Raw genomic sequence first — 115,343 nt, 5'->3', positions numbered from 1 at the left:
CCAAAGCTTGGTTACCATGAAATGGAAGCAATCGGAAAAGCTACTGGTCTTCCACTAGTTCTTCATGGTGGAACTGGAATTCCAACACATGATATCCAAAAATCTATTTCTCTTGGAACTGCTAAAATTAACGTTAACACTGAGAACCAAATTGCATCTGCAAAAGCAGTTCGTGAAACATTAGCAGCAAAGCCAGAAGAGTACGATCCACGTAAATACTTAGGACCAGCTCGCGATGCGATCAAAGCAACTGTAATCGGCAAAATGCGCGAATTCGGTTCATCAGGCAGAGCATAATAAAGATTCTTATCTCTTTTTAAAAACTATCAATGTTGTTTAATTGCGTAGTAACCTTGAAACCGCCTCTTTTTATGAATGGGCGGTTTCAAAATGTAAGTGGAAGACTGAAAATTCGCGAAATTTGTCACAACACCTAAATTTACCAATTTAAAAAACTTTTTTTGATATTGATACATGAAAATAAAATATTGGTGTAAACTAGATGATAGACAAATTGTCGGATTATGTAAGTTGCTGTTGGAAAAAATTACCTAAAAGACAAGTGGATTATCAATTTAGTTGTTGAATAAAAGGTCACATTCCATCCCAATGGCATAGAAGGGAGTCGAAAATGGAAAAACTTAAAATTGCGGGCGGTTATCCGCTTAAAGGAACCGTAAGAATAAGTGGTGCAAAAAACAGTGCAGTTGCGTTGATACCAGCGACCATTTTAGCAGAATCACCGGTAACAATCGAAGGGCTGCCGGATATTTCCGATGTGGAAATTTTGAAGGACCTGCTTGAGGAGATTGGCGGGAAAGTCGAGCTTTCTGATGATTTTGATATGACGGTTGACCCATCGACGATGATTTCAATGCCATTGCCAAACGGAAAAGTGAAGAAGCTTCGCGCATCTTACTATCTCATGGGGGCGATGCTCGGTCGTTTTAAAAAGGCTGTCATCGGTTTACCAGGTGGATGTCATCTTGGACCAAGACCAATTGATCAGCATATTAAGGGTTTTGAAGCGCTTGGTGCTCAAATAACCAATGAGCAGGGAGCTATTTATTTGCGAGCGGACGAGCTTCGCGGTGCACGTATTTATCTTGATGTTGTTAGTGTTGGGGCTACCATTAATATCATGTTAGCCGCTGTTAGAGCAAAAGGTCGGACGATTATTGAAAACGCTGCAAAAGAACCTGAAATTATCGATGTCGCAACCCTTCTTACAAATATGGGTGCGAAAATAAAAGGCGCTGGAACGGATGTTATTCGTATTGATGGTGTGGATAGTCTTCATGGCTGCCGGCATACGATTATTCCTGATCGAATTGAAGCAGGAACGTATATGATTTTAGGTGCTGCCGTTGGTGAAGGGGTATTAATTGATAATGTCATTCCGCAGCATTTAGAATCGTTGATTGCTAAGCTTCGAGAAATGGGTGTGCAGATTGAAACCAGTGACGACCAGGTGTTTGTCAATAGTTCGGATAAGCTGAAGCCTGTCGATATTAAAACACTCGTTTATCCTGGTTTCCCAACCGATTTGCAGCAGCCATTTACAACACTGTTGACGAGAGCAGCAGGCTCGAGTGTGGTAACGGATACAATTTATGGTGCCCGTTTTAAACATATTGATGAATTAAGAAGAATGAATGCAAACATTAAAGTGGAAGGCCGCTCAGCGATTATTAGCGGACCTGTGAAGCTTCAAGGTGCAAAAGTTAAGGCGAGTGACCTGCGTGCAGGAGCTGCGTTATTCATTGCGGGTCTAATGGCTGAGGGAATTACAGAAGTCACTGGGCTTGATCATATTGATCGTGGTTATAGCCAGCTTGTCGAAAAATTAAACGGACTTGGGGCAACCGTTTGGCGTGAAGCTTTATCCAAAGAAGAAGTAGAGCAGCTTAAGAACACATAATTAAGCTATACTAATCTCCTGAATATGTTATACTAATATGTATAATAGATAATTTGGGGGGACCTGAGAACATGGAGAGAAGTCTTTCAATGGAGCTTGTCCGCGTAACGGAAGCTGCAGCACTTGCTTCTGCACGCTGGATGGGCCGCGGGAAAAAAGATGAGGCAGATGGTGCTGCCACCTCAGCGATGCGCGATGTGTTTGACACGATCCCGATGAAGGGAACCGTTGTCATTGGTGAAGGCGAGATGGACGAGGCACCAATGCTATATATCGGTGAAAAACTTGGTACAGGCTATGGACCACGTGTAGATGTAGCGGTTGATCCACTCGAAGGTACCAATATTTTGGCGGCTGGCAGTTGGAACGCTTTAGCTGTTTTAGCGATTGCTGACAATGGCAACCTGCTTCACGCGCCTGATATGTATATGGAAAAAATTGCAGTCGGTCCTGAAGCAGTAGGTCTAATAGATATCAATGCTTCCGTACTTGATAATTTAAAGGCAGTGGCAAAAGCGAAAAACAAGGATGTCGAAGACGTTGTTGCAACCGTTCTAAACCGTCCGCGACATGAGCATATTATTGCTGAGTTACGTGATGCTGGTGCTCGTATTAAATTGATCAATGATGGTGACGTAGCAGGGGCGATCAATACTGCTTTTGATAACACAGGCGTTGATATTTTATTCGGCTCTGGCGGTGCACCTGAGGGTGTCATCTCAGCTGTTGCCTTAAAGTGTCTTGGCGGTGAAATCATCGGTAAATTGCTTCCTCAAAGTGATGCCGAGTTAGAGCGCTGTGTAAAAATGGGACTAGATGTTAATAAGGTGCTTCGCATGGAAGACCTTGTTAAGGGAGACGACGCCATTTTCGCAGCCACTGGGGTCACAGACGGTGAATTACTGCGCGGTGTTCAATTTAAGGGGTCATATGGCTCAACACATTCAATCGTCATGCGTGCTAAATCAGGTACGGTTCGATTTGTTGAAGGCCGTCACAGCTTGAAAAAGAAACCGAATTTAGTGATTAGATAATTTTTAATAGCAAATACTTATATAAGAGACTAGATTCACTTCTAGTCTCTTATCTCCATGAGAATCTATGATCCCCCGCATATAGAAAATTTCCAGTTGATTATTTTTTTACACAAAGGGTACAATAGATAGTGTTTTATTAAAAAAAAGATTCTGCTATTCTATTCATTTCTACTATTTCCTCAACTTTTTTTAATGTTATGAAAACCCTCTATTATCCTTAATGTAAATCCGGGAACGGAATAGAGTAAAAATTTTAAAGTGTGGTGTACTATGGAATTAACTATATCAAGTTTAGAAAACATGAAGCTGAAAGAGCTTTATGAGCTTGCACGCGAATTTAAGGTAACCTATTACAGTAAGTTATCGAAAAAAGAACTTATATTTGCCATCTTAAAATCACGTGCGGAACAGCAAGGTTATTTTTTCATGGAAGGCGTACTGGAAATAATCCAGTCAGAAGGATTTGGATTTTTACGCCCGATCAACTATTCTCCAAGCTCTGAAGACATTTATATCTCTGCATCGCAAATTCGCCGGTTCGATTTAAGAAACGGGGATAAAGTATCAGGTAAGGTTCGACCTCCTAAAGAAAACGAACGTTATTACGGACTTTTACATGTAGAAGCAGTTAACGGTGAAGACCCAGAATCAGCAAAAGAACGCGTTCACTTCCCAGCATTAACTCCTCTCTATCCAAATCGACACATGAAACTTGAAACCACTCCAAAATATATCTCTACAAGAATTATGGATGTAGTTGCTCCAGTTGGTTTTGGACAAAGGGGCTTAATTGTGGCACCGCCAAAGGCAGGAAAAACGATGCTGTTAAAGGAAATCGCTAACAGTATTACAACGAATCATCCTGAAGTGGAATTAATTGTGCTCTTAATCGATGAACGTCCTGAAGAGGTTACCGATATCGAGCGCTCCGTTGCTGGCGATGTTGTCAGCTCGACATTTGATGAGGTGCCAGAAAACCATATTAAAGTCGCCGAGCTTGTCCTTGACCGCGCGATGCGTCTCGTTGAACATAAACGCGATGTGGTCATTCTAATGGACAGTATTACTCGTTTAGCTCGTGCATATAACCTGGTTATTCCACCAAGCGGAAGAACCCTTTCAGGTGGTATTGACCCGGCAGCTTTCCATCGTCCAAAGCGTTTCTTCGGTGCTGCGCGAAATATTGAAGAAGGCGGAAGCTTAACCATCCTTGCAACTGCATTAGTTGATACAGGGTCACGTATGGATGACGTCATCTATGAAGAATTTAAAGGGACAGGTAATATGGAATTGCATCTGGATCGTCAGCTTGCAGAACGCCGTATCTTCCCTGCGCTTGACATTCGCCGTTCAGGAACCCGAAAAGAAGAACTACTTCTTCCAAAGGACCACCTGGACAAGCTATGGGCAATCAGAAAATCCATGTCCGACTCACCAGACTTTGCCGAGCGCTTCCTGAAAAAACTAAAACAAACCAAATCCAACGAAGAGTTCTTCGCACAGATTGGGGAAGAATTAAAAGGCAGAAGATCGTAGATTTTAATTTTTGGCTGTGTTAAGGAATACTATTGGTTTTAGAACCTGTTGATTTGTGCGGAAGGTGCGAGACTCCTGCAGGAGGACGGGACAGGGGAGACCCCGCTTATCTCTTAGCGCCGAGGAGGCTTCCCGAACCGCCTGCGGAAAGCGAAGCACCTGGAGCACAAATCAACAGCCTAGTTTAAGACAGCTAGCATTTAAAATCCATAAAAACCCAACTTGCCAAAATAGGTTCACCTTGTTATAATGTGAACAGTGTGTTTTTAGTATTTGATGCTTGTCTCAGGCAGGCATTTATATAACTCTGTTTCGAATGATTCAGGGCGGAAGGAGATGAAAAGAATGAAAGCAGGAATTCATCCAAATTATAAAATGGTACAGGTGACTTGTGCATGCGGAAATACTTTTGAAACTGGTTCTGTTAAAAAAGAAATTCGCGTTGAAACTTGTTCAGAATGTCATCCATTCTATACTGGTCGTCAAAAATTCGCTGAAGCTGGTGGACGTGTAGACCGTTTCAACAAAAAATACGGCCTTAAAGATCCAAACGCGCAACAACAATAATTACACAAAACAGGCAAGCAGAAACTTACTTGCCTGTTTTTTAATTGAATAAAACATGTTGAATTTTAAAAATATAGACGTAATAGGTTTCGTACATAGGAAGGAGACGCCGATTTATGTATTTAATGAAGCAACTCGGATGGGTTGAGGTTATCTGCGGCAGTATGTTTTCAGGAAAATCAGAGGAATTGATTCGTCGGGTGAGACGAGCTCAATTTGCTAAACAAAAAATAGCTGTTTTTAAGCCGAAAATTGACAATCGCTATAGCGAACAATCTGTCGTTTCTCATAATGGCAACTCTTTTCATGCGAAGCCAATTTCCCATTCGATCGAAATCTTACATCATGTAGAGGCGGATATCGACATTATTGCCATTGATGAAGTGCAATTTTTCGATGAAGGGATTGTAAGAGTGGTTCAGCAGCTTGCTGACAGCGGGCATCGTGTTGTCGTAGCAGGGCTGGACATGGATTTCCGCGGCGAACCTTTCGGGCAGATGCCGGCGTTGATGGCGGTTGCTGAAACGGTAACAAAGCTTCAGGCTGTCTGCAGCGTTTGTGGTTCACCGTCAAGCCGGACACAGCGTTTAATCGACGGAAGACCAGCCTCTTATCATGATCCTGTAATCTTAGTGGGTGCTTCAGAGGCCTATGAGCCGCGCTGCCGTCACCATCATGAAGTACCTAAAACTGCATCCTACCGCATACAAGAATCTGTGGTGAAATAAAGTGTAAGAGGCGACGCCTTCTTACACTTTTTTATTTGGAATTATCTTACTAGAACCTTCCTTCAACGGCTTGGGAAAGATAGTTGTAGGAGGTGTAAGTAATGAAAAATTGGTTGTTTTTTACTTTTTTAGCTGTTCTACTGCTATCGGGTTGTATGAAAGGAAACGACACGGATAATACCGCCTACGATTTAAAAAAGGACACGATGAATCCGAACTATATGTCCAATCGTGCTGATAATCGACCGGAACGCGACATGGGAGAAATGTCTGACCAAAATCCTAACTTCCTTAATTTAAGAGGAACGAGCTTGAATGACGCCTCAAATAGAAATAATATGGGCAGAGATATAGACGTTGCCAGAGATATTGTAAATGGCACGGATAATTTTAGATCCGAATCCATTTGGATCAACAACGCAGGGGATCAGATGACCGTTACCGTTGATACAAAAGGCAATCTCAACGGCAAAGAACGAGACAACGCCATTGACAAGCTTCGGTCAAAACTTGAACAGGCACTTCCGCGCTATACCATTAGAATAAGAGAACAATAACATGCTCTGGCTTCAGGGCGTGTTTTTTTGTTTACGTCCCCACTATTCATCTCCAAACAACCCTCCAAAATTTTTTACGGATGAATTTGGTTTTGACGGGGGTTTTCACCTATACTATAATTAGAATGTTATGGACAAAAACTAGAGGTGAATAACTGTGTTTGATCGTCTTCAATCCGTTGAAGATCGCTATGAGAGATTAAATGAACTCTTGAGCGATCCAGAAATTATTAATGATTCAAAAAAACTTCGTGAATATTCAAAAGAACAATCTGATATACAAGAGACCGTGCAAACCTATCGTGAATATAAAGACGTCCGCGAACAACTTAAGGATGCCAAGGCAATGCTTGAGGAAAAGCTCGACAACGATATGCGTGATATGGTCAAGGAAGAGGTTAATGAGCTTGAAAAGCAAATTGAGGAACTAGAAGCAAGAATGAAGTTCCTGATGATTCCGAAGGATCCAAATGATGACAAGAACGTTATCTTTGAAATCCGCGGCGCAGCTGGCGGTGAGGAAGCGGCTTTATTTGCGGGTACGCTTTATCGTATGTACAGCCGTTATGCGGAAGCACAGGGCTGGAAAACAGATTTGATTGACGCCAACCCAACAGGTCTTGGCGGCTACAAAGAAATCAGCTTTATGATTAATGGACAGGGTGCTTATTCTAAATTGAAATTTGAAAATGGCGCCCACCGCGTTCAGCGTGTACCGGAAACAGAATCTGGCGGACGGATTCATACTTCAACAGCTACCGTTGTTTGCTTACCGGAAGCCGAAGATGTAGAAGTAGAAATTCATGATAAAGATATCCGTTTTGACGCGTTTGCTTCAAGCGGAGCCGGCGGACAGTCCGTTAATACAACGATGTCAGCCGTTCGTTTAACCCATATTCCGACTGGAATTGTGGTATCCATCCAGGACGAAAAATCTCAGCACAAAAACAAAGACAAGGCGATGAAGGTATTACGTGCGCGTGTTTATGACAAGTTCCAGCAGGAAGCACAGGCTGAGTATGATCAGGTTCGTAAATCTGCCGTTGGTACGGGTGACCGTTCTGAACGTATTCGTACTTACAACTTCCCGCAAAACCGTGTGACCGACCACCGTATCGGCTTAACCCTTCAGAAGTTGGATCAAATCATCGAAGGTAAGCTTGATGAAATCATCGACGCATTAACGCTAGAAGATCAAACAAGCAAGCTTGAAAGTGGTCAAGATGAGTAAAAAAGTGTATGAAGCTCTGCAATGGGCTTCTTCTTTTTTAAAAAAAGCAAATCGGGACGAAAACGCCGGGGAGCTTCTGCTTCGTCATTTCACTGGTATGTCGCGTGCGCAGCTGTTTGCGAATGTTCGTGATGACTTGCCACAGGAACAATGGGAAGTGTTTGAAAAGGCGGTCCATGAACATGTAAAAGGAACACCGGTTCAATACATAATCGGCACAGAGGAGTTCTATGGGCGGAAGTTTATCGTTAATGAAGAGGTGCTAATTCCGCGGCCTGAAACGGAGGAACTCGTTTATGAAACGTTGAAACGAATCAATAAGCGGGAACTAAAGGTGGTCGACATTGGGACGGGCAGCGGGGCAATTGCGATTAGCCTAAAGCTTGAACAGCCTTCTTTAACGGTATATGCCTCTGATATAGCGGAAGAGTCATTAAAGGTGGCACGAGAAAATGCAGACCTGCTTGGTGCTGAGGTTGAATTTGTCCAAGGAGATTTATTACAGCCTTTTCGTGGGCAAGGATTTGATGTGGTGATTTCGAATCCGCCGTATATCCCTGTAAGTGATATCGAAATGATGTCTGAAGTGGTAACGGAGCATGAACCTCATCGGGCTTTATTTGCTGGTGAGGATGGTCTGGATTTTTATCGCCGCTTTATGTTGGAGCTGCCTGAGGTGATTGCTCCGGGCGCGCTGGTTGGCTTTGAAATTGGGGCCGGTCAGGGGGAGGCGGTAGCCGACCTTTTTAAAAAAGCGTTTGTGAATGTGAAGGTAGAAGTTCTTAATGATATTAACGGCAAGGACCGGATGGTGTTTGCGGAGATTGCAGAGTGATTCTAAACGAATTGCTCTGTTTTTGTTATTAACGCCGTTTTTGCATAGAGTGATGTTTAATGAAGGTTATTGAGGACAAATCGAATGGCGTGGCAGAAGGATTAGTCCTTAATCCAGGGTCTTGAGGACAAATCGCAGGGCGTGGCAGAAGGATTAGTCCTTAATCAAGGGTCTTGAGGACAAATCGCAGGACTTGGCAGAAGGATTAGTCCTTAATCAAGGGTCTTGAGGACAAATCGCAGGACCTGGCAGAAGGATTAGTCCTTAATCAAGGGTCTTGAGGACAAATCGCAGGATTTGGCAGAAGGATTAGTCCTTAATCAAGGGCCTTGAGGACAAATCGCAGGACTTGGCAGAAGGATTAGTCCTTAATCAAGGGTCTTGAGGACAAATCGAATGGCATGGCAGAAGGATTAGTCCTTAATCAAGGGCCTTGAGGACAAATCGAATGGCATAGCAGAAGGATTAGTCCTTAATCCAGGGTCTTGAGGACAAATCGCAGGACTTGGCAGAAGGATTAGTCCTTAATCGAGGGTCTTGAGGACAAATCGCAGGACTTGGCAGAAGGATTAGTCCTTAATCAAGGGTCTTGAGGACAAATCGAATGGCGTTGCAGAAGGATTAGTCCTTAATCCAGGGTATTGAGGACAAATCGAATGGCGTGGCAGAAGGATTAGTCCTTAATCCGGGGTCTTGAGGACAAATCGAATGGCATAGCAGAAGGATTAGTCCTTAATTCAAGGTCTTGAGGACAAATCGCAGGACTTGGCGGAAGGATTAGTCCTTAATCAAGGGTCTTGAGGACAAATCGAATGGCATGGCAGAGGGATTAGTCCTTAATTCAGGGTCTTGAGGACAAATCGCTCAAGCCGAAAAGAACCTTACATAAAAAAAGCGATCCTTCGTGACCGAAGCATCGCATTTCCTGTGATTACTTATTGTGTTGTCGTTCCTGGGCTTTTAATGCGACTTTTTCAAGTCCAGTATGCGCAAATTCCACATCTGTTTTGGGCATAGCAGGATTATGCTGTACTTTCTTATTCTTCTGTTTAGACATGTTTTCACCACCTTCTAAAAAAAGATGCCAACATCTCTGTTAGTTTGCATTCTTTTTGGAAGGCTATGAATCCAAAAGTTACCAACAATGTATTACGAATAACTTAAGCTATCTCATTCCAAACTATAAGTGTAAAACAATTACACTATAGGAGATGATACAAAATGGCAAGAAGCAACAATAGCAATCAGCTTTTAGTTCCAGGAGTAGAACAGGCACTTGAACAAATGAAGTATGAAATTGCACAAGAATTTGGAGTACAGCTTGGAGCCGATACATCTTCACGCGCCAACGGATCTGTCGGGGGCGAAATTACAAAGCGTTTAGTAAGTATGGCTGAGCAGCAATTAGGCGGAAGCTTCCGTTAATACACATAAAAACCCGCTCCTAGCAGCGGGTTTTATTTTGCATCTTTCTCGTAAAAGAAAATCTAGTTTTTTTTAATTTTACTAGTTTAAGATTCTTGGCATTTGTCCACAATGAGGATAGTGAAGGGACGGTGCGAGAATATGAATATGAACAGTAAAGTTTTGGTGTGGTCTTATTTAATCATTTTATCGTTAGGAACGATATTAAACTTATATATGCCAAAAACGGAAGCGGTGGCGAAGGATTCGATCGTTATTCCAGCTGAGGCGATTCGCCTTCGAATTCTAGCAAATAGCGATAGTGCAGAGGATCAGGAAATTAAACGAAAGGTCCGTGACGCAGTCAATGCACAAATCACGCTATGGGTTCAGGATTTAACATCATTAGAAAAAGCAAAAACAGTCATTAATTCAAAGCTGCCAGAGGTTCAAGCCATTGCAGAAAAGGTTGTCGCAGAGCAAGGGTCCTCTCAGAGTGTAAATGTGGAGTTTGGGAAAGTTCAGTTTCCAACTAAATTGTATGGTGAGTTTTTATATCCAGCAGGCGAGTACCAAGCGATCTTAATTACCTTGGGTGAAGGGACAGGCGCTAACTGGTGGTGTGTGCTTTACCCGCCATTATGTTTCTTAGATTTTTCTAATGGGGTAGCTGTACAAAGTGATGGTTTTGAAGATAAGGCGTATGCAGCTGAGAAGGAAGAGCAAGTGGTAGAAGCTTCGGAAGAACTAGAAGAAGTAGAAGAGAAAGTGACAAATTCCGTTAAGAATGTAAATGCTAAGAAAGAACAGGTTAAAGTAGATGAGCAGATCGAAGAAGAAGTTGAAGAGGTAAAACAGGTTATAGTAGAAAAAGAAGTTAAGCAAGTTGTCGAAGGAAAGAAAGTAGAAGTAAAAGAACCAGTTGAGAAAGAAGTAGTAGAGGAAAAACAAACACCTGTTAAAAAGAAAGCAGTAAAGGAAGCTCCAGTGTATACTGCAGAAGATGAAAAACCAGTTAAAGTAAAATTCTTTGTTGTTGAAATGTTTGAGGGTATTTTTAAATAAGAGTGGGTATCGCGTTGGCTTAACGCAGATATCTAGTAAAGTGCCAGTCCTGAATGCAGGACGGGCTATTTTTTTCTAGTAATTCTAGTTCTAACTCTCTTAGCTTTTCATAGTAATAGAGTATCAACTAAAAGAGGTGGTAGGAATGCAAGCAGTTATTCGTTGCGCGAACAAAGAGGATTTGAACGGTTTAAGAGAGTTTTTGACAAGGGCGAATCTAGGTTGTGAAGGACTAAGTGAGGAAACTGTGGAGTTCTTTTTATTGCTAGAGGATGAGGATGGGGCGATTAAGGGTACACTTGGAATGGAAGTATTCGCAGAGTGTGGATTATTGCGTTCGTTGGTTGTTTCACCGGGACAAGCTGAAAAGGATATTTTCCTGTTGATCACACAGATGATGCAATTAGCGAAGGAAAAAGGGTTAAGAAGTTTGTTTTTGGCGACTAATAAGGGAGTGGCGCTGTCATTTTTTGAGTTGCTTGGGTTTGAGAAGGTGGCACGGGACCAATTACCTGAGGAAATGTATAGCTTAGAGCATATTCGACATGTATTTAATGTGGATAACTCGTTATTTTTGAAATTTTCACTATAATTGTGGATTAATCCACAAAGTTATCCACTTTTTCGGAAAAGTTATACACAAATTGTGGACAAAGGGTTGTGTTTATCCCCACCTTCTACTATACTTTCAAATGGAATATGAGACAAAGAGCCTAAATTCGGCAAATTTCGATATCATTTGCGCTTTTGATAAAGGTGGATAACTATGAACACAAAAGTTTGGAAAGTGGATAAATATGTGGATAACCTTAAAAATAATCCACAGATTGTGGATGCCGCTCAATTTTTACAAGAAAATGAAGTGGTTGCACTGCCTACAGAAACGGTTTATGGCTTAGGGGGTAATGCTGAAAGTGATGTGGCTGTGGAAAAAATCTTTGCTGCGAAAGGCAGACCAAGCGATAATCCACTGATTATCCACATTGCAGACAAACAGCAACTCAATGCGTTTGTTACGGAGGTTCCGGAAAAAGCGGCTGTTTTGATGGATGCGTTTTGGCCGGGACCCTTGACGATTATTTTTAAAAAGAAGGATGGAGTCTTGTCAGAAAAAGCAACTGCTGGCTTGGAGACTGTCGCGGTTAGAATGCCGGATCATCCTTTGGCATTAGCACTGTTGAAAAAATGCCAGCTGCCGATTGCAGCACCGAGTGCGAATAGCTCCGGGAAACCAAGTCCTACAAATGCACAGCATGTCATTGAGGATTTGAACGGAAAAATTGCCGGTGTGCTTGATGGCGGTTCGACGGGTGTCGGTGTAGAATCAACAGTTTTGGACTGCACGGAGGAAATTCCGGTAATTTTAAGACCAGGTGGGGTGACGAAGGAGCAGTTAGAAGCTGTTGTGGGTGAGGTACGTCTCGACTCTGCGCTGCTTAATGAAGCTTCAAAGCCGAAAGCTCCTGGCATGAAGTATCAGCATTATGCTCCAAACGCACCGCTCTATTTAGTAAATGGAAGTCCCTCTTTTTTGCGACGTTTAATAGCAGAAAAGCAGAAGGAAGGGCTGCGTGTCGGCGTGCTCACAACGGAGGAAAGTGTCGAGGCTTATCCTAGTGATGTCGCAATCGCTTGTGGCAAAAGAAGTGAGCTTGAAAGTGTGGCTACGGCGCTTTATGAAACATTACGGAAGTTTAACCAGGAAAATGTGGATATTATTTATAGTGAAATGTTCCCGAATACCGGAGTAGGTCATGCGATCATGAATCGATTGCAAAAGGCCGCTGGCAACAAAATAATTAGTGAGTAGGTGCAGGTTCTCCTTAAAGAAGGAGGCCTGTTTTTTTGGAATTGTCCAGCTCCAGGCGCATCGGCTCGTCTTCTACTGTTGCCTTTACGCTGGGGGCTTTGCGCTTTTCTTAATTCTAAATCCTTTTGGACGTGCATATGTTAAATCAGGGCAAGTCCGAGGGGGTAGAGTTAGCGTGTATGGGATGATTGGAGAAATGGTGACGCTTGTTTTAATGGCGTTTGCACTAGGAATGGATGCCTTTTCTGTAGGTCTAGGAATGGGCATGTTCAAGTTAAGGCTGCGGCAAATTTTTAAAATAGGGATTACGATTGGGTTATTTCATGTGTGGATGCCGCTATTGGGTATGCTCGCGGGGAAATTTTTATCAGATAAGTTTGGGACCTTTGCATCCATAGTAGGTGGATTATTACTGATGGTGCTCGGGGTGCAAATGATTTGGTCAAGCCTCAGAAAAAGTGAGGAATCGGTGATGACACCAGTCGGATTTGGATTATTAATTTTTGCAACAAGTGTGAGCCTCGATAGTTTTTCCCTTGGGCTTACGTTAGGGATCTATGGAGCAAAAACCATTTTGGTGATTATTTGCTTTGGGGTTGTTGCAACAATATTAACATGGGCAGGCTTGCTGCTTGGAAGAAAGGCCCAAGGCTGGATTGGCTCCTATAGCGAAGCACTTGGAGGAAGTATCCTGCTCGCATTTGGAATTAAATTACTTCTTCCTTTTTTATAAAACCTTTCCGTATAACAGTGAAAGGTTTTTTCATTAGAGATGGAAAAATGATAGTATAGATACATAATAAAAAGGAGGGCATGCCGCATGAAGCGCATTTTATTTGTTTGTACAGGTAACACTTGCAGGAGCCCTATGGCTGAAGCGATTTTAAAAAGTAAAAAGATTGACGGCCTAGAAGTAAAGTCTGCGGGGATTTATGCAGCAACGGGAAGTGAGGCGTCTCCTCATGCCAAAAAAGTCCTGGAAGATCATCATATCGAACATTATCATTCATCCAACATGCTAACCTTAGAATCTGTTCATTGGGCAGATTTAATCTTAACGATGACGGGTTCCCACAAAAATGTAATTCTTCAACAATATCCCGAAACAGCGGGTAAAGTTATTACCTTAAAAGAGTTTACAGGTGAGGCCTATGATGTCGATGTGGTCGATCCGTTTGGCGGAAGTGTGGAGATCTATCAGGAGACCTACCAAGAACTCGACAAGTTAATAACAAAAGCAATTGAAAAAATGTAAAGCCCTCAGTGTTGAGGGCTTTATATTTTTTTATCGGTATGTCAATATTAAGTCAGAAAAGCGGAAAGCGCCTATTTATCGGCGACAAGCATAAGACGAGCCGGAACTAGACAGGCTTATGTCTCAAGCCGATGGCGCCTGGAGCTGGACAGTAATCGAAGTTGAGTTATATATTTGATTAAATAGGATTAATAGGGAGGTTTTTAATATGAGAGTAGCATTAGCATCTGATCATGGCGGGGTTAATATCCGCAAAGAAATCGCTAGTTTAATGGATGAGCTTGGTATTGAATACCAAGATTTCGGCTGTGATTGTGAAGGATCAGTAGATTATCCGGATTATGCTCTGCCAGTGGCTGAAAAAGTGGCAAGTGGTGAGTTTGATAGAGGAATTTTAATTTGTGGTACCGGAATTGGAATGAGCATTGCCGCAAATAAGGTAAAGGGAATTCGTTGTGCACTTGTGCACGATACTTTTAGTGCAAAAGCAACACGTGCTCACAATGACACCAATATGCTGACAATGGGTGAGCGTGTTATCGGTCCTGGGCTTGCACGTGATATTGCAAAAATTTGGCTGACAGAAGAGTTTGAAGGCGGTCGTCATGCCACTCGCGTTGGAAAAATCAGCGAATACGAGCAGAAGTAGGATGAAACGATGATTCAAGTATGGGAAAAAGAGCTTGAAACCATTCTTTTTGAATTTCAAAGCCAGGCTTCCTTAAAGCCAGGTCAGCTGTTTGTAGTCGGCTGTAGTACGAGTGAGGTAATCGGCGAGAAAATTGGAACTGCCGGTACAAGTGAAGTGGCTGAAATGATTTTTCGTCAATTAAGTCAGTTTGCAAAGGATACAGGTGTCGCGTTAGCTTTCCAATGCTGTGAACATTTAAACCGTGCGCTTGTGATTGAACGTGCGGAGGCTATTAAACGTGGATTGGAAGAAGTCTCCGTTGTTCCTGTTAGAACCGCTGGTGGGGCAATGGCAACCTATGCATTTGAAGAATTTTCGGAAGCCGTTGTTGTTGAATTTTTAAAGGCGGACGCAGGGATTGATATTGGTCAAACCTTCATTGGTATGCACTTGAAACATGTTGCTGTACCTATCAGAGTAACCCAGAAAAGTGTTGGACATGCACATGTAACGTTGGCGAAGACACGGCCAAAACTAATTGGCGGTGCGCGAGCGGTGTATGAAAAGAATCCGGGTAATTCGAGCTGCAATTGACTCCTTTATACGAACGATTTTGATTAAATTTAATCTAATGTTCGTATATAGGGTATTTTCTTAATTGAATTAATAGGGTAAAATAAAAAAAACGGGGATTTTACGAATCCCCATTTCTCTTTTAGAGAGAAACGTGCTATTATATAGAGGGAATTTTCAAAAGATTAATTCAGGTTCATACATACAGGGGGGATTACCATGAAGCATTTGTCTAATCAGGACAAGCAGGTATTTGAAGCGATTCAACAGGAATTAGGCCGTCAGCGCGGAAAAATCGAATTAATTGCCTCAGAAAACTTTGTAAGTGAAGCGGTAATGGAAGCACAGGGTTCTGTGTTAACCAATAAATACGCAGAAGGCTATCCAGGCCGCCGTTATTATGGCGGTTGTGAATACGTGGACATTGTTGAGGATCTTGCTCGTAATCGTGCGAAGGAGATCTTTGGTGCAGAATACGTAAACGTACAGCCACACTCTGGCGCGCAGGCAAACATGGCTGTTTACTTTACGGTCCTTGAACAAGGCGACACTGTTCTTGGTATGAACCTTTCTCATGGCGGTCACTTAACACACGGAAGCCCAGTAAACTTTAGTGGTGTTCAATATAACTTTGTTGAGTATGGTGTAGATGAAACCACTCACCGCATCAATTATGATGATGTTTTAGCAAAAGCACGTGAGCATAAGCCAAAGATGATTGTGGCTGGAGCAAGTGCCTATCCGCGTGAAATTGATTTTGCGAAGTTCCGTGAAATTGCAGATGAAGTGGGCGCATACTTAATGGTTGATATGGCTCATATTGCGGGTCTAGTTGCTGCTGGTCTTCACCAAAATCCGGTTCCATATGCTGATTTTGTTACGACTACTACTCATAAAACACTTCGCGGACCTCGTGGCGGAATGATTCTCTGTAAAGAAGAATGGGGCAAAAAGATTGATAAATCAATTTTCCCTGGAATTCAAGGCGGTCCATTAATGCATGTAATCTCTGCAAAAGCAGTTGCGTTTGGAGAGGCTCTTCAAGACAGCTTTAAAGAATATGCAGGTCAAATTATTGCGAATGCAAAGCGTTTAGCTGACGGATTGCAAAAAGAGGGCATTAGACTTGTTTCTGGCGGTACCGATAACCACTTGCTTCTTTTAGATATGCAGACACTTGGTTTAACTGGTAAAGTTGCTGAGAAGGTACTTGATGAAGTCGGTATTACCGTTAATAAAAATACGATTCCATTCGATCCACAAAGCCCATTTGTAACAAGCGGTATCCGTATTGGTACAGCTGCTGTTACAAGCCGTGGTTTTGGGTTAGAAGAAATGGACGAAATCGCGTCAATTATTGCATTTACTTTGAAAAATCATGAAGACGAAGCGAAGCTTAAGGAAGCGGCTGCTCGTGTTGAAGCTTTAACAGGTAAATTCACGCTTTATCCTGAATATTAAACATCTGTGAAATCGACTCCATTGTGGGTCGATTTCTTTTTATGTGAGTTGTATAGCTCCAGCGCCTAGGGGCTCTCAGGTCTAAGCCAATCCGTCAAGAAGGTTAAAGAACAACCTTCATGCCGGCTCGTCTTATGCCTGTCGCCCCTGTTCAAGGCGCTTCCGCTTTAGGGTGTTGCTCATTGTGATTTTTTTCTGTACAATGAGACGAAGTTAATTTTTATATAAAAGGGGCGATTATTGTGGCAAAGGTATACGTCTTCGACCATCCACTTATTCAGCATAAACTTACATACATTCGTGATAAAAATACAGGAACCAAAGAGTTCCGTGAATTGGTAGACGAAGTCGCAACACTCATGGCATTTGAAATCACAAGAGATATGTCACTTGAAGATATCGAGATTGAAACGCCAGTCTGCCCGGCGAAGTCTAAGGTATTATCTGGAAAGAAAATGGGCATTGTACCGATTCTGCGCGCAGGAATTGGTATGGTTGATGGAATCTTAAAATTAATTCCCGCTGCGAAAGTAGGTCATGTCGGCTTATACCGCGATCCAGAAACATTAATGCCCGTCGAATACTACATCAAGCTGCCAAGTGACGTGGAAGAACGTGAATTCATCGTCGTTGACCCAATGCTCGCAACAGGTGGTTCCGCAAATGTGGCAATTGAAAGCTTGAAAAAACGCGGCGCTAAACATATCAAATTTATGTGTTTGATTGCGGCTCCGGAAGGCGTAGAAGCTGTTAAGGTTGCACATCCTGATGTGGATATTTATATTGCTGCGTTAGATGAGAAGTTGAATGATCATGGTTATATCGTACCTGGATTAGGTGACGCTGGGGATCGGTTGTTTGGGACGAAATAAGGATTGGTAGAAGCTGAGTAGACTGATGTCTGCTCAGTTTTTTATTGTATTTTTCCAGATATTGTCTAAGTGTACAAAAGGGTATGAAAAGTGTACAAAAGCCCATGAAAAGTGTACAAAACCCACGAAAATATGTACAAAACACCATGAGAAATGTTCAAAACTCAAAGCCTCCAATAATGTTCACCATATCTACTAATAATCCGTAAAGGAATTCGGCAATATTTCTAGAATTTAGACAACAAATTCCTAAAAAGAGGTGACAATAAGTGATCAAATTAGAACTAATCGTTCCGGTTCAGGCTGAACAATGTATATCTTTGTTGAAAAGGATGCCAAAAGGGCACCCAGTAAGACCAATGGTAAAAAAAGATTTACGAATTTGGCTGAAAGGGTATTATGGAGAACTGAATGTGGCTTACCATCTATCATTTTTACCAGAAGAGGAATATTACATATTTCATGGATTGCGATTGGAGGACAAAAAGTCATTTCAAATGAATTTGCTACTGGTATCAGCCAAATTTGCCTTAATCATTGAAGTGAAGAATATATCGGGTAAATTAATCTTTAAAAAAGGTTCGGACCTAATGATTAGAGAATTAAATAACGTGGAAGAAGGAATGGATAACCCAATCCAGCAGGTTAAACGGCACCATCTCCAATTCAATAATTGGCTAAAGGATCATCAATTTAAGGGAGTACCGGTGGAACGCCTAGTGGTGATTAGTAAAACGTCTACTATGATAGATACAACTTCTGATAACTTGCAAATCTTTCAAAAATTAATTTATGTAGAATCCTTGGTCGATAAAATAAGGGAATTAGAAACAAAGTATACGAAACCTAGAATTACGCAAAAAGTTTTAATCCAACTATCTGATACCCTCCTGAAAGAACACCGTATCATCATTCCTGATGTCCTCGAAAAATATAATCTTTCCCCATCTGACATAAAGCCAGGCGTTCAGTGTACGAAATGCAACTCATTTAAAATGAAGTACATATCAGCCAGTTGGCGGTGCGACATATGTCATTTCGCTTCCAAGAAGGCACATCTAGCAGCGATTAAGGAGTATTTCCTAATTTTAAATCCAACGATTACTAGGAAACAGCTTGCTGAATTTCTCAAAATTGCTCCGACTAAAGCTAGGTACTTGCTGCTCGCCCTAAACCTCCCATCCACCGGCCAAAAACGCGGCACCAAATACTCTCTCCCAAAAAACTGCATACTTTCCCCGTTAAATGAAAACGATATGAAAAAAGGGGAATTTTTCACATGAAAAAATGGACACTTTTATTGGTACTTGTTTTCTCCCTCCAAACGACCACTTCGGCCCGTTCACTTGATACACCTCCGATTCCAAAAGAACGGATTGCGATTGTCGTTCTTGATAACCCGCAATCCCCTCAGGATATCCAGCTGCTCATTAAACCATATAAGGACATTCATCTACGGCATGTGTTTCAAGAAGCGATTTATGGTTTTTCTGTAGAAGGGAACCCGGAATCAATCGAGAAACTGGCGCAACAAAACAGCAAGCAAATTATTAGCGTTTCCCCTGTGAACGAATATAAAGCACAGGGCGAGGAAGGGGTTAAGATTATCGGCGGCGACGAGATTCGCGGTCTCTTTGATAAACAAAATCGGCGCTTGACGGGTAAAGGTGTAACCGTGGGGGTTATTGATACAGGTGTGGATTACACACATCCTGACCTTAAAAGAAATTTTGCCGGCGGGCGTGATCTCGTCGATAATGATTCGGATCCTATGGAAACGAAAACCTTAGGAAGAGCGACAGTCCATGGCACCCACGTTGCTGGAATTATTGCGGCGAATGGAAAATTAAAAGGAGTGGCACCCGACGCAAAAATTTTGGCTTACCGTGCACTCGGACCTGGCGGCGGGGGCACAACCGAGAATGTGCTGGCTGCCATCGAGCAGGCGATTAAGGATAAAGTCGATATTATGAATCTTTCGCTTGGAAACGATATCAACGGTCCCGACCTGCCAATCAGCCTTGCTCTCAATAGAGCTGTCGATAGAGGAATCGTTGCGATTGCGGCATCGGGGAATTCTGGACCAAATGTTTGGACAGTGGGGTCGCCTGGAACCGCCTCGAAGGCGATATCGGTTGGAGCTTCCACCCCGACGATCAAGGTCCCTTATTTATTAATAGAAGGAATGCGGGAAAAATTACGAATTCAACCGCTGGAAGGGTCCGCTAATTGGGACATTGACCGCTCGTATCCAATCGTAGATGGCGGTATTGGCACGGCAGCAGATTTAAAAGAAGTCATGGGAAAAATTGTTCTCATCAAAAGAGGGAAAATAACCTTTTCTGAGAAGGCGAAAAATGCCCGTGAGGCCGGAGCCAAGGCAGTGATTATCTATAATAATTTAAGTGGCGGTTTTATGGGCAATCTCGAGGAGCAGATTGATATCCCGGTCGGTTCAATTACGAAAAAGGATGGGGAGCTTTTAAAAAGCAAACCGAACACCTTGGCAACTATAAATATCTCAGAGGAAAAGGACCTCCTTGCAGATTTTAGTTCGCGCGGACCAGTAACGGACACCTGGGAGGTAAAGCCTGATATTGTGGCGCCTGGTGTCGCAATTAACTCAACCATTCCTGGCGGCTATCTTTCACTGCAGGGCACGAGCATGGCGGCACCACATGTGGCGGGTGCATGTGCACTAATTAAACAGGCACACCCAGAGTGGACACCAGATCAAATTAAGGCGGCGTTAATGAATACAGCTAAACCGTTAGAGAAAAACGGAAAACTATATCGGACGTATGAGCAGGGTGCAGGGAGAATTCAGGTGAATGAAGCAGTGAAAGCGACTTCCCTTGTCAGTCCAAGTTCACTTCGATTTGGAAAGTTTGAAAGTGAAGGGGACAATCACAAGACCTTTTTACATGTAGAGAACCTAGGTGATAAACCTGTACGTTATACGTTCGACATTCCAAAGCAGGCAGATGGTTTGAAATGGAGTTTCCCGCTGGCGTTTACACTGCAGCCTGGAGAGGCGCGGGATGTAAAGCTGGAATTAGAAGTAAATCCTGCTGAGTTGAAGGGGAAAATTCATGATGGTTATCTAACCATCCATGCCGGGGCAAATCCAATCCAAATCCCTTATATTTATGTTCTTGAAGAACCAAATTACCCGAGGGTAATGGGGTTTGACTTTAAGGATGGCGATCGGCAGGGAACTTACCGGTATGAAGTGTACCTGCCAGGAGGTGCGGAGGAGTTTGGTATTGCTCTTTTCAATCCAGATGATTTCCGATTTGTCGGCTTCTTAGACACCAATCAGAATGTTAAGAAAGGATTGATGAGCAAGGAAATAATAGAAGAAAATCTCCCTCCTGATGGCATTTATCTTGCGAAGGTGTTCGCCAAAAAGGCTGGAAAGGAAGACTTTATTGAAACAATGCTCGTAATCGGAGAAGCCGTTCGCTAAGACAGAAAGGGGTGGACATACGAAGCCACTCCTTGTCAATTTTGTTCACAAAATTGTCACAATTACAGCGCTAAAATATCGCCTAATTACACTACAATTATAGTGTTAACAAAAACCCCCAAATGGAAGGAATTACTCAGAATAGTTTGTGGATTAATTCACGTAAATCCATTGACATTGGAAAATGGCTGAGGTATGCTAACAAAGGATGTAAAATGAGAGGGTTTTCATGTAATTTGACAAAATTATCGAAAATTCGACACATTCTCATACGTACATAAACCTCGTTTTTTGATGTATTCTCTAAAGGTGAGGATGCGATATTATGCGTAATGAAAACCGCAATCCGCTCAAGGCCTATGCCCTAATGTCCGCAATCCTAGCGTCCCTTGTTGGTTCCATTTTAATTGGGATTTTTGCAGGCAGATGGCTGGATAAAGTGTGGGGTACCGAACCAATTTTCTTAATAATTGGACTGTTTATAGGTTTAGCGGCCGGGGTTTACTCTATGCTCTTTTCAATCCGCAAGTTCTATTCAGGAGATTAAAACAACCATGCCAGAATTTCAAACAATGTTTACCCGACAGCGAAAGTGGATGTTTTTTTTATTGTCTTTTTATGTGCTTGGCTGGGGGTTCACTTCGCAGCAATCAATCTTTCTTGGATTGATTCTTGGGACAAGTTTGAGCCTTTTTAATTTGTGGTTGATGGCTCGAAAAATCGACAAATTTGGACAAGCGGCTGCTGAAGGAAGAACGGTTCGTTCACTTGGATCTTTTTCACGAATGGCAACCGGTGCACTGGCGATTGTCATCACAATGAGGTATCCTGAAGAGTTTCATCTCATTAGTGTGGTTATAGGATTAATGACATCCTACATTGTCATTATGATAGATTTTTTTACGCACAATTTATTTTCAGATAAATAGCGGGGGAAGCGAGGTGAATACTGTTGCATCACGAAGCTCCAATAGTTACGTTTCTTGGGCTCCAATTTAATTTGGCAAACATTTTGATGATTACCATAGCTAGTGCAATTGTCTTTTTGTTAGCCGTCCTATCCACTCGTAGACTGGCCATGAAACCAACCGGAATGCAAAACTTCATGGAATGGGTTATGGATTTTGTTAAAAACATTATTAACAGTACGATGGATTGGAAAGATGGCGGACGATTCCATATTCTCGGAATTACCATCATCATGTATATCTTTGTAGCAAATATGCTGGGACTACCATTCTCAATTGTAGTTGACGGAGTTCTTTGGTGGAAATCTCCAACAGCAGATCCTGCTGTAACCTTGACCTTAGCCACATTGATAGTAGGATTATCTCACTACTATGGTGTCAAGATGAAAGGTGCAGGAGCATATGGAAGGGAATTCTTTAAACCATTCTGGTTTATGTTCCCGATTAAAATTATTGAAGAGTTTGCAAATACTCTGACTCTCGGTCTCCGTCTTTACGGAAACATCTATGCGGGGGAAATTTTATTAAGCTTACTCGCAGCTGGTTTAGCAACCGGTGTGGGCGGAACAATTGCCGCTGCACTGCCAATGCTAGTATGGCAAGGCTTCTCAGTCTTTGTCGGTGCCATCCAATCTTTTATTTTCTGTATGTTAACAATGGTGTACTTAGCTCACAAAGTGAGCAGCGACCATTAGCATAAAAACCGTTCTTTTCATAAGAACAAAAAATAAGAATTCATTTTTTTATACATTAAAGGAGGAAATTTTCAAATGGGTCTTTTAGCAGCAGCAATCGCAATTGGTTTAGCAGCACTAGGTGCTGGTATCGGTAACGGTCTTATCGTATCAAAAACTGTAGAGGGTATCGCTCGTCAACCAGAAGCTCGCGGTATGCTTCAAACTACAATGTTCATCGGGGTTGCGTTAGTTGAGGCGATTCCTATCATCGCGGTTGTTATCGCGTTCATGGTTCAAGGTCAATAATCGAGCACACTCGTGTTCATATAAATGGCGAAGATCATTCGTGAGAACCTTCGCCATTCGTTTATGTTCATTCATATACATAAACGATTGATTTCGACAATTATTTCGACTGATATATAGGTTGTTTTAAGGAAAGACCTTGAAGGGAGTGAATCGCAGGTGTTAACAAATAGTTTTGTATTAGGTTCTGCTGAAGCAGCAGCACATTCTGGTGTAAACTGGGGAGATATTATTTTCCAACTTGTTATGTTTATCATCTTAATGGTATTGCTGAAAATATTTGCTTGGGGTCCTTTAATGGGCATCATGAAACAGCGTGAAGAGCATGTTGCTGGAGAAATTTCAGCGGCAGAACAAAGTCGCGTTGAAGCAAAGAAACTATTAGAAGAGCAGCGTTCTCTTTTAAAAGAAGCTCGCTCAGAAGCACAAGTTTTAATTGAAAATGCGAAAAAACAAGGCGACATTCAGCGTGAAGAAATTATTGCTGTAGCTCGTACTGAAGCAGATCGCATAAAAGAGTCTGCGAAGCTTGAAATTGAGCAGCAGAAAGAAAAAGCGGTTGCCGCTATTCGTGAACAAGTTGCTTCCTTGTCTGTCTTAATTGCTTCTAAAGTGATAGAAAAAGAATTGAATGCAGCAGACCAAGATAAACTGATTAACGAATATATTCAAGAGGCAGGAGAAAAGCGATGAGCAACTCCATGGTAGCAAAACGCTACGCGTTGGCTCTTTTTCAAATCGCAAAAGAACAACAGCTTCTTGAAGTAATAGAAGAAGAACTTCGTGTAGTAAAGGAAGTTATGGTATACAATGCTGATTTAAAGGCAGTACTAAACTCTTCAAAACTTACACTTGATAAGAAAAAAGAGATACTAAAAGCAGCCTTTTCAACGGTAAATCCATATGTACTTAATACACTTTTGATCTTGATTGATCGCCACCGTGAAGACGAGATCATTGAAGTAGCTAACCAATTCTTTGAATTAGTAAATGATGAAAAGGGAGTTGCTGAAGCTGAAGTTTACAGCACACGTGAGCTTACAGAAGCAGAACGTGAGGCAATCTCTGCAACGTTTGCAGCAAAGATTGGCAAGAAATCACTAAGAATTGAAAATATCGTGGATTCCGAACTGCTCGGCGGCGTTAAGCTCCGTATCGGAAACCGTATATACGACGGCTCTTTGCGCGGAAAGCTAGACCGTTTAGAACGTAAATTGTTAAGCTAAGATTCGTAGATAGGGGTGAAACTCATGAGCATCAAAGCTGAAGAAATTAGTGCCCTGATAAAACAGCAAATTGAAAACTATCAGGCTGAAATTCAAGTGAGTGATGTAGGTACAGTTATCTCTGTTGGTGACGGTATCGCACGTGTTCATGGCCTCGACAATGTCATGGCCGGAGAACTTGTTGAATTTTCAAACGGCGTTATGGGAATGGCTCAAAACCTTGAGGCAAATAACGTTGGTATTATCATTCTTGGACCTTACACTGACATTAAAGAAGGTGACGAGGTTCGACGTACAGGACGCATCATGGAGGTTCCAGTAGGTGAGGAACTAATTGGTCGTGTTGTTAACTCTTTAGGACAACCAGTTGATGGTATGGGTCCAATCAATACAACAAAAACTCGCCCGATTGAAGCAGTAGCTTCAGGCGTTATGGCTCGTAAATCCGTTCATGAGCCTTTACAAACAGGTATTAAAGCGATTGACGCACTTGTGCCAATCGGCCGCGGTCAGCGTGAGTTAATTATCGGAGACCGTCAAACAGGTAAAACGTCTGTTGCAATCGATACAATCTTGAACCAAAAAGGTCAAAACATGATCTGTATCTACGTTGCAATTGGTCAAAAGGAATCAACAGTACGTGGTGCCGTTGAAACCCTTCGTAAGCATGGTGCGTTAGAGTACTCTATCGTAGTAACTGCATCTGCTTCACAACCAGCTCCATTGTTATTCTTAGCTCCTTATGCTGGGGTTGCAATGGGTGAAGAATTCATGTATAACGGCAAGCACGTCCTAATCGTATATGATGATTTATCAAAACAAGCGGCTGCATACCGTGAGCTTTCCCTATTACTTCGCCGTCCTCCAGGTCGTGAAGCATATCCAGGGGATGTATTCTACTTGCACTCCCGTTTATTAGAGCGTGCCGCAAAATTGAACGACACACTAGGTGCTGGTTCGATCACTGCATTGCCATTTATCGAGACACAAGCAGGTGACGTTTCTGCTTATATCCCAACAAACGTTATCTCCATCACAGATGGACAAATTTTCTTACAATCTGACCTTTTCTTCTCCGGTGTTCGTCCAGCGATCAACGCAGGTCTTTCCGTTTCTCGTGTAGGTGGATCCGCGCAAATCAAGGCGATGAAGAAGGTAGCAGGTACACTGCGTCTTGACCTTGCTTCATACCGTGAGCTAGAAGCTTTCGCACAGTTCGGTTCAGACCTTGATAAAGCTACACAAGCGAAGCTTAACCGCGGTGCCCGCACCGTTGAAGTTCTTAAACAAGATCTTCACAAGCCGCTTTCTGTTGAAAAGCAAGTAGCAATTCTATATGCATTAACACGCGGATTCCTTGATGATATTCCATTAGAAGATATCCGTCGTTTTGAATCAGAATTCCTTAATTGGTTAGACCACAACCGCAAAGACTTGTTAGACCATATTGTGAAGACGAAAGATCTTCCTTCTGATGACGATATGGCTGCTGCACTTAACGCCTTCAAAAAGACGTTCGCAGTTTCCGAATAAGTAGGGTCTGACATTTAGTATAAGGTGTTTAAACAGTGGTAACAGGCACCCAAAACCGTGCCTGTCACCACTGTTTAACCCCAAACACAATCTTTGTAAGAGGGTGGTGAGAACCTATGGCATCATTACGCGATATAAAAAATAGTATTAATTCTACTAAAAAGATGAGTCAGATTACCAAAGCAATGGAGATGACATCCGCTGCTAAATGGAACCGTGGAGTTATGAATGCAAAAGCATTTGTTCCTTACATGGAGAAAATCCAGGAAGTTACTGTGGCTGTCGCAATGGGCAGCAACGGAATTAATCATCCAATGCTTCAATCTCGACCTGTCAAGAAAACCGGTTATATTGTTATGACATCCGATCGTGGTCTAGCTGGTGCTTTTAACAGTAACGTGATCCGTCGTGTGTTTCAAACAATCCAAAATCGCCACAAATCGAAAGATGAATATTCGATTATTGCAATCGGTCGTGTTGCACGTGACTTCTTTGCAAAACGTGGTATTAATGTCGATCTCGAAATTGTTGGTATATCCGATCAACCGAGCTTCGAAAGCGTTAAAGACATTACTAGTAGTACAGTAGGTATGTTCTCCGATGGAACCTTCGATGAACTTTACTTATATTACACGCATTATAAAAGTGCCATTACTCAAGAAGTTACTGAGAAGAAGCTGCTTCCACTAACGGATATTTCAACTTCTTCAAAGCTTACTTCTTATGAATTCGAGCCATCTGCAGAAGAAATTTTAGACGTTCTCCTTCCTCAGTATGCTGAGAGCTTAATTTATGGCGCTCTTTTAGACAGTAAAGCGAGCGAGCATGCAGCCCGGATGACTGCGATGAGAAACGCTACTGATAATGCGAAAGAAATGATCAAAAATTATTCACTTATTTACAACCGTGCTCGTCAAGCAGCGATTACACAAGAAATTGCAGAAATCGTCGGCGGTGCGGCTGCACTAGAGTAGAATCATATTTTTAAATAACCCCCATTTTGGGGCCATGATAAGTCCTAGCTGAGGGAATGAGTTCATCGTTCCCGACTGCATTTTAAGGATGATAACTAGCAAAGTGAGATTCACATCGTTCCTTTTTTAAAAGGGGTTTTGTGACAAAGTAAGATAGGAGGGAAAATGATGAACAAAGGAAGCGTTCTTCAGATTTTGGGGCCAGTTATTGACGTTAAATTTGAAAATGGCCATTTACCTGAGATTCATAACGCTTTGCGTATTGAATACAAAGCGCAAAGTCAATCTGAAGTTGATATCCACTTAACTCTTGAAGTAGCCCTTCATTTAGGTGATGATACGGTTCGTACAATTGCGATGGCATCCACTGATGGTGTAATGCGTGGAATGGAAGTTACCGATACAGGTGCTCCAATTTCCGTACCAGTAGGTGAGCCAACACTTGGCCGTGTATTTAACGTACTAGGTGAAGCAATTGACCTTAAGGAGGAAATTCCAGCAAGTGCTCGTCGTGATTCCATTCACCGTGAAGCACCAACGTTTGAAAATCTTTCTACTGAAGTAGAAATTCTTGAAACTGGTATTAAAGTAGTAGACTTACTTGCTCCTTATATTAAGGGTGGTAAGATCGGTCTTTTCGGTGGTGCCGGTGTAGGTAAAACCGTATTAATCCAGGAATTAATCAATAACATCGCGCAAGAGCACAGCGGTATTTCGGTATTCGCTGGTGTTGGTGAGCGTACACGTGAAGGTAATGACCTTTATCATGAAATGACAGATTCAGGCGTTATCAAACAAACAGCGATGGTATTCGGACAAATGAACGAGCCGCCAGGAGCACGTATGCGTGTTGCACTGACTGGTTTGACAATGGCTGAATATTTCCGTGATGAGCAAGGACAGGACGTTCTTTTCTTCATGGATAACATCTTCCGTTTCACGCAAGCAGGTTCTGAGGTTTCTGCGCTATTAGGCCGTATGCCTTCTGCCGTAGGTTACCAGCCAACACTTGCTACTGAGATGGGTAAATTACAAGAACGTATTACTTCTACAAATAAAGGTTCTGTTACATCCATTCAAGCGATTTATGTACCTGCCGATGACTATACGGATCCGGCTCCTGCTACAACATTCGCTCACTTAGATGCGACAACAAACCTTGAGCGTAAGCTTTCTGAGATGGGTATCTACCCTGCGGTGGATCCACTTGCATCAACTTCACGTGCATTGTCACCTGAAATCGTTGGTGAAGAGCATTACAATGTTGCTCGTCAAGTACAATCAACTTTACAACGTTACCGTGAATTACAGGATATAATTGCGATCCTAGGTATGGATGAACTTTCTGATGATGATAAGTTAGTGGTACTTCGTGCACGTCGTATCCAAAACTTCTTATCACAGAACTTCCACGTTGCTGAACAGTTCACTGGACAGCCAGGATCTTATGTACCTGTTAAAGAAACAGTTCGTGGTTTCAAAGAAGTCCTTGAAGGTAAGTATGACCACCTTCCAGAAGATGCATTCCGCTTAGTTGGACGTATTGAAGACGTAGTGGAAAATGCAAAACGCATGGGTGTAGAGGCCTAAAGCCTGTCAGGAGGGTAAAAAATGAAGACGATTAAAGTCAGTGTTGTTACTCCCGATGGCCCGGTGTATGAGTCTGATGTGGAAATGGTCAGTACCAAGGCTCAAAGTGGTGAGCTAGGTATTTTACCAGGACATATTCCTATGGTTGCTCCGCTTGCAATTGGGGTTGTACGCCTCAAGAAGGCTGGAGGCAAAGAACCAGATCTTGTTGCTGTGAGTGGTGGCTTCCTTGAAGTTCGTCCTGAAAAAGTAACGATCCTAGCACAAGCCGCTGAAAAAGCAGAGGATATCGACGTGGAACGTGCACTAAGAGCAAGAGAACGTGCCGAGCAGCGTATGAAAGATCAGAAAGCGGAACACACTGATTTCCGCCGTGCTGAACTAGCCCTGCAACGTGCCATCAACCGTCTAACGGTTACAGGAAAACAATAATTAGTTATCAATCAAACCCCTGCTGGTCATCGGACTGGCGGGGGTTTTTTGTTATATGCATAACTTGTTACATATTTGAAAATAGTAAGAAAAGGAAAATTCATTACCAAATTATAGGCTAGCTCGCTAGAAGGTGAATAGGATGTATACGGAAAAAATTAGTGGGCTCCAACTTTTTTATTTAATGGTTGGTTATGTATTAGGGACAGCAATTATTTTAGGTTTAGGCTTAAATTCCAAGCAGGATGCATGGATTTTTATATTAATTGGTATGTCAGGCAGCTTAATCTTAATGGCTGTTTTTACCCAATTAGCGGCCTATTATCCAGGCGATTCACTGGTTGAAATGCTGCCTAAGATTATCGGGAAGTTTCTTTCCTATCCGGTCATTTTGCTTTATATTTTACATTTTACCTATTCTGCTGCTAGAGCAAGCAGGGAATTAGGCGATCTTATTGTAACAACGATTCTATCTGAAACTCCGATTTTTGTTGTCATTGCAAGTTTTATGGTGCTGATGATTTATTGCCTCCGAGGTGGAGTGGAAACGTTTGCCCGAATGGCAGAAATCGTTTTTCCTATTTATATTTTTTCTCTGATTCTTATTTGGATTCTACTCTTTAGCGTAGATCAATTTGATATTAAAAATCTTACTCCTATACTAGGAAATGGATTAATGCCAGTGTTGAAAGACGCTTTTCCTACTGCGATTAATTTCCCGTTTGGAGAAACCATTGTGATTATGATGTTATTTCCTCATTTGGGAAATAGTAAGCATGCTAGAAGGATAGGGATGTCAATCATTTTGGTAGGCGGTCTGCTGTTAACTATTAACTCGATTATGATGATATCTGTTTTAGGACCGGAAATTTACAGCAGGGATATTTTTTCCCTTCTATCCGCTACGCAAATGGTATCGGTTGCAGATTTTCTCGAGCGTTTTGACGCACTTGTCATTCTAATGATGGTAGCGGGAGTGTTTTTTAAGGTAGGGGCGTTTACTTTTGCGGCAGCTGTTGGAATTTCTCAATTATTGAGTTTAAAACAGACTCGGTCGGTCTGCCTTGGACTTGGATCCATCATTCCACCGTTATCACTAGTAACCGCATCCAGTTTCGTTGAACATATCGAAATTGGATTTAAATATTATGTTACCTATGTACATACCCTTTTACAAATTATCCTGCCAATCCTATTCCTGTGCATTGCTTTTATCCGAAAAAAATGGGGTCAACGATAGGTTCATTTATGATTAGGTGGTGCTGGCATTGAAAATTTTCCGACAGATGAAAAGATTAAGTGCTAAAAATAAACCTCATATGAAGGAGCAGAGTGTTCAAGAGCAAGGTAACAACGAGGGGTTAACAGGTAATCTGGAGGAAGATTTTCAGCGGATTAAACAGCTTTTTGAAGGGGCCGCAGATTTTGCTTATCGGGAGATTGAGATCAACGCTGCTTACTCGGCGCTCATCTTGTACTTAAATGGTTTAGTTAATGTAGAAAGAATGGAATTACATGTTATTCATCCATTAGTAAAGGCTAACGAGAAATTACCGAGGCGTGCGGAAATAACCATAGATGATATGAAAGGGATTCTTAGTTCAGCCCAAGTAAAGCAAGGGACAACCTTCCAAGAAGTGATTGATCAAATTTTAGCAGGCGGAACAATTTTACTCATGAATGGCTCGAAAAGTGCACTTTTTATTAGCGAGCAGTCGTGGGAGCAGCGCTCGGTTGATGAACCAGTGTCTGAAGCGGTCGTTTTAGGTCCAAGAGAAGGTTTTACCGAAAATATCCGAACGAATGGAAGTATGATTCGAAGACGGTTAAAAACAACGAAACTCAAGTTTGAATATATGAAGCTCGGAAGCCTTTCACAAACGGAAGTGATGATTACCTATCTTGAGGATATTGCCCAGCATTCGATTGTAGAGGAAGTTCGGAGCCGATTAAATCGAATTGAGATTGACGCCATTGAGGATAGCGGCTACATTGTGGAATTTATCGAGGATCAGCCGTTCTCTTTGTTTCCCCAGGTGCTGCAGACGGAACGGCCGGATCGAGTGGTTGGTAATCTTCTCGAAGGGAAAGTCGGGATTTTGGTGGCCAACAGCCCATTTGCCCTTATTGTTCCGGTCACTTTTTTTGAAATGATGAATTCACCTGAGGACTATTATGGAAGGTTTATCATAACTTCGTTTATTCGATTTATCCGCTATTTATTTTTAGCTGTGGCTTTATTGTTTCCTTCCATTTATATTGCGGTGACCACCTTCCATCATGAATTACTGCCAACCAATCTGATATTTAGTGTCGCGGCTTCAAGGGAAAAAGTGCCGTTTCCAGCGGTGGTTGAAGCATTGTTAATGGAAATAACCTTTGAGGCATTGCGTGAAGCGGGGTTGAGGTTGCCGAGACCAATCGGGTCAACTGTCAGTATTGTCGGTGCATTGGTGGTAGGGCAGGCAGCGGTTGAGGCTGGAATTGTTTCTGCTCCATTGGTCATTGTGGTCGCAACGACAGGGATTGCGTCGTTTATGTTTCCGAGTTACCCCCTAACAGGAGCGATTCGCCTCCTTCGCTTTTTTATGATTTTCTTAGCGGCGACGCTGGGTTTTTATGGCATTCTGCTTGGAATTTTCTTTATATCGGTTCATCTCGTCAAACTTCGGTCGTTTGGTGTCCCCTATATGGCTCCAATCGCTCCCTTTCATTTTAATAATCTTAAAGATATATTTATTCGGGCTCCATGGTGGAAAATAAATGAACGCCCACATGAAACAGGAAAAAGGAATTTGAAACGGTTAAGCTCCCGGAAACCTAAATATTAATCGTTTTTTAACTGGACAGGATGGTCTTAATGAAAGTGATGAGAATGCTTTTAATTTGGGGAATAACACTGATTATGCTGGCGGGTTGTTGGAACCGGGTTGAAATTAACGATATTGCTATTGTGACAGCCATTGGTCTTGACCTTGTCGAGGAGGATCAACTCCGCTTAACACTTCAAGTGGCCGTCCCTTCAAAGTTAGTAACGGGTACCACAGGCGGAAGCAGTGGAAAAAGCACCATTGTCATTTCAGAAACGGGTGCATCGGTATCGGAGGCATACCGAAATATTCAAGGAAAGTTGTCAAGACGAATCTTTTTTTCCCAAAGCCGTGTCCTTTTGATTGGTGAGGATTTAGCTAAAAAGGGAGTTTTTCATATTGTCGACTTCCATACAAGGTACGCTGAGCCTCGAATTAATAGCTTTATTATGTTCACAAAGGGTAAAGCCTCTAAAATCATCAATAGTATGCCAAAATTTGAAGGTGTTTCGGCAGAGGAAATGAGAGAGCTCGCCAAAATGAGTGTAGGGTTTAAAATTTATGTCAGGGATTTTCTGAATATGCTTCTGACAGAGGGGATAGAACCATTTGCTTCACAGTTTACCTTAAAGCCCTTAGAAGTGAATACAAAGAATAAATCAGGTGAAGCGCAGGCTGTAAATGGAATCGCTGTGTTTAAAGGGGACAAGCTAGTAGGCTGGATGGATGAGGTTGAAACGCGAGGCCTGTTATGGCTTCGTAATGAAATCAAAACGGGTGTTATTACGGTCAATATCCCTGAGGAAAAAGGCGGGGGAAACATTAGTATGGAAATCGTAAGAGGAGAAACGAATATTGTTCCCATACTCAAACGAGGGGAATTAAAACTGGACGTGGATGTGGTTACAGAATTGAGCGTAATCGAAAATGACTCGAAGTTAAACCTCTTTGATACAAAGGTAATCGAGGAGATTCAAACATATGCTGAGGAGAAAATCAGCAAAAGGATTGAAATGATTGTAGAAAAGGCGCAAAAAGAGTATGAGTCCGACATTTTTGGCTTTGGTCAATCGGTCTACAAGAAATATCCGAAGGAATGGAATACTCATTATAAAGAGAACTGGGAGAACGAATTTGCCCAAACAAAGGTTGCCATCCATTCTAAAGCCTTTGTAAGAAGAATTGGTTTAATTAAATGACAAAGAGGAATGAAAAATGCTCAAGTTTTTAATGATAATTCTCATCTTTGCAGTAATTTTTGCATGGGAAATTCCACAGTTAGTACGAAAAGGGGAAATGAAGGAATTAGTGGTGTTTTCATTTCTTGCTTTAATCGGATTGGCATTAAGTATTTTGATGGTGGTACGGTCGTTTATTTAGGTGATGTTTTATCAATTAACCCCCTGCTGGTCGACGGACTGGTAGGGGTTTTTACTTTTTCTAGTATTTGTTTTGATTAAGTTCGATTAATGACATATAACGTATTATGATGTTATATTTAATATAATTGGAAAAAGTAGGAGGGATAGAAGGTGAAGTTAGTAATTTTTGATATGGATGGATTGTTGTTTGATACGGAATGGCCGTCGTTTCAAGCATTAAAGGAAGCGGTTGAAAGACGAGGTTTTACGTTTACGATTGAGAACTATAAACAGTTAATCGGGTTGGCGCATGGTAAGTCAATGGAAGTAATGCAGCAAATGTATGGCGGTAAACTTCCGTATGAAGAAATCATTATCGATTATCGGAAGCGGTTTAAGGAGATTTTAGCGAACGATGGCGTTGGTATAAAGCGGGGAGCCATAAAACTACTAGATGCGCTTGATCAGCGGGGAATGAAAAAATGCATTGCTTCCTCCAGTGCACGGGAAACGATTGCTTCATACTTGAAGCTGACAGGCCTTGAGGATCGCTTTGATTTTTATATTAGTGGGAATGAAGTGAAAAAGGGTAAGCCTCATCCCGATATTTTTTTAGAAGCGTGTAAAATCGCCGGGGAGCCGGTGGAGTCTGCTTTAGTGTTAGAGGACTCATTGAATGGGTTGAAGGCAGCTTGTGCGGCAGAAATTCGTTGTATATTGGTACCCGATTTAATTGATCCTACGGAGGAAATGAAGGAAAAGGCATATAAAATTATCGAAGATTTAGAAAAAGTGATAGAGGTATTGGAGTAGCCCCTTATTTGGAATAAGGGTTGTTTTTTTGTGATTTTGTCAGACTTTGTCGGAAAAAAGTAATTAACAGAATCTTTAAAAGTGTTTGACTTGCGGGATAAGTCAGTTTATACTCTTAGTAAGACATCATATGATGTCATATAACATTAGGGGGTAAAGTAAATGAAAACTGAACATGTTAACCAAATTGCTGCTGCTATCAATGCAGTTAAAGCAATAGAAGTGAAGAATGTTTATTTTGTAGCTTGTGGGGGTTCGATGGCGTCCCTTGCTACTGGGGATTATTTCTTAAACAGAGAAATTGAGATTCCAAGCAGAGTTTATACTTCTAATGAATTTGTTCATGTGAACCCACCAGGACTTGGTGAAGGAAGCGTTGTTATCCTTCGTTCACATTCAGGAACTACACCAGAAACAGTTGCTGCTGCTAAATTTGCAAGAGAAAAAGGAGCAGTTACGATTGCGATTTCCATGGAGGTTGATTCTCCACTTTGTCAAGAAGCCGAGTATACAGTTCATTACAACTATAAGGATGGCTCAGATGCGATTGACGGCGAAACTGGTGTATATTACAGCTTAATTTTCGGTATTTTGAATGCGGTTTCACCAAATGAAAAATACGAAAGAGTATTAAATCAATTAAATAATTTAGAAACTCTTTTTGAATCAAACAGAAAATTGACTTATGATCGTGCATTCCAATTTGGAAGCGAATACAAGCGTGATAAACTGATTTATACAATGGGTAGCGGTGCTTACTATCACCAGGCATATTCGTTTACAAGCTGCTTGTTAATGGAAATGTTGTGGATCCACTCTAATGCGATCCATTCTGGCGAATACTTCCACGGACCATTTGAAGCAACGGACTTTGATGTTCCATTCCTAATTATTAAAGGAGAAGGCGCTACTCGTCCATTAGATGAAAGAGCGATTAACTTTGCACAAAAATTCAGTAAAAAAGTTGAAGTTGTCGATGTAGCGGAATTGGATTACACAGGTATTGATGAAGATCTTAAAGAATACTTTGGTCCAGCTCTTGCAGGTGTTGTATTACGTCAATATGCAGATGGATTGGCAGAGCATACAGGTCACCCGCTTTCAGTAAGACGCTATATGTGGAAAATGGAATATTAATCTACCAACATTAGTCACTTAACAACTCGGGTTCAACATGATAGATTATAAGAAAGATTTTCTAATATACTTACGGGACACGTTTTACAAGTGGACAAGGTTCAGTTGAAGGTTAATCTAATCTACGTTGTTGACTAGGACACTTAATTGAACTCACTCCATTTTATTATTTTAAAATTTATTATCAGAATATTTTAAAGGGAGTGAAAAAATGAAAAGATTTTTAGCCATTTTCATGACAGTTCTTTTATTAGCGTTAACAGCTTGTTCCTCCTCAGCAGGAAACGAAGAAAAAAAATCTTCTGATAAAGATGTAGTAGAAATCAATTTCTTCCATAGATGGCCGAATGAACCACGGAAATCTTTCTATGATCAGAAAATTAAAGAATTTGAAGAGGCTAATCCAGGGGTTAAAATTAATGTCAATTCTGTTTTAAACGACTCTTACAAAGAGAAAATTAGAGTACTCGTTTCTAACGACGATCTTCCAGATATTTTCTCATCTTGGTCTGACTCATTTGCTGAAAACCTTGTATCATCTGGTCGTATTATGGAGCTAGATAATATTTTAGCAGAGGATTCTGAGTGGGCAGGAAAAGTAATCGAGTCTCAGTTTGCAGGTTTTACATTTGATGAAAAGAAGTATGGAGTACCATTTACCGTTGACGGAAAGGCATTCTTCTATAATAAGGAAGCCTTCAAGAAAAATAATCTTGAAGTTCCTAAAACCTATAAAGAATTTATCGCAGTTCTAGATAAGTTACAGGATGCTGGCTATGAAACGCCGTTAGTAGAAGGTTTAACCAATGCATGGGCGATTTCGCATTACATGGGAACTATTTTCCAAAGGGTTGTTGATCCTGCTGTAACAGCAAAAGATTATAACGTCGAAACAGGTGAGTTTACAGATCCAGGTTATATTAAAGGATTGGAAATCTTCAAGGAACTTACTGATTACATGGGAGATCTATCAACTGCAATTGACCACGAGGCTGCAAGAAATATGTTTGCTAGTGGTGAAGCACCAATCGTTTACATGCAGTTTGCTGAAGTTAAAATGGTAGAAGATGAAGGTATGAAAGACTTCGGTTTCTTTGACTTCCCTGAAATTGAGGGCGGTAAAGGTGATTCTAAGGCACTTACTGGTGCACCTGAAGGATGGATGTTAAGTAAAAATGCACCAAAAGAAGCAGTTGATTTCTTGAAGTTCTTAACATCTGAAGAAACGGCTTACGATTTCACAAAAACAGATGGACAATTGAATGCCGTACAGGGTGCTGTTGATGAAGGCAATACTTCTCCTGCCAGATTAGAAGCGTATGAGCTCGTAACAAATGCTTCTGCAACTACACCATGGTTTGATAATGCTGTTAATATCAATATTGCCGATATCTTTATGAGAGGCGGACAGACATTAGCAAATGAGCAAACGACTCCTGAAGACATTATGAAGGAAGTTCAAGCTGAAGCAAAACGTTTGAAAAAGTAGAATGAATTCCCCTTCCCCAAGGTTCGAGGACAGTGTTCCTGAGAATCTTGGGGAAAATCTAACAAACGAGTCAAAAATATTAGGGGTGGGGTCAATGCAAAGAAGGAAATTTAATATTATCCCTGTACTATTCTTATTGCCGAGTATCGCCTTGCTGCTCGTATTTGTCTATATTCCGCTTATACAAAACTTTTACAATAGCTTCTTTGATTTTTCTGTATTCTCTCAAACAAAAACCTTTGTTGGTTTGGAAAATTTTAAAAACCTATTAGCCGATAAGGTAGTAAGTGTTGCACTTCTCAATAACGTTAAGTATGCAATCATTTCTGTGGTCTTACAGGTCGGTCTAGCATTAGTGTTAGCTTATATTTTGGAAGATAAATTATTTCACAGAGTAGCCCCTTTCCTTAGGGTCGTTTACTTTATGCCAGTTATGATTTCCATTTCTGTTGTGGCTTTACTATTTGGGTTTGTTTACAACCCGCAAATGGGACTTTTAAACAGTTTCCTTGAATTAATTGGTTTAGAAAACCTGAAAGAGGTATGGCTAGGCAATCCTGAGACAGCCATTTATTCCGTCATTGCAATGTCACAATGGCATAGTATTGGGTTTGTTACCCTTTTGTTTATCGTTGCGATTCAGAAAATTCCGAAAGAGCTTTACGAAGCTGCTGATATAGATGGAGCTGGAAAAATAAGAAAGTTTTTTAGCATTACAGTACCACAAGTAAGAGAAGCTATATTTGTAAACACGTTAATTACGATCACTGGATCTATGCTCGTTTTCAACGAACCTTATATTTTGACGAATGGCGGACCAGGCTTTAGTTCAACGGTTATGTCTGTACATATGTATCAGACTGGATTTGTGAAAGATAACATGGGCTATGCTTCGACACTGGCGATTATTATCTTTCTTTTGACAGCGGTGCTGGCGCTAATACAAATTAAATTGTCTCGGACGGGAAAGGATGATTAACATGGAGCAGGTAATAAAACCATCTGTGGAGCAGGTAATAAAACCATCTCGGAAACTACGGAAATTTAGTATCGGCCAATTTGTCACCATGTTAATGTTGGCGGCCTTTGCAATCGTCATCCTTTATCCGCTTCTTTGGATGGTTATCTCTTCGATGAAGAGCTATAATGAGATCTTCAATGATGTCTGGGGCTTACCAAGTACTTGGATTGTTGAAAACTACTCACTTGCCTGGTCAAAAGGTATATCCGGCTATTTTATGAATAGTTTTTTCGTGACAAGTGTAACCATTATTGCGGTTCTGATTATTGGCTCGATGGCGGCATTTGTACTGGCCAGATATAAGACAAGATGGATTGACATTGCGCTGATTTTTACCATCGGCGGAATGATGATGAATCCGCAGGTTGCCTTAATTCCATTGTTTAATATCCTTACGAATCTAGATTTAATCAATACCCATTTGGCGTTAATTTTAACGTATATCGCTTATCGATTGCCATTAACGATTTTGCTTTTGAGAGGGTATTTTTTAAGTATTCCAAAAGAACTGGAAGAGTCAGCTATTATTGATGGATGTACGGAATTCGGTATCTATCGAAGAATCTATTTGCCGATGTCCGTGCCAATTTTGTTGACAACGATTGTACTAACTGCATTCTTTGCATGGAATGAGTTCTTATTTGCCACAGTCTTTATTGATTCGGAAACATTGAAAACAATTCCATCAGGATTAATGAACTTTAGAGATGCCTTACGGACAGATTGGGGCGTACTCCTTGCGGGGATGGTACTCGCTTCGCTTCCAATGATTGCGCTGTTAATCTTCTTGCAAAAGTATCTAGTTCAAGGACTATCTGAAGGTTCTGTAAAAGGTTAAAGAAAGGATGAGCACGTGTGAAGATTATTGCAATTGGAGATAATGTGGTAGATTGTTACTTGGATCAGGGGAAGTATTATCCTGGCGGTAACTGTGTCAATGTCGCTGTAAATTGTAAGCGTTCAGGAGCGGAAGATGTCAGTTATATTGGGATTTTTGCCACGGACGATAAAGCAGACCATTTGAAAAACGTACTTGAGCTGGAAGGTATTCCTTATCACCGCTCACGTATGGCAGAAGGAATCAGTGGACAACCCCGCGTAAATCTTACCGAGGATGGCGATCGTGTCTTTGTAGGCGGACCAAAGAATACAGTTCAACATATCTTAAAGTTAAAACTTACCCCAAAAGACTATGAATATATTAAAGAGTTTGATGTTGCTCATACTAGCTGCTATAGTTCAATGGAAGAAGAACTTCCGGGCTTGGCGCAGCATATTAACATATCCTACGATTTCTCGGATAAATATAATGCCGCCCAGCTTGAAAAAGTTTGCCCTTCGATCAAACATGGTTTTTTCTCAGGAGCTCATTTAAGTGATGAGGAGCTGAATAATTTAGTAGAGGAGCTAGGAAAATACACTCTTGAAACGATCGGTATTACTAGAGGTTCTAAGCCTGCTCTTTTTATCCATCAAGGTACAAGGTATTATCAAGAAGTGTATGAAACTGAAATCATCGATACGATGGGAGCAGGGGATAGTTTTATCGCTGGGTTTTTGACAGCCTTCTACAACCACAAAGATATGAGGGATGCATTAGATTTTGCCGCTAAACGAGCAAGTATTACTTGCGGTTTTTATGGCGGGTTCGGCTACCCAAAGGATTTGGAATAGCATAAATGTTATAGCCTTACGCCATCAGGTAAAGGCTATTATTTTTCTTTGAGAACTAGTTTTTGAGTCGTTTTCTTATTATAATTACTATAATTACTAAAAATATGGAAAATTACAGAAGAGGTAACTTATGAATAAGGAAAAATCTGTTGAAACAGAGAGCCCAGTATTTTTGTATGATCAGGTAAAGCATGGCATTATGGAAATGATTAATACGGGAAAAATTGTTTCCGGACAAAGACTGCCGAATGAGAAGGAGTTATGTGAAGCCTTCGACACAAGCAGAATTACCATTAGGCGAGCGTTGAAGGAACTTGCAAGTGAAGGGGTCATTGAAATCATTCATGGAAAAGGGACCTTTGTCAAAAACGTGAAACAAAAAATCCATATTCTTAATCTACAAGGCTTTTCGGAATTGTCAGTAGCGACAGGGGATGGCAATTTCACAAAAGAAATTTTGGTCAACCAAATTGAAACCGCTGACACAGAGCTTATGCAGTATTTTGAACGTAATGAGCCATTTGAAGTGGTGAAGCTTGTACGACTAATAAAGGATGGAAATAATATCTTTAGTGTTGACTTTGCCTATTTACCATGTGATATCTACCCTGGCATTTCTGAAAAAATAAAGGATAATGTTTCAACCTTTAAAGTTATAAATGATGATTACGGAATAAAGTTCGGCAAAGCGCGGAAGGAAATGGAGTTTATTCTTCCTCCTCAAGATTTAAGCAAGCTTCTTCAAGTCTCACGAATGGAAACCGTCATTCAAGTTAAAAAGGTAATAAAGGATGATCATGAAAGACCGGTACATTACTCTGTGTACTACCTCCTTGCTAATAAAGTAAACTTCTATATTGACGTCGATATGGACAGTGATCTTGATTTAACGAAATAATGTAAAACAAAGACCTTTGGCTTGTTGCATGGGTCTTTGTTGTTTTTATATAAATACTTCGTGATTCAAATCTTAGTATTTTTGGAGTTGGCGAGCAGGTAAGAGAACCACAATGGCAGGTTGAGGATGAGGAGGAGGAAATTATGAGGGGATCCGAACCGGAGAAGTAGGAATATGAACCTTTTTTTGGGGAAGGAAAATGACGAGTGCCAGTCTTGCGACTGGCTTTTTATAGGAGTTTAGTAGGATGTTGATTATATTTATTCCTTTTTAATAGAAAGTTTTGAATGATTTGGTTTATTGTGAATATGATAGTGTTGATGGGTTGTACGATTTGTTATTTAGATAATGAGTTTTTTGCGTGGTGTAAATCGATGTTTTTGTATGAAAAGGTACGATTTGATGTACTTTTTATGACAATTCTCACTGACAATAATAGGTTTTTTGTTGTTAAATGTCGTTATAAGGAATAATTTGGCTCTTGCGAGCCATGTGCTAGGCACGTCATCTTCCGCTCTGCTTCAGATCACGTGCATGTGTTCAAGGTTTTACAATTCGCTATTGCGTCATCTCTGAAGTGATTTCAGGGAGCCTTTTCTGCGAGATCACGCAAACGCTCAGAGGGGTGGGCCCTTGTATCGACAAACCAGGCTGCGGACAAAATTGGAAATTCTATCGCCATGTGCTAACGCACATTACGCTTCCGCTAAGGCGTCCGCTTGCAAAATTTCACATTCCAAGGCGTTTCTGAGAGCGAGCTCTCAAACGCTTGTAATGTGAAATTTTGCGGCGATAGAATTTCCAATTTTAATGGGGTGGTGTTGTCGACACAAAGTTGTAACAGTGCTATAATGTTATCGGTTACAAATTTCATTGTTATGAAAATTTACAACATTGGAGGGGATGGACATGGAACTTTTGAATTTATATCAGAATAATTATCTGATAGTTTTTGTGTTCCTCTGTCTTGGGGTGCTGCTGCCGTTGGTGGCGTTATATTTAGGTAAGCTTTTGCGTCCTCATAAGCCGAGTGTCGAGAAGTATACCACATATGAAAGCGGTATTGATCCATTTCACGATTCCCGTGTACAGTTCAATGTCCGCTATTATATTTTTGCCCTTATGTTTGTTATTTTTGATGTAGAGACTGTGTTTTTATATCCATGGGCGGTTGCCTATGATAAGCTGGGAGTTTTTGCGTTAATTGAGATGCTGATTTTCGTAATTATGCTGTTGATTGGCTTAATCTACGCTTGGAAGAAGAAGGTGCTACGATGGACTTAAAACTAGATGACCTTTCACCACAGGAAATGAAAGAATTAGAAAGAAATGTGTTTTTTGCGACGCTAGAGCAAATTAAAGCATGGGCACGCAGTAATTCATTGTGGCCGATGACATTTGGTCTGGCTTGTTGTGCGATTGAAATGATGGGTACGGGCGGAGCTAACTATGACCTTGACCGATTTGGAACGATCTTCCGTACGTCGCCACGTCAGTCGGATTGTATGATTGTATCTGGTACGGTTACGAAGAAGATGGCGCCGATTGTCCGCCGTTTGTATGATCAAATGCCAGAGCCGAAATGGGTTATTGCGATGGGGTCTTGCGCAACTGCAGGAGGTCCGTATGTGAAGTCTTATTCTGTTGTTAAGGGTGTCGATCAAATCGTCCCTGTTGATGTTTATATCCCTGGATGCCCACCAAACCCGGCCGCATTAATTTATGGAATCAATAAATTAAAGGAAAAGATTCGCTATGAGGCGAAGACTGGGAAGAAGGTGATCTAACCGATGAGCGGGGAGAAGGATCTCGATCAATTAAAAAGAGAAGCGGCTGAGAAAGCGAAGGCGGCGGCGTTAGCGAAGCGTCAAGCGAAGGCAGCAGGAGAATCTCAAGGTGCACAGAAACAGGAGGACAAACCTTCTGAACAAGCGCTTAGTCAGGTTGAGTTGCCAGTCCAACAAGAACAGCCAGCTGTAACACCAGCAGAAGATGGTGCAGACCTTGCGAAGAAAAAAGCAGCTGCAGCAGCGAAGGCAAAGGCGGCTGCACTGGCTAAGAAAAAGCGTGAAGGTATTGTGGAGGACGAAGCTCCTGCTCCTGTTGAAGCAGTGGAAGAAACTACAGCAACAACTGAAGCGCCAGAGGATGGAGCCGATCTTGCAAAACAGAAAGCTGCAGCAGTAGCAAAGGCAAAAGCTGCAGCAGTAGCAAAGGCAAAAGCGGCAGCAGCGGCGAAGCGGAAGGCGATGGAGTTAGCGGCAGGCAATACGCAGGCAGAAGAAACACCAGCAGCAGAAGCTGAAACCAGTGATGACGGTGACGACCTTGCGAAGAAAAAGGCAGCGGCAGTCGCTAAGGCGAAAGCGGCAGCAGCGGCGAAGCGGAAGGCAATGGAGTTAGCGGCAGGCAGTACGCCGGTAGAAGAAACCCCAGCAACAGAAGCCGAAACCAGCGATGATGGTGACGACCTTGCGAAGAAAAAGGCAGCGGCAGTAGCAAAAGCCAAAGCGGCAGCAGCAGCGAAAGCAAAAGCAGCAGGCACAGCAAAAGGTGGCGACGTATCGCCAGCCGATACGGCCGTTCAACCATCACCAAATCAGCCTTTCTTAGATAAGTATAGAAAGGTTATCAAGGAAAACTTAGGCCCTAATGTTTTAGAAGATTCTTATATTAATAAATTATCGAAAGATGTTCCAACACTTGTTGCAAAGAAAGATACATATTTCAAGGTAGCTCAATTTTTGAAATATAATGAGCTCCTCGGGTTCGATTATCTCTCTGAGCTGCATGGAACAGATTTTGTCACACATATGGAAGTTTATGTTCACTTATTCTCATACAAAAATCGCCAATCAGTGGCGTTAAAAGTAAAGATTGACCGCGATGAACCAACAATCGAGTCCTTGCAGCCAATTTGGGCAGGAGCTAACTGGCCTGAGTGCGAAGCTTATGATTTACTAGGAATTAAGTTTACCGGACATCCGAATTTACATCGGATTATGCTAGGAGAAGATTGGGTTGGCCATCCACTGCGTAAAGATTATGAACCGTATGATGTGGAGGTGTAACCAGTGATCAGAACAGAAGAAATGCTGCTAAACGTCGGTCCACAGCATCCAAGTACGCACGGAGTATTCCGTCTAGTTGTCAAGATTGACGGGGAAATCATTACTGAAGCAACCCCAGTCATCGGTTATTTACACCGCGGAACGGAAAAATTGGCCGAGAACCTGCAATATACACAAATTATCCCGTACACCGACCGGATGGACTATTTGTCAGCGATGACAAACAACTATGTCATCTGTCATGCGGTGGAAACAATGATGGGTATCCAAGTTCCAGAACGTGCCGATTTCCTCCGCGTCATGGCAATGGAATTAGGGCGAATCGCCAGTCACCTGGTTGCATGGGGAACGTATATCCTTGACCTAGGTGCGACGAGCCCATTCATCTATGCTTTCCGTGACCGTGAAATGATTATCAATATGCTTAATGAATTATCAGGTGCTCGTTTGACCTTCAACTATATGCGTGTTGGCGGGGTTAAGTGGGACGCACCAGAAGGCTGGGTTGACGGGGTAAGAGAATTTGTTCCTTACTTGCGTGAACAGCTGAAAGGCTACCATAACCTTGTATCCGGGAATGAAATCTTTTTAGACCGTGTAAAAGGGGTTGGCGTTTATTCAAAGGAAGATGCCATCAATTATTCACTCAGCGGTCCAAACCTTCGCAGTACCGGTGTGAAATGGGATTTACGTAAAGATGAGCCATATTCAATCTATGACCGTTTCGACTTCAATGTTGTCACAAGGGATGAAGGAGATTGTTTGGCCCGTTACCATGTGCGCCTTGAAGAAATCGAAGAATCATTAAAAATCCTTGAACAGGCGTGTGAGCAATTCCCTGCTGAAGGTGAGATTATGGCGAAAGTGCCAAAGATTATCAAAGCACCAAAAGGGGAAGCTTTTGTAAGAATTGAATCTCCTCGTGGAGAAATTGGCTGCTACATCTCAAGTGACGGTAAAAAAGAACCGTATCGCTTGAAGTTTAGAAGACCTTCATTCTATAATCTGCAAATTCTCCCGAAATTATTAGTAGGCGAAAACATTGCAAACTTGATTGCGATTTTAGGGGCAGTTGACATTGTCCTTGGGGAGGTGGACGGCTAATGATAGAGGATTTACTCCAATCCAGTCCAGGCTTAATGAACTTTGGAATCTTCTTTTTACTTGCCGTTGTCTTACTTTTAGTAGTCTTAGGTTTCGTAACCTATGCAATATTAGCAGAGCGTAAGGTTTTAGGATACATGCAGGCCCGTCACGGCCCTAACCAGCTTGGCGGTAAGTGGGGGTTATTACAGACGGTAGCGGACGTTCTTAAACTTCTATTAAAAGAAGACGTTATTCCAAAGGCAGCCGACAGGCCGTTATTTATCCTGGCGCCAATCATTGCCTTTACACCAGCATTTATGGTACTCGCAACCATCCCGTTCACGGACAAATTTCAATTTGCCGATATCGGGGTCGGCTTACTCTATTATATTGCCGTTTCAGGTATGACTGTATTTGGAATGGTTCTCGGCGGCTGGGCGTCCAACAATAAATATGCGCTCCTAGGGGGCATGCGTGCAGGCGCACAAATGATCTCCTACGAGATTCCGCTTGTTATGTCCGTTTTAGGTGTTATTTTGTTAACGGGAAGCTTGAATTTATCTGATATTGTACTTCAGCAGGAGCATGGCTGGTTCATACTTTATCAGCCAATTGCCTTTATCGTGTTTTTCATCGCATCGATTGCAGAATTAAACCGGACACCATTTGACCTTCCTGAATCAGAGAACGAACTGGTTGCCGGATACTTTGTTGAGTACTCAGGATTCCGTTGGGCATTCTTTATGCTCACCGAATATGTTTACATGTTTGCGATGTCATCCTTAATCACCGTCATCTTCTTAGGCGGATGGCTGCCGCCGTTGGATGTCTTAGGATTTATTCCGGGCGCAGTATGGTTTGCACTCAAATTTAGCTTGGTTGTTTTTGTTTACATGTGGCTGCGAGCTACACTTCCACGTTTTAGAATCGACCGATTAATGGAATTCGCGTGGAAAGTACTATTCCCAGTCGCATTAGCAAACATTTTCTTAACAGCGTTAATCAAAACATTATTTTTCTAAGGCTATTTGAATAGGCTGTGTTAATGTAGACTGTTGCTTTTTAGAACCTGTTGATTGGAGCGGAAGGCGCTCGACTCCTGCGGGATGAACGAGCTGAGTGAGACCCCGCAGGTCGGAACGACCGAGGAGGCTAACGGGCGAGCCCGCGGAAAGCGTAGCGCCTGGAGCGCAAATCAACAGCCTAGTTTAACACAGCAATCACGAACTTCAAGGGATGTTCGCGAATGGCAGAGCCCTTGAAGGAATTAATAAAAAACAATTGAAGAAAGCAATTTTTAAAATGAAAAAGGGGTGAAAAACGTGCTTGGATTTACAAAAGGCTTGAAATATACCCTAAAACAGCTAACGAAAGAAAAGGTAACCTATAATTATCCAGATGAGCCGCTTCCGCTTCCGGACCGCTTCCGCGGCATTCAAAAGTTCTATCCGGAAAAGTGTATTGTGTGTAATCAGTGCATGAACATTTGTCCGACAGAATGTATTAATTTAACGGGTAAAAAACATCCGGATCCAACGAAAAAAGGAAAAATCATTGATACGTATGATATCAATTTCGAGATTTGTATCCTTTGTGACCTCTGTACAGAGGTTTGCCCGACCGAAGCGATTGTCATGACCAATAACTTTGAGTTAGCGTCATACAGCCGTGATATGTTATTTAAAAACCTTGAGTGGTTAGATGAGAACGATGAAAACGTACGGCAGGTGAATAAACCATGACAATTACAGGCGAGTTTATCGCATTTATGGGCCTCGCCCTTGTCGCCATCATCGGCGGTGTCCTGTTATTGAACCTTACTAAAGTCGTGCATATGGTCGTGGCCCTCATTTTTACGTTCGTCAGCATTGCCGGTATTTACGTGCTGCTGTCAGCTGAATTTGTCGCAGCGGTTCAAATCTTGATTTATTCCGGTGCGATTACCATTATCATGTTATTTGGAATCATGTTAACCAAGCATGATGATGAAGGGGAAACCACCACTGGCAAGGGAAGAAAGGTTCTATTATTTCTAGGTATACTTGGATTTGCAGCAGCTGTTTACATTGGAATCTATGATTTCAACGTGGTACAGGTACCAACAGACTTACATGTGGACAATACGATGAAAATAGGGGAAGCCCTTTACTCTAAATGGGTGATCCCATTTGAATTAACATCTGTACTACTATTAGTCGCACTTGTCGGAGCGATTGTTCTGGCGAAGAAAGAGGAGAAGGAGGGTGACAAGGAATGAGTTCAGTTCCTGCTTCAGCCTTCTTGGCACTCGCACTGATTTTATTCTGTATCGGCTTATATGGGGCATTGACAAAAAGAAACACCGTAATCGTCTTAATCTCTATTGAATTAATGCTGAATGCCGTTAATATTAACCTGGTAACCTTCAGCAAATACGGTGTAGCACCATCCATCACCGGTCAAATCTTCGCGCTGTTCACGATTTGCGTAGCCGCTGCAGAAGCAGCAGTCGGTCTAGCCATCTTAATGGCCCTATACCGCAACCGCAAAACCGTAAACATCGACGATATGGACACAATGAAAAACTAAATTTTGCAAATAATATATTTTTTTCAACACTGCGGTGCCCGTCACCGCAGAAAGACACTGTCCATCTCAGGTGGACAAATTGGTAATTATTGGTGAACGCCCTCGGTGGACAGTTTCCACTAGTGAATTTTCAATAAAATTCACCACGGGTGACAGGCACCATTTCTAAAAAAGGGGATTGTGATGATGATGGAAAATGCATGGATCATACCGCTTTTCCCGCTATTATCGTTTTTGATTCTTCTTCTATTTGGTAAGAAGCTGAGAGATGTGAGTGCGTACGTGGGTATTCTGCTTACGTTGGCCTCGCTTGTATATTCGTTGTTGGTGTTGTTCGAGCGTTTCACTCAACCAACGTTTAAGACATCAACGGAGTGGCTCAGAATAGGAGATATTTCTTTAACAGCGGGCTTTGAAGTGAATCAATTGAATGCATTAATGCTAGTAATTGTCTCGCTCGTCAGCTTCCTGGTACATACATATTCGAAAGGGTATATGCACGGGGATGAGCGGTTTCCAGTATTCTATGCCTATTTAGGACTATTTACGTTTGCAATGCTCGGGCTTGTCATCTCGCCCAACCTGCTGCAAACTTATATTTTCTGGGAGCTCGTCGGAGTCGGTTCCTTCCTCTTAATCGGATTCTATTTCTACAAGGAAGAAGCGAAGGCTGCGGCAAAAAAAGCGTTCATTATGACCCGTATCGGGGACGTTGGTCTCTTAATCGGGATGATTTTATTATTCTGGGAAACAAAAAGCTTTGAATACAGTGAAATTTTCCGTGCTGTTGAGGCAGGCGCTGTATCAACCACGATGATTACTTTAACAGCCATCTTAATCTTCATCGGGGCTGTTGGTAAATCAGGTCAGTTCCCGCTGCATACATGGCTGCCGGATGCGATGGAAGGTCCGACACCAGTTTCGGCTTTAATCCACGCGGCGACAATGGTTGCAGCCGGTGTTTACTTAGTTGCTTCCCTTTTCCCGCTGTTCGCGGCGAGTGAAACAGCACTATTAACTGTAGCAGTCATCGGTGCATTTACAGCGATTTTCGCTGCAAGCATTGGACTTGTACAAACCGATATTAAACGTGTTTTAGCCTATTCAACCGTCAGCCAGCTCGGTTATATGATGCTTGCGCTTGGCTCTGCAGGCTATGTGGCGGGTGTATTCCACTTGATGACACATGCCTTCTTCAAAGCGTTGCTGTTCTTAGCAGCCGGAAGCGTGATTCATGCGGTACACACACAGAACATCGAAGAGATGGGTGGCCTTTGGAAAAAGCTAAAGCTTACCGCACCATTATTCTTAATCGGAACACTTGCCATCAGCGGTGTACCATTGTTTTCAGGGTTCTTCAGTAAAGATGAAATTTTAATCGCAGCGTGGGAAGGCGGACATCCAATCTTGTTCCTACTTGCGCTTGCAGCTGCATTTATGACCGCATTTTATATGTTCCGTTTGTTCTTTATGGTTTTTACCGGAGAAGCACGGACACCAATGAAAAATGTTCACGAATCACCATCGATGATGACGTTCCCAATGATCTTTCTTGGCGTGTTGGCGATTATCGCTGGTTATGTGCAAACACCATTCAATCACAACCTTGGCGAATGGCTCGTTGATGGAAATGAAGCACTTGGTCATGGGCATGTCGAAGGTCCAGTTTGGATCATGATTGCCGCAACTGTGGTTTCCTTAGCAGGTATCTACCTTGCTTACTTGATTTACTATAAGCGTTCCATCGCACGCAACTGGCTATCAGGAAGCGGCGATACGCTTCACAGCATTTTGCTAAACAAATATTACATTGACGAATTCTATCAAATGTCAGTAGTGGCGGTTACAAAGGGTATTAGTTACTTCCTACGCTTCATCGATGTCTTCCTAGTGGAAGGAATCATGAAGGGCGTGGCAGGAATTGTTCAAGGTCTTGGAGCAGCAGGTTCAAAGCTGCAAACCGGTCAAACGCAAACCTATGCAGCCGTAGCATTTGTCGGCTTGGCACTGCTAGCAGTCATCTTTGTGTTAACAGGGGGGTACTTATAAATGGATCTTTCTTTCGTTCTATCATTACTAGTATTCTCCCCGTTACTCGGTATCGTGGTGTTAGCGTTCATGCCAAAAACAGAGGAAAAAACGATCAAAATTGTCGGCTTCCTAGCAACACTGCCTGCACTGGGTATTGCCATCGGCCTTTATCTCCATTACCTCGCGGGTAAGGATTTAAGCGATTTTGATGTGGCGAAGGATTGGATTACCTTTGGCGGTCTGCAAGGTGTTGAAGCAGGATTCTGGAAGGTAAACTATGAACTTGGCGTCAGCGGCTTCACGATGCTTTTAGTCGTCCTAACGGCCGTAGTTGCAACACTCGCAGCCATTGCCTCCATTTATATTAAAAAAGAGTGGAAAGGCTACTTCATGCTATTCCTTCTTTTAGAAATTGGAATGCTCGGAGTTTTTACAGCTGAAAACTTAATTCTATTTTTCTTATTCTTTGAAATTACGTTAATCCCAACCTTCTTCTTAATTGGGAAATGGGGTTATTTTGAAAAAGAAAAAGCTGCTTATAGTTTCTTAATCTATAACGGTTTAGGCTCAGCCGTACTGTTAATTGTGATTATGATTCTATTTGCAAAAACAGGAACGACCAATATTGATATGCTCACGCAAATCATGAGCGATTCGAACGTTCCGATGACAAGTGGATTAAAATTAGGGTTATTGATTGCGCTCTTAGTTGCTTTTGGCGTTAAGCTGCCAATCTTCCCGTTACACAGCTGGATGCTTCGCGTCCACGTGCAGGCGCCGCCATCCATTGTTATGATTCACTCTGGTATTCTATTGAAAATCGGTGCCTACGGGTTAATTCGCTTTGGATTGGGAATTTTTCCTGAACAGTTTGAGAAACTTGCCGTACTTTTGGCCATCCTTGGAGTGGTAAACCTTCTCTACGGAGCGTTCTTAGCGTTCATTCAAACAGACTTTAAAATGGTCTTGGCGTACTCATCGATTTCACACATGGGAATCGTGTTAATCGGGTTAGCGGCGTTGAATGAAGCCGGTGTACAAGGCGCGATTTTCCAAGTGGTGTCACATGGTCTAATCTCAGCACTACTGTTCTTCTTAGTTGGTGCTTTCTATGAGCGGACGGATACGTCACTTATGGAAAACCTGGGCGGAATGGCAAAGGGAATGCCGATTGCTTCAGGCTTCTTGCTTGCAGGTGCATTGGCTTCACTCGGATTGCCAGGAATGTCCGGATTCGTCAGCGAATTCATGGCGTTTTTAGGTTTATTTGAAGAACTGCCTTGGATTGCCGCAGTCGGAACAATCGGAATTATCATGACGGCTGTTTATTTATTACGTGCCGTGCTCGGCATTACGTACGGCCAAGCACATCGTGAATTTACAGGACTCGTCGACCTTAAGGGCGTCGAATTCGTACCAGTTGTTGTATTAATCGCTTTAATCGTCTTAATCGGGGTAATACCAAGCGTTCTAAGCTCACCGCTTCAAGCCACACTTGAAACGATTATGCTAGGGTTAGGAGGGTGATGAAGGATGAGTCTTGAGGAATTAACATCATTTAATTGGAGCATCATGACACCAGAGTTCATCATCGTTGGTGTAGCAGCGCTTCTCACAGTAATCGATTTATTTATGCCGAAAAAGCAAGATCGCAGAATCCTCGGATGGATCGGAATTGCTGCGATTTTCGCAGCAATGGTTTCCCTTGTCGGACTACTTGGTGCCGCACCGGATTCGATTTTAGAGGACACCTTCCGTCTTGATTCTTTTGGAAAAGCATTTAAACTCCTTCTTCTTGCAGGCGGTGCGCTAGTATTATTTTTAGCTGTCTCCTACAAGGCTGAGCAGGGGATGGAAGAATACCGCGGAGAATTTTATTATTTATTCCTAACCGGATTACTCGGCGGGATGATTATGACATCCAGCGGTGACTTAATCACCTTATTTATCGGGTTAGAGTTGTTATCGATCTCTTCCTATATTTTAGCGGGGATGCGCAAAAATAATTTGCAATCTAACGAGTCGGCCATGAAATATGTCATCAACGGCTCGATTGCTACTGCGATTACCTTATTTGGTATGAGTTATGTATACGGGTTAACAGGTACAACCAACTTGTTAGCTATCGCTGGAGCGCTTCAGTCCTTGGCTGATGCACAGCATGCGTACTTGCTAGGATTGGCATTCTTAATGATTTTTGTTGGATTAGGCTTTAAGTTGGCTGCTGCTCCATTCCATATGTGGGCACCAGACGTTTATCAAGGTGCACCAACACCAGTTACTGCTTTTTTAAGCGTTGTTTCAAAAACAGCAGGTTTCGTCATTGTTGCTCGAATTTTAATATCGGTCTTTGGTGTAGCAGCTACAGAAGGTCCTGGCTCGATGCCCATTCTTTATAACATGCAGGACTATATTGCCGTTGTGGCAGGAGCTACGATGATCATCGGAAACGTGGTTGCTCTGAAACAAAGCAATATTAAAAGAATGTTTGCTTACTCGAGCATTGCGCACGCGGGCTATGTTCTAGTGGCGTTTACGTCTTTGAGCTCGAACTTCTTTTACAGTGTTTGGTTCTATTTATTAGCGTACTTGTTCATGAACCTTGGAGCTTTTGCGGTAATCCAATTAGTAGAGGCTAAAACTGGTTCAACAAAGATTGCAGATTTCGCTGGGTTGTATCGCCGTTCACCTGTGCTTGCTGTTACAATGGGAATCTTGTTAATCGCATTAGCCGGCTTTCCAGGTACTGCAGGCTTCATCGGTAAGCTGAACATCTTTATCGGTGCTTTCATGGTGCAGGAACCACATTATGTATTGGCTTCCGTCATGATTGCCACAACCGTAGTATCGTATTTTTACTACTTCGGTATCATGACACAAATGTTCTTCCGTCCAGCAGCGGATGACAGCAAGTTCTCAAAGATTCCAGTGGGAATCGTTGTTGTTTTAATCGTCACCGTCGTAGCATCCGTTCTATTTGGAGTATTCCCAGATATCGCTATCGACTTCGTGAATGAAAATTTCAACCAATTCTCAGACTTTCTACAATAGACCGGCAACTTTGGGGGAAGGACCCGGTCTTGGTCAAACAAAGAGGGGTAACGATATAAAGTGAAAGAAGAGGCGTGGGGGCCTCTTCTTAACAAGCAAAACGGTCCTTTGAAAGGGACCGTTTTTGCTTGTTATTATTGGATAGGGTCAGGAACTTGTCTTTTATCCTTCAGTTCATCGTTAGAATCACTATTCTGCATTTCACCGCCAAGTTTCTTTAGTTCATCCCAATCCTGTGCCATTGAGCTATTGTTTGCTGCCGCTAATGTATTCCTGTCATCCTGATTAGGAGTCCTTCTATTCTTTGTTAGCACCAATATTTTACCTTCTTTAACAGAATTCCCGTATAATTCGGCCTGATCATCTGGAATTCCTATACCAATTAATGCTCCGGTTAATCCGCCTAAACCGGCGCCCGCTACGGCTCCGATTAAACTTGAAGCAATCGGTCCTGCCGCGATGATTGGGCCGACTCCAGGGATGGCAAGAGCACCAACTCCTACAAGTAAACCAGTTAACCCTCCGAGTGTTCCACCTGCTAAAGCACCTGTAGCTGCACTTTCTTCTGCAACTGTACCTGTTTCGTCCGCAATATAATTCACATTTTTAAGATCTTTACCAATAACACAGATATCTTGTTTGTCATATCCCTGTTTGACAAGGTCCTCAATGGCGATAATCGCTTCCTGTTCGGTATCATAAACGCCTACAACATTCTTTTCAATCCTGTCCATATTTGTTTCCTCCTCTTTTATTCGTTTCGAAAGATTAATCGTTTGATAACTACCTAGATAATTTGTCCTTTACTTCCCCAACTTCTTCTTGTACTTTACCTTTAGCCTGATCGACTTTACCTTCCGTTTCTGTTGTACGATCATCCGTCAGTTTACCCCATTGTTCTTTTGCCTTGCCTTTCACGGTATCTACATATCCATTCATTTTATCTTTGTTCATATTGTTTCAGCCTCCTTGGATTTGTTAAATCTGTTTCGCTAGTGGTTATTGGTTAACACCGTCACCAACACCGTTATCCTCAACTTTCTTCTCTAAATCCTTTTGAGCTTGTTTTAATTCTGTTTCCACTTTATTCACTGCCTCTTTTGCATTTTGCGTCGTGTCTTTATCTACTTCATCTTTCTGTTGTCCATCACTGACTCCGTTATCCTGGTCGACCCCATCACCGCAACCTGTTAATCCGGCAAGAGTAAGAGAAACAGCCAATCCACCAACTAATAAACTTTTCCTCATATCTACAGCTCCCTTCGTCGTGTTTTGTTCTTCCCTTTTTATATTCCCATAAAAAATATTCTGAAACTTTTTTTAGTAGAAATGTGATGGCATACCGTTTTCTTTCTATATAATAGTTTTTTAAAAAAACATGAAGCTGGCATTTCTGTTGATAAAAATTGAACATTTTTTGTTTAGCTCACTTACTTAAGGGGTAAATCCATACTAGACAAATTAAAAGGAGGAAATAACAATGGAAAAAACATGGAAAAAGAAATTAATCATGACAGGTATGGTGTTTGCCTTAACATTTGGTGCTTTAACTGGATGTGGAGATGGTGTAGATCAGGACAACGGTATAACTGATGGAGAAAACAAAGATGAAGCAGAGAGTAAAAATCCAGAAACAAACTAAACGCTACTGAGATAAGAAAGGGAAGATAATCTTCTTTTTCTTATCTTATTAAAAAGTAGAAAAGGAGATTGGTAGAATGAATGTAAATGAAATGATGGCGGGGTGGACCTCGTACTTTTATCAGCTTCCCAACCTATTATTTGCCCTTTTAGTTCTATTAGTTGGCTGGCTGATTGCCAAAAGCATTGGTAAAAGTGTGGAAGCCCTTCTGAGGAGAACAAAATTCGATGACAAGTTATTTGCCAACGTTGGGACAAAGAAATATTCTTCTGAAATTATAATAGGAAAAATCGTTTATTATATCTTACTAGTTGTCGTGTGGATTATCTTCTTTAATATGCTTAACTTAAGCCTAATTGCGACGCCACTCGTACAAATGCTGACGATGATTACAGCAGCGATTCCAAACTTATTGAAAGCTGCCCTTATTTTACTATTTGCTTGGGGTGTTGCTTCGCTGCTTCGTATCCTTTTTAAAAAGGGAGCGGCTATGGTTCATTTGGAACGCCGCTTCGTTCAATGGAAAATTGCGATTAGTCAAAGTGAAGCAGTAAACAAGGTAAACGGTATCGCGAAGGCAATCTTCTATTTTGTGCTGTTACTATTCTTACCTGGAGTATTAGGAGCCTTGCAGATTGAAGGAGTGTCAGAACCATTTGAAGATACGCTTTCAACCTTACTTGCCTTTATCCCTAAGCTATTTGCGGCCGCTCTTATTGTGTTTGTCGGCTGGCTTATTGCAAAAATAGTCCGAGATATCCTAACAAACTTCTTGAGCAGTATTGGGACGGAAAAACTTGGTCAACGAATAGGAATCGTAAAAACGAAGGATAGCATTAGTCTATCAAGTATTATCGGAAACATTGCGTTTATTTTAATCTTAATCCCTACCATCATTACTGCTTTAGAAAAACTTGATTTAAAAGGCATTTCGGATCCAGCCATTGCGATGCTTCATGATGTTGTATCGCTTATACCAAACATTGCCGTGGCTGTTATTCTGATCTTAGTGGGGATTTGGCTTGGAAAATGGGTGGAGAAAATCGTCACTCAAATGCTTTGGCGTTTAAAGATTGATAGTGTGTTTACCCAAATGGGTGTCGGCTCACTTAAACCTGAGCAATCAACGTATACGCTTTCTCAAATTATCGGAATGCTGGCTAAAATTGTCGTTATATTATTATTCGCAGTTGAGGCCTTACAAATTGTTCAATTAGAATTCCTTGTTGTTCTAGGAACAGCAGTGATTTCGTACTTACCAATGTTGTTCGCCGCCCTTATTATTTTGGGAATTGGTTTATATCTTGGTAATTTAGTTCAGCGTATTTTACAGAATATCCTTAAAAACAGCTATTCAAGAACTCTCGCAGCGATTGCGAAATATGCCATTTTTTCGATTACCATCTTTATGGCTTTAGATCAGCTGGGTGTAGCACACTCCATCGTCAATGCTGCATTTATTCTTCTATTAGGTGGATTAGCATTAGCGTTTGGACTTGCATTCGGACTTGGAGGGAAAGACTTCGCTTCCAAATACCTGCGTAAACTGGACCAAAAAATCGATAATAAAATAATAGAATAAGAGATTCGTTGAAGCTAAACGAAATAATAACAATCCGGATCTACATGATTTCGGATTGTTATTTTTATAAGAAGGGAGGAAGGCTGCTCAATGACAATTATAAATCTATTATTGATAGCCCTTTTAATTGCACTAACCGGCTTTTTCGTAGCGATAGAATTTGCGATTGTAAAGGTTCGCCCATCTAGAATTGATCAATTAATTGCGGAAGGGAAAAAGGGTGCAGTTTCTGCTAAAAAGGTAGTAAACCACCTGGATGAATACCTATCAGCCTGTCAATTGGGGATAACGGTAACAGCACTCGGACTCGGTTGGCTGGGAGAACCCACTGTGGAAAAAATAATCCATCCCTTGTTTTCTGTATTAAATATCAACGTATCGCTTTCACATATTCTCTCTTTTATTATTGCCTTTATAGCTGTTACATTTCTCCATGTCGTAGTGGGGGAATTAGCCCCGAAAACCGTTGCTATTCACAAGGCAGAAGAGGTAGCACTTCTGTTTGCTGCCCCAATCATAGGATTTACCAAAGTGATGCGCCCCTTTATTTGGGCACTAAACGGTTCTGCTAGACTGCTAGTTGGAATTTTCGGCTTAAAACCGGAATCCGAACAAGAATTAGCTCATTCGGAAGAAGAGCTTCGTTTGCTGTTATCGGAAAGCTATAAGAAGGGTGAAATCAATCAAAATGAATTAAACTATGTGAACAATATTTTTGAATTTGATGAGAGAGTGGCAAAAGAAATCATGGTACCCCGGACTGAGATTAGTACCCTATCAATTAACGATTCCATTGAAGTGGTTTTAAACAAGGTAAGAGCGGAGAATTATTCGAGGTACCCCGTCATGGAGGGTGACAAAGACAACATTATAGGGGTTCTTAACGTTAAAGTGATGGTAACGGCCCAACTCATGAATAAAAAGGAAGGGAGTCTAAGACCCTTCATAAAACCGGTGATAAAAGCGATTGAAACGATCCCTATCCATGATTTATTGGTGAGAATGCAAAAAGAACGCACGCAGATGGCAATTCTTGTTGATGAATACGGTGGTACATCTGGGTTAGTAACAGTAGAGGATATTATTGAGGAAATTGTTGGTGAGGTACGAGATGAATTTGACACTGATGAAGTAGCAAAGATTCAAAAGGTAAAGGAAAACCATTATTTACTGGATGGAAAGGTGTTAATTGAGGAAGTTAACAGTTTACTCGGTACAAACATAGCCGGTGAAAGAATTGATACGATTGGCGGCTGGTTCCTTACCCAAAACTTTGACGTAGGTATTGGCACAGAGGCTAAGTTCGATGGATACCTGTTCAAGGTCCGTGAGGCAGTGGGTCACCATATTTTGTATTTAGATGTAAAAAAAATTGTCAGCTAAGCAAATGTAAGGCACACGTCATGTTAGATAACGTGTGCCTTTCTGTGGTATAAGGAGTATTTGAAATCCAGACTTGCGAATGTACTGGTTATTAGTGCTCATTAACGGGTGTATGGAGGGTATTTTTTAGTTTTTCCTCCATGATTTTAATGTCATTTTTAAATAGCTTGGAAATGACGTTCATTTCTCCGAATAACAGAATCTGATCACCTTCGTGTATTTTTGTATGATAGATATTTCTTCTAAGTTTTAATTCGCCTCTTTTGATAAACAATACAACAAACTCTAACTCGTCATGATCCTGGATCACTTGACTGATTTGTTTTTGAAAGAGAGAAGATTCTTTATAGATATGAAGATTTAGCAGCTGGTCTTGTTCTTCAGACATAAAGATATCTCTCATGGGTAGATCACCAAGTTCAATATTCTGCTTCATTTCTTGCTTAAATAACTTGGATAACCTCGTTTGCACATTCCTCAGCCTTAAAATAGCAAAAACAAGCAGAACACCGCCTGCAGCATAGATAATATTCTTCGTTCGAAGATCCTCCGATAAAATCGTACTAATGGAAGAAATGATAACAGCAAGTGAGAAGGCCCCAAATAGGATTAGAAAAGTGGCTAGTTTCCTACGAACCGGGTGGCCTAAAATTAACTCCGACTCTCCAGTTGTAAAGCCTGTACCTGTCATTAATGAAATGACCTGAAACCTTGAAACCTCCAACTTTAAATCCGTTAACCGAAAAAGAATGACAAAAATTTCGATGACAGTAGTAATGATGATGAAATAGATGAGTAAAAAGAATAGATTCATTTTTTCACCTCTGAATCCAAAAAATTGGCTGGGGCTGTAAAGCCCCAACCTTTTTATCACTGCATGTTCTTAACAGTTCGGTGACTTATTAGTTAAATACCCGATAACTGTCGCCTTAAACTGTTTTTAAGAAAAAAGAAAAGGCCCGATAGATTACGAGGATTTCAAAACGATTAAATAGAGAAAAAGGAGTTTTAGATTGGTGTTTAGGTGGTACATCATAAACATAGGTTATAAGTTCACTGGATGACGAGTGGAATGTACGAATCAGATTTCTACAAGCTTCTTTTCTTGAAATGAGATGTAAAGGAGGACTTTATATGAAACGAGTTTTATCGGTGAAAGGACTTTTAACGGTTTTAGGAATGGGAGTATCGGTCGCAAAGTGGTTTGCGTATAAACCGAACAGAATGAAGGTAAAAAATATACTTGGAAAGTTGAACATTACACCTTCGCTTAATAAGAAATAAACACTCCTGATAGAGATAAGGAAGTCAAAAGACATGCGGTGCTCCGCGTGTCTTTTTGTAAAATCATTTATTTTTGTAAATGTGGGATTAGCTTTATGAAAGAACGGGTATTTACACGTAAAGGGTTTTGTAAATTGGAGGTGAGGAACATGCTGCACACGAGGGCATTTCGATTTGGTTATGGTCTTTTGCTTATTTTTTTAATTATTTTTGTCGCAATGAAAATTGATTTTATTTTCCAGCCTTTCTTTTTACTTGCCCAAACACTGTTTTTTCCCTTTTTGCTGTCCGGGGTGCTCTATTACTTGTTTCGCCCGCTGGTGAATTATCTTCAATTAAAAAATATTCCCAGAACATTTTCTATCCTGTTGATCTATTTACTATTTGGTCTATTAATCTCATTATTAATCTTTCTTGGCGGTCCTATTCTGAAAGAGCAAATGAAAAGTTTCGTCGATAGCACGCCTCAACTTATGGAGGCGATACCGGAGAAATTGACTGAGCTTGAGCAGAGTAAATGGTTCAATCAGTTACAGGAAAATGACAGTGTTGATGTAGAAAAGGCTTCCGAAGCGATTACTAAGTCGGTTTCTTCAAGTCTTTCTACAATTGGAACAAATTTTATGAATATTATTGGGGTACTTGCAAGTATTGTCATCGTCTTTACGACTGTTCCGTTTATTCTCTATTACATGTTAAAAGAAGGCGAAAAGGCGCCTTTGTATATTCTCCGTTTATTGCCAGTGAGGCAGCAGAAAAATGGACGAAAAATATTGGCTGATTTAGATGAAGCGCTCAGCTCGTATATTCAAGGCCAAGTTCTTGTTAGTTTTTGTATAGGTGTCATGCTTTTTATTGGGTATTTGCTTATTGACCTTGACTACTCCCTTCTTGTTGCGATTTTTGCCATGTTTACCAATGTCATCCCGTTTATCGGTCCTATCTTAGCGATTATTCCTGCAATGATTATAGCGTCGATCGATTCACCGATGATGGTGGTAAAAGTCCTCATGGTGATGATTGTCGTCCAACAGATTGAAGGACATATTATTTCACCTCAAGTGATGGGGAAAAAGCTAGAGATCCATCCGCTCACGATCATATCCTTGTTACTTGCAGCAGGACGTATAGGCGGGGTTCTCGGGTTAATCATCGCGGTTCCCGTGTATGCGGTCATTAAGGTAATTGCCCACCATAGCTACCGGTTATGGAAGCTGAGAAAAGAGAAATCGATCAAGGAAAAAATCATCAAGGGGGAAAACAAAAATGAAACAAAGTCATATAATGACGCCATTTTTTAACTGGATGTGGCTAGAAAGTTTCATGTTTATACATGAACGGGTAAATAACAGGCAGAAGTATGGGAGGGAAAATACATGTTATCAAAAGAAGAGCTGAGCTATTTTAAGAAAAAGTTACTGCAACTGAAGGAAGAAACCATTCAAATGGTAGAAGCCAATGAGCCTTTATCGTTCGAGGATTACGGTGAATTAACGAGCTATGATAATCATTTTGCCGATACGGCCACACAATTGGAGGAACGGGAAAGACAAAAGGTTTTGCATGAAACAGCAAACAATCTCCTCGAAGAAGTGAATGAGGCGTTGGAACGGATTAAAACAGGTTCCTTTGGCGTTTGTGTCGATACTGGAGAACCGATTCCCTATGAAAGGCTTAAAGCCCTGCCGTATGCCAAACGAACGGTAGAGGCGCAAAAAGAGCTGGAGAAAGAGAATATCGCCAGCCTTCCTGTGGATCACTCATTTTTAACCCCAGAGGAAGATGTAAGAGGAGATAAGCGGATTCAAACCGTGGATGAATTGATCAGCATGCATGGTAACTCATCTTCCTAAAATATATTGGCAGTAAAAAATGTCTTCTTTTCGAGTGAAAGGAAGACATTTTTACGTGGAAAGGAAAAGCTAGTCGAAGAGGAAATAAAAAAAGGCTGGGGTTCAAGGACCCCAGCCGCTGCTCGATTATTGAATTTTCTCATTGTAAAATTGAACGGAATACTGTGCACCCTCACTCACCATATCGTTATCGGGAAAATCCTTCGGGTGTGGATTTCCGCCCTTATCGATCGGAAGCTGTTCAGATTTAGCGTATACGTTCGGTTTCACCTTACGTTTCAAGTCTCTTAACATACTTTCAGCTTTAATTCGGTTAGGTTTGTTTGATAGCCATACTGCTGACGCTCCAATTCCTACTGCTACCAGCGAGCTCATACTTAGGACTTTATTCATCATTAAAACCTCCTTAGAATGTGGACTTGTTTTGTACATACCCGTTTCATTGCACACTTAAACATTTTTTTACGTTTGGTTTACTCTTTTTAGGGGAATCAAAGGATTGGTATGGAAGGAGGTAGTAGTATGGAGAGAAATATCAATTTTGATCAATGGAAATGGGTTCAATTAACTAAAAATGAGCTGAATGCGGTATGGGATAAGGAAACACTGCTATCAAGCTGGATAATGAGCGTTCGGAAAAATAACAACAATTGCGTAAAAGTGCACGGGTTGATCGATGGGGAAAGAGTCGTGAATGGGTCGCTTATTTATCGCCAAAATGTCGATGAGGAAGAAGAACACAGTATTTTTCATTTCTATCTAACCTGCAATACATTATTTACTGTTGATTTAGAGTTTACCTCTTTTAAAGAACTTTCCCCAGAAGTCATGCTGCGGCAGCTTAATAAAGCGGAGAATGCGGTAGATGGCTTTTTATTTTTGCTAGGGGAACTGGTTAATGACTTACTGGGCGAGATTGATCAGTTCGAGGAGTCACTCTATAAGCTGATGTGGGGTGTCAAAAAGAGGAATGAAATGCGGATTTTGGAGCATGTCTTTCATCAGCGGCATGAACTGTTAGTTTGTAAAAATCTGCTGATTCCGATTCAGGAGCTGAAGATGGCAATAGATGAAACCAATTTTCCTAAAGTCAATAACGGAGAAATTTTTATCCGGACCTGCAAACGGATCGACCGGGCAAATGTGCTGCTAAGGGAGTATGAGGAGGAGTTAGACTCGATTATTCATTTAGAAGAGGTGATTTCCTCCCATCGAGGCAATGAAATTATGAAAACTTTAACGGTCCTAACGACTGTTTTTACCCCGATTATGGCTCTAGGGGCGCTATGGGGCATGAATTTTAAACATATGCCTGAGCTCGAGTGGAAGTATGGGTATCTTATTTCTATTATTTCAATTGTGGCGTCGACCGCTCTCCTTTATGGATACTTAAAAACCAAGGGCTGGACAGGGGATCTTTTAAAAGGGAAAAAGAAAGGTTCCTTTTTTCATTAAAAAAGTTTGATACTCGTCCAATCGGGTATAACACTATCAAGGTTAGAAACGAGCTAACCTCATCATCACGATAAATAGAAGGAGGGTGGTTGAAGTATGTGGTTGCATGTTCGGTAAGACCAGCAGGAATGAAAAACGGCAATCTGAAAAAAATAAAAGGAGGGAACAATCATGGGTAAAAATTATGTAGATGACAAAGAAACGGAATCATTGAGACGTAAGGATGAAAATGAATTTACGGACAGTTTTGAAAAAGAACCTACGGGTTATACCGATGGTCAAGATCCTCAGGTGAAGCAGGAGCTCCCAGGCGATGAAATTGTGGAAGATATAAGAGAGCTTTCACGTCAGCAGGGGCAAAGAGATGGCGATCCAACCTTTTTAAGCGGTGAAAATGTCCAGCAAGAGAATGATAGGCAGAGATATGGTGATTCGATATCCAAGAATGCTGATAAAGAATTTCAACAAAGGGATGGAGATTCGAACTCCGAATCGAAGAATAAAAGTAACAATCAAAATCGTTACTAATCCTTAATCGGCCATACACTACCTTTACTATATATAAGAGGCTTGCACAAATGGTGCAGGCCTTTTTCTGGTATCCGATACACTACTATTTTCATAGGGATTTGTGTCTATTCGTAAGTTTTCCTAATTCTGGTATAATGCTAGAAAAATATTTTTTTAAAAATAGGTTTAGTTTTTTTTATAACGGGTATGTAAACAGTAAATATTTTTAGAGGTGATAACATGAAAGTAAATATAGAAAAGCACGAAGATGATAAGGAAATATACGTGAGTGTTAGCGGAGAAATTGATGCGTATACGGCGCCGAAGCTCAGGGAAGAGTTACTGCCTCTTACGGAGGGCAAAAATAATGTGATTACCGTGAATCTAAAGGATGTCTCCTACTTGGACAGTACCGGACTTGGCGTGTTCGTAGGGATGTTTAAGCAGTTAAACAAAAATGATGGGGAACTAAGGCTGGTGGAGTTATCCGACCGGCTGAAGCGTCTGTTTAACATTACTGGTTTAAGTCATATTATGAGTATTTCTGACAATGCAGAGGATGTGGGACGATGAAACAAGTGATGGATTATGTTGAAATGAAGATTCCAGCCAAACCAGAATATGTAGGTGTGATTCGATTAACGATTTCAGGGATAGCGAGCCGCATGGGTTATACATATGAGGAAATTGAGGATATTAAAATCGCTGTAAGTGAAGCTTGCACCAACGCGGTACAGCATGCCTATCCGGAAAACCAGGTCGGTGAGGTGATTATCGGCTTCGGTATTTACGAGGATAAGTTAGAAACAATGGTAGCTGACAGCGGTCAAAGCTTTAATTTTTTAAAAACAAAAGAAGAACTGGGCCCTTATACAGAGTCAACTACAGTCGACCAATTGTCAGAGGGAGGGTTAGGTCTGTATCTGATCGAAACGCTCATGGATGAAGTCCGTGTTCTGAATCGTTCCGGAGTAACGGTCTTCATGGTGAAGTACCTAGGCGAGGAGCGTGAAAATCATGACAAAGCCACCTCAGACCGTGAAACGAACTAAGGAAGATATATATGCGTTGATTCAGGATTTTCAGGAGAACGAGAGCGAGACCGCTCAAATACAGTTAGTAGAGCAGTACACCAATCTGATTGGAAGCATTGCCAGAAAATATTCAAAAGGTCGGAATTTGCATGAAGATATCGTGCAGGTAGGGATGATTGGATTATTATCAAGCATTAGAAGGTTCGATCCTAGTACAGGGAACCCATTTGAGGCCTATTTAATTCCGATGGTAATTGGTGAAATTAAACGATTTTTAAGGGACAAGACGTGGGATGTTCATGTACCGCGCCGAATAAAAGAGACGTGGCCAAAATTAAATGGAGCAGTGGACGAGCTGACGAACCGCTATCAACGCTCACCAAAGATTTATGAAATCGCTGAGTATTTAGGGATTTCTGAAGAGGAAGTACTCGAAACAATGGAATTAGGTAAAGGGTATCAAACGGCATCGGTGGACCAAACAATTGAGACCGGTTCCGACGGCAGCGGGGTTACGCCGTTAGACGTGATCGGATCAGAAGACAAAGGATTTGAAAGAGTCGACCAGCAGCTGCTAGTAGAGAGCGCTCTTCATGTGTTGGACGAAAGGGAGAAGCAAATTATTCAGTGGACGTTTATCGATAACAAAAGTCAGCGCGAAGTGGGGGAATCCCTAGGAATTTCGCAAATGCATGTATCCCGTCTGCAAAAAAAGGCGATCGAAAAATTGCGGAAGGTTCTTGCTAGTAACCCCCGCCAGGATTTTTCAACCTAATAAGTGCCAAACTAGTCGGTGCCTGTCACCAATACGGGGGCCAGGCTCATCTTTTGAAGAAGGGGGGAAAGCCAGATGCCGATGAAGATTGTCGTTGTAGATGATAATAAAACAAACCTAATAATTGTCGAGAAAATCCTGAGGAGAGCTGGCTATAATAGGTTGCTTTTGCTGTCATCTGCAGCGGAGTTATATCAGTATTTGCAGCTTGATATACCTAATCCCGGCGATGTGCCGGTAGACTTGATATTAATGGATTTGATGATGCCGGAAATTGATGGCATTGAAGCCTGCCGAACAGTATTGGCCAATGATCGGTTTTCGGACCTGCCGATTATTTTCGTGACAGCAATGGGAGATTCCAATATAATGGCCGAGGCGATGGACGCGGGAGCCCTCGATTATGTAATGAAACCAATTAATAAAGTCGAGCTCCTCGCCCGGATTCGTTCCGTTCTGCGGTTAAAGCAAGAAAAAGATTTGCGTAAGGAACGGGACAGACGAATTGAATATGATCTCGACCTTGCTAGGCAGGTGCAAAGAAGTATGCTCAGCGGCCCCCTTAAGGAAAAAAATATCACTATTTCTTCCGTGTACAGGCCTACATTTGAGCTTGCCGGGGACTTCTATGCCTGGTATCAGATTAGCCCGAACCAATATGGAGTCATTCTGCTCGATATGATGGGACATGGGATATCATCCTCACTTGTTGGGATGTACATCTATTCTGCGTTAAAAGATACGATTACTGGGATCGTTGACCCGGAAAAGGTCATAAAGGAACTGAACAGGAGAATGAATCAGCTCCATACCCCTGATAGTTTAATGAACTACTATTTTACGGCGATTTACTTTGTTCTTGATACGAAAAAACAATCCATTGAGTACGTCAATGCGGGTCATCCTGCAGGGATCGCAATTGTGGATCAGGAAGTAAAACTGTTAACAGAAGGTTCCTGCGCACTCGGTTTTTTTGAGGAGATTGAAGTCACCAAGGGAGTCATTCCTTATACCGAATCCTCACGTATCCTGTTGTTCACGGATGGGTTATCAGAATGGCTGGAGGAGAAATATGAGGATGCAACGGACAGGCTGGTTGGTGCTTTGGAAGTGGAGGATATGCAAGATCCCGAGGCGTTGCTTCATCAACTGCAGCCAGGCTGGGAACTGGTAAATCCTCCAAAAGACGATATGTGTCTCGTCTTAATTTCTACAAATGCCTCATCATAAAAGGGTGTCAGCTTGTTGGCTGACACCCCGTTATGTTTATTAGTTGCCCAGGTAAGCTTCAAACATCCATCTATGCTTTTCTAATGAGGTGCGAATGTGTACAAGTAGATCTTCTGTAGGCTGGTCCTCATTTTCTTCGGCAAGGGCGATACCTTCTGTCAGCTCAGTACAAATCATCTCAAAATCATCAGCCAGTGATTGGACCATTTGCTGTGCGTCTTCATCACCTGTTGCCTCTTTAAGTGTCGTAAGTTCTAGTATCTCCGTAAGGGTTGCCACCGGTAATGCCCTTTGTGCGAGCATTCTTTCCGCAATCGTATCTAGATGTAAAGCAGCTTCCTTGTAAAGCTCCTCAAATTTAAGGTGCAGGGTGAAAAAGTTCTCTCCCTTCACATACCAGTGGAAATGGTGCAGTTTCATATGAAGAACCGAAAAGTTCGCCACCTGCCTGTTAAGTGTTTCGGATAATGTTTTGTTTTTTGACTTAGATTTAGTAGTAGTTGTTGCCATGTTTATAACCTCCTCCAATTTTGTGGTGTACTTATTACATACCCGATTTACTAGTTTTGAAACTAGTAAATTTCCTCATTTGCCGATAATAGGAGTGATGAAGGACAAATCATGCGAAGCGGATTGGAGAAATGTCTTTCATAAGGGTGATGAAGGACAAATCATGCCAAGCGGATTGGAGAAATGTCTTTCATAACGGTAATGAAGGACAAATCGTGCCAAGCGGATTGGAGAAATGTCCTTCATGAGGGTGATGAAGGACAAATCATGCCAAGTGGATTGGGGAAGTGTCCTTCATGAGGGTGATGAAGGACAAATCGTGCTAAGAGGATTAGAGAAATGTCCTTCATGAGGGTGATGCAGGACAAATCATGCGAAGCGGATGGAGAAATGTCTTTCATAAGGGTGATGAAGGACAAATCGTGCTAAGAGGATTAGAGAAATGTCCTTCATAAGGTTGGGACAAAATTCCCATTGGGTGAGAATGCTAGAAACGATATGATAGAGTTATCCATTTTTTTTACAAAGGGGGAAAGCGGAGAATGAAGGGTCTACATTTCAACATCCATACAAAAATTATTGCTGGCTATGTATTCATTTTGATTTGCTTAGTCGTCTCCCTGCTGATCGTCATGAATCGGATGTCGGCCATGCAAAAAGAGGTCGATTTCGTAACGCAGCATGATATGGAGGTTCACAATTTAGCAAATCAGATACAAAAAAATGTATTAGATATGGAAACAGGCATGAGAGGGTTTGTCATTACAGGCGATGAGGAGTACCTCGAGCCCTACAATACAGCCAGCAAGAACTGGCTCGACAATTACAATACACTCCATTCCCTGCTCGCCGATAACGGGGCACAGAAGCGGAATTTAGAAGAAGTGAAACCATTGATTATGAACTGGATTACCAATTCAGGTAGCTATGTGATAACTCAAAAAAAGGCAAGTAACCAAACCGCATTGGACGAATTTTTTAATAATAACAAGGGTAAAAAAATGACAGATGAACTCCGGGCGCATTTTGATTCCTTTCTTGAAAATCAAAAGAACCTGACAAACGAGCGTGTGGAGAAGCTGAATCAGGAAAATAACAATTTAAAAATCACGTTGTATGGCCTTATCATAGTTGTTACCTTGATTACGATTACCACGGCCATATTACTGTCTAATTCCATTGTAAAAACAATAAAGCAGGTTGTCCGGACTATTAAAAGTGTTACGGATTCAAGAGAGACCGAGGTAGACCTTTCCACTAGAATTGAGGCCAGCACACATGATGAGACCCGTGAACTCGCCGAAGCGATGAACGAGCTTCTCAGCAATCTGGAGAAACAGAATTGGGTCCAGAAAAGCGTAGCGGAAATCTCGACGATGTACCAGGGAATGACGGACCTGACGGAATTGACACATGCCTTTATCTCCAAGCTGACTCCGATGCTGGAAGCAGTCTATGGCGTTGTGTACCTGCGCAGGAATCAAGGCAGCGAAGTTCGTTACGTGAAAGAGGCCGGTTACGCCATTGTCTCAGAGGAAAGGGCTGCTGAGAGTTTCCGGTTAGGAGAAGGGTTAATCGGCCAGGCGGCAATGGATAAAAGAATCTTCCTGATTGATAAGCTGCCAGAGGAACATTTTAAGGTTGCATCGGGGTTAGGTCAGTCTTCTCCGCGAAATCTATTGGTTGCACCGATTATGGTGGACGGCAGAGTAGAAGCAGTGGTTGAGTTCGCGGCGTTTCAGCCGTTTATGGCACAGCATTTAACTTTAATAGATCTGCTTCAGGATAAGTTCGGGTCCGCGATTACCAATGTGGCAGGACGGATGGAAGTGGAAAGGCTGCTAGGGGAATCACAGGTGTTAACCGAAGAACTCCAGGCGCAATCAGAGGAACTGCAAGCCCAATCGGAAGAGCTGCAAATGCAGCAGGAACAACTACGGATTACCAATGAATATTTAGAAGAACAGAGGCAATTCGCTGAACAAAGGGCGTTTGACTTGAAAAAAGCTAAGGATGAGCTGGAGGACTATTCACGGAAACTGCAGTTGAGCTCGCAGTATAAAACAGATTTTCTCGCGAATATGTCACACGAGTTGCGCACGCCATTAAATAGTATTCTGATACTTTCACAAATGCTGATGGAAACGGAGGGGGACATGGACAACTCAGAAGTGAAGGAATCCTCACGGGTCATCTACACGGCTGGAAGTGATTTGCTGCGCTTGATTGATGATATTCTCGACTTATCAAAAATTGAAGCAGGTAAAATTGAAATTTTAACAGATGAAGTCAATGTGACGGAAATTCCACAAATGATGAAGAGCATGTTTGATCCCGTTGCAGCCAAAAAGAACCTAACCTTTGAGGTGATGACCGCGGCAGATGTACCTTCCGTGATTAGGACGGACGGGCAGCGCTTGCAGCAAATTTGGAAAAATCTATTGTCCAATGCCTTTAAATTTACGGAACAGGGTTCTGTAACAGTAAAAATTGAATGTGCGGAACCAGAAGAGGTTCGGGAACTCTTGCCAGAACTGGATGAGGAAGAAATGGTACTGGCCATCTCCGTTACAGATACAGGTATCGGAATCGCTCATGAGAAGCAGCAAATTATCTTCGAAGCGTTTCAACAAGTGGATGGTACGACCAATCGGCTATTTGGCGGGACTGGTTTAGGGTTATCGATATGCCGTGAATTTACTCGTTTACTTGGCGGTGTGATTATGGTTCAGAGCGAGCCTGAAAAGGGTAGTACGTTTACGCTATATATCCCTGGCAGCCTGGAGGCAGCCGAGTATCACCTTCAACTTGAACAACTGGTACTTGAAGAGGCAGCAGCAAGTGTGAGCGAGTTTGCAGATGAACACCAGCTGGTCAGCGGAGAAACAGACACGAGCATGGCGGTGGAAGCGGAGGCTTCTGACGACCAGTTGTTTAAAGGAAAGAAAGTGCTGTTGGTAGAGGATGACCGAAGGAACATTTTTGCACTTGTTACCGCCTTGGAGAAAAAGGGTGTGAAGGTTCAAGTGGCGGAGAACGGGAAGCGGGCTATTGAATTTATTCAGGAACAGGCTGATTTTGACCTTGTTTTCATGGATATCATGATGCCTGTGATGGGGGGCTATGAAGCCATGAAGGTCATCAGGCAGGACTTGGAAATGGAAAGACTTCCGATTATTGCGCTGACGGCCAAGGCAATGAAGGGTGAACGTGATAAGTGCATGGAGGCGGGTGCTTCCGATTATATTATGAAACCATTAAATATCAATCAGCTATTCTCGTTAATGCGGGTTTGGCTGACCGAGCAGGTGAGTCAAGTTTGAACGAAGCAACCAAGGAAATCGTAACAAACATCAATCAGCTAGAGCCAACTGAGCTTCAGGAAATCGAAATCAAATTGCTGCTTGAGGGCTTGTATCAAATGTATGGATATGACTTCCGAGGCTATGTCAGGGGTTCCATTTGCCGAAGGATCCTAAACCGGATGAAGGCGGAGAGGCTTCCGACCATTACGGCATTATTGGAAAAGGTGCTCCACGAACCAGGAGTTTTGGAGCGCCTGTTGAATGATTTTTCTATCCGAATGACGGAAATGTACCGAGATCCTAGTTTTTTTGCGGCATTTCGGAACGAAGTGGTGCCTCTCCTGCGGGAGCTTCCTGAAATCCGAATTTGGCATGCGGGCTGTGCGACAGGTGAAGAGGTTTATTCTATGGCGATCCTGCTGCAGGAGGAGGGGCTTTGGGAGAAAACAAGAATCTACGCAACCGATATGAATGATAAAGCCCTGATGGCAGCACAAAAGGGAGCATTTCCGCTGAAAAAGATGCAGCAATATACGAAAAATTACCTAAAAGCTGGTGGGAAAATGGCGTTTTCTGAATACTATACCACGGACAATCAGTTTGCTTATTTTTCACCCAGCTTGAACGAGAACCTCATTTTTGCCCAGCACAATTTGGTGAGCGACAGCTCGTTTAATGAATTTCATGTGATACTATGCCGCAATGTCATGATTTATTTTGATAACACCCTTCAGCAGCAAGTACATGGTCTGTTTTATGACAGCCTGGCCGAGGGCGGATTTATTGGACTGGGAAGTAAAGAATCGCTTCTCGGTACACCGAAGGGTATGAAATATGTAGAATTCAATTCTTGTGAAAAGATTTATCGCAAAAAAGTAGATGCCTGAGCTGAGCCAGGCATCTTTTTTATGTTTGATAGGGTTGTTGAAAGGGTATTTATTTTTAAAAAGACTGTGAGGGGAACTGGATGAAAATAAGAATCGAGATTTTCTTTGTCATAATTATGTTTTTCTTCTGCTGGATGGTTCTTTTTACAAGATTCCCTGTTTGGTGGAAAGCAATATGTATCAGTTTGTATGCAGGTATTGTTTTAAGCACGGTGGCGAGGTTATGGCTTCAAAATCGGCCTGTAGCGAAAACGCTGTTATGGACATGCCTGTTAATTTTTGTACCCGTATTAGGTTATTTTTTCTATATCTATACTGGCCAATTACTCTTTAAAGGGGCCCTTTTTAAAAGCAAGCGTGCAAGCGACCGTGAGCTGTTCGAGACACTCGGTAAAAACAAGCGGCCGGTTGAGGTGCCGGCCATGCTTAATGACCATCAACGAGGTTTTGTCAGCTATCTCGAACGGGTGACCCTAACAAATCAAAGCCAGAATACGAGGACCAAAATTTTAAAAAACGGCGAGGAAACCTTTGAAGAGGTGAAAAGGCGGTTGAAAGAAGCCAAGGACTTTATTCATTTAGAGTATTATATATTTCGTTATGACCGGCTGGGGCAGGAGCTGATGGAGATCTTGACCGAGAAAGTACAGGAAGGAGTGGAGGTCAGGCTTATTTACGACGCGTTCGGCAGTTTCGCACTTTCCGAACAGGATAAAAGGAAAATGGCCGACTCTGGGATTCAAATTCACCCTTTTCTGCCGCTGAAGTTCGGATGGTTTACGCAAAAGTTTAATTTCCGCAATCATCGAAAAATCATTGTCATTGATGGAAAAATTGGCTTTGTCGGCGGCTTGAATGTGGGAGTGGAGTATCTTGGTGAAGATGATAAGTTTGGGTTTTGGTGTGATACGCATGTTTTGCTGGAAGGAGAAGCAGTCCAGACATTACATGCCGTTTTTTCATTAGATTGGAAGTATGTCTGCGGAGATACGTTGTTTGAAGATCCACGTTACCTACAGCCCGCGCCAGTAGATGGGGATGGTCTCGTCCATGTAGTCGCTAGTGGACCGGAAACCAGGGACATGGGCGATCATTTTTATGCGATGATCACGAGCGCAACTGAATCGATTTGGATTGCAACACCGTACTTTATTCCGAATCGGGCAATTATGACAGCACTGCGGGTAGCGGCGAAAAAGGGCATTCAAGTACGGCTTATGGTGCCTGAGAGCAATGATGGTTTTCTAACCCAATATGCCACTCAATCTTACTTTCCTGAGCTTCTTCGTGCAGGAGTTGAACTCTACACCTACCAAAAAGGCTTCTTACATAAAAAAGTAATTATTGTTGATGGAGATATGGCCACGATTGGAACAGCGAATATGGATCTGCGCAGTTTTCACTTGAATTTTGAGGTTAATCTATTCTTATCAGGCTCAGGCAGCATCCGCGACCTTGTTACCCATTTTGAAGAAGACCTGAAAGAATGCAAGCGGATAAGGCCGGTTGCGTTTTACAAAAGAGGTTTCGGCGTAAAATGGAAGGAGTCCTTTGCCCGGCTGTTTTCGGGTTTGCTGTAATATGGTCCAGAGACACCTTAACGGGTGTCTTTTTAGGTAATTGTGGAGATAAACTTTTGTAAATTCGCTTACCTGCCAAAAGGTGGCCTTTACCTGCGGATTTCAGTTGATTACCTGCATAGATTTCATTTTATCTGCATATTGTCATTGTTTATCGTCCTAACAAATACAGCAAGCCTGCAAGTGGATGAAAAAGCCAGGCTGCGACCTGGATTAGGTATTTAATTTTCCTATATATGGATATTGGGGGCGGAATTAAGCTCGGAGGCTGGATGGAAGCGTGGATGTTCGTTTCCTTTTTGATCTTATCTGCCAAAATGCTTCTTCTATCTGCGGATTTTGCTCGCTTACCTGCTTAAAATCTTTTTTATCTGCATATTGTCATTGTTTATCGTCCAAACAAATACAGCAAGCCAGCTCGTCGCTGAAAAAGCCAGGCTGTGGCCTGGATTAGGTATTTAATTTTCCTATATATGGATATTTCGTACAAAAAAAGGCTGGGAGGCTGGATGGAAGCGTGGATGTTCGTTTCCTTTTTGATCTTATCTGCCAAAATGCTTCTTCTATCTGCGGATTTTGCTCGCGTACCTGCCTAAAATCTTTTTTATCTGCATATATCGATTGTTTATCGTCCTAACAAATTCAGCAAGCCAGCAAGTCCCTGAAAAATCCAGGCTGCGGCCTGGATTAGGTATTTAATTTTCCTAAATATGGATATTTCGCACGAAATTAAGCTCGGAGGCTGGATGGAAGCGTGGATGTTCGTTCCCTTTTTAATGTTACCTGCCAAAATGCTTCTTCTATCTGCGGATTTTGCTCGCTTACCTGCCTAAAATCTTTTTTATCTGCATATATCGATTGTTTATCGTCCTAACAAACTCAGCCCACCAATTTTTGATAATCCTCACTAGCTGATTCTAAACAGTAAAAAAGAAGACTGCAGCATTTGCAGTCTTCTCTTCATTTTCTATTATGCTTTTTTTCTGATCATTCGTAACACAACGCTCAGGATTAGTACAAAGACAATGGCACCGAGGAGGGCTGGTAAGATGTAAAATCCTCCAATGACAGGTCCCCATCCACCTAACATAGAACCAATCCAGGCCCCGATAAACCCTGCAATGATATTTCCAATCACACCGCCCGGAACATCACGCCCCAGAATCAAACCTGCTAACCAACCGATAATTCCTCCAATAAGTAATGACCAAATAAATCCCATGAAAATCTCTCCTTTCTATTTTTCATTGAGCTTGGTTGTTAAATACCCCTAATTTCAGCAGCTAAACTTAAAAATGGAAAAACTTATCACGATTTTGTTCGAGTTGTCCCTTTAATCTGTTTTGAGGGTTGCTCATAAGCGTTCCCAGATATCGCTGGCAAACCTTTAATTCGTAAGATAATTGAATAAATCCTTCCCGGTCTCTGTCATCCAGACACTGATCAATTTTTTGTTTTAACAAACTAATCTTTGTAATTAACTCTGCCTTTTTCCTCATCTTATTCCTCCCAAAATCCTTTTTAAATAACTAAAAGTTAAGTACCCTGATATCTCTTAATTCAAACTTTTTTAAAAAATTGGTTTGGTTGAGGAAAGATGCGGATATATAACGGGTACAAGCTGACACATCAGCTGGGATATCACGAATGAGGAGGAATAAATATGGAAAATGTAAAAATTGTAGAAAATGGACTCGAGGCTAAAAGGGAAATCGCTCATTTCATGATGGAGGGTTTTACAAAGGATCAAATTTATTTATTCGCACATGACGAAAATCGGTCTGAACATCTCACAGATGCACTGAACATAAGCGCTGTAGGTGTTGGGGAGCAGGGATTTTTTGAATCAATTACCAACATATTTCGTTCGCGAGGGGATGAACTTCGTAAAAAGTTAGAGTCACTAGGGTTATCTAAAGCAGCAGCGGAGCGGTGTGAAGAACAAATGGATGATGGAAAAGTCGTTGTTGTTGCAACTGCATTGGCTTAAATCTTGTAACTATAAAAATAATGAGGTGAGATAATCATGAAAAAATCGAATCAGTGTGTTGAGAAATTAAAAGGTATGCGGAAACGAGCCAGACATAAAAACAGCGACAGCCAGTCATTCATGCAATACTTTAAAAATCCAATCATTCATAAGGAGATCCAAGGGGACAGAGTTTACGTTCCGTTAAGAATCAGCAGGATTTGGAATGGAATTTAAACGTTTCATATACTTATTAACTGCCTAAACACTGATTGCACACACACAAGCAGTGTTTAGGCAGTTAATGCGTTAAAAATTTGCTATAATAAGAACGAAACTTTTAGGGACTTCATCCGTCAGTATGGTATGCACCAATTTATGCATAAAGGCGTTTTTTTGCATAAATGGTGACAGGCACCGAAGAAGGCACCGATCCTAAAGGAGGGGTTTGATGGAGAATTTTGGACAAGTTGCGTTGTTAAGTATTTTTTCGCATCTGGTGTTTATTGCGTTGGCGTGGTGGGCGCTGCAGTCGATTCGCTTAGATAAGCTGCTGAAACCGAATCATGTTTTCCAGGCGCGATTACTGTATATATTATTGGCAATTTTCATTGGATCTTCGGTTAGTAATTTTTTCCTAGACTATCTTTCATGGTCAAGACAGCTGCCATTAATTTTACAATACATACAACTGGTAAAAATTTAGGTCTTCGTACATGTATCTTTTTTAACAAAAATTGAGTACAATTCTCTTTGTGTGAAAAAAAGTGCAATCTTCAAGAAAAAGTTAACAACTTAGAAAATAGATGGATAAATAGTTAAGCAAATTAAAATGACTTCACGAGAGTAACGAAATGCAAAAACTTGAACCTATCTGACGCAGGAATTGAGTTTTTTAAAAAAATCTTCTGCTTCAAAAAGCTTGTCCAAAAGTGTCGACATTTCCCAAGTATGCTATCCCTCCCCTTGGTAACAATGGTAGTAAGGGGGAGAGTAGAGATGAAGAGAAAAACAAAGGTACTTTTTAGCATAAGTTTAATGATGATGGTTGGTTTGATAGCGGTGCTTGGCAGTCGGTTGGCGGCTGCGGGCAGTGAGCCGGATTTGGTAAAAATAGCTGACGCTTTTCAAACAGAAGATATTTTGCTCGAAGAATGGTCGTTTTATGCACGGGAGCATTTGGTTGACCTGACTACAGAGAAAGAAGTGCAGGAATATGTTAAGGAGCTTCAGCAAAAGTTTCCTGATTGGGATTGGTCTACAAATGAGACCAGCGACAAATGGGAAGTAACAGCAGTATCTCCAACTTCTACACACCACACAGAAATGCTTCAAATTATGGCCACCCACACAAAACAACCTGTTAATGCGTATATAGTATATAGGGTCAGCGGTAACGAGTGGAATAAGGAGATGGAGTCCTTTTTCACGAAGGATCAAGTCAAAAAAAGGCTTTCAGACATATTTCGAGAAAATCCAACAGTTTTCTCTGGTATGAAGGGCAGCATCAATGATAAGATGGATAAAGCTGTTCCGACAATCGCAAGTGATTTAATGGAAATTTTTAATGCAAAAGAAATCGAAGCGTTAAAAGAGGATAATTTCATGTCTGTATCGGCGAACTCGCCAATGTTTTCAGACTCCATAGCGCGGCACATGAATTTACAAATTGGGATACGCTCCGAAGGATTGGGCAAAAAGACTACCATTGTAGTTGGCACACCAATCATTACGATTGAATATTAATATAGAGAAAATGGACGCGGAGGGGAATACTCTTGGAAAAGATCATCGTCCGCGGCGGACAAAGGCTAAATGGAACCGTAAAAGTAGAAGGTGCAAAAAATGCGGTCCTGCCTGTACTCGCTGCCACATTATTAGCAAGTGACGGAAAAAGTGTAATTCGTGATGTACCTACACTCTCCGATGTATACACAATTAATGAAGTATTGCGCAACTTGAATGCAGAGGTTGCCTTTGACAATAATACAGTTGTCGTTGATGCATCTAGAGTGTTGAAAGAAGAAGCGCCGTTTGAATATGTTCGTAAAATGCGTGCATCTGTCCTCGTGATGGGTTCACTATTAGCGCGCAATGGCCGTGCACGTGTTGCACTGCCAGGCGGATGTGCGATTGGTTCTAGACCGATTGACCAGCATCTTAAAGGTTTTGAAGCAATGGGCGCAAAGGTTAAGGTTGGCAATGGATTTATCGAAGCAGAGGTTGACGGCCGCTTAAAGGGAGCAAAGATTTACTTGGATTTCCCAAGTGTCGGTGCAACCGAAAATATTATGATGGCGGCAACGTTAGCTAAGGGAACAACTATCATAGAGAACGTAGCAAAGGAACCTGAAATCGTGGACCTAGCGAACTTCTTGAATAAAATGGGGGCAAATGTCCGAGGCGCAGGCACGGGCACTCTTCGTATTGAAGGTGTGGATATACTGTTTGGTGCTGACCACAACATCATTCCTGACCGTATCGAAGCAGGAACCTTTATGGTTGCTAGTGCGATTACAGGCGGAAATGTATTGGTACAAGGTGCAGTTCCGGAACACCTTTCTTCTTTAATTGCAAAAATGGAAGAAATGGGCGTTACGATTATTGAAGAAGGTGATGGCGTCCGCGTCATCGGTCCTGAAAAACTTAAAGCTGTGGATATTAAAACAATGCCGCATCCTGGCTTCCCAACGGATATGCAATCACAAATGATGGCGCTCCTGCTTCGTGCAGAAGGCACATCGATGATTACAGAAACGGTTTTCGAAAACCGCTTCATGCATGTTGAGGAATTCCGCCGGATGAATGCCGATATTAAGATTGAAGGACGTTCTGTTATTCTAAACGGACCTTCTAACTTACAAGGTGCAGAAGTTACTTCAACCGATCTTCGTGCAGCAGCTGCTTTGATTTTAACTGGGTTAGTTTCTGAAGGTAATACACGCGTAACGGAATTAAAACATTTAGACCGTGGTTACGTAAACTTCCATGGAAAATTAGCTTCATTAGGCGCTGATATTGAACGCGTGAAGGAAGCAGAGGAAGTTTTTCCTGAAGTAAAAAGTTATATTACAGATTTAAATGCTTAAAATTATGAGCCGAAGAGAATACCTCTTCGGTTTTATTATATTTATATGTGTTTGTTAGAAAATTCAGTCATCTTTTTTTAGTCATAAATGCTTGTCCGCCTCCATATGATGGAATGAGAAAGCAGCCCAGGTTGGGGTGCGCAAATTTCATAATTGGAGGCTCCTACATGAAAAAATTCAAACCACTCATCCTACTAGCGTCATTCTTATTTGCCCTCACCCTGCTCATTCCGGCGATTCTAGTGTTGCCATTTGGAGATGGGAAGGTCAGCGGCAAATTAGGTGAAGACCTATCCGACAAAGCCCCAAATAACGAAACTGCAAACAATTCGACAGCAGACGCTGCAGTAGAAGTAGCAGTCTACCGCTCCACTAAAGGACAAATCGATAACGTTCCACTAGAAGACTATCTTGTTGGGGTGGTTGCAGCTGAAATGCCGGTTGAGTTCAAGGAGGAAGCCTTGAAGGCTCAAGCTCTGACAGCGAGGACTTATATCGTTAAAAAAATGCTCAGCAAAGACAATGTCGATGTTCCTGAAGGTGCACAGGTAACGGACACCCAGCTCCATCAGGTGTACCTTAGCGAAGCGGAAATGAGAACTAACTGGGGAATGGAATTTGAATCGAATTATGCCAAGATCCGTTCAGCTGTCCGCGCTACAAGCGGTCAAATCTTAACCTATGACGGTCAAGCGATCGACGCCTCCTTCTTCTCGACTAGTAATGGCTATACGGAAAACTCTGAGGATTACTGGAATAATGAAATGCCATACTTGCGCAGCGTATCAAGCCCATGGGACAAAAAATCTCCGAAATTCAATTCTGTTAAGGAAGTCACCGTCAAACAATTCGAAGCGGCACTTGGCGTCAAGGTGGGAGCAAGCGGGACAATCGGAAAAATTGTTGAGCGAACTGCCGGCAAACGGGTCGCGAAAGTCGATTTCAGCGGCAAGGTCCTGACCGGAAAAGAAATTCGTGAAAAATTGGATTTACGGTCATCCGATTTTGATTGGGAACGGAAAGGAAACAGCATTGTGATTACCACCCGCGGCTTCGGACACGGCGTCGGTATGAGCCAGTACGGTGCAAACGGCATGGCTGCGGATGGGAAGGACTATCAAGAGATCGTGAAGCACTACTACCAGGGAGTTGAAGTGACCTCGGCGGATAGCATGCTGGCGACGATTACGGCGCAGAAATAAGTTTGTGGAGAAGTCAGGCCTTGGGGCTGGCTTTTTTGTTTGGGTGGGCGGGTAGGCAGGCACATAAAGTGGTTGTTATGGCACGTATATTTAGGAAACGGCACATAAACTAAAAACTTGGCACGTAAATTCCAGAATCGGCACGAAAGCGGGATTTTCCTATAAAAGGTCATTTATTTTTAGACCTAGGTCAATGGAGAAGGTAAAGAAATCGCCTCGAACTTGTTTATAATCCAGTTACAATGACTTGAGCCCGGCATTGGCCAGGCTTTTTGTTGAGTTTGGCACGTAAAACAGGATTTTGGCACGTAAAATTAGAAAACGGCACATAAACTAAAAACTTGGCACGTAAATTCCAGAATCGGCACGAAAGCGGGATTTTCCTATAAAAGGTCATTTATTTTTAGACCTAGGTCAATGGAGAAGGTAAAGAAATCGCCTCGAACTTGTTTATAATCCAATTACAATGACTTGAGCCCGGCATTGGCCAGGCTTTTTGTTGAGTTTGGCACGTAAAACAGGATTTTGGCACGTAAAATTAGAAAACGGCACATAAACTAAAAACTTGGCACGTAAATTCCAGAATCGGCACGAAAGCGGATTTTCTTAAAAAAGGTCATTTATTTCAAACCTAGGTCAATGGACAAGGTAAAGAAATCGCCTCGAACTTGTTTATAATCCAATTACAATGACCTGAGCCCGGCATTCGACAGGCTTTTTGTTGAGTTTGGCACGTAAAACAGGATTTTGGCACGTGAATTTAGGAAACGGCACATAAACAAAAAATTTGGCACGTAACTTCCAGAATCGGCACGAATCCGGGATTTTCCTAAAAAAGGTCATTTATTTTTAAACCTAGGTCAATGGACAAGGTAAAGAAATCGCCTCGAACTTGTTTATAATCCAATTACAATGACTTGAGCCCGGCATTGGCCAGGCTTTTTAGTGAGTTTGGCACGTAAAACAGAATTTTGGCACGTAAAATTAGGAAACGGCATATAAACAAAAAATTTGGCATGTAACTCCAAAAAAGGCACGTATCCAACCAATGCTCATAAATCTGACACAAGTTTAAGCAGGATTCATTGCTAGATTAGCTGAATTAGTTAGAAAACAGAAAGGAATGATGCAATTGATCATGAAAGATTGCAAGCCAACATTAAGAATGGAAAAGTTTGAGGCGCTTTTAAGGAGTGTAGTGGATAATCATTGGAAAAGGTACGAAATTTTAACTCAATATAACAACTGGCTGTTAGGTTTTCGAGGGGAAGAGTCGGTTATGTTCTACTTGGACCTGGTTTCAAATGAAGATTATAGGATTTATCATGATATCCGTCTTCCATTAGGAAAATATTTTTTCCAAATTGATATTCTTGTTATATGTCCCCGTTTCATACTCGTAATAGAAGTTAAAAACAGATCAAAAGATTGGCATTTTGCCAAGCTGCTCAATCAGGTAACCATCGATGGTAAACGGACTAAAAATCCTATCCTCCAAGCAAAAGTGCAATCGATAAAGCTAAAACGCTGGTTGGCAGAACACCATTTTACCGATATTCCAATCCTTTATCTTTTTGTAAATAGTAATGAAAAATCCAAAATACATATCGATTATGACCATAAATACAGTAGAAGTGTTTGTAACAGCGAGCAATTGATTGAGAAAATCGAGCAAATTGAAAAACAATATAGAAGCGAAATCGTAGAGGAAAAGGAATTAAGAAAAATGAATCGACTTCTATTAGCAAAAAATACCCCAGATAACCCTGACCTTTTGCAACACTTCAAGCTGACCTCCGAAGACTTAAAAACAGGTGTCCATTGCCACGATACAAAATGTAGCTCTGCTGTGATGAGATATCATGCAGGAACATGGGCCTGCCCCGTATGCAAAATGAAATCCAAAACGGCCCACCACCAAAAAATTTACGATTATTTCCTTCTCATTAAACCTTCTATTACGAACGCAGAGGCACGCAAACTACTCCAAATCAAATCCCGAAAAATAATTCATAAATTGATTACGGCCATGAATCTACCATGTACAGGGAAGTTCAAAGGCCGAGTTTACCACCAACCGACAACAAAATAAAAAACCACCACGAACCCCGCAGTGGCTACAATTACAATTTCCTCACGAACCCAAGCACCTTCCCTAACCTCATAAACCGGCCTTTGAACAGCGCACCGCGAATAAAATAGAAACACACTAGGATCCCTGTGACGTCTTTTACGAGGTCAAACCAGGACGCCGAGCGGTAGGCGTAGAAGGATTGGTGGATCTCGTCTGTAAGTCCGTAAAGACCCGCTATCACGGCACAGAGCACGTTTAAACGCGCGCTAAACTTACCTTCGCGGGTAAGGAAGGCCAAAACTAGCAATACATATAAAATCGCGAACTCTATTAAATGCAGGGATTCTTTTATAAAATGGTCAATCTCTGAATCCGGAAGTTCGACGAAGTGATTGGATGGCAGGCTCGACATAATCCAAATTGCGGCCATATAGGCAATGGGAAGCAGTCGTAAAACGTATTTCAAAAAAATTTCCTCCTTTATGCATAAAAAAATAGGGTTATTCAAAAAATAAGCAGAAAAAATTTTTTCACTAGTGTATATAATTCTACTTATCTGTTCAGAATGATTGCTGAGGTGATGAAAATGAGAGAGGAAGAAAACAAACGATCTTCTCAAAGTTCCAGTGTTACACGCTTTTTCAAGAAGCGTTGGGTATTTCCAGCCATTTATATTGCAAGTGCAGCAATCATTCTGACAGGAGTTCTTTGGTATCAAAGCAGCGACAACGCAACAGACAAGTACGGCTACGAGTCTTCAGACCTAACTGGTAAGAAAAATGACGCTCCGGCACTTGAAGTAAATTCAGCTTTAGAGAACTTAAAAATGCCTGTGAAAGATCCTATGACTGCAGTAGTCAAAATGGAATTCTATGATTTCAACGCAAGTGAAGAAAAGCAGGAAGCAGCATTAGTATTTTACAACAATACGTATGTTCCGCATACTGGTGTTGACTTCACATCTAAAGATGGCGAAACATTCGAAGTCGTATCTGCCCTAAGTGGTACCGTTACGAGAGTGGAAGAAGACGCTACCCTAGGTAATGTCATTGAAATCGAACACGATAAAGGTATTGTAACACAATATCAATCGGTTAAAGATGTGAAGGTTGAGGTTGGCGACAAAGTTAAACAATCACAAGTGATTGCCATGGCTGGACAAAGCTTGTTTGATGAAGAATCTGGAACGCATGTACATTTTGAAATCCGTAAAGATGGTGTAGCAGTGAATCCTACTAAGTTTTTCAATAAACCAGTAAGTGATTTACATGACGCAAATACAACGGAACAAAAATCAGTAGATAACGCAAAGCAACAAATGATAGAAGAACCAACTGGTGAAGAAGAAGCTCCGGCAAAAGAAGAAACTCCTTCTAAAGAAGAAGCTCCATCTAAAAAGGAAGCTCCATCAAAGGATGAAACTCCTTCAGATGAAGGAACACCGTCCGATGACAATTCTTCTGAGTCTACAGAAAAAACAAACTCTTAATCGTAACAAAGGGGAAAGGGGAATCTACCTTCCTCTTTTTTTTTTGTCTTAAAAAATCAACCTCAGGATCTTAACTACAATCCTAACTAAAAACAACCTTTACCTAAATATGTTAAAATGGGTATCAAAGGGGGGAGTTTTTTTGAAAAAAATCATTAGGCTGCTGTTCATGGCCGCACTATTTGTAATGGTGGCAGCTGGCTGCAGCAAGGAGCCGACGCCTCAGGATCGATTTGACGCCTACATAAAGCTTTGGAATGAACAAAAGTTTGATAAGATGTATGATTACCTCACAGAGGGTTCCAAAGAGGTCATTTCGAAGGAAGACTTTACGAACCGCTATCAAAAAATCTACGATGACCTGCAAATTAAAGACCTCAAGATAAACTTCGATAAACCGGGCGAAGAAGAAGAGCTGGCAAAGGATGAAGACACTGTCAATTATGATTTTTCCGCATCGATGAACAGTATTGCCGGCGAGATCCAATTTACACACAAAGCTAAGATGAAAAAAGAAGAACGAGACAAAGAGAACAATTGGTATGTCGATTGGAACACGACCTATATCTTCCCACAATTGAAGGATGGGGACAAGATTGGTATTAGTAATACAACGCCAACACGCGGGCAAATTTTTGACCGTGCTGGCAATGGATTGGCTGTGAATGGACAGGTATATGAAGTCGGAGTAGTCCCAGGTAAGCTTGAGGGACAGAAGGAGCCTGTTATTCAGCAGCTTTCCAGCCTGTTAAAAATGACACCAGAGCAAATCGAGAAGGCTATTACCGCCAGCTGGGTGAAGCCGGATTTGTTTGTGCCGTTAAAGAAGGTATCGATGGACGATACGGAGCGTATCGCTCAATTAGTCGCCTTAGAACCGGTGCAAACGAAAAAGGTAGGAGCGCGCATTTATCCATATAAGGAAGCCGCGGCACATTTGATTGGCTATGTTGGCTCGATTACCGCGGAAGAGCTCGAAAAGCTTAAGGATAAGGGTTATACAAGCAAAGATTTCATTGGAAAAAGAGGGCTTGAGGAAGTTTTTGACGAACAGCTGAAAGGGAAAAGCGGCGTTAAAATTACCATTAAGAAACCTGATGGCAGCACGGAAACACTTGCTGAAAAGGCAGTTGAAAATGGTCAGGATATAAAGCTTACCATTGATATCGATTTGCAGAGAAACCTTTATGCAGAGCTTGTTGGTGAGGCAGGCGCAGGAGCGGCGATAGACCCTGTAACTGGTGAGACGCTGGCACTTGTTAGCTCGCCATCATTTGACCCAAATCAAGCCACCCTAGGCTTCTCAAGTGACGAGTGGAAACAGCTTCAGGAAAATCCGCAAAAGCCGATGACAACCAGGTTTAATAAGGCATATGCACCGGGTTCTGTGTTTAAGCCGCTTACTGCGTCTATCGGGCTAAAGAATAACATTATTACCCCAGAGCAAACGATGGATATTAAGGGATTAAAATGGCAAAAGGGTGCTTCATGGGGCAATTATTATGTAACGAGAGTTCACGAAGCTAACCCAGTTAATCTAGAAAAAGCTATGGTGTTCTCAGATAATATTTATTTTGCACAGACGGCATTAGGAATTGGCAAAGACACACTCACTGCTGGGTTGAAGGAATTCGACTTTGAAGAAGAGTCAGATTATCCGTTCCCGCTTGAAACATCAACCATTGGTAATTTAGATAAAGAAATTGCCTTAGCAGACTCCGGCTACGGTCAGGGACAAATTCAAATGAGCATCGTTCATTTACTACAGACCTATACTCCATTTGTGAACGGTGGCAATATGATTAAACCAAGTCTGATCCTAGACACTGAAAAAAGTGAAAAACAAGTCATCACACCTGAGATTGCTGCAACAGTTTCATCGCAGTTAAGAAAGGTCGTCGGTGACTCAGGAGGTACGGCGCATTCGGCAGAAATGGCAGACTACCCGCTCGCAGGTAAAACCGGAACCGCTGAAATTAAACAAAAGCAAGGTGAAAAAGGGACGGAGAACGGCTGGTTCATAGCCTACAACACCAATTCACCAAGTTTGATGGTCGCGATGATGGTCGAAAACGTTCTAGATCGCGGTGGTTCGCAGATTCCTGTGAAAAAGGTGAAAAATGTTTATATGAAACATAAGTAACAGAAACCAGTCATTGGTTTCTGTTTTTTTAGGATATTTAGGTCAAATAAAAGCAAAAATAACAATTAAAAGACAGGAGAACCAAATTGAGCCAATATCCTCAAGTCCGAAGACAAAGGGCGCACTTATCCCAATTTACAACGACAGTACTTTATCCAAAGAACCCGTGGGTGGTAGCATTTTTTTCATTTTCTTACCCTGGCTTTGGTCATTTATTGCTTCATCGTTATATTGCTGGATTTATCCTCATCCTCTGGGAAACCTTTATTAATCAAAGTGCCAAAGTAAATCTTGGAATATTTTATACCTTAACAGGTGATTTTTCGAAAGCGATGGATGTAATAGACGAACAATGGCTGATGCTTTATGTGGCAATCTATATGTTTGGAATTTGGGACGGTTACCGACAGACAGTTGACATGAATAAGCAATACATTTTAGCAAATCGGGAGGATGCGCCTTTGAAGCCGATCGCTATGGGTGCATGGGATATAAATTTTTTGGATAAACGAAAACCGTGGGTAGCGGTTCTATGGTCGGTGTTGTTCCCAGGTCTGGGACATTTATATATACATAAAGTTATTGTCGGATTTTTTATCTTTGCTTACACAGTGGCACTCATGTATTTTGGACATTTGCCACAGGCCATTCACCTGACCATGCTCGGAGAATTTGATGTAGCAAAACAAATTTTACACATGCAGTGGGCCATGTATTTGCCTTCCATCTATTTTTTTATCCATTATGACGCTTACTGCGGAGCTATTGAATACAATGTTCTATTTGAGAAAGAGATGAAAAGATTTTTACGAGAAAATTACCAAAAGAAAGAGTTCAAATTTCCTTTTTAAGAAGTGGGTTGAGTGGATGTTTGTTATTGCTACATTTGAGAATTCCATTTATATTGAGCTAGCGATTACGGCACTCGAGCAGCAGGGAATCTCAAAGGAATTGATCTTAGCCGCCCCGCTTGATAAGCGGAAGGAACCAAGAAACCTGTTTGATAGTATTCATAAATCAGATGGATTTAGTTTATTTGACGGTCCGTCCATTTTAGGAACCTGTTTAATGTTGCTTGGAGCCATATATGGCTATGAACTGAAATGGGGACCGATTCTTTGGGGAATCATTGGAGCTGTTTCAGGACTGCTTTTGGGGTTTTTAATAAAAATGCTGATGCTCAAAAAAAGTAAACGGGGCAGCAAAAATATCACGTCAGAAATTGTCCTTATGGTACGGTGTGAGGACCACAAATGGGAAATGGTTGAAAAAATATTATGGGACCATCTGGCTCTAGGTCTTACAAAGATATAAAGGAGGGTAGACAGATTGATCAGTCTACCCTTCTATTATTGAACGTTATTTTGTATTCCAACTAGCGATTAATTGGTCAGCGTCAGAAAGTAATTTAGCTTTCAGACCTTGATCCACTGCTGACTTGTTAAGGTGCATTTTGAAATTTTCCATGTGTGTTACTGCTTGTTTAATTTTCCCGTCATACAACTGGTGCTGTACTTGATCTAGGCTATTTTTCAAGACCGGTGCTTGTAATTCAAGGGCAACAGTATGTTTCATAGATTTAAGGTTCGCTGTATAGTCTACACTCGGTGCCTGCAGGCCGCCTGCAAGGATACGATCACGGATATCTTCACCTAGGTAGAAACCGATGTGAGGCGGCTGGTTGTAGGCTGTGTTTTGCCATGCAATACCATTACGGTAGAGATCATCCTGCATGAGCGTATACAATCGATACTCCGTTGGAACGGTGGTGCTGAATACTCGAAGCTCTGTATTGTCATTTGTAGGAAGGAGAACCTCTTCACGCCAGTCACCAACTATATCACCCTGCAGCGTAGGATTGGCTTTTGTTCCATTATTACTATGAACACCTTGGAAAGCTTTTACGAGATCTGCTTTGCCAGTTGCCTCGTTGTATTTGGTAATCGAGGTATTATCAAGTAACTCATGCTGAAGGTCGCCATCCCAGTAAAGGGCAAAGTTTGCAGAAAGGCCAGCGTCTCTAGAGCTGTCAGCGACTACCTTACCCTGAACATTGTAAATACCTCCGCCTGTTTCAACGGTGTCACCGCCCCAGCCCCAGAACTCATAGCCTGGTTCACTACTAATATTCGCAGCGACGCCTCGACCAGCATCAACAGAGCCAAAGTACGACATAAATGTTTCACCTGTTGCAGCATCATGTAATTCTAAAGAAGCAACAGCAGGAACTTCATGAACGCCAAATACTTGGAGGCCGTCACGATCAGGGTCAAATGCACCGACATGAAGCGCATCCCCGTGTGATCCTGTTTCACGCTGCATTTCTCCGTCCATGGCGTAAACAATGCTGCCATCATGATCAAGTGTTAAACTACCAGCTATTAGTTCATCGAAGCCATCATTATCAATGTCGCCAGTTGCAAGATTGTGGTTCCCTAAGCTTTTGCCTCGGCCAGCCTCGTTCGAATCAAATGTCCATTCTTCTACAAGCTTGCCGCCTTTAACACTATATGCAACAAAACTTGTTCGTTCATAATAGCCGCGGCCATAAATGGCACTTGGCGTTTTGCCGTCTAAATAAGCTAGACCAGCAAGGAAACGGTCAGAACGGTTCTGCCAAGTATCACCCCATGAAGTGCCCTTATCATCTCCAAGCGGGAATGCATAATCGATGGTATCAATGACTTCTCCTGTTTCACCATTAAAGACAGAGATATACTCAGGTCCGCCGATCACGTGGCCGTTTTCACCCAGCCATTTTCCATTGTCTTCTGGATTACCAATTTGACTTAACACCTTACTGCTGTCGAACTTGCCATCAGTTGCCCCATAGGAAGTCGTTCCGTCAGCTGTTTTGATGAGGAAATCACTTTTTCCATTGCCGTCAAAATCGGCTACGACAAATTGATGATAGTGGGCACCGGAAGTAAGGTTAAGTCCCATATTAATACGCCATAACAACGTTCCGTCTAATTTATACGCATCAAAAATCGTTGGACCTGTCATACCCGTTTGCGAACTGTCAATGGCATTGGTTGGATACCATTTTACAATAACCTCTAGCTCGCCATCACCATCCAAGTCTCCTACACTAGAATCGTTTACGGTGTACTCGTAATTGCCAGTGGCAGTCGTTCCGCCCTCAGGCTTTTGCATCGGAATGGAAAGATAATCTTCACCTAATGCTTTCACCTCGTTTTTCTCAACGGATTTGCCATTCACAAGTGTTTCAACGGTATACGTATCATCAGCTGTGCCTTCTGCATCCTGGTAGTTTGTCACACTAAGTGCTTTAGAGTTTAATTTTTCTCCATTTCGGTAGACATTAAAGGTGACATCTTTCGCATATTCATCGGCAAGTAAACGCCAGCTGACAAAGTTTCCATTTTCAGATTTAAGGGCAATCACGCCTCGGTCCAGCCATTCTTTTTGTCTTTCTGTACTCGGAGCAGTCAAGCGGTTATAGACATAAAGAGTGGCTTCGCGGTTAAAGCTGTTGTCGATTCCCTCTGTTTGGGCAAGTGTTCCTTTAAACTCGTATACCCCTGATTCTTCAGGATTCCATTCTTTCCCGACAGTCTTCCACTCACTAACAGCCACTTCCTTCTTGCTATTATCAGCTAGCGTGACGGTTACCGTTTGTGGCAGGCCGATGGATGATATATCAGTTGTTGTTTCATTTACATAGACTTGGTGGTATCGTAGTTGATCTACTTTAGAGACGGTATTACCTGGGATAGGTACACTATAGATGCCAAAATCATCGAGGTAGGTTGTCCAAGAGTGGTTATTTCCAGATGTCCGAATGCCGACAAGCTTCACCGTTTTTACAGAGCCGTCGAACGCAACACCTTCTAGGGATGACGTGTATTCCTGTGTTTCACCAGATTCTTTATCCTTTAGAGATAAAACAGCTTGGTTTTTAATCAAATCAAAATGGACATTGACTTCATACCAGGTTTCTTGATTGGTAGCGAAGGTTTGAGCAGGGGCTTGGCTGCCTGCGAAGTACTCAATCGCTTCCGTATTGGTATTGTTTAACGTGAAAATAATGTTTCCGGAGTTATCTATAATTCGAAGTTCCCCAGAATTCTCAAACTGTCTTGTTCCTTTATCATTGTTCTTGCCGGGATACCAGTCTAGTTTGACAAGAATGTCTTTACCTTTAACTGCTGTTTCTAAATTCTTTGTGGCCACACGGCCGCCAGATGCATTCACAATCGTGTATTGAAGTTTATCAGTTGCGTTTCCTTTAATATTTTGCTCATTGATGGAAACAGTCGAGCTCGCTGCCGTAAAACCCCACAGATTGTTGTCTTCAAAATCAGAGCCGTCTACCAAGTCATACCCTTCAACATCCGTAAGTGCAGCTGTGGCATACGGAAGATTTGAAAAAATAAGACCTAGTGATAAGGCGCTTGCTAAGACTTTCTTCTTCTTTTTCCCCAAGATTTATCCACTTCCTTTACTTTTATTGACCACGCCCGAACATCTTCTAAGATGTGAAAACGGATACAAAATACCATGCCTTGAAAAATCTTCGGAACAGATTGGTCATTGTGTGACTAATACTAGCGCGGCTTGTGACAAACCGTCTAGAACACATTTTTGCACTATAAAAAGCCTTGCGTCACAAGGCCTTGTCTTTTGTTTTGGATTTTTTTTCTGAGTTGATAACTTTTTGGAAATGGTTTCATTAAGGCTTTTAACATTTGTGAAAATCAGTCGGTGAAGCGAAAGTCCTATATAGTTTTTGGTGGCAATGACGTTCATTCTTACTGAAAAAAGTGTCCTTCGCCATCGCTTTCAACCGGATGATACTGATATTTGGCTAAGTCAATTTTGCCCTCTATACCAATTTCGACACCTTCACTCTCTAGCGAAAACAGCTGCTCGTGATACGATTCATCGTCTTGAAGGGCGATTTGGCCTTTACTATTGACTACGCGGTGCCAAGGAAGGCTGTACTTCCTGCTCATCGAATGTAGAGCACGAACCACCTGACGTGCTGCACGCGGGCTCCCGGCTACTCTTGCAATCTGTCCATAGGTCATGACTTTGCCTTCGGGAATATTTTTAATAATTTCTACGACTTTTTCTGTAAAAGGCTGCATTATTCGAATCCTTTCCGTCTAATTCACATCATTATATAATATTTTTTTAAAAACACAGTGGAAAAATGATTGCTAAAACGGGTTTATAAGCGAAAAAAATATTTTTTGAAAAATTTTCATTCGACTTTTGGTATCGACAGATTTCTCAGGAAATAATCTTGGAGATCATTCCCGTTGCGTAAAAATCCAAGTACGTCAAGGATTTCAGCTTTTTCGCGGATGTGTCGATAAATGCGAAAGAGGTACCATCCATTGATATAAATGTCCGATTTTTCAAAAAATTAAAATGATACCTTGTCCTTGTTGGATAATTCGTGCATATTCCCGTATCCAAGCTAATAAAATGGTTACAAACCTTTACAAAGAGAGTGTTTGAGGTGAAGAGTCGTTTTAGGCTTTTGTGGAATTAGTTGGGGACATGATTATTCATCGTATCGATCAGAGGGCAGTATGCTTTCTGGCGCATGAGGGTTAGCTTAGTTTATGCAGCATGCGGTTGCAGTATATCGTCTTAGTGATAAGCGGGTCTCATTTCGCACTTCTCACATCCAATTTAGGGAGGGCGAGTGGTGTGCACGATTACATCAAAGAGAGAACTATCAAGATTGGAAAGTATATCGTGGAGACGAGAAAAACGGTTCGTGTCATTGCGAAGGAGTTTGGCGTATCCAAAAGTACTGTCCATAAAGATTTAACAGAGAGGCTTCCTGAAATAAATCCTGAACTGGCAAATGAGGTAAAAGAGATTTTAGATTATCATAAATCAATCCGACATCTCCGGGGTGGAGAAGCGACGAAAATGAAGTACCAGAAGGAAGAAAAAGAAGGTGAGGCTGTTAAATAGGCCGGCTTTCAGAAGGTATCTCTGCAGACATGCAAAAAATGTTTAAAATGGCCATTTTCAAATGACTTCTTGGTGCATTCTAAGAGAGTCGGGGAAAGGGCCATTTTTAATGGCTAAAAAGGCGGGCATTCTCTTTCAAGAAATTTTTTCCGACAAATTTCTACGTTTTTTGGGATAATAGTATGGAATTTTTATGGAATATGGTACAATTAGCAATTAGGAAAGTATGACCGTTTCAAGGAGGAAAGAAAAGAGAATGTTTGCTAGGGATATAGGGATTGATTTGGGAACGGCTAACGTGTTAATTCACGTAAAAGGCCGCGGAATTGTATTGAATGAGCCATCGGTCGTAGCAATAGATAAAAATACGAATCGTGTTCTAGCTGTTGGTGAGGAAGCTCGCCGCATGGTTGGACGTACACCTGGAAACATCGTCGCGATCCGCCCGTTAAAAGATGGAGTTATCGCTGACTTTGACGTAACAGAAGCAATGTTAAAACATTTTATTAATAAGTTGAACGTAAAGGGCTTTTTATCCAAACCGCGTATTCTGATTTGCTGTCCAACGAATATCACAAGCGTTGAGCAAAAAGCAATTCGAGAAGCGGCAGAAAAAAGCGGCGGCAAGAAAATTTACTTAGAAGAAGAGCCAAAGGTGGCAGCGATTGGCGCAGGTATGGATATCTTCCAGCCAAGCGGTAACATGGTTGTCGACATCGGCGGTGGAACAACAGATGTAGCAGTTCTTTCAATGGGCGATATCGTTACTTCTTCCTCCATTAAAATGGCCGGCGACAAGTTCGACATGGAAATTCTCAATCACATCAAGCGTGAGTACAAGCTATTGATCGGTGAACGCACAGCTGAGAATATTAAAATCAACATTGGTACCGTATTTCCAGGATCACGCTCGGAAGAAATGGAAATTCGCGGACGGGACATGGTCAGCGGCTTACCGCGTACGATTACCGTTCATTCAGAAGAAATTGAAGGTGCCTTACGCGAATCGGTTTCTGTGATTGTTCAGGCAGCTAAGAGCGTCTTAGAGCGCACACCACCAGAACTTTCAGCTGATATCATTGACCGGGGCGTTATTTTAACCGGCGGAGGAGCTTTGCTGCATGGAATCGATGCATTGCTTGCAGACGAGCTCAAAGTGCCAGTCTTAGTGGCCGAAAACCCAATGGACTGCGTGGCAATTGGAACAGGCATCATGTTAGACAACATTGACCGCATTACGAAGCGAAAGTTTGGCTAATAAGGTAGGACATCTTACCATTGAAAAAGTCTAATGATCTGATCATTGGACTTTTTTATGTTTTGAGGGCGTGAAAAACCCCACCGCAACTAAAAGTTTTCGCCACTTTTTGCCATGGAAATACTTTTTCTGCAAAAAAATACTGTCTATTCCCTAATTTTTTTATAAAATAGAGTATAATATTAGGTAAAACGAAAAAAACAGCAGAAGAATGGACACACTATATGTCCAATTACTATAGACAGATTTCGGTTAAAGGGGAATAAGAGATGTCAGTAAATCATCTAAACCAGGTGAAGACGAGGGAAGAGTATAAAAAGGCAAAAGGCGCAGATCAGCAAGATACTACCACTCAAAAGACTTCTAAAGTTGCTCAAAAAGCCCAAAAGGCTGAAGTTGCAAAAAAAAGGATTCGTATCCGTTTGATCCCAATTTGGCTTAGAATACTTCTTTTGGTTATTTTTACTGGTGTTTTTATGGTAGCCGGTGCCGCGTTTGGCTATGGTGTGCTCGGTAATGGGGATGCGGGAGATGTGTTAAAAGGCTCCACTTGGACACATATTATTGATTTAGTTGAAAAAAAATAAACGAGGAAGGGCCAGTGGCTCTTCCTTTTTGTATGCTCTTAATAGTAAAATGTATATATCTGTTCCTATGAGGAGGTACTAAAAATGTTAGATGTGCAACAAATAAAAGAAATTATTCCCCATCGTTATCCATTTTTGCTTGTAGATAAAATTTTAGAGGTTGAAGAAGGGGTTAAGGCTGTCGGAATTAAAAATGTGACGGCAAACGAAGAATTTTTCAATGGTCATTTTCCTGACTATCCGGTAATGCCAGGTGTGCTAATTGTTGAGGCACTTGCGCAGGTGGGAGCAGTTGCGGTATTGAAAAAAGAAGAAAATCGCGGCAAACTGGCATTTTTTGCTGGAATTGATGGCTGTCGTTTTAAAAGACAAGTTAAGCCGGGTGACCAACTGCGACTTGAAGTTGAAATCATTCGCTTGCGTGGTCCAATAGGAAAAGGAAAAGCAGTCGCTACGGTTGATGGAGAAGTCGCATGTGAAGCGGAAATCACGTTTGCATTAGGAAAATAGTCGGAGGTTTCTCCGATTATTTTTTTTGTAATAGTCCTTTCATACTTGGGGAAAATAACATAAGACCGATAAAAGGGTCAATATTTTTTACATTGAAAGGGGCTTTTACGTTTGAAGAAAAAGCTGTTTTTATTACTAGCAAGTGTGTTTCTATCAGGGTCTGTGTTAGTGGGATGTAATAATAATAATGATGATGATCAAAATCCTGCACCGCCGACAAACGATGAAGTGGATACACCACTTGACGATGATAACAATTTAGACGGTAACGACAACAACGGCAACAATGATAACAATGATAACAATGATAATGATTTGAACAACACAAACACTAATTACCGCAACAATGATATTAACACTGATACTGACAAAGACATGATGAGAGACAGAAATACACCTGGTGAAGATATGATTGAAGACGACCGTGACGCAAACGATCGTAACAATAGAGACAGATAAATAGCAAAAGGGGCAGGCTCATGTAATGTGACCCTAAAAGTTACTCTAACTTTTGGGGAACAGTACAATGCAGCCTGCCCTTTTATTATTCGTGCTTCATTTTTAGCTTTGGTTTTCTCTTCATTTTGTCCCTAAATTCTTCGAGTAACGCCTGACCGCCAAGGCCTTTTTCGAGCAGGCTGTCGAGCAGGAGTTCTGAGTAATCACTTCTGTTACGGCGCAGCCGGCCTTCAAACAAGACGCTAATGTGGTTCTGAAATTTGTTGAGTGATGCAATTTTAGTTTGGAAATAGGCGGGATCATTTTCGCGTTTGGTAATTACCGCTTGTACAATCACCTCGCGGCTTTGTTCGTGGATTTTTTGGAAGTAGTCATAAAGGGATAAATCGGTATAGGCTTCAAGCAGCCAGCTAGCACTTTCATTTTCTTTATTGATAATTAATCCATCCTCTAATGGGATTTCAACGGAATTTCCATCCTCCACAACTTCCAAAGCGACTAATTTAAAGGATTTCATCGGCAATACCTCCTCTTACTCGATCTCATTTTCTAAATTATAACATATCCGTTCTGGAAACAAATGTCGAAAAATATTTGTCGTTTTTTGCAAATACGCCTTTTGTTAAAAAAATATCCCTTCATTATGGTATTTTGGCTTAGCTGAAAAATCAATTTTGAAGCAGTAAATACCATTAAAACCCTAATTTCAATATTTTACACCTAGGTCGAGAAGGTCTATGATAAAGCCATCAAAAGGAGAGGAGAAAATTGTATGATCAATCAAGTCACGCTTGTTGGAAGGCTGACGCGGGATCCAGAATTGAGAAAAACAAGTGATGGGCTGCCAGTTACTACTGTGACATTGGCAGTTAGCCGTCAATTTCGTAACCAGCATGGAGAAATAGAAGCAGACTTTGTACAGTGCACAATCTGGAAAAAACCTGCTGAGAATACTGTTCAATACTGTCGAAAGGGTTCCGTTGTAGGGGTTACCGGCAGGCTGCAAACCCGGCATTATGATAACAAAGAGGGAAAGCGTGTGTATGTAACAGAAGTAGTTGCCGAATCGATTCGTTTCTTAGGCGCAAAGCCAAACTACACACAGGCTGAACCGCCAACACCCGTTACGGTTACAGTGACGAAGGAGGAGCTGCCATTTTGACACATCACGATGATGTCGCCGCCAGTTTAGAACAGCTGCTTGAAAGTTTGATAAAAATGGTTGGCCGCGCCAATAAGAATAATGACAATCTACAAAACAAGATCACTGAGATCAATGAAAACTTGAACAATCAAAAGAAACGAATCAGCCAGCTAGAATGGATTATGAAAGGGCAGCTAAAGGAAAGAGATTGGAGCCCGATCAGAACCTACCCCACACATCACCATACACAAACACCATCCGAAATTCACGACCATATCTCACACTTTTAAAAAACTTCGTCTGCTGACGTCGTAACTAGAATTATTTTTAGCAAGTCTAAAATGGTTCCTTTTTTAAACACTTTCCCCGGTAGCAGAGGTTCCTTTGTTAAAAGAAATAACACATACCCTCCAAAATAGTCCCCATTTCCGGCCAGGCAGCGCCGGAATTTTTTTGTTCATAAAGCGTGTATAATTTTTCTCTTGCCGGGTAAACTAGTACAAAACCCCCTGTGTTTTATTTTTCAAGGCCTCTGATACTCGATCAGCGGCCTACTTTTTTAAATATTTCTATGTTTTTTACTAGCTTTAATCTGATAGGTTAATAAATCCATAAAAAACGCACGCCTTTTTGGCGGCATGAGATAGATATCTAGTAAGTTCCTTTTCAATTCAGGCTCTTGCTGGAGTAGTTGCAGGATGATGTCCAAATCAGGATCCTCTAGGCTTTCCTTCGTCATATAACCAAGCAAATCAGTTTTCGGAAGCAAATGGTCTAGTTCCTCCACTAAATATTCCTTGTCTACCTGATAAAGGTCCGAAAACCGGATGACCGTTTGGTAGGTGGGAATGCTTTTTCCTGTTTCGTACCGACTCACCGTGGAGCGGTCCATATTCATCATGTCTGCTAGAGTTTGCTGGGACCAATTACGATTGTCGCGCAGCTTGCGCAATTTTTCCGATAAAGACACATTCATCACCGCCAATAAAACAATTGTTGTTTTTAACTTAACGGTAAAAGAAATGTCATAGTTCGATTGTGAGGGATGTGCACGAGGATTTGAGTGAAAACAATGCAAATATGAGATTTAATATGAATCTATTTGAAGAAAAAAGGAATATTAAAATTATTGTCGAATAATAAATGTTGATGTAAATATTTGTCTCAATGGAGGTTAAATAAATAATGCCAAATTCATTAATATTTATTGGGGAACGGCCGAGTACCTTGGAAATGCGTATCAAAGGAAAACCAGAATTCTACGATGCCATGCTACTCTCAAAAAAATCTTTCCACCCATCTTCACAACATTCGTACTATTCTATCCCTCTTCACCAATCTAGAGTTACTATCCACATCCGTGAGACGAACTCCCAATTTAACTGTCACCACCAATCCTTGCAGTTGATCGAAGGAGAGAGGCCGCTTTCCGAGGAAGACGCCTACGATATCTTCACAAACTTTGCCTTTATGGAAGACAACAAAGTCGCTTTTATAATGCCTATACGGAGAAAAAGAGTTGGATTACGTGAGAAAGAAAACCCAAGGGTTTTATCAGCTCAGGAGAAGCTGGAAGTCTAATTCTAATGGATGGAAAGTTAATAGTGACAAACAGATAACATGTTAAAAGGGCCTCGGAAGCATTCCGAAGCCTTTTTTCATTTTTACTTGATTAATACTAACCAAATTCATAATGCCTCATATATTTCACAATTTTGACAAAACCACTCCATAAATAACAACAAAAAACCTCTTTCCCACTTCTTTGCGCGTACAAAAACCTCAAAATCTTACCACCTCATCGCGTAAAAATTACATGCAGAAACAAACTGTCCACCCCACGTGGACAAAATAGGCAAAATGTCCACGGGTGGTGACAGGCACCGAAATAATTACCTCTATTTCTCATCTGTTTGTATTGTTTTACACTGTTTTCCACTGTTATATGACAATTTGTGATAGAGTTTTAACATTTTTGTAATATAACTGGTACATTGTCATGGTATAAATAGATTAATAGAGAAGGGGGAAAACCGTATGCAACTTGTAAGGCGTATGATTTTCGTAGTTCTAACATGCGTAATATTGGTGTCAGGTACTGTTGTGGTACATGCAGAATCAAGTAAGGAAGCGCTACATAATGTGGAGCAAGAGCTTGAACAAAAGGCAAATGAGAAGAACTCTATTAACCAAGAAATTGAAAAGCTTAATAAAGAGATGGAAGAACTTCAAACGTATATTACACAAAATAGAGAAGCCTTAGCAGAAACTCAGAAGAGAATTGATGAAACTCGTCAGTTGATCGAACAGAAAAAAGAGGAAATTGTTTTCCTTGAGGATAAAATCCATAACCGTAAAGATGTGATGAAAAGTAGGTTAGTGGCTTTGCAAGAGGATGAAAAACTAAATGTTGCAATCAATGTCATCCTAGAATCTAAGAGTGTCGCAGATCTTATTCAACGTGCTAGTGCAGTAACAACACTGTTTAACGCAGATAATGATATTATTAAAGATCAAGAAAACGACCTTAAGAAAATCGAAGAAAATGTAAAAGTCATTGCAGAGCAAGAAGAACATTTGGCTGTGGAACAAGAAAACCTTGCCAAACACCAGGCTGAACTTGATTTTAATTTACAAAAGAGCCAAGAATCCTTAACAGTAATGCAACAAAAATATAGTCAAGTAAATGAAGAAATGGCTGGAATTCAAGCTCAGGTACAAGCGGCGCAACAGAAGGTTCGTCAGGAACAAGAAGCAGCGAGAGCCATCGCAGCGGCAAACGCTCCTGCACCAGCTGCGACGCCAGCACCAGCTGGTACGACGACAGGCACAGAAATGTATGTCACGGCGACTGCATACAGCTGGCAATCAGCTGGAAATATTACGTACATGGGCCATAATATTAAAGAAAATCCAAATATCAAATTAATTGCGGTTGATCCATCTGTGATTCCATTGGGATCTAAAGTATGGGTAGAAGGCTATGGTGTAGCGATTGCAGGAGACACCGGCGGCGCAATCAAAGGTCATAAAATCGATGTGGTAATGCCAGACAATGCACATGCTATCGCGTGGGGCAGAAAAACCGTGAAAATTGTCATCTTAAACTAAGAAATGATAAAAGAGATCTTTACATCATAATAGATGTTAGGTCTCTTTTTTCATTCTTCAGGGTTCAATTTTGTGAATTTATTTCGCTCGCTGAGGTAATGTGCACTCATATAGATAACAATTTGGATCGGAACAGAGTAACTATAGTTCCAATTTTTAGGCTCGTATACACCTAGCCAATCAAAAAAAGGTTCCCCGACATAAGAGGCAAGAAGTGCAAAGAAAATGGCCTTAAGCCAAGGATTAACGTTAGGTTTAATCTGTATTAATATAATTACGCTTAAGGGCATTAAGGTAATATCCCAGGGAAAGTAGGTCGGAAGCACAGGAATGACATGATATCGATAATGCCATAATCCTATTTGGTCTCCTACTATGTCCAATAAAACAGAAATCGACATGACATAAAATGCAATATAAAGTAACCGATCCGTACTCTCCTTCTTCCTAATAACAAACCAAATAATCCAAGGAATAATGGATAAACCGAGACCCATCCACCATAACCCAGAAAACAGAACATAATCGGTCCAAATTTGGATTTTCTTATCAATTAAATGTTCAATCCCATTCTGATTCTTATCGATTAGTTCAATGATTTTTTCCTTAGTGGCCATATAACAACCTCATATAGTGTAACGTCTATGTACAATAGTATTTAATCCCCTCACTGAATGTATACCCTTCAACAAAGTAAACGAAACAATAACAACAAAAAAACCAGTCTTAGGACTGGTTCATTGCCGGTGCTGTCACCACCGTAGGTGGGTGACAGGCACCAAATATACATCAATGTATTATTAGCCAAATTATCCCAATCGGACCGACCTGCTATCCTAGGTAAACTAAATCTTTTAGTTCGTCGGTGGAGAGCTCGGTGATCCAGTTTTCGCTTTGGATGATTTGGTCGTTAAGGTGCTGTTTTTTCTCAAGCATGGCGTCGATTTTTTCTTCCAGTGTGCCGGTACAGATCAGTTTGTGCACGTGAACGAAGCGGGATTGACCAATCCGGTAGGCTCTATCTGTGGCCTGATTTTCGACTGCTGGATTCCACCAGCGGTCGTAATGGATCACGTGATTGGCTGCTGTCAAGTTCAGCCCCGTTCCTCCAGCCTTCAAGGAAAGCAAGAACACCGGGAACTCCTGATTTTGGAAACGTTCAATCATATCGTCACGCTGCGTTTTTGGTACACTTCCGTTCAGGAACGGCACTTCCACCCCAAACTTCTTCTTAATTGTCGAACGAATCATTTCACCCATTTCGATATATTGCGTGAAAATGAGACAGCTTTCGCCTGAGTCTAAAACAGCGTCAACAAGGTCGACAAGCTTCTCCAATTTATTTGAGCGATCAAGGAGCAGTCTGTCAGCAGATCTTTCCTTCAAATAAAGAGCAGGGTGGTTGCAAAGCTGTTTCAGCCTGCTGAGCATTTGTAAGATTAACCCCTTGCGCTCAAAGCCTGACAGCTTTTCAATTTCAGCAAAGGTATCACGGACCAGTTGCTCATAGAGGGAAGCCTGTTCGGTTGTAAGCGGACAGTACTCTTTTTGCTCCTGTTTGTCAGGAAGATTGAGAGCCACTTCTTCATCCTTTTTTGTCCTTCTCATTAGGAATGGGCGGATTAAGGACTGTAGCTCATTGACCTTTTCCTTTTTCTCATCCTTTTCAATCGGAATGACAAATTTCTTCTGGAACTGCCCCAAGCTGCCAAGATAGCCATGATTGGTAAAATCAAAAATCGACCACAATTCAGATAATCGGTTTTCCATCGGAGTACCAGTCAATGCGATGTGATGTCCCCCGCGGAGTCTCCGCACCGCCCGTGACTGCTTCGTCCCGGCGTTTTTGATATTCTGTGCTTCATCAATGGAAATCGAACTCCACAGGATGGACTCAAACTCCTCTGAGTCCATATGGCTTAAGCCATACGAAGTCAGCACAACATCAGAATCTTTGATTTTTTCCTTAAAGGCTTCATCCTTCAAGCGGTTTGAACCGTAATGCAAATACACATTTATCTCAGGAGCAAAACGCTCAAGCTCCTTCTGCCAGTTACCAAGAACCGAAGTTGGGCAGATAATCAAAGCAGCCTTAACTGGTGTTTTTTCCTTCTTAGAATCCGTTCCGTCCTCGGTGCCTGTCACCATTTCCGGTAGTGCACCGATTTCCTCTTTTACCTTCAAAAGATACGCGATTAGTTGCACTGTTTTCCCAAGCCCCATGTCATCGGCAAGGACAGCACCAAATCCGTATTGTCGCAGGAACCAGAGCCAGCTCATTCCCAGCTGCTGGTAAGGGCGGAGTTCACCCTGAAGCCCTGCAGGAACTTCTTCGAGCGGGATCTCATGTGCTTCAGATAGCTGCTTAATCATCTTTTTCCATTGGCTGTTCAATTCAATTTGAATTCGCGCAAAGGATTTTGGATTTTCGAGCTCATCTTCCGTCAGAGGCGTCTCAACCAGTTCCTGCTCGAGCAAATCCCTTACATGTAAGCCTTCCTTCTCAGCACGCTTCATCAAGTCCTGAATTTGTCGAATAAAACCAGGATCCAGTTTCACCCAACGCCCGCGAATAAACACGAGTCGACGCTTTTCTTCGACAAGCTGACCGAATTCTTCCTCGGACAAGTCGACACCGTTCATTGAAAAACGCCAGTTGAAATCGAGCATAGCCTGCAGCCCGACAAATGACGGACGATGGCTGGAGGAGCCTTTTAACGACGCCTTCACCTTCAAATTGGCATTCTTCATCGCCTGCCACCAAGCAGGGAGGAGGATCTCCACGTCCAGTGCAACGAGGGTTTCACTGGCCTCCGTCAAAAACATCCACGCCTCTTCCTCTGTGAGCCCCGATTTCAATGTATTTCCGTCCTCACTCAGCCACGGGATTAACCTTGCCCAGCGCCCTTGCTCACGGTTAACTCTTTCTAAAAATGGTTTCCACCGTGCCGGAATCTTTGCGTCCAGGCCATAAACATCATCGACATTTTTCTTACCACGTAAAAAGACATCCAGATTCCAAGGTCCTTCGCCATCTAAGGGTTCCTCTAACCTTAATCCAATCGTAAAAGGCGTGTCGTTCTCCTTGATACCGACCCATTCAAGCCAGGTTTCTTCATCAAAATAGCGAGCAAGTTCAGCACCAGAAATACCCTGTTTTCTCAATAAAGCAAGCTTAGGCCCAAACAACTCCTTCATCGAAGCATTTCGCGTCAAGTAAGAGTCCAAGGCATGGTCATACAAATCAGAAATAAATGCTTTTACCGTTTCCGCCTCTTCACCTTGTGTTTCGACAGCCTGTTCCCAGAAAGAAGGGTCAAACTCATCCATCACACGAACGGGGAGCTGCCAGCGGAAGTCACCATTCTCCCAAACCGAGAAGTCGGGAAGCCAATCTTTCTCGAGAATCCCTTCATGAAGAGAGTGAGCAGCAGCGAGGCAAATCTCCGATTGGTCATCCCAGTCCCAGTCAATAAACCGGTTGAACGACTCCTTTGCAAAAAGTGAAACAAGGTGCCAGCCAGTCACCACCACACCTTCGATGCCATCAACTGACTCGTTCTCCAGAAGTGTGCCAAAAAAGCTCTCATCATGGCGGCTGAACAACACATTCTTCCACTCAGAAGGCGGTAATCCATGCCCATGTTCATCCTCAGCAGCCAGCAGATAACGGCCATCATCCAATTTAATTGTCAGAAGCTTAACAAATCTAGTTTTCAGCATCGTAAAATTACTCCTTTTACTTGGGTGGGGCATTTGGATTTAGGGGTTGTAATTTCCAGATAATGTCTAAACGTACAAAACCCCTTAAAAAATGTACAAAACCATCCGAAAAAATGTACAAAACGCCACAAAAAGTGTACAAAACACAGCAATAAATGTACAAAAGTCAATCCAGTGTCTGACACCTCAATCAAACTGTCCGCCTGGGGTGGACAGTGTCCACGGGCGGTGCCTGTCACCACAGAAAGACAGTGTCCACGAGCGGTGACAGGCACCACCGATTGGCACCATCATGATCCACCAATTTCACTCTATTCTTCTACAAGTTTGCTCCGTCTGCATTCTTCGTGGAAGGCGCGGAGTCTTTTGGTTTTTTCCATTAGGCTGTCGAGAAAGTATTGCCAGTCGTCGACGCGTTTGGTTTTTTTGTATAGGGTACGCAGCTTTTTTAAGTGCCGGACAGCTGCTTTGTAGCTGGACCGGTTTTTTTGATTGATTTCGTTCAAAGCCGATTGGTGCAGCATTCCGAGCAGCACTTCCGGTTTTTCTTTTTCAATTACCTTAACCCGCTCCCTTGGCAGATCATAGAAATTCCAGCCCATGAACGCCTGGAGGTCACTCCATTTGTCGAACTGCTTGCGTTCAAACAGTGAATGTTCATATTCTGTATAGCTGTAAGGCAGAGTCGACAGCATCGCACGCTCATATAACTCAGCCTTCCCATTCTCTGAGATGTAAGGAGTAATCGCCTTCAGCGCTGATCGGGTAAAAGAAGCACAGGAATGATAAGTTCGTAGAAAATCTAAATAGCCTTTAAGTTTAGAAATAAACAGCTCAATCAGCGGTCCAACTCGTTTCCATGCTTTCGTCTGTGACAATAGTTCAATCCAATGAAGCATATAAGGTGTGATGGTTTTATCGTCCATTTTAGTAATCAAGTCCACTGCGAGCTCATCCTTTTGCTGCAAAATGCTGATATGAATACCTGCAACCATGAGCGGATTCGGATTCTCCCAATCCTCCAATGACTTCATCCGGTCGTTAATCAATACGATTTCCTGCTCACGCCATTCCTTCTTCTTAAAAAGATTACTCCAAAGGAGACGGTAGAGATAGATTCGTTCCTGCTCAAGGTCCGACGAAACAGTCAACAGTTCAAACACTTCGTCCTTTAATTCTAAGATAAACTCATCAAAGTCAAACGGCAACGATTGAACACCAATTTTCAAAACAAGCTCATCGGCATCCTCGATTAGATTATGGAACACAGAGAGGTAAGCGCGTCTTACGACATCCTCAGCAAACCCTGATTGCACGGTTAAGACAGCAAGCTTTTTAAACGAAACAACAATCCCGACCAATTCATAGAGCAGCCGCCATTCCTTTTCCACCGGAGCACTCGCTTTAATCCGCCGTTCGTATATATTAAAAAGCTCCGCAATGATAAAAGCGCTCGAATACTTCTTTGAATTAAGAATCGTGTCGAAGCTCACTTCGAATGATTCGACCCAGCGCACGTAATCAGGCTTCATCACACCGTTCGCCTTAATCAAATCCTTGGCCTTTTGAAGCCCCCAGCTTGCAACATCATTCTTCTCCTTCATCGGTTCGCGCCATTCCGCAACCCACTCGGCGACACTGCCCACTCGTGAATACGCGGCAAAAAATACAGCGATCTGATGGCGGCATAGTCCCTCGTGAGGGCAGGTACAGCTATTTAGAGACAAATGGGAAAAATTCAGTTTCACATGGCAAGGCGTCACGTCCTGTACCATCGCGGTAATTTGGGCATTCCATATCTGTAATTGCTTGACCATCCCTTGCCGATACAGCATTAAGCCCTTTTGAACGAGCTTAACATCATCGACATCATGCGGATGCAGCAAATCTTTAATCTCTTCTGAAAGAAGTTCAATCCGATCATTAGCAGTCGTCGACTCCAAAGCCACGACCCCCTTTTTTAAAAAAATCCATATTCCTATATTATACCCAAAAATTGCCCATTCGAGGAGGGAAAAGAGGATTTCAATTCAAGACAGGCTTTTTTATCCAAAAAGCTTTGTTGAATTTCATTGTAACGGTATAAAAAGTGGTGAAAGACAAAGCCGGATAATTCCAATGAGATTAGCCCTTCATAAAAATAATGAAAAGATATCTCATTAAGTATAGTCCTTTATTAGGATTCCGGTGAGAAAAATCTTAACAGAGAGCCTGTGAAATAAATTTTAGTGAATTAATGTCAATTAAACTCAGCCACCATCCAACAAACAAAAAAACCCCAGGCATTCAGCAACGCCTCGGGCTTAGGTATTTTCCATTTCTGTGGTGGAAGGTGGATTTTGTCCCAGTTGGTGTGAGACATATTCAAACAAATGATTTAAGTATTTACTAAGCTCGAAGCCTTCCTCACTTGCAAACTGTGATAATAGTAATTTAGATTCTTCCATTGATTTCTTTCCCCCTTAAGATTACTGTCTATCAGTATTTTTACCAATCTATCATTCTCTTATACACGAAAATAAAATATAGTTCCAACTACCTGTGTCGGTATTATCCTGGTATAACTAAAATACCGAATTCTGTGAATTTTTTTAGATTACTCCCAAAACCAATGGTGCAAAAGGTAATATATGGGTAAGGGAGGACGAGCATAATGAGACAGAGGCATGAGTATAAATCCCCGTATGCAGCAGCGGTATGGTCAATGGTTTTACCGGGTTTTGGGCAAATGTATAATAAAGATTACATCATTGGTTTCGTTTTGCTAGGCTTTGAGTTTCTGATCAACCTATACTCAAATCTAAATCTAGCACTCGTTTACTCATTTACTGGCGATTTCGCTCAGGCCCACAGCGTCATTAATTACCGCTGGGGGATGTTTTACCCGTCATTATATGCTTTTTCCATCTGGCAGGCCTATAATGCAGCCAAAGCCCACAATGATAAAATGCAAGATAGCATGCCTGAAAAAAAGACCCATCTAACTGGCTTTTTTATTGGAATGGTGGTTGGAATGGACTTCGGGCTATTTTGGCATGATTTTGCGTTTTTGAATCAATATAGGGTCCTAACCATCCTGGATATGCCTGTTTTCAGTGGGCTCATTTTGGGACTAATACTAGGAGTGCTAGGAAACTTTATTGAGAAAACAATTTACCGTCAAAAAAGCCAGCCAAAACTGCAAAAGGCGGAGTAATCAACAGGATTTAGTCCTCACAACATTCACTTTCTATTCTATGAAGCCTGCGTTCGAGCTGATTTACTTCTCTTTGGAGCTGGTTAATTTCCCGTTCCTGCCGTTGATTTTCGCGTTCAAGTTGAGCTACACGGCGCTCCAATTGCTGTGGCTGCTGTATGATAATACCACCATTATTGGTCGTAATCCCATCAAGATTACCTCCTTGTCCACTAACAAGGTATGTCCAAATCTGAGAAATGGTCACGGCATACACGCAAAAACCAGCCCCAACGGTACTAGGACTGGCAACCTTTTATTATAAGCTTTCGACTGAATGTATCTCTTGGGTAACCTCAGGTTCCTGTGTCTTCACGTCAGAAGCTAATCGTTCCAACCCCCCTGTAGCACAAAACAAAACAAGCGCAATAAACAACGCAATTAAAAGCCTCTTCATTAAAATGATCCCCCAGTTATTTCCTTTTATCTCTACTCAATAAGACGTAAGTAAACGATATTTAGTTCCATAAAACCGTTTGACAAAGTCTGCAGAAAAACGACATAATGTTGCTATTCTAAAATCGGTATGATATAGTACTTTTTGTACAAATGACCAAATTAGTTTTTTAGTCAGTTTTGGAGGTGAGTGGATTGGCAGTGATTGATCGGAAGAAGTTGATTCTTGAGGCGGCAGCGAAGTCCTTTTCCTTGTTTGGATACAAAGCGACGACGATGGATCAGGTTGCGAAGTTAGCCAATGTGGGGAAGGGAACCATTTACACCTTTTTTAAAACAAAAGAAGAGTTATTTGATGATATTATCAACTCGCTTATCGCAGATATCCGGTTCGAAGTGGAGAGTGTTCTAGATGAAACCTCAACAATACTTGATAATGTGAACAATGTGTTAGTCCGGATTCATGCGTTTCGGGAATCACATCAATTGACGATAAAATTGATTCAAGAAGAACGGGATATGGGCACACAAACGGTCGTTGAAGCGATGCAGCGGGTGGAGCAATCGATCATCCAATACATGAAGGGGATTATTCAAAAAGCAATCGATAAAGGTGAAATCAAAGACTGCGATCCTGAGGTCACGGCCTTCGTAATGCTGAAGATGTACTTTTCCTTGGTGATTGACTGGCAAAGAAACCACCCGCCATTAAAAAAAGAAGAGATTGCAAAGCTCTTTGAACTCTACTTATTAAAAGGCTTGTTAGCATGAGTCTTTTATTTTGCAGTAAATTGACCATTTCAACAAAACGGTCAGTATTTTTAAAAATAAAAATGACTAATGAATAAAGTAGTCAGGAGGTAGCGAGCATGAAAGGATTTAAAGCAGAGTTAAAGACGATTCTTACCAATCGTAAAGTATTAGTTCCCATTATCGCCATCCTTTTCATTCCAGTCTTATATGCCGGAATGTTTTTGTGGGCGTTTTGGGATCCGTACAAATATTTAAGCGACCTGCCAGTCGCGATTGTCAACCAAGATGAGGGGGCAGAACTCGCCGGGGAGACACTTCAAATCGGCGATGACCTGGTCAATAACCTGAAGAAAAGTAAAACCTTCGACTTTGATATTGTAGACAAGGAGCAGGGCTATCAAGGGCTGGAGGATCAAAAGTATTATATTTTAGTAGAGATTCCGAGCAATTTCTCCAAAAATGCGACCACACTACTTGAGGACCAGCCACAAAAGCTGCAAATCAAATATGTGCCGAATGAAGGAGCAAACTTCCTATCAGCGCAAATCGGTGAAACCGCGATGAAGGAAATCAAAGCAGAGATTTCAAAGGAAATCGTCGCAACGTATTCCGAAAGTATTTTTGAAAAAGTAACGGAAATGGGCGACGGATTAGCCCAAGCCAGTGAAGGAGCGGGCCAGCTCAATGACGGTTCAGCAGAACTAAACAAAGGTGCCGGACAAATCAAAGAAAACCTTCAAACCCTAGCAAGCAAATCAATCGAATTTGAACAAGGCATCAACAGCGCCGCAGCCGGAACCACCGAAATCGCCAAAGGAACAGCCGCCATCCAGCAAGGACTACAACAAGCAGATGACAAGCTGTCACTTTTGGTGACAGGCACCGAAAAAGCACAAGCGGGTGCTGAGCAAATTAAACAAGAGTTACCGGCTGGAATTGCTGCTGGAATCAGTTCACAGTTATCTGGCAGTACGGAAAAGCTAAACGAGGGTATTAATCAGTTTGAGACGCAGTTGAATGCTGGATTATCTTCTCAGATTGCGGACCAAATGATTGCGCAGCAAACGGCCAAAATGCAGGAGCTTGCAGGTGCGCTTATTGCCAAGGGTGTTCCAGCTGAAACCGTGTCTGAAATCATGGCTCAGCAAACTGCACCTGCTAAGACAGAAGTTCAACAGCAGGTGGCACAAGCCATTACGCCAGGATTGCACCAGGGTTTCACGCAATTTAAAACGCAGGTAAATGGACAATTGCAGGGTGCAACTTCAGGTTTAGAGTCACAATTGAAAAAACAAACCGATCCAGTCTTCGACCAATTAATTGGTGGAATCGGTGAAATTAATGCAAACCAGGTGAAATTCCAACAAGGAATCCACCAGCTCTATACAGGGTCAACCGAACTTACTACGGGCGCCAACCAGCTGACAGCCGGGATGGGTGAGTTATCTGCTGGTGCGGATAAAATATCAGAAGGTACTGGTAAGCTTGCAGAAGGTTCCACCGAGTTACAAGCAGGTACTAAAAAACTTCAGGATGGCACCTCTGAATTAAACGAGAAGCTATCTGAGGGTGCAGAGGCTGCGAACAGTGTTAAAGCGGATGATGACACCTATGATATGATGGGCGAGCCAGTAAAGGTTGATAAAAATGAGATTAACAACGTGCCAAACTACGGAACCGGCTTTGCACCATATTTCGTCTCACTCGGACTTTTTGTCGGGGCATTAATCATCTCCATCGTTTTCGGACTTAGAGAACCAGCCGTCAAACCAGCATCCGCTCCACAATGGTTTTTCGGTAAGTTAGGGGTTATCACCATCATTGGTGTGCTTCAAGCACTATTAGTCGATTTTGTGCTACTCTTTGGCTTGGGAATGAAGGTACAAAGCGTGCCGCTGTTTATCGTCACAACGATTCTAACAAGTATGGTATTTGTCACATTAATTCAAATGCTCGTCACGTCCTTAGCCGATATTGGCCGTTTCATCGCCATTCTCATCCTAATCATGCAATTAACGACAAGCGCGGGCACCTTCCCACTTGCGTTAATTCCAGAGGCACTACAGCCATTTAACGCATTCTTCCCGATGACGTACACCGTCCAGGCGTTTAAAGCCGTCATCTCAAGCGGAGACTTTGCTTACATGTGGCAAAACAACATAATCTTGCTCGCCTACATGGCAGGATTTATGCTTGTTACATTTATCTACCTTGCATTTACGTTCAAACGTAAACAGGGCAGTGCTGGATTATTAGAAAAAGCAGCATAAGATTTGATAACATTGGATTCGCGATTGCGGATCCAATGTTTTTTTATGCGGTTTTGCATTTATTTTGTTAGGCAGATAAACTAGGGAAAAATGCAGGTAGGATGGAGAATTATGCAGGTTAGAGGATAAGATCCGCAGGTGGAGAAGTCAAATTGGCAGGTAAGAGGTATTTTTATAAAATAGGAATTCTAAAAACATCACCTTGATCTAGAATCCTGAGAAGAATATCAAGGCTTATACCATATTTTAGGAGTTTAATTACCTGAGCCAAGCCGCTACGCCGGCATTTTTAGCTTAAAGTTTTCGCGAGGAATTAGTTAGGCAGATAAACTAAAGGAAAATGCAGGTAAATAGAGAATTATGCAGATAAGAGGATAAAATCCGCAGGTGGAGAAAACATTTTGGCAGGTAAGAGGAATTGCGAATAAAATAGGTAATATAAAACACTACACCAGAATTTTGAACGATCCTAAAAAGAAAGGAGGTGGGCAGCGAAAATGATAAAAGCGGTATTATTCGATTTAGATGGAACATTATTAGATCGGGATGAATCGGTAAAAAAGTTCATTGATCACCAATATGACAGGTTGCATAGAATCGTAGGACATATTCCGAGAGAAACCTATATAAAGAGATTTATAGATTTGGATCAACGCGGCTATGTTTGGAAGGATAAAGTGTATCCGCAGTTGGTAGAGGAGTTTCAAATAACGGCGATGACATGGGAAGAACTGCTTCAAGACTACCTCTCAGAATTCAAAAATCACTGCGTTCCATTCCCGAATCTCATTTCCACACTGGATAAATTAAAAAGCCGCGACATCAGATTAGGCATGATTACAAATGGAAGAGGACAGTTCCAACTCGATAACATCAGAGCATTGGGGATTGAAAAGTATTTTGACACTATCTTAATATCAGAGTGGGAAGGAATAAAGAAGCCAGACCCCGAAATTTTTAAAAGAGCCCTGAAGCAGCTTAAAATCGCTGCACCTCAGAGTATCTTTGTTGGGGATCACCCTGAGAATGATGTGAAAGCGGCTCAGAATGTTGGAATGAAAGGGGTTTGGAAGAAAGACCCTCAATGGGAGTCGATTGAAGCGGATTACATAGTGGATGATCTAGCCGAATTACTTTTATTTTTAAATAAGGAGAACTAAACAATGAATTATTTGGTCATCGGTGATGTTCACGGTTGCTACCATACGTTTAATAATCTGATTACGAAGCATTGGAACAAGGAGAATGAGGTGCTGATTCAGCTGGGAGATCTCATCGACAGAGGGAAGAATTCGCCTCAGATGGTACAGCTGGCAAGGCAATTAAAAGCGGACTTTCCCGAGCAGGCTATCTTTTTAAAAGGAAATCATGAGTTCGAAATCATTGATCATGTACTAAATCAGCCCAACGACAATTGGCTTCGGCAATGTGGGGAGGAAACGCTGCGGCAGTATGAGGCCGTGAAGCGGGATTGCAAGGATGATGTGAGCTGGATGAAGGAGCTGCCGTTATTTTTCGAAAATGAGCACTTGTTTGTAAGCCATGCCGGAATCGCGGAGCAAGCGACGAATCCGTTTAAGGAGGACGATGGATACAGTGTCCTTTGGAATCGAAGTCCCTTGAAGAACATTGGTAAAAATATGATGAACATAGTCATTCTTGGAATATTGATACGGGTGCAGCCTACACAGGTTTTCTGACGGGTGTAAAAATCCAGCCAAATGACGAGGAAATTGAATTTATCCAGGAAAAAACAGATAGCAGAGATAAATAGATTGGTCTTGGAGGTCGTTTAAATGAATAGTCCTATCCATAATCAAATCGGGACGGTTTTTATTCCGGTGAAAGACATAGAGAGAGCAAGAGATTGGTATTGTGATCTATTAGGTATCGAAGCAACGGGTGAAATCCTGTTTGGCCATCTTTATGTCATTCCCATGGAAGGTACGGGGATTGTTTTAGACAGTAAAATCTATTCCGAAAATAATGTATTTCAAACACCGGTGTTCCATTTCAATACCTTAAACATTGAAGAAGCTTTTACGTTTATGAAAAGTAAAGGTGTTAACGTTGTAACGGACGTTCAACATGGTCATTATTTTAATTTCAAAGACCCGGATGGAAATCTGTTAATGATTTGTAAATGTTAGAACAAGGGCAGTGGAAATGAATCCACTGCCTTTCGAATGCTGAGCCCCCTCCATGGCTGCGTATTAGAGGTGCCCTTCGTCTGTACTTATAGGTGTAGCAAATACATGAATAAATAAAATGTATACCGGAAACAGCAAGCCTGACCCAAAAATCAACAGACTAAATCTAGGAAAAAGCACCAACCCTGAATTAAGAGGAACGAAAACAGTGAAAAAATAGAATAAAAAAATAAAATAAGGGACCCACAGAATAAGTGTCCAATAACTGTTTTTACTGCCTAACAGCCATTTTTTTGTTAAGTTAATAAATATAAGAGTCGCAAGTAGAAGTCCAATAACATTAATAACAGCAATGACAATGTAAACATGATCCCATTCCCATCCGGTTAACTCACTAATATGAGAAACATTTATTATGAGTTCGATGGCGATAAACAATGCTAAAGCATATAGGACACTAATCGTATTTAACCTTATAAAAAAACTCATCATAACCTCCGAAATAGACGTAAACTCGTATTCCATTATACCTCTTCTTAACCTAATCTGGGCTAAATTCGAAATATAAGCCCTTCCACCCAAACCATCTTTTTTTAAAAAAACAAACTAGATTGCTGAACATGGCCATCTCAATAAAGGAATTTTCATTCTTCTCTCGAAAGGTTAAATTGTAAAGAGAGGTTTTGTAGATGACAATTAAAATAGCATATGGGAAGCACCCATCACAATTTGGTGTATTGCAGAGACCCGAGGGGCCTGGGAACTGTCCAGTGGTAGTGAGTATTCACGGCGGTTTTTGGCAGTCGAAATATAGCCTTGAGGAAAACACACCATTAGCTGAAGATTTGGCGCGGCGCGGTTATGCAACGTGGAATATTGAGTACCGCCGGATCGGTGAGGAAGGCGGGGCGTGGCCAGGTACTTTTCATGATGTAGTCAGTGCCGTTAATCACCTAAACCAACTGAAGGACACTTATCAGCTTGACCTTTCAAAAGTGGTGGTCATCGGGCATTCAGCCGGCGGTCACTTGGCACTTTTGTTGGGATCATTTTTGAATGTAAAGGAAAGCCCATTGGTTGTTCCGATAAAGGGAATCATTAGCCTTGCTGGGGTCACTGACCCCGACAAAATGCTGCAGATACATACGGAAAGAGGGATTGCGAGTCCCGTTACAGCGTTTCTTGGCCACTCAATGGAAGAATTACCAATTGCGTCCCCAATCGAATTGCTGCCCTTAAATGTGGACCAAGTTTTAATCCATGGTGAGTTAGACCGTCATGTTCCGGTCACTTTGAGTGTGGAATATCATCGGAGGGCAAGGGAGCTGGGGGATAGCGTCCGATTGATAAGACTCCCCGAAGCAGAGCATTTTATGGTTGTGGACCCAACTTCTTCGGCATGGAAAGCCGTGACCGATTCTTTGGAGGGATTGATTTGAAACTGTTAGACCCTACTACCCTTCCGGAATGGCTTCCGCCCCATTCGCGCAATGGTACGAACAGCTGGGAAGGCTCGAAGGAAAATACAATATTCGTGGGAATCTACCTATACAAATCCAAATGGAGAGTCGATCTTTGATGAAGAGGTGGCTAGTGTCATCAGGAACAAAAGAGTGTTACGATGTTGGCTGCGGTCATGGGGAATTCATGATTCAGTGTGCCAAGTACGCTAAAGAAATTGTCGGCTTTACAGTTCTAATTGCGGCGAAATATTAAAAACGGAATCCACTTCGGAAAGCCTATTGTTGTCGTAGGTGTATTCCTCATAATGAAATTTGGCAAATTTCTTCAACCCGCACACACCTCGACCATACTTCATTAATTTTCCAGTATGGTCGGCGTAAAAAAGCTCTTGTAATATACAAATAGTTATGATAATTTATTCGTAAGCGTTTCATAATAAACAACAAATTAAATTGGCGTGTTACTGGTAATGCAGGCAAGACCAAAATAATTTGCTCTATTTCTTAACGGGATAGGTGCATCTTATTTTGGTCTTTTTTTGTTTTACTCATATCAGTAATGCGTAAAGGGGGATAACGGTATGGATTATAAACAGCTAGGCAAAGACATATTGAAACTTGTAGGTGGTAAAGAAAATGTAGCGATGATAACCCATTGTGCGACCCGACTTCGATTTGAATTCTATGACTCTTCTAAAGTCGAAGCTGCTAAAATCGAAAAGTTACAGGGCGTCATCTCAGTCGTCAATAAAGGCGGTCAATTTCAAGTTATCGTAGGAAATGAGGTCCAACAAGCCTTCCGTACCATCAAAAATGAAATGGGCGAGCAACCGAGGAGTGCAAATGCTAATACTGCCAAAGAAGAAAAAAAGAGCGTCATTTCTCGTTTAATCAGCGTCATTTCTACTACATTCGCACCATTTATCCCTGCCATTATTGGTGCCGGGATGATCAAAGCCGTACTGGCGGTCCTGGTGTTAACAGGCGTATTAACCAATGAAAGCCAAACATTTTTTATCTTAAACACTGTCGCGGATGCAGCATTCTTCTTTATGCCTGTACTACTTGCATACGGAGCATCAATTAAGTTCGGAACCAACCCGGTGTTATCCATGACTATCGCCGGCGTTTTACTACACCCGAACTGGTCCACGGTTTTAGCCTCTGAGGAAGCTCTGTTCTTTATGGGCATACCAGTGCGCTTAACTGATTATGCTGGTTCTGTTTTACCGATAATTATTACCGTATGGATTATGTCGTACATTGAACGCTTTGCTGAACGTGTTTCGCCATCGATCATTAAGTTTTTTTTGAAACCAATGTTAATCCTAATCATTACCGCTCCTCTTGCGTTAATCGTCATTGGACCAATTGGCACATATTTAAATGACCTTGTTGCTCTTGGCGCAGAAGGCATTAACAATCGTGCAAGCTGGTTAATCCCAATGCTAATGGGTGGACTACAGCCGTTCCTAATTATTACTGGAACTGCTTGGGCAATGACCCCTATTGCTACAACGCAGCTATCCAATAATGGAGAAGAAATGATTAATGGACCAGGAATGCTTGCATCCAACATTGCACAAGGTGCCGCTACGCTTGCGGTTGCGATGAAAACAAAAAACAAAGAGCTAAAACAATTAGCTAGTTCTTCTGGTTTCACTGCCTTAATTGGGATTACGGAGCCATCACTTTACGGAGTTACGCTTAAACTAAAGAAACCATTAATCGCAGCGATGATTGGTGGGGCATGTGGGGGAATTTATGCCGGTCTTTCTGGTCTTGTCCGCTACGCATTCGTTTCACCAGGACTTGCGGCTATCCCTGCCTTTATCGGGGAGAATCCAATGAATATCGTACACGCACTTATTACCATTGCGATTGCATTTGTCGTCACCTTTGCCGCAACCTGGATTTTAGGTTTTGAGGACCCGGTAGAAGAAACAACACAAACACATGCAAAAAAGGGAACAACGAATCAAGCAGAGGTGATCGCTAGCCCGCTATCTGGAAAAGTCATTCCGCTTAACACTGTAAAAGATCATGTCTTTGCAAATGAACTGATTGGGAAAGGGATTGCGATTTTACCAGATCAAAATGAAGTGAGAGCACCGTTTGCCGGTGAGGTCGTAACAATGATGGAATCTAAGCACGCCGTTGGTCTTCGAAGCGACAATGGTATTGAATTACTAATCCATGTGGGGATTGACACCGTCAGTCTAAAAGGGGAATACTTTGAGACGCACGTAAAACAAGGAGACCGCGTAGAACAAGGTGATGCGCTTGTCACATTCGATCGTCAATCCATTCAAGCAAAGGGATATGAAACAGTCACACCGATCATCATCACTAACCATGACAAATTTAACGAATTGGATCCAGTTAAAGAAAAACACATTTCTTTAGGCGAACCACTGATGCATATTACGAAACTGGAGGCATAAATTATGCATTACACAAACCTGAAGCCATTCCCAAAGGATTTTCTTTGGGGGGCTTCCACATCTGCTTATCAAGTTGAAGGCGCTTGGGATGAAGACGGCAAAGGAAAATCAGTCATTGATATGATGGAGCATCCAGAAGGAACCGCCGGCTTCACCGTAGCGAGTGACCACTACCATCACTACAAAGAAGATATCAAGCTGTTCCATGAACTTGGACTAAAGGCATACCGTTTTTCTATTGCGTGGACGCGCATTTTACCAGAAGGCACCGGTACCGTTAATGAAAAAGGTCTCGCCCACTACGAGCGTGTTATCGACGAATTGCTTCGTTACGGAATCGAACCCATCGTCACGCTGTACCATTTTGACCTTCCATACGCACTTGAAGAAAAAGGCGGATGGAACAACCGCGAGACGATTGATGCCTTCGTGAACTATGCCCGCATTTTATTTGAACACTTTGGCGGCAAAGTCACGCACTGGCTTACGATTAATGAACAAAACACGCTCATTTTACATCCTGGCGCTGTCGGTATTCCGAAAGGCGGATCGTTGCCTTCCAAAAAAGAGCTCTATCAGCAAAACCACCATATGCTTGTTGCCCAAGGAAAAGCGATGTCACTCTGCCATGAACTCTGTCCACAGGCGAAAATTGGACCAGCACTAAACATGACATCCATGTACCAAGCAACCAGCAAACCGGAAGACGCAATTGCTGCTCACAACTGGGAAGTACTCCGTGGCTGGAGTTTTCTCGATCTTGCTGTACACGGACGATACAACCGGTTATTATGGAGTTACTTAGAAGAGCGCGGCTGGATACCAGCGATTAAAGAAGGCGACTTGCTTGCAATCCAACAAGGACAACCTGATTTTATTGCTATCAATTATTATTCAACTGCAACGATTGCAGAGAGTACCGGAGACGCAAGTGATGTAAGCCCTCGAGCTGGTGACCAGCAAATTATGCTAGGCGAACCCGGCGTCTATCGACCAGAGGAAAATCCATACGTCGATAAAACAAAATACGGCTGGGTCATCGATTCGGTTGGCTTACGCCTCACCCTGAGAAAAGTATACGAACGGTACCAGCTGCCGATCATCATTACCGAAAACGGCATCGGTGCCCCCGATGAACTCACAGAAGATGGCGCTGTTCACGACGATTACCGAATCGACTTTATTCAAGCACATCTTGAACAAATTCAATGGGCTCTTTCTGACGGCGTTGAGGTGTTCGGTTACTGCCCATGGGCTGCGATGGACGTTGTCAGCACGCATCAAGGCTACGCCAAACGATACGGATTCATTTACGTAAATCGAGGAGAATTTGACTTAAAAGACATGAGCCGAATCAAAAAAGACAGTTTTTACTGGTATCAACGTGTCATTGCATCCAACGGAAATGAAGGACTAAGCCAGCGCACGTAAATGTCACGATAAAGATGGTGATGATTAATGAAGGTAGAAAAAGTATTAAATAACAGCCTTGTGCTCTCAAGAGATGAAAACGGACAGGAAATCATTGTCATGGGAAAAGGACTTGGCTTCAATAGCAAAGAAGGCGATCTCATTCAGGAAAGCTCTGTCGAAAAAATCTTCACGCCAAACGATCAGCGCACAAAACAAGAATACGTCCACCTACTCGAAAGCATCCCACGAGACTACTTGGACACAATCAATAGTGCACTCGAAGAAATGAAATCCGCTTGGCGTAACGAACTCGACGACCGCTACTTCCTAATGCTGCTCGACCACATCGCCTTCGCCATCGAACGCGTCGAAAAAGGCGTAATCTTACAAAATAAACTCTTAAACGACATACGCATTCACTACCCGGAAGAGTACGCAGCAGGCATGATCGTCATCACTCACCTAAACGAGCACCTGCACATCAACTTACCCGAAGAAGAAGCTGGCAATATCGCCTTTCACCTCGTCAACGCCAAAAACGAGGAAGAAAACTTTGAAAACACTGTACTAGCCGTCACCATGCTCAAAGACATACTCAACATTGTACGGTACCAACTAAACGTCAAACTCGATCACCAATCCATGCGATACAACCGATTCGTCACCCACCTGCAATACTTTATCCGACGAATCTTCGACAACAAACAACTGAATTCCAAAGACTCATTCCTATACGAACACCATAAAACCAAATACCCAGACGAATTCAAATGCTCCCAATCCATCGCTACCTACTGTGAAAGCATGACTGGTCAATACATTACCAACGAGGAAGTCTTTTATCTAATTATTCACCTAGTCCGATTTACGACCAATGAAACCTAATTATCAAAAAAGAGCCTTCGGTTGGAGGCTCTTTATCTATAAAATTTATATGTATCCATAAGTATTGGTCGAGATAAATATGCCCAAGGTTCCAGCGGATATTATTGTTGAATCCCTTTGGAATCACCTCAGCCTCTTCTTCGGATAAATTTTCTAGTACCCCTAAAATGTAACTTCGGTAGCTTTCTAATTGGTTAAACAATACCTCATGGCGACGTGTAGCAAAATCTATGAACAGCATGCAGTCAGTGAAGTTCTGCCGATAACATTTTCCTGTTATATCGTGCGCGCGATTGTATAGGATTGAAGTCGAAACAGATATTCAACATGGTGATTATTTTAATTTCAAGGCTCTGTTATTATTCTATTCGTTGTTGATTTTCGTGCAGGGTTGAGAATCCATAGGGGGAGAATTTCCGGCTATTGCATATAAAGGCACCTAAAGAAGCAAATATAAGCGGAGTTATTCCGGTTAACTGCTTTAAATAAGACCAAATTCCAAGGATTTGCATACAATAAGCGGAAAAACTCCGCTTATTTTTAAGGAAATATGGGGAATTCCCAATTTAAGCGGAAATTCTCCGCTTATTTTCCAAACAAAACGAAATAAACATTTAATTTTAAAAGACCCAATTTCAAAGATCCTGATGGGTGTAAATGCTAAAACAAAAGGCAGTGTAAATGAATCCACGGCCTTTCTAATGGTGAGCCTTTTCCAGGGCTAGTTTTACCCCAAAACCGATTAGGATGATACCAGTGATTCCCTCCATTATCCTTTGGGTCTTAGGCTTTTTCATGAAAGCACTAATCTGATTAAGTAAATAGATATAGAACAAAAACCATACTGCGGTTAAGAGGGTATACGTGATCCCCATGGTGAGAAACGGTAAAAAGGTTTCGCTGCCTGAATCAACGAACTG

At 41.8% G+C, this 115,343-nt stretch carries 125 protein-coding genes and 1 pseudogene (2 of these 126 running past the window's edge); 102 read left to right on the top strand and 24 right to left on the bottom strand.

Going from position 1 to position 115,343, the window contains the following annotated elements; all coding sequences use genetic code 11:
* The 9 genes from F4694_RS13580 to prmC form a co-directional block, all read left to right on the top strand.
* Positions 1-297, top strand: the end of a protein-coding gene (locus F4694_RS13580; RefSeq protein ID WP_179598720.1) for a class II fructose-bisphosphate aldolase. 561 nt of this gene lie to the left of the window's left edge; only the last 297 of its 858 coding nucleotides appear in the window; its start codon lies beyond the left edge, outside the window; its stop codon occupies positions 295-297.
* 334 nt (positions 298-631) lie between these two features.
* Positions 632-1,921 (top strand): UDP-N-acetylglucosamine 1-carboxyvinyltransferase, encoded by a 1,290-nt coding sequence (locus F4694_RS13575; RefSeq protein WP_179598718.1) that lies wholly within the window; start codon positions 632-634, stop codon positions 1,919-1,921.
* Between the two features lie 71 nt (positions 1,922-1,992).
* Entirely contained in the window at positions 1,993-2,955 is a 963-nt protein-coding gene (gene glpX / locus F4694_RS13570; RefSeq protein WP_179598716.1) for a class II fructose-bisphosphatase, read from the top strand.
* Positions 2,956-3,228: 273 nt separating this feature from the next.
* Positions 3,229-4,494 (top strand): transcription termination factor Rho, encoded by a 1,266-nt coding sequence (gene rho / locus F4694_RS13565; RefSeq protein WP_179598714.1) that lies wholly within the window; start codon positions 3,229-3,231, stop codon positions 4,492-4,494.
* Positions 4,495-4,839: 345 nt separating this feature from the next.
* The gene (gene rpmE / locus F4694_RS13560) at positions 4,840-5,061 is read left to right on the top strand and encodes a 50S ribosomal protein L31 (RefSeq protein WP_045515911.1); all 222 of its coding nucleotides are present in this window, start codon (positions 4,840-4,842) and stop codon (positions 5,059-5,061) included.
* 116 nt (positions 5,062-5,177) lie between these two features.
* Positions 5,178-5,789, top strand: coding sequence for a thymidine kinase (locus F4694_RS13555; protein ID WP_179598712.1), 612 nt, complete (start codon positions 5,178-5,180; stop codon positions 5,787-5,789).
* A 155-nt stretch (positions 5,790-5,944) separates the two neighbouring features.
* Complete coding sequence (locus tag F4694_RS13550; protein WP_218895647.1) at positions 5,945-6,346, top strand: hypothetical protein; 402 nt, start codon at positions 5,945-5,947, stop codon at positions 6,344-6,346.
* 157 nt (positions 6,347-6,503) lie between these two features.
* Positions 6,504-7,577 carry a peptide chain release factor 1 gene (gene prfA, locus F4694_RS13545; RefSeq protein ID WP_179598708.1) on the top strand — a complete coding sequence of 358 codons (1,074 nt, stop codon included), beginning with the start codon at positions 6,504-6,506 and terminating at the stop codon, positions 7,575-7,577.
* Complete coding sequence (gene prmC / locus F4694_RS13540; RefSeq protein ID WP_179598706.1) at positions 7,570-8,412, top strand: peptide chain release factor N(5)-glutamine methyltransferase; 843 nt, start codon at positions 7,570-7,572, stop codon at positions 8,410-8,412. The genes prfA and prmC overlap by 8 nt, the downstream gene beginning before the upstream one ends.
* 931 nt (positions 8,413-9,343) lie before the next feature.
* Here prmC and F4694_RS32180 read toward each other — a convergent pair.
* Positions 9,344-9,469 carry a hypothetical protein gene (locus F4694_RS32180; RefSeq protein WP_257029233.1) on the bottom strand — a complete coding sequence of 42 codons (126 nt, stop codon included), beginning with the start codon at positions 9,467-9,469 and terminating at the stop codon, positions 9,344-9,346.
* Between the two features lie 164 nt (positions 9,470-9,633).
* Between F4694_RS32180 and F4694_RS13535 the strand changes: the two genes are divergently transcribed.
* The 44 genes from F4694_RS13535 to nuoN all read left to right on the top strand — a co-directional run bounded on the left by F4694_RS13535 (position 9,634) and on the right by nuoN (position 51,668).
* On the top strand, positions 9,634-9,837 hold the full coding sequence (locus F4694_RS13535) for an alpha/beta-type small acid-soluble spore protein (protein ID WP_179598704.1): 204 nt from the start codon (positions 9,634-9,636) through the stop codon (positions 9,835-9,837).
* Between the two features lie 147 nt (positions 9,838-9,984).
* Entirely contained in the window at positions 9,985-10,881 is an 897-nt protein-coding gene (spoIIR, locus tag F4694_RS13530) for a stage II sporulation protein R (RefSeq protein WP_179598702.1), read from the top strand.
* Between the two features lie 145 nt (positions 10,882-11,026).
* Positions 11,027-11,473 carry a GNAT family N-acetyltransferase gene (locus tag F4694_RS13525; protein WP_179598700.1) on the top strand — a complete coding sequence of 149 codons (447 nt, stop codon included), beginning with the start codon at positions 11,027-11,029 and terminating at the stop codon, positions 11,471-11,473.
* 174 nt (positions 11,474-11,647) lie between these two features.
* Positions 11,648-12,691 carry an L-threonylcarbamoyladenylate synthase gene (locus F4694_RS13520; protein WP_179598698.1) on the top strand — a complete coding sequence of 348 codons (1,044 nt, stop codon included), beginning with the start codon at positions 11,648-11,650 and terminating at the stop codon, positions 12,689-12,691.
* A 184-nt stretch (positions 12,692-12,875) separates the two neighbouring features.
* Positions 12,876-13,424 (top strand): manganese efflux pump MntP, encoded by a 549-nt coding sequence (locus F4694_RS13515; protein WP_257029245.1) that lies wholly within the window; start codon positions 12,876-12,878, stop codon positions 13,422-13,424.
* An 87-nt stretch (positions 13,425-13,511) separates the two neighbouring features.
* The gene (locus F4694_RS13510; RefSeq protein ID WP_179598696.1) at positions 13,512-13,946 is read left to right on the top strand and encodes a low molecular weight protein arginine phosphatase; all 435 of its coding nucleotides are present in this window, start codon (positions 13,512-13,514) and stop codon (positions 13,944-13,946) included.
* A 208-nt stretch (positions 13,947-14,154) separates the two neighbouring features.
* Positions 14,155-14,595, top strand: a complete 441-nt coding sequence (gene rpiB / locus F4694_RS13505) for a ribose 5-phosphate isomerase B (RefSeq protein WP_179598694.1) — start codon at positions 14,155-14,157, stop codon at positions 14,593-14,595.
* Between the two features lie 9 nt (positions 14,596-14,604).
* Positions 14,605-15,171 carry a TIGR01440 family protein gene (locus F4694_RS13500; RefSeq protein ID WP_179598692.1) on the top strand — a complete coding sequence of 189 codons (567 nt, stop codon included), beginning with the start codon at positions 14,605-14,607 and terminating at the stop codon, positions 15,169-15,171.
* 198 nt (positions 15,172-15,369) lie between these two features.
* The gene (gene glyA, locus F4694_RS13495; protein ID WP_179598689.1) at positions 15,370-16,611 is read left to right on the top strand and encodes a serine hydroxymethyltransferase; all 1,242 of its coding nucleotides are present in this window, start codon (positions 15,370-15,372) and stop codon (positions 16,609-16,611) included.
* Positions 16,612-16,853: 242 nt separating this feature from the next.
* Positions 16,854-17,483 carry a uracil phosphoribosyltransferase gene (upp, locus tag F4694_RS13490; RefSeq protein ID WP_179598687.1) on the top strand — a complete coding sequence of 210 codons (630 nt, stop codon included), beginning with the start codon at positions 16,854-16,856 and terminating at the stop codon, positions 17,481-17,483.
* 269 nt (positions 17,484-17,752) lie between these two features.
* Complete coding sequence (locus F4694_RS13485; protein ID WP_179598685.1) at positions 17,753-18,766, top strand: nuclease-related domain-containing protein; 1,014 nt, start codon at positions 17,753-17,755, stop codon at positions 18,764-18,766.
* On the top strand, positions 18,763-20,952 hold the full coding sequence (locus F4694_RS13480) for a S8 family serine peptidase (RefSeq protein WP_179598683.1): 2,190 nt from the start codon (positions 18,763-18,765) through the stop codon (positions 20,950-20,952). Before F4694_RS13485 ends, F4694_RS13480 begins: the two co-directional genes overlap by 4 nt.
* A gap of 325 nt (positions 20,953-21,277) precedes the next feature.
* Positions 21,278-21,499 (top strand): AtpZ/AtpI family protein, encoded by a 222-nt coding sequence (locus F4694_RS13475; RefSeq protein WP_179598681.1) that lies wholly within the window; start codon positions 21,278-21,280, stop codon positions 21,497-21,499.
* Between the two features lie 7 nt (positions 21,500-21,506).
* On the top strand, positions 21,507-21,881 hold the full coding sequence (locus F4694_RS13470) for an ATP synthase subunit I (RefSeq protein WP_179598679.1): 375 nt from the start codon (positions 21,507-21,509) through the stop codon (positions 21,879-21,881).
* A 23-nt stretch (positions 21,882-21,904) separates the two neighbouring features.
* On the top strand, positions 21,905-22,615 hold the full coding sequence (atpB, locus tag F4694_RS13465) for a F0F1 ATP synthase subunit A (RefSeq protein WP_179598677.1): 711 nt from the start codon (positions 21,905-21,907) through the stop codon (positions 22,613-22,615).
* A 75-nt stretch (positions 22,616-22,690) separates the two neighbouring features.
* Positions 22,691-22,903 carry a F0F1 ATP synthase subunit C gene (gene atpE, locus F4694_RS13460; RefSeq protein WP_053368380.1) on the top strand — a complete coding sequence of 71 codons (213 nt, stop codon included), beginning with the start codon at positions 22,691-22,693 and terminating at the stop codon, positions 22,901-22,903.
* Between the two features lie 159 nt (positions 22,904-23,062).
* Positions 23,063-23,596: a F0F1 ATP synthase subunit B gene (locus F4694_RS13455; RefSeq protein WP_179598675.1), complete on the top strand. Its 534-nt coding sequence runs from the start codon at positions 23,063-23,065 to the stop codon at positions 23,594-23,596.
* A complete protein-coding gene (locus F4694_RS13450; RefSeq protein WP_179598673.1) occupies positions 23,593-24,129 on the top strand; it encodes a F0F1 ATP synthase subunit delta in 537 nt (178 codons plus the stop codon). The genes F4694_RS13455 and F4694_RS13450 overlap by 4 nt, the downstream gene beginning before the upstream one ends.
* A gap of 24 nt (positions 24,130-24,153) precedes the next feature.
* A complete protein-coding gene (atpA, locus tag F4694_RS13445; RefSeq protein WP_179598671.1) occupies positions 24,154-25,662 on the top strand; it encodes a F0F1 ATP synthase subunit alpha in 1,509 nt (502 codons plus the stop codon).
* A 116-nt stretch (positions 25,663-25,778) separates the two neighbouring features.
* Positions 25,779-26,636, top strand: coding sequence for an ATP synthase F1 subunit gamma (gene atpG / locus F4694_RS13440; protein WP_179598669.1), 858 nt, complete (start codon positions 25,779-25,781; stop codon positions 26,634-26,636).
* Positions 26,637-26,804: 168 nt separating this feature from the next.
* Positions 26,805-28,226: a F0F1 ATP synthase subunit beta gene (gene atpD, locus F4694_RS13435; RefSeq protein WP_179598667.1), complete on the top strand. Its 1,422-nt coding sequence runs from the start codon at positions 26,805-26,807 to the stop codon at positions 28,224-28,226.
* A gap of 21 nt (positions 28,227-28,247) precedes the next feature.
* Positions 28,248-28,658, top strand: a complete 411-nt coding sequence (locus F4694_RS13430; RefSeq protein ID WP_179598665.1) for a F0F1 ATP synthase subunit epsilon — start codon at positions 28,248-28,250, stop codon at positions 28,656-28,658.
* Positions 28,659-28,800: 142 nt separating this feature from the next.
* Entirely contained in the window at positions 28,801-29,898 is a 1,098-nt protein-coding gene (locus F4694_RS13425) for a GerAB/ArcD/ProY family transporter (protein WP_179598662.1), read from the top strand.
* A 28-nt stretch (positions 29,899-29,926) separates the two neighbouring features.
* Complete coding sequence (locus F4694_RS13420; RefSeq protein ID WP_179598660.1) at positions 29,927-31,489, top strand: spore germination protein; 1,563 nt, start codon at positions 29,927-29,929, stop codon at positions 31,487-31,489.
* A 29-nt stretch (positions 31,490-31,518) separates the two neighbouring features.
* The gene (locus F4694_RS13415; RefSeq protein ID WP_179598658.1) at positions 31,519-32,667 is read left to right on the top strand and encodes a Ger(x)C family spore germination protein; all 1,149 of its coding nucleotides are present in this window, start codon (positions 31,519-31,521) and stop codon (positions 32,665-32,667) included.
* Between the two features lie 16 nt (positions 32,668-32,683).
* Positions 32,684-32,848, top strand: a complete 165-nt coding sequence (locus F4694_RS13410; RefSeq protein WP_179598656.1) for a hypothetical protein — start codon at positions 32,684-32,686, stop codon at positions 32,846-32,848.
* A gap of 152 nt (positions 32,849-33,000) precedes the next feature.
* Complete coding sequence (locus F4694_RS13405; protein WP_179598654.1) at positions 33,001-33,642, top strand: HAD family hydrolase; 642 nt, start codon at positions 33,001-33,003, stop codon at positions 33,640-33,642.
* A 162-nt stretch (positions 33,643-33,804) separates the two neighbouring features.
* On the top strand, positions 33,805-34,779 hold the full coding sequence (locus F4694_RS13400) for an SIS domain-containing protein (protein ID WP_179598652.1): 975 nt from the start codon (positions 33,805-33,807) through the stop codon (positions 34,777-34,779).
* A 211-nt stretch (positions 34,780-34,990) separates the two neighbouring features.
* Entirely contained in the window at positions 34,991-36,268 is a 1,278-nt protein-coding gene (locus F4694_RS13395; protein ID WP_179598650.1) for an ABC transporter substrate-binding protein, read from the top strand.
* A 94-nt stretch (positions 36,269-36,362) separates the two neighbouring features.
* Entirely contained in the window at positions 36,363-37,247 is an 885-nt protein-coding gene (locus F4694_RS13390) for a carbohydrate ABC transporter permease (RefSeq protein WP_179598648.1), read from the top strand.
* 1 nt (position 37,248) lies between these two features.
* Positions 37,249-38,127: a carbohydrate ABC transporter permease gene (locus tag F4694_RS13385; RefSeq protein WP_179598646.1), complete on the top strand. Its 879-nt coding sequence runs from the start codon at positions 37,249-37,251 to the stop codon at positions 38,125-38,127.
* A gap of 17 nt (positions 38,128-38,144) precedes the next feature.
* Complete coding sequence (locus tag F4694_RS13380; RefSeq protein ID WP_179598644.1) at positions 38,145-38,963, top strand: PfkB family carbohydrate kinase; 819 nt, start codon at positions 38,145-38,147, stop codon at positions 38,961-38,963.
* A gap of 130 nt (positions 38,964-39,093) precedes the next feature.
* Positions 39,094-39,861: a GntR family transcriptional regulator gene (locus F4694_RS13375; RefSeq protein WP_179598642.1), complete on the top strand. Its 768-nt coding sequence runs from the start codon at positions 39,094-39,096 to the stop codon at positions 39,859-39,861.
* Positions 39,862-40,770: 909 nt separating this feature from the next.
* Positions 40,771-41,145, top strand: coding sequence for an NADH-quinone oxidoreductase subunit A (locus F4694_RS13370; RefSeq protein WP_179599056.1), 375 nt, complete (start codon positions 40,771-40,773; stop codon positions 41,143-41,145).
* On the top strand, positions 41,136-41,648 hold the full coding sequence (locus tag F4694_RS13365; protein ID WP_063254614.1) for a NuoB/complex I 20 kDa subunit family protein: 513 nt from the start codon (positions 41,136-41,138) through the stop codon (positions 41,646-41,648). Before F4694_RS13370 ends, F4694_RS13365 begins: the two co-directional genes overlap by 10 nt.
* A gap of 3 nt (positions 41,649-41,651) precedes the next feature.
* The gene (locus F4694_RS13360; RefSeq protein ID WP_179598640.1) at positions 41,652-42,932 is read left to right on the top strand and encodes an NADH-quinone oxidoreductase subunit C; all 1,281 of its coding nucleotides are present in this window, start codon (positions 41,652-41,654) and stop codon (positions 42,930-42,932) included.
* Positions 42,933-42,935: 3 nt separating this feature from the next.
* Complete coding sequence (locus F4694_RS13355) at positions 42,936-44,036, top strand: NADH-quinone oxidoreductase subunit D (RefSeq protein WP_179598638.1); 1,101 nt, start codon at positions 42,936-42,938, stop codon at positions 44,034-44,036.
* Positions 44,036-45,040 (top strand): NADH-quinone oxidoreductase subunit NuoH, encoded by a 1,005-nt coding sequence (nuoH, locus tag F4694_RS13350; RefSeq protein WP_179598636.1) that lies wholly within the window; start codon positions 44,036-44,038, stop codon positions 45,038-45,040. The genes F4694_RS13355 and nuoH overlap by 1 nt, the downstream gene beginning before the upstream one ends.
* A 300-nt stretch (positions 45,041-45,340) precedes the next feature.
* Complete coding sequence (gene nuoI / locus F4694_RS13345; protein WP_063255622.1) at positions 45,341-45,760, top strand: NADH-quinone oxidoreductase subunit NuoI; 420 nt, start codon at positions 45,341-45,343, stop codon at positions 45,758-45,760.
* The gene (locus F4694_RS13340; protein WP_179598634.1) at positions 45,757-46,275 is read left to right on the top strand and encodes an NADH-quinone oxidoreductase subunit J; all 519 of its coding nucleotides are present in this window, start codon (positions 45,757-45,759) and stop codon (positions 46,273-46,275) included. Before nuoI ends, F4694_RS13340 begins: the two co-directional genes overlap by 4 nt.
* On the top strand, positions 46,272-46,586 hold the full coding sequence (gene nuoK, locus F4694_RS13335; protein ID WP_063255620.1) for an NADH-quinone oxidoreductase subunit NuoK: 315 nt from the start codon (positions 46,272-46,274) through the stop codon (positions 46,584-46,586). The genes F4694_RS13340 and nuoK overlap by 4 nt, the downstream gene beginning before the upstream one ends.
* A gap of 186 nt (positions 46,587-46,772) precedes the next feature.
* Entirely contained in the window at positions 46,773-48,635 is a 1,863-nt protein-coding gene (gene nuoL / locus F4694_RS13330) for an NADH-quinone oxidoreductase subunit L (RefSeq protein WP_179599054.1), read from the top strand.
* Complete coding sequence (locus F4694_RS13325) at positions 48,636-50,144, top strand: NADH-quinone oxidoreductase subunit M (RefSeq protein WP_179598629.1); 1,509 nt, start codon at positions 48,636-48,638, stop codon at positions 50,142-50,144. It abuts the gene before it with no gap.
* A gap of 6 nt (positions 50,145-50,150) precedes the next feature.
* Positions 50,151-51,668, top strand: a complete 1,518-nt coding sequence (gene nuoN / locus F4694_RS13320) for an NADH-quinone oxidoreductase subunit NuoN (RefSeq protein ID WP_179598624.1) — start codon at positions 50,151-50,153, stop codon at positions 51,666-51,668.
* 134 nt (positions 51,669-51,802) lie between these two features.
* Here nuoN and F4694_RS13315 read toward each other — a convergent pair whose 3' ends face one another.
* From F4694_RS13315 to F4694_RS13305, 3 genes are read right to left on the bottom strand one after another with little or no spacing between them, the layout of a single operon-like run.
* Entirely contained in the window at positions 51,803-52,402 is a 600-nt protein-coding gene (locus F4694_RS13315) for a general stress protein (RefSeq protein ID WP_179598618.1), read from the bottom strand.
* 49 nt (positions 52,403-52,451) lie between these two features.
* Entirely contained in the window at positions 52,452-52,622 is a 171-nt protein-coding gene (locus F4694_RS13310) for a CsbD family protein (RefSeq protein WP_179598612.1), read from the bottom strand.
* A 45-nt stretch (positions 52,623-52,667) separates the two neighbouring features.
* Positions 52,668-52,916 (bottom strand): hypothetical protein, encoded by a 249-nt coding sequence (locus F4694_RS13305; RefSeq protein ID WP_179598607.1) that lies wholly within the window; start codon positions 52,914-52,916, stop codon positions 52,668-52,670.
* Between the two features lie 232 nt (positions 52,917-53,148).
* Between F4694_RS13305 and F4694_RS13300 the strand changes: the two genes are divergently transcribed.
* The 3 genes from F4694_RS13300 (at position 53,149) to F4694_RS13290 (ending at position 56,275) form a co-directional block, all read left to right on the top strand.
* On the top strand, positions 53,149-53,310 hold the full coding sequence (locus F4694_RS13300; RefSeq protein ID WP_179598602.1) for a hypothetical protein: 162 nt from the start codon (positions 53,149-53,151) through the stop codon (positions 53,308-53,310).
* 76 nt (positions 53,311-53,386) lie between these two features.
* Complete coding sequence (locus F4694_RS13295) at positions 53,387-54,892, top strand: mechanosensitive ion channel (protein WP_179598597.1); 1,506 nt, start codon at positions 53,387-53,389, stop codon at positions 54,890-54,892.
* A gap of 90 nt (positions 54,893-54,982) precedes the next feature.
* On the top strand, positions 54,983-56,275 hold the full coding sequence (locus tag F4694_RS13290; protein WP_179598592.1) for a hemolysin family protein: 1,293 nt from the start codon (positions 54,983-54,985) through the stop codon (positions 56,273-56,275).
* 91 nt (positions 56,276-56,366) lie between these two features.
* Here F4694_RS13290 and F4694_RS13285 read toward each other — a convergent pair whose 3' ends face one another.
* Entirely contained in the window at positions 56,367-57,089 is a 723-nt protein-coding gene (locus F4694_RS13285; RefSeq protein WP_179598590.1) for a hypothetical protein, read from the bottom strand.
* Between the two features lie 320 nt (positions 57,090-57,409).
* On the opposite strand from F4694_RS13285, the gene F4694_RS13280 reads away from it, so the two are divergent.
* The 3 genes from F4694_RS13280 to F4694_RS13270 all read left to right on the top strand — a co-directional run bounded on the left by F4694_RS13280 (position 57,410) and on the right by F4694_RS13270 (position 59,412).
* Complete coding sequence (locus F4694_RS13280) at positions 57,410-57,559, top strand: hypothetical protein (protein WP_179598588.1); 150 nt, start codon at positions 57,410-57,412, stop codon at positions 57,557-57,559.
* Positions 57,560-57,708: 149 nt separating this feature from the next.
* Entirely contained in the window at positions 57,709-58,860 is a 1,152-nt protein-coding gene (locus tag F4694_RS13275; protein ID WP_179598586.1) for an AI-2E family transporter, read from the top strand.
* A gap of 75 nt (positions 58,861-58,935) precedes the next feature.
* On the top strand, positions 58,936-59,412 hold the full coding sequence (locus F4694_RS13270) for a TraR/DksA C4-type zinc finger protein (protein ID WP_179598584.1): 477 nt from the start codon (positions 58,936-58,938) through the stop codon (positions 59,410-59,412).
* Positions 59,413-59,538: 126 nt separating this feature from the next.
* On the opposite strand, the gene F4694_RS13265 is transcribed toward F4694_RS13270, so the two are convergent.
* Positions 59,539-59,808: a hypothetical protein gene (locus tag F4694_RS13265; protein WP_179598582.1), complete on the bottom strand. Its 270-nt coding sequence runs from the start codon at positions 59,806-59,808 to the stop codon at positions 59,539-59,541.
* A gap of 126 nt (positions 59,809-59,934) precedes the next feature.
* Between F4694_RS13265 and F4694_RS13260 the strand changes: the two genes are divergently transcribed.
* From F4694_RS13260 to F4694_RS13235, 6 genes are all read left to right on the top strand, one after another.
* Positions 59,935-60,867, top strand: coding sequence for a magnesium transporter CorA family protein (locus F4694_RS13260; protein WP_179598579.1), 933 nt, complete (start codon positions 59,935-59,937; stop codon positions 60,865-60,867).
* Between the two features lie 171 nt (positions 60,868-61,038).
* Positions 61,039-61,395 carry a hypothetical protein gene (locus F4694_RS13255; RefSeq protein ID WP_179598577.1) on the top strand — a complete coding sequence of 119 codons (357 nt, stop codon included), beginning with the start codon at positions 61,039-61,041 and terminating at the stop codon, positions 61,393-61,395.
* A 222-nt stretch (positions 61,396-61,617) separates the two neighbouring features.
* Positions 61,618-61,950, top strand: a complete 333-nt coding sequence (locus F4694_RS13250; protein ID WP_179598574.1) for an anti-sigma factor antagonist — start codon at positions 61,618-61,620, stop codon at positions 61,948-61,950.
* Positions 61,947-62,429 (top strand): anti-sigma B factor RsbW, encoded by a 483-nt coding sequence (gene rsbW, locus F4694_RS13245; RefSeq protein WP_179598572.1) that lies wholly within the window; start codon positions 61,947-61,949, stop codon positions 62,427-62,429. The genes F4694_RS13250 and rsbW overlap by 4 nt, the downstream gene beginning before the upstream one ends.
* A complete protein-coding gene (gene sigB / locus F4694_RS13240; protein WP_179598570.1) occupies positions 62,395-63,186 on the top strand; it encodes an RNA polymerase sigma factor SigB in 792 nt (263 codons plus the stop codon). Before rsbW ends, sigB begins: the two co-directional genes overlap by 35 nt.
* Positions 63,187-63,267: 81 nt before the next feature.
* The gene (locus F4694_RS13235; protein ID WP_179599052.1) at positions 63,268-64,416 is read left to right on the top strand and encodes a PP2C family protein-serine/threonine phosphatase; all 1,149 of its coding nucleotides are present in this window, start codon (positions 63,268-63,270) and stop codon (positions 64,414-64,416) included.
* A 39-nt stretch (positions 64,417-64,455) separates the two neighbouring features.
* Here the strand turns inward: F4694_RS13235 and F4694_RS13230 are convergent, their stop codons facing one another.
* Positions 64,456-64,926 (bottom strand): Dps family protein, encoded by a 471-nt coding sequence (locus F4694_RS13230; RefSeq protein ID WP_179598568.1) that lies wholly within the window; start codon positions 64,924-64,926, stop codon positions 64,456-64,458.
* A gap of 542 nt (positions 64,927-65,468) precedes the next feature.
* Between F4694_RS13230 and F4694_RS13225 the strand changes: the two genes are divergently transcribed.
* From F4694_RS13225 to F4694_RS32165, 6 genes are all read left to right on the top strand, one after another.
* Positions 65,469-68,249 (top strand): CHASE3 domain-containing protein, encoded by a 2,781-nt coding sequence (locus F4694_RS13225; RefSeq protein ID WP_179598566.1) that lies wholly within the window; start codon positions 65,469-65,471, stop codon positions 68,247-68,249.
* Between the two features lie 17 nt (positions 68,250-68,266).
* On the top strand, positions 68,267-69,118 hold the full coding sequence (locus tag F4694_RS13220; protein WP_308806347.1) for a CheR family methyltransferase: 852 nt from the start codon (positions 68,267-68,269) through the stop codon (positions 69,116-69,118).
* 80 nt (positions 69,119-69,198) lie between these two features.
* Positions 69,199-70,698 carry a cardiolipin synthase gene (cls, locus tag F4694_RS13215; protein WP_179598564.1) on the top strand — a complete coding sequence of 500 codons (1,500 nt, stop codon included), beginning with the start codon at positions 69,199-69,201 and terminating at the stop codon, positions 70,696-70,698.
* A 236-nt stretch (positions 70,699-70,934) separates the two neighbouring features.
* Positions 70,935-71,057: a hypothetical protein gene (locus F4694_RS32175; protein WP_257029231.1), complete on the top strand. Its 123-nt coding sequence runs from the start codon at positions 70,935-70,937 to the stop codon at positions 71,055-71,057.
* 114 nt (positions 71,058-71,171) lie between these two features.
* A complete protein-coding gene (locus F4694_RS32170) occupies positions 71,172-71,294 on the top strand; it encodes a hypothetical protein (protein WP_257029230.1) in 123 nt (40 codons plus the stop codon).
* A gap of 114 nt (positions 71,295-71,408) precedes the next feature.
* Complete coding sequence (locus tag F4694_RS32165) at positions 71,409-71,531, top strand: hypothetical protein (protein WP_257029229.1); 123 nt, start codon at positions 71,409-71,411, stop codon at positions 71,529-71,531.
* A gap of 137 nt (positions 71,532-71,668) precedes the next feature.
* On the opposite strand, the gene F4694_RS13210 is transcribed toward F4694_RS32165, so the two are convergent.
* Positions 71,669-71,920 (bottom strand): GlsB/YeaQ/YmgE family stress response membrane protein, encoded by a 252-nt coding sequence (locus tag F4694_RS13210; protein WP_179598562.1) that lies wholly within the window; start codon positions 71,918-71,920, stop codon positions 71,669-71,671.
* 67 nt (positions 71,921-71,987) lie between these two features.
* Positions 71,988-72,197, bottom strand: a complete 210-nt coding sequence (locus F4694_RS13205) for an IDEAL domain-containing protein (protein WP_179598559.1) — start codon at positions 72,195-72,197, stop codon at positions 71,988-71,990.
* Positions 72,198-72,361: 164 nt separating this feature from the next.
* Between F4694_RS13205 and F4694_RS13200 the strand changes: the two genes are divergently transcribed.
* From F4694_RS13200 to F4694_RS13170, 7 genes are all read left to right on the top strand, one after another.
* A complete protein-coding gene (locus tag F4694_RS13200; protein ID WP_179598557.1) occupies positions 72,362-72,688 on the top strand; it encodes a YflT domain-containing protein in 327 nt (108 codons plus the stop codon).
* Positions 72,689-72,724: 36 nt separating this feature from the next.
* Positions 72,725-72,904, top strand: a complete 180-nt coding sequence (locus F4694_RS13195) for a hypothetical protein (protein ID WP_179598555.1) — start codon at positions 72,725-72,727, stop codon at positions 72,902-72,904.
* Positions 72,905-73,115: 211 nt separating this feature from the next.
* Complete coding sequence (locus F4694_RS13190) at positions 73,116-73,373, top strand: DUF1146 family protein (protein ID WP_179598553.1); 258 nt, start codon at positions 73,116-73,118, stop codon at positions 73,371-73,373.
* Positions 73,374-73,666: 293 nt separating this feature from the next.
* A complete protein-coding gene (locus F4694_RS13185; RefSeq protein WP_257029228.1) occupies positions 73,667-74,413 on the top strand; it encodes a YwmB family TATA-box binding protein in 747 nt (248 codons plus the stop codon).
* 32 nt (positions 74,414-74,445) lie between these two features.
* Positions 74,446-75,756 carry a UDP-N-acetylglucosamine 1-carboxyvinyltransferase gene (gene murA, locus F4694_RS13180; RefSeq protein ID WP_179598550.1) on the top strand — a complete coding sequence of 437 codons (1,311 nt, stop codon included), beginning with the start codon at positions 74,446-74,448 and terminating at the stop codon, positions 75,754-75,756.
* Between the two features lie 167 nt (positions 75,757-75,923).
* Entirely contained in the window at positions 75,924-76,958 is a 1,035-nt protein-coding gene (spoIID, locus tag F4694_RS13175; protein WP_179598548.1) for a stage II sporulation protein D, read from the top strand.
* Between the two features lie 1,123 nt (positions 76,959-78,081).
* The gene (locus tag F4694_RS13170) at positions 78,082-79,050 is read left to right on the top strand and encodes a nuclease-related domain-containing protein (RefSeq protein ID WP_218895645.1); all 969 of its coding nucleotides are present in this window, start codon (positions 78,082-78,084) and stop codon (positions 79,048-79,050) included.
* Positions 79,051-79,081: 31 nt separating this feature from the next.
* Here F4694_RS13170 and F4694_RS13165 read toward each other — a convergent pair whose 3' ends face one another.
* Positions 79,082-79,498 carry a VanZ family protein gene (locus F4694_RS13165; protein WP_257029227.1) on the bottom strand — a complete coding sequence of 139 codons (417 nt, stop codon included), beginning with the start codon at positions 79,496-79,498 and terminating at the stop codon, positions 79,082-79,084.
* 120 nt (positions 79,499-79,618) lie between these two features.
* Here F4694_RS13165 and F4694_RS13160 point away from each other — a divergent pair, with 120 nt between their 5' ends.
* The 4 genes from F4694_RS13160 (at position 79,619) to F4694_RS13145 (ending at position 83,978) form a co-directional block, all read left to right on the top strand.
* Positions 79,619-80,521, top strand: a complete 903-nt coding sequence (locus F4694_RS13160; protein WP_179598544.1) for a M23 family metallopeptidase — start codon at positions 79,619-79,621, stop codon at positions 80,519-80,521.
* 142 nt (positions 80,522-80,663) lie between these two features.
* Positions 80,664-82,664, top strand: a complete 2,001-nt coding sequence (locus tag F4694_RS13155) for a penicillin-binding transpeptidase domain-containing protein (protein ID WP_179598543.1) — start codon at positions 80,664-80,666, stop codon at positions 82,662-82,664.
* A gap of 86 nt (positions 82,665-82,750) precedes the next feature.
* Entirely contained in the window at positions 82,751-83,515 is a 765-nt protein-coding gene (locus F4694_RS13150) for a hypothetical protein (RefSeq protein WP_179598541.1), read from the top strand.
* A gap of 16 nt (positions 83,516-83,531) precedes the next feature.
* Positions 83,532-83,978: a hypothetical protein gene (locus F4694_RS13145; RefSeq protein WP_179598539.1), complete on the top strand. Its 447-nt coding sequence runs from the start codon at positions 83,532-83,534 to the stop codon at positions 83,976-83,978.
* 45 nt (positions 83,979-84,023) lie between these two features.
* Here the strand turns inward: F4694_RS13145 and F4694_RS13140 are convergent, their stop codons facing one another.
* Complete coding sequence (locus F4694_RS13140; protein WP_218895644.1) at positions 84,024-87,113, bottom strand: rhamnogalacturonan lyase family protein; 3,090 nt, start codon at positions 87,111-87,113, stop codon at positions 84,024-84,026.
* A 326-nt stretch (positions 87,114-87,439) separates the two neighbouring features.
* Positions 87,440-87,778 (bottom strand): MGMT family protein, encoded by a 339-nt coding sequence (locus tag F4694_RS13135; protein WP_179598536.1) that lies wholly within the window; start codon positions 87,776-87,778, stop codon positions 87,440-87,442.
* A 571-nt stretch (positions 87,779-88,349) separates the two neighbouring features.
* Between F4694_RS13135 and spoIIID the strand changes: the two genes are divergently transcribed.
* The 5 genes from spoIIID (at position 88,350) to F4694_RS13110 (ending at position 91,436) form a co-directional block, all read left to right on the top strand.
* Positions 88,350-88,622 (top strand): sporulation transcriptional regulator SpoIIID, encoded by a 273-nt coding sequence (gene spoIIID, locus F4694_RS13130; RefSeq protein ID WP_007086083.1) that lies wholly within the window; start codon positions 88,350-88,352, stop codon positions 88,620-88,622.
* Positions 88,623-88,878: 256 nt separating this feature from the next.
* A complete protein-coding gene (gene mreB / locus F4694_RS13125; RefSeq protein ID WP_179598534.1) occupies positions 88,879-89,880 on the top strand; it encodes a rod shape-determining protein in 1,002 nt (333 codons plus the stop codon).
* A 269-nt stretch (positions 89,881-90,149) separates the two neighbouring features.
* Positions 90,150-90,467: a DNA-directed RNA polymerase subunit beta gene (locus F4694_RS13120; RefSeq protein WP_179598532.1), complete on the top strand. Its 318-nt coding sequence runs from the start codon at positions 90,150-90,152 to the stop codon at positions 90,465-90,467.
* Between the two features lie 84 nt (positions 90,468-90,551).
* The gene (fabZ, locus tag F4694_RS13115) at positions 90,552-90,977 is read left to right on the top strand and encodes a 3-hydroxyacyl-ACP dehydratase FabZ (protein WP_063254781.1); all 426 of its coding nucleotides are present in this window, start codon (positions 90,552-90,554) and stop codon (positions 90,975-90,977) included.
* A 111-nt stretch (positions 90,978-91,088) separates the two neighbouring features.
* Entirely contained in the window at positions 91,089-91,436 is a 348-nt protein-coding gene (locus tag F4694_RS13110; protein WP_179598530.1) for a hypothetical protein, read from the top strand.
* An 85-nt stretch (positions 91,437-91,521) separates the two neighbouring features.
* Here F4694_RS13110 and F4694_RS13105 read toward each other — a convergent pair whose 3' ends face one another.
* Positions 91,522-91,953 (bottom strand): YwpF family protein, encoded by a 432-nt coding sequence (locus F4694_RS13105; RefSeq protein WP_179598528.1) that lies wholly within the window; start codon positions 91,951-91,953, stop codon positions 91,522-91,524.
* A 255-nt stretch (positions 91,954-92,208) separates the two neighbouring features.
* On the opposite strand from F4694_RS13105, the gene ssb reads away from it, so the two are divergent.
* Positions 92,209-92,598: a single-stranded DNA-binding protein gene (gene ssb, locus F4694_RS13100; protein ID WP_179598525.1), complete on the top strand. Its 390-nt coding sequence runs from the start codon at positions 92,209-92,211 to the stop codon at positions 92,596-92,598.
* Positions 92,595-92,870 carry a hypothetical protein gene (locus tag F4694_RS13095; RefSeq protein WP_179598523.1) on the top strand — a complete coding sequence of 92 codons (276 nt, stop codon included), beginning with the start codon at positions 92,595-92,597 and terminating at the stop codon, positions 92,868-92,870. Before ssb ends, F4694_RS13095 begins: the two co-directional genes overlap by 4 nt.
* A gap of 269 nt (positions 92,871-93,139) precedes the next feature.
* Here F4694_RS13095 and F4694_RS13090 read toward each other — a convergent pair whose 3' ends face one another.
* Positions 93,140-93,550, bottom strand: coding sequence for a helix-turn-helix domain-containing protein (locus F4694_RS13090; protein ID WP_179598521.1), 411 nt, complete (start codon positions 93,548-93,550; stop codon positions 93,140-93,142).
* Between the two features lie 215 nt (positions 93,551-93,765).
* Here F4694_RS13090 and F4694_RS13085 point away from each other — a divergent pair, with 215 nt between their 5' ends.
* Entirely contained in the window at positions 93,766-94,161 is a 396-nt protein-coding gene (locus F4694_RS13085) for a hypothetical protein (protein WP_179598519.1), read from the top strand.
* Between the two features lie 456 nt (positions 94,162-94,617).
* Complete coding sequence (locus tag F4694_RS32665; RefSeq protein ID WP_179598517.1) at positions 94,618-95,691, top strand: 3D domain-containing protein; 1,074 nt, start codon at positions 94,618-94,620, stop codon at positions 95,689-95,691.
* 50 nt (positions 95,692-95,741) lie between these two features.
* On the opposite strand, the gene F4694_RS13075 is transcribed toward F4694_RS32665, so the two are convergent.
* From F4694_RS13075 to F4694_RS13060, 5 genes and pseudogenes are all read right to left on the bottom strand, one after another.
* Positions 95,742-96,308, bottom strand: coding sequence for a CBO0543 family protein (locus tag F4694_RS13075; RefSeq protein ID WP_179598515.1), 567 nt, complete (start codon positions 96,306-96,308; stop codon positions 95,742-95,744).
* A gap of 214 nt (positions 96,309-96,522) precedes the next feature.
* Positions 96,523-99,414: a DEAD/DEAH box helicase gene (locus F4694_RS13070; RefSeq protein ID WP_179598513.1), complete on the bottom strand. Its 2,892-nt coding sequence runs from the start codon at positions 99,412-99,414 to the stop codon at positions 96,523-96,525.
* A gap of 311 nt (positions 99,415-99,725) precedes the next feature.
* On the bottom strand, positions 99,726-101,018 hold the full coding sequence (locus F4694_RS13065; RefSeq protein ID WP_257029247.1) for an SWIM zinc finger family protein: 1,293 nt from the start codon (positions 101,016-101,018) through the stop codon (positions 99,726-99,728).
* Between the two features lie 63 nt (positions 101,019-101,081).
* A pseudogene (locus F4694_RS32155) lies at positions 101,082-101,189 on the bottom strand (SWIM zinc finger family protein); the annotation flags it as partial.
* A gap of 528 nt (positions 101,190-101,717) precedes the next feature.
* Positions 101,718-101,861, bottom strand: a complete 144-nt coding sequence (locus tag F4694_RS13060) for a hypothetical protein (RefSeq protein WP_179598511.1) — start codon at positions 101,859-101,861, stop codon at positions 101,718-101,720.
* A 206-nt stretch (positions 101,862-102,067) separates the two neighbouring features.
* Here F4694_RS13060 and F4694_RS13055 point away from each other — a divergent pair, with 206 nt between their 5' ends.
* On the top strand, positions 102,068-102,610 hold the full coding sequence (locus F4694_RS13055; protein WP_179598509.1) for a DUF5683 domain-containing protein: 543 nt from the start codon (positions 102,068-102,070) through the stop codon (positions 102,608-102,610).
* Positions 102,611-102,620: 10 nt separating this feature from the next.
* Here the strand turns inward: F4694_RS13055 and F4694_RS13050 are convergent, their stop codons facing one another.
* Positions 102,621-102,857, bottom strand: coding sequence for a hypothetical protein (locus tag F4694_RS13050; RefSeq protein WP_218895643.1), 237 nt, complete (start codon positions 102,855-102,857; stop codon positions 102,621-102,623).
* Between the two features lie 51 nt (positions 102,858-102,908).
* Positions 102,909-103,046 carry a hypothetical protein gene (locus F4694_RS13045; protein WP_179598505.1) on the bottom strand — a complete coding sequence of 46 codons (138 nt, stop codon included), beginning with the start codon at positions 103,044-103,046 and terminating at the stop codon, positions 102,909-102,911.
* Positions 103,047-103,249: 203 nt separating this feature from the next.
* Here F4694_RS13045 and F4694_RS13040 point away from each other — a divergent pair, with 203 nt between their 5' ends.
* The 5 genes from F4694_RS13040 (at position 103,250) to F4694_RS13020 (ending at position 108,218) form a co-directional block, all read left to right on the top strand.
* Entirely contained in the window at positions 103,250-103,816 is a 567-nt protein-coding gene (locus F4694_RS13040; RefSeq protein WP_179599040.1) for a TetR/AcrR family transcriptional regulator, read from the top strand.
* Between the two features lie 98 nt (positions 103,817-103,914).
* Entirely contained in the window at positions 103,915-106,068 is a 2,154-nt protein-coding gene (locus F4694_RS13035; RefSeq protein WP_179598503.1) for a YhgE/Pip domain-containing protein, read from the top strand.
* A gap of 497 nt (positions 106,069-106,565) precedes the next feature.
* A complete protein-coding gene (locus F4694_RS13030; RefSeq protein ID WP_179598501.1) occupies positions 106,566-107,228 on the top strand; it encodes an HAD family hydrolase in 663 nt (220 codons plus the stop codon).
* Positions 107,229-107,231: 3 nt separating this feature from the next.
* Positions 107,232-107,768 carry a metallophosphoesterase family protein gene (locus F4694_RS13025; RefSeq protein WP_179598499.1) on the top strand — a complete coding sequence of 179 codons (537 nt, stop codon included), beginning with the start codon at positions 107,232-107,234 and terminating at the stop codon, positions 107,766-107,768.
* Between the two features lie 96 nt (positions 107,769-107,864).
* On the top strand, positions 107,865-108,218 hold the full coding sequence (locus F4694_RS13020; protein WP_179598497.1) for a VOC family protein: 354 nt from the start codon (positions 107,865-107,867) through the stop codon (positions 108,216-108,218).
* Between the two features lie 63 nt (positions 108,219-108,281).
* On the opposite strand, the gene F4694_RS13015 is transcribed toward F4694_RS13020, so the two are convergent.
* Positions 108,282-108,707: a hypothetical protein gene (locus tag F4694_RS13015; RefSeq protein ID WP_179598495.1), complete on the bottom strand. Its 426-nt coding sequence runs from the start codon at positions 108,705-108,707 to the stop codon at positions 108,282-108,284.
* A 200-nt stretch (positions 108,708-108,907) separates the two neighbouring features.
* Between F4694_RS13015 and F4694_RS13010 the strand changes: the two genes are divergently transcribed.
* The 5 genes from F4694_RS13010 (at position 108,908) to F4694_RS12990 (ending at position 114,423) form a co-directional block, all read left to right on the top strand.
* Complete coding sequence (locus F4694_RS13010) at positions 108,908-109,657, top strand: alpha/beta hydrolase (RefSeq protein WP_179598493.1); 750 nt, start codon at positions 108,908-108,910, stop codon at positions 109,655-109,657.
* Positions 109,658-109,685: 28 nt separating this feature from the next.
* On the top strand, positions 109,686-109,934 hold the full coding sequence (locus F4694_RS31760; RefSeq protein WP_218895642.1) for a hypothetical protein: 249 nt from the start codon (positions 109,686-109,688) through the stop codon (positions 109,932-109,934).
* Between the two features lie 328 nt (positions 109,935-110,262).
* Positions 110,263-112,125: a beta-glucoside-specific PTS transporter subunit IIABC gene (locus F4694_RS13000; RefSeq protein WP_179598488.1), complete on the top strand. Its 1,863-nt coding sequence runs from the start codon at positions 110,263-110,265 to the stop codon at positions 112,123-112,125.
* A gap of 3 nt (positions 112,126-112,128) precedes the next feature.
* Complete coding sequence (locus F4694_RS12995; RefSeq protein WP_179598486.1) at positions 112,129-113,556, top strand: glycoside hydrolase family 1 protein; 1,428 nt, start codon at positions 112,129-112,131, stop codon at positions 113,554-113,556.
* A 27-nt stretch (positions 113,557-113,583) separates the two neighbouring features.
* Complete coding sequence (locus tag F4694_RS12990) at positions 113,584-114,423, top strand: PRD domain-containing protein (protein ID WP_179598484.1); 840 nt, start codon at positions 113,584-113,586, stop codon at positions 114,421-114,423.
* Here F4694_RS12990 and F4694_RS12985 read toward each other — a convergent pair.
* Both F4694_RS12985 and F4694_RS12980 read right to left on the bottom strand, forming a co-directional pair.
* Entirely contained in the window at positions 114,404-114,664 is a 261-nt protein-coding gene (locus F4694_RS12985) for a DinB family protein (RefSeq protein ID WP_374757425.1), read from the bottom strand. The genes F4694_RS12990 and F4694_RS12985 overlap by 20 nt on opposite strands.
* 457 nt (positions 114,665-115,121) lie before the next feature.
* On the bottom strand, positions 115,122-115,343 hold the 3' end of the coding sequence (locus tag F4694_RS12980) for a LysE family translocator (protein ID WP_179598482.1). 405 nt of this gene lie beyond the right edge of the window; the window shows 222 of its 627 coding nt (coding positions 406-627); its start codon lies beyond the right edge, outside the window; the stop codon is at positions 115,122-115,124.

It is taken from the genome of Neobacillus driksii, from assembly GCF_013409995.1.
GTDB lineage: Bacteria > Bacillota > Bacilli > Bacillales > Cytobacillaceae > Neobacillus > Neobacillus driksii.
Note: the sequence above shows the minus strand (reverse complement) of the source record. Positions and strands in the feature narration are given on the sequence as shown.

Excerpts from the sequence above, each read along its gene's own strand:
- F4694_RS13575 (WP_179598718.1), top strand. The coding sequence starts at position 632 with ATGGAAAAACTTAAAATTGCGGGCGGTTATCCGCTTAAAGGAACCGTA.
- glpX (WP_179598716.1), top strand. The coding sequence starts at position 1,993 with ATGGAGAGAAGTCTTTCAATGGAGCTTGTCCGCGTAACGGAAGCTGCA.
- rho (WP_179598714.1), top strand. The coding sequence starts at position 3,229 with ATGGAATTAACTATATCAAGTTTAGAAAACATGAAGCTGAAAGAGCTT.
- rpmE (WP_045515911.1), top strand. The coding sequence starts at position 4,840 with ATGAAAGCAGGAATTCATCCAAATTATAAAATGGTACAGGTGACTTGT.
- F4694_RS13555 (WP_179598712.1), top strand. The coding sequence starts at position 5,178 with ATGTATTTAATGAAGCAACTCGGATGGGTTGAGGTTATCTGCGGCAGT.
- F4694_RS13550 (WP_218895647.1), top strand. The coding sequence starts at position 5,945 with ATGAAAGGAAACGACACGGATAATACCGCCTACGATTTAAAAAAGGAC.
- prmC (WP_179598706.1), top strand. The coding sequence starts at position 7,570 with ATGAGTAAAAAAGTGTATGAAGCTCTGCAATGGGCTTCTTCTTTTTTA.
- F4694_RS32180 (WP_257029233.1), bottom strand. The coding sequence starts at position 9,469 with ATGTCTAAACAGAAGAATAAGAAAGTACAGCATAATCCTGCTATGCCC.
- F4694_RS13535 (WP_179598704.1), top strand. The coding sequence starts at position 9,634 with ATGGCAAGAAGCAACAATAGCAATCAGCTTTTAGTTCCAGGAGTAGAA.
- spoIIR (WP_179598702.1), top strand. The coding sequence starts at position 9,985 with ATGAACAGTAAAGTTTTGGTGTGGTCTTATTTAATCATTTTATCGTTA.
- F4694_RS13525 (WP_179598700.1), top strand. The coding sequence starts at position 11,027 with ATGCAAGCAGTTATTCGTTGCGCGAACAAAGAGGATTTGAACGGTTTA.
- F4694_RS13520 (WP_179598698.1), top strand. The coding sequence starts at position 11,648 with ATGAACACAAAAGTTTGGAAAGTGGATAAATATGTGGATAACCTTAAA.
- F4694_RS13515 (WP_257029245.1), top strand. The coding sequence starts at position 12,876 with ATGATTGGAGAAATGGTGACGCTTGTTTTAATGGCGTTTGCACTAGGA.
- F4694_RS13510 (WP_179598696.1), top strand. The coding sequence starts at position 13,512 with ATGAAGCGCATTTTATTTGTTTGTACAGGTAACACTTGCAGGAGCCCT.
- rpiB (WP_179598694.1), top strand. The coding sequence starts at position 14,155 with ATGAGAGTAGCATTAGCATCTGATCATGGCGGGGTTAATATCCGCAAA.
- F4694_RS13500 (WP_179598692.1), top strand. The coding sequence starts at position 14,605 with ATGATTCAAGTATGGGAAAAAGAGCTTGAAACCATTCTTTTTGAATTT.
- glyA (WP_179598689.1), top strand. The coding sequence starts at position 15,370 with ATGAAGCATTTGTCTAATCAGGACAAGCAGGTATTTGAAGCGATTCAA.
- F4694_RS13480 (WP_179598683.1), top strand. The coding sequence starts at position 18,763 with ATGAAAAAATGGACACTTTTATTGGTACTTGTTTTCTCCCTCCAAACG.
- F4694_RS13475 (WP_179598681.1), top strand. The coding sequence starts at position 21,278 with ATGCGTAATGAAAACCGCAATCCGCTCAAGGCCTATGCCCTAATGTCC.
- F4694_RS13470 (WP_179598679.1), top strand. The coding sequence starts at position 21,507 with ATGCCAGAATTTCAAACAATGTTTACCCGACAGCGAAAGTGGATGTTT.
- atpE (WP_053368380.1), top strand. The coding sequence starts at position 22,691 with ATGGGTCTTTTAGCAGCAGCAATCGCAATTGGTTTAGCAGCACTAGGT.
- F4694_RS13450 (WP_179598673.1), top strand. The coding sequence starts at position 23,593 with ATGAGCAACTCCATGGTAGCAAAACGCTACGCGTTGGCTCTTTTTCAA.
- atpA (WP_179598671.1), top strand. The coding sequence starts at position 24,154 with ATGAGCATCAAAGCTGAAGAAATTAGTGCCCTGATAAAACAGCAAATT.
- atpG (WP_179598669.1), top strand. The coding sequence starts at position 25,779 with ATGGCATCATTACGCGATATAAAAAATAGTATTAATTCTACTAAAAAG.
- atpD (WP_179598667.1), top strand. The coding sequence starts at position 26,805 with ATGAACAAAGGAAGCGTTCTTCAGATTTTGGGGCCAGTTATTGACGTT.
- F4694_RS13430 (WP_179598665.1), top strand. The coding sequence starts at position 28,248 with ATGAAGACGATTAAAGTCAGTGTTGTTACTCCCGATGGCCCGGTGTAT.
- F4694_RS13425 (WP_179598662.1), top strand. The coding sequence starts at position 28,801 with ATGTATACGGAAAAAATTAGTGGGCTCCAACTTTTTTATTTAATGGTT.
- F4694_RS13415 (WP_179598658.1), top strand. The coding sequence starts at position 31,519 with ATGAAAGTGATGAGAATGCTTTTAATTTGGGGAATAACACTGATTATG.
- F4694_RS13410 (WP_179598656.1), top strand. The coding sequence starts at position 32,684 with ATGCTCAAGTTTTTAATGATAATTCTCATCTTTGCAGTAATTTTTGCA.
- F4694_RS13400 (WP_179598652.1), top strand. The coding sequence starts at position 33,805 with ATGAAAACTGAACATGTTAACCAAATTGCTGCTGCTATCAATGCAGTT.
- F4694_RS13395 (WP_179598650.1), top strand. The coding sequence starts at position 34,991 with ATGAAAAGATTTTTAGCCATTTTCATGACAGTTCTTTTATTAGCGTTA.
- F4694_RS13390 (WP_179598648.1), top strand. The coding sequence starts at position 36,363 with ATGCAAAGAAGGAAATTTAATATTATCCCTGTACTATTCTTATTGCCG.
- F4694_RS13385 (WP_179598646.1), top strand. The coding sequence starts at position 37,249 with ATGGAGCAGGTAATAAAACCATCTGTGGAGCAGGTAATAAAACCATCT.
- F4694_RS13375 (WP_179598642.1), top strand. The coding sequence starts at position 39,094 with ATGAATAAGGAAAAATCTGTTGAAACAGAGAGCCCAGTATTTTTGTAT.
- F4694_RS13370 (WP_179599056.1), top strand. The coding sequence starts at position 40,771 with ATGGAACTTTTGAATTTATATCAGAATAATTATCTGATAGTTTTTGTG.
- F4694_RS13365 (WP_063254614.1), top strand. The coding sequence starts at position 41,136 with ATGGACTTAAAACTAGATGACCTTTCACCACAGGAAATGAAAGAATTA.
- F4694_RS13360 (WP_179598640.1), top strand. The coding sequence starts at position 41,652 with ATGAGCGGGGAGAAGGATCTCGATCAATTAAAAAGAGAAGCGGCTGAG.
- nuoH (WP_179598636.1), top strand. The coding sequence starts at position 44,036 with ATGATAGAGGATTTACTCCAATCCAGTCCAGGCTTAATGAACTTTGGA.
- F4694_RS13340 (WP_179598634.1), top strand. The coding sequence starts at position 45,757 with ATGACAATTACAGGCGAGTTTATCGCATTTATGGGCCTCGCCCTTGTC.
- nuoK (WP_063255620.1), top strand. The coding sequence starts at position 46,272 with ATGAGTTCAGTTCCTGCTTCAGCCTTCTTGGCACTCGCACTGATTTTA.
- nuoL (WP_179599054.1), top strand. The coding sequence starts at position 46,773 with ATGATGGAAAATGCATGGATCATACCGCTTTTCCCGCTATTATCGTTT.
- F4694_RS13325 (WP_179598629.1), top strand. The coding sequence starts at position 48,636 with ATGGATCTTTCTTTCGTTCTATCATTACTAGTATTCTCCCCGTTACTC.
- nuoN (WP_179598624.1), top strand. The coding sequence starts at position 50,151 with ATGAGTCTTGAGGAATTAACATCATTTAATTGGAGCATCATGACACCA.
- F4694_RS13315 (WP_179598618.1), bottom strand. The coding sequence starts at position 52,402 with ATGGACAGGATTGAAAAGAATGTTGTAGGCGTTTATGATACCGAACAG.
- F4694_RS13310 (WP_179598612.1), bottom strand. The coding sequence starts at position 52,622 with ATGAACAAAGATAAAATGAATGGATATGTAGATACCGTGAAAGGCAAG.
- F4694_RS13305 (WP_179598607.1), bottom strand. The coding sequence starts at position 52,916 with ATGAGGAAAAGTTTATTAGTTGGTGGATTGGCTGTTTCTCTTACTCTT.
- F4694_RS13300 (WP_179598602.1), top strand. The coding sequence starts at position 53,149 with ATGGAAAAAACATGGAAAAAGAAATTAATCATGACAGGTATGGTGTTT.
- F4694_RS13295 (WP_179598597.1), top strand. The coding sequence starts at position 53,387 with ATGAATGTAAATGAAATGATGGCGGGGTGGACCTCGTACTTTTATCAG.
- F4694_RS13290 (WP_179598592.1), top strand. The coding sequence starts at position 54,983 with ATGACAATTATAAATCTATTATTGATAGCCCTTTTAATTGCACTAACC.
- F4694_RS13285 (WP_179598590.1), bottom strand. The coding sequence starts at position 57,089 with ATGAATCTATTCTTTTTACTCATCTATTTCATCATCATTACTACTGTC.
- F4694_RS13280 (WP_179598588.1), top strand. The coding sequence starts at position 57,410 with ATGAAACGAGTTTTATCGGTGAAAGGACTTTTAACGGTTTTAGGAATG.
- F4694_RS13275 (WP_179598586.1), top strand. The coding sequence starts at position 57,709 with ATGCTGCACACGAGGGCATTTCGATTTGGTTATGGTCTTTTGCTTATT.
- F4694_RS13270 (WP_179598584.1), top strand. The coding sequence starts at position 58,936 with ATGTTATCAAAAGAAGAGCTGAGCTATTTTAAGAAAAAGTTACTGCAA.
- F4694_RS13265 (WP_179598582.1), bottom strand. The coding sequence starts at position 59,808 with ATGATGAATAAAGTCCTAAGTATGAGCTCGCTGGTAGCAGTAGGAATT.
- F4694_RS13260 (WP_179598579.1), top strand. The coding sequence starts at position 59,935 with ATGGAGAGAAATATCAATTTTGATCAATGGAAATGGGTTCAATTAACT.
- F4694_RS13255 (WP_179598577.1), top strand. The coding sequence starts at position 61,039 with ATGGGTAAAAATTATGTAGATGACAAAGAAACGGAATCATTGAGACGT.
- F4694_RS13250 (WP_179598574.1), top strand. The coding sequence starts at position 61,618 with ATGAAAGTAAATATAGAAAAGCACGAAGATGATAAGGAAATATACGTG.
- rsbW (WP_179598572.1), top strand. The coding sequence starts at position 61,947 with ATGAAACAAGTGATGGATTATGTTGAAATGAAGATTCCAGCCAAACCA.
- sigB (WP_179598570.1), top strand. The coding sequence starts at position 62,395 with ATGACAAAGCCACCTCAGACCGTGAAACGAACTAAGGAAGATATATAT.
- F4694_RS13235 (WP_179599052.1), top strand. The coding sequence starts at position 63,268 with ATGAAGATTGTCGTTGTAGATGATAATAAAACAAACCTAATAATTGTC.
- F4694_RS13230 (WP_179598568.1), bottom strand. The coding sequence starts at position 64,926 with ATGGCAACAACTACTACTAAATCTAAGTCAAAAAACAAAACATTATCC.
- F4694_RS13225 (WP_179598566.1), top strand. The coding sequence starts at position 65,469 with ATGAAGGGTCTACATTTCAACATCCATACAAAAATTATTGCTGGCTAT.
- cls (WP_179598564.1), top strand. The coding sequence starts at position 69,199 with ATGAAAATAAGAATCGAGATTTTCTTTGTCATAATTATGTTTTTCTTC.
- F4694_RS32175 (WP_257029231.1), top strand. The coding sequence starts at position 70,935 with ATGGATATTGGGGGCGGAATTAAGCTCGGAGGCTGGATGGAAGCGTGG.
- F4694_RS32170 (WP_257029230.1), top strand. The coding sequence starts at position 71,172 with ATGGATATTTCGTACAAAAAAAGGCTGGGAGGCTGGATGGAAGCGTGG.
- F4694_RS32165 (WP_257029229.1), top strand. The coding sequence starts at position 71,409 with ATGGATATTTCGCACGAAATTAAGCTCGGAGGCTGGATGGAAGCGTGG.
- F4694_RS13210 (WP_179598562.1), bottom strand. The coding sequence starts at position 71,920 with ATGGGATTTATTTGGTCATTACTTATTGGAGGAATTATCGGTTGGTTA.
- F4694_RS13205 (WP_179598559.1), bottom strand. The coding sequence starts at position 72,197 with ATGAGGAAAAAGGCAGAGTTAATTACAAAGATTAGTTTGTTAAAACAA.
- F4694_RS13200 (WP_179598557.1), top strand. The coding sequence starts at position 72,362 with ATGGAAAATGTAAAAATTGTAGAAAATGGACTCGAGGCTAAAAGGGAA.
- F4694_RS13195 (WP_179598555.1), top strand. The coding sequence starts at position 72,725 with ATGAAAAAATCGAATCAGTGTGTTGAGAAATTAAAAGGTATGCGGAAA.
- F4694_RS13185 (WP_257029228.1), top strand. The coding sequence starts at position 73,667 with ATGAAGAGAAAAACAAAGGTACTTTTTAGCATAAGTTTAATGATGATG.
- spoIID (WP_179598548.1), top strand. The coding sequence starts at position 75,924 with ATGAAAAAATTCAAACCACTCATCCTACTAGCGTCATTCTTATTTGCC.
- F4694_RS13170 (WP_218895645.1), top strand. The coding sequence starts at position 78,082 with ATGATGCAATTGATCATGAAAGATTGCAAGCCAACATTAAGAATGGAA.
- F4694_RS13160 (WP_179598544.1), top strand. The coding sequence starts at position 79,619 with ATGAGAGAGGAAGAAAACAAACGATCTTCTCAAAGTTCCAGTGTTACA.
- F4694_RS13145 (WP_179598539.1), top strand. The coding sequence starts at position 83,532 with ATGTTTGTTATTGCTACATTTGAGAATTCCATTTATATTGAGCTAGCG.
- F4694_RS13135 (WP_179598536.1), bottom strand. The coding sequence starts at position 87,778 with ATGCAGCCTTTTACAGAAAAAGTCGTAGAAATTATTAAAAATATTCCC.
- mreB (WP_179598534.1), top strand. The coding sequence starts at position 88,879 with ATGTTTGCTAGGGATATAGGGATTGATTTGGGAACGGCTAACGTGTTA.
- F4694_RS13120 (WP_179598532.1), top strand. The coding sequence starts at position 90,150 with ATGTCAGTAAATCATCTAAACCAGGTGAAGACGAGGGAAGAGTATAAA.
- fabZ (WP_063254781.1), top strand. The coding sequence starts at position 90,552 with ATGTTAGATGTGCAACAAATAAAAGAAATTATTCCCCATCGTTATCCA.
- F4694_RS13105 (WP_179598528.1), bottom strand. The coding sequence starts at position 91,953 with ATGAAATCCTTTAAATTAGTCGCTTTGGAAGTTGTGGAGGATGGAAAT.
- ssb (WP_179598525.1), top strand. The coding sequence starts at position 92,209 with ATGATCAATCAAGTCACGCTTGTTGGAAGGCTGACGCGGGATCCAGAA.
- F4694_RS13085 (WP_179598519.1), top strand. The coding sequence starts at position 93,766 with ATGCCAAATTCATTAATATTTATTGGGGAACGGCCGAGTACCTTGGAA.
- F4694_RS32665 (WP_179598517.1), top strand. The coding sequence starts at position 94,618 with ATGCAACTTGTAAGGCGTATGATTTTCGTAGTTCTAACATGCGTAATA.
- F4694_RS13075 (WP_179598515.1), bottom strand. The coding sequence starts at position 96,308 with ATGGCCACTAAGGAAAAAATCATTGAACTAATCGATAAGAATCAGAAT.
- F4694_RS13070 (WP_179598513.1), bottom strand. The coding sequence starts at position 99,414 with ATGCTGAAAACTAGATTTGTTAAGCTTCTGACAATTAAATTGGATGAT.
- F4694_RS13065 (WP_257029247.1), bottom strand. The coding sequence starts at position 101,018 with ATGAAGGAGAAGAATGATGTTGCAAGCTGGGGGCTTCAAAAGGCCAAG.
- F4694_RS13060 (WP_179598511.1), bottom strand. The coding sequence starts at position 101,861 with ATGGAAGAATCTAAATTACTATTATCACAGTTTGCAAGTGAGGAAGGC.
- F4694_RS13055 (WP_179598509.1), top strand. The coding sequence starts at position 102,068 with ATGAGACAGAGGCATGAGTATAAATCCCCGTATGCAGCAGCGGTATGG.
- F4694_RS13045 (WP_179598505.1), bottom strand. The coding sequence starts at position 103,046 with ATGAAGAGGCTTTTAATTGCGTTGTTTATTGCGCTTGTTTTGTTTTGT.
- F4694_RS13035 (WP_179598503.1), top strand. The coding sequence starts at position 103,915 with ATGAAAGGATTTAAAGCAGAGTTAAAGACGATTCTTACCAATCGTAAA.
- F4694_RS13030 (WP_179598501.1), top strand. The coding sequence starts at position 106,566 with ATGATAAAAGCGGTATTATTCGATTTAGATGGAACATTATTAGATCGG.
- F4694_RS13025 (WP_179598499.1), top strand. The coding sequence starts at position 107,232 with ATGAATTATTTGGTCATCGGTGATGTTCACGGTTGCTACCATACGTTT.
- F4694_RS13020 (WP_179598497.1), top strand. The coding sequence starts at position 107,865 with ATGAATAGTCCTATCCATAATCAAATCGGGACGGTTTTTATTCCGGTG.
- F4694_RS13015 (WP_179598495.1), bottom strand. The coding sequence starts at position 108,707 with ATGAGTTTTTTTATAAGGTTAAATACGATTAGTGTCCTATATGCTTTA.
- F4694_RS13010 (WP_179598493.1), top strand. The coding sequence starts at position 108,908 with ATGACAATTAAAATAGCATATGGGAAGCACCCATCACAATTTGGTGTA.
- F4694_RS31760 (WP_218895642.1), top strand. The coding sequence starts at position 109,686 with ATGGCTTCCGCCCCATTCGCGCAATGGTACGAACAGCTGGGAAGGCTC.
- F4694_RS13000 (WP_179598488.1), top strand. The coding sequence starts at position 110,263 with ATGGATTATAAACAGCTAGGCAAAGACATATTGAAACTTGTAGGTGGT.
- F4694_RS12995 (WP_179598486.1), top strand. The coding sequence starts at position 112,129 with ATGCATTACACAAACCTGAAGCCATTCCCAAAGGATTTTCTTTGGGGG.
- F4694_RS12990 (WP_179598484.1), top strand. The coding sequence starts at position 113,584 with ATGAAGGTAGAAAAAGTATTAAATAACAGCCTTGTGCTCTCAAGAGAT.
- F4694_RS12985 (WP_374757425.1), bottom strand. The coding sequence starts at position 114,664 with ATGCTGTTCATAGATTTTGCTACACGTCGCCATGAGGTATTGTTTAAC.